Annotated in this window: 102 protein-coding genes and 1 pseudogene (1 of these 103 only partly in view); 53 read left to right on the top strand and 50 right to left on the bottom strand. The window is 68.4% G+C overall.

Going from position 1 to position 114,069, the window contains the following annotated elements:
- The 5 genes from SAOR_RS03585 to SAOR_RS03565 form a co-directional block, all read left to right on the top strand.
- On the top strand, positions 1-673 hold the 3' portion of the coding sequence (locus tag SAOR_RS03585; protein WP_123630252.1) for a pilus assembly protein TadG-related protein. It extends 1,094 nt beyond the left edge of the window; only the last 673 of its 1,767 coding nucleotides appear in the window; the start codon falls outside the window, past its left edge; the stop codon is at positions 671-673.
- A 325-nt stretch (positions 674-998) separates the two neighbouring features.
- The gene (locus SAOR_RS03580) at positions 999-1,943 is read left to right on the top strand and encodes a restriction endonuclease (RefSeq protein WP_185015533.1); all 945 of its coding nucleotides are present in this window, start codon (positions 999-1,001) and stop codon (positions 1,941-1,943) included.
- 22 nt (positions 1,944-1,965) lie between these two features.
- The gene (locus tag SAOR_RS03575; protein WP_123630250.1) at positions 1,966-2,619 is read left to right on the top strand and encodes a hypothetical protein; all 654 of its coding nucleotides are present in this window, start codon (positions 1,966-1,968) and stop codon (positions 2,617-2,619) included.
- A 159-nt stretch (positions 2,620-2,778) separates the two neighbouring features.
- Complete coding sequence (locus tag SAOR_RS03570; protein ID WP_123630249.1) at positions 2,779-4,614, top strand: ATP-dependent nuclease; 1,836 nt, start codon at positions 2,779-2,781, stop codon at positions 4,612-4,614.
- Positions 4,615-4,677: 63 nt separating this feature from the next.
- A complete protein-coding gene (locus SAOR_RS03565; RefSeq protein ID WP_123630248.1) occupies positions 4,678-5,817 on the top strand; it encodes a GIY-YIG nuclease family protein in 1,140 nt (379 codons plus the stop codon).
- Positions 5,818-6,023: 206 nt separating this feature from the next.
- Here SAOR_RS03565 and SAOR_RS03560 read toward each other — a convergent pair whose 3' ends face one another.
- From SAOR_RS03560 to SAOR_RS03550, 3 genes are read right to left on the bottom strand one after another with little or no spacing between them, the layout of a single operon-like run.
- Positions 6,024-6,440, bottom strand: coding sequence for a DMT family transporter (locus SAOR_RS03560; protein WP_123630247.1), 417 nt, complete (start codon positions 6,438-6,440; stop codon positions 6,024-6,026).
- Entirely contained in the window at positions 6,430-6,753 is a 324-nt protein-coding gene (locus tag SAOR_RS03555; RefSeq protein ID WP_185015532.1) for an EamA family transporter, read from the bottom strand. Before SAOR_RS03555 ends, SAOR_RS03560 begins: the two co-directional genes overlap by 11 nt.
- A gap of 29 nt (positions 6,754-6,782) precedes the next feature.
- Entirely contained in the window at positions 6,783-7,442 is a 660-nt protein-coding gene (locus tag SAOR_RS03550) for an HAD-IB family hydrolase (protein WP_185015531.1), read from the bottom strand.
- Positions 7,443-7,585: 143 nt separating this feature from the next.
- Between SAOR_RS03550 and murB the strand changes: the two genes are divergently transcribed.
- The 9 genes from murB (at position 7,586) to SAOR_RS03505 (ending at position 18,978) form a co-directional block, all read left to right on the top strand.
- The gene (gene murB / locus SAOR_RS03545; protein WP_123630244.1) at positions 7,586-8,593 is read left to right on the top strand and encodes a UDP-N-acetylmuramate dehydrogenase; all 1,008 of its coding nucleotides are present in this window, start codon (positions 7,586-7,588) and stop codon (positions 8,591-8,593) included.
- 55 nt (positions 8,594-8,648) lie between these two features.
- The gene (locus tag SAOR_RS03540; protein ID WP_123630243.1) at positions 8,649-9,752 is read left to right on the top strand and encodes a PstS family phosphate ABC transporter substrate-binding protein; all 1,104 of its coding nucleotides are present in this window, start codon (positions 8,649-8,651) and stop codon (positions 9,750-9,752) included.
- A gap of 227 nt (positions 9,753-9,979) precedes the next feature.
- Positions 9,980-11,644: an isovaleryl-CoA dehydrogenase gene (locus SAOR_RS03535; protein WP_123630242.1), complete on the top strand. Its 1,665-nt coding sequence runs from the start codon at positions 9,980-9,982 to the stop codon at positions 11,642-11,644.
- A gap of 132 nt (positions 11,645-11,776) precedes the next feature.
- A complete protein-coding gene (locus tag SAOR_RS03530) occupies positions 11,777-12,244 on the top strand; it encodes a MarR family winged helix-turn-helix transcriptional regulator (protein ID WP_123630241.1) in 468 nt (155 codons plus the stop codon).
- 2 nt (positions 12,245-12,246) lie between these two features.
- Positions 12,247-13,635 (top strand): TolC family protein, encoded by a 1,389-nt coding sequence (locus tag SAOR_RS03525; RefSeq protein WP_123630240.1) that lies wholly within the window; start codon positions 12,247-12,249, stop codon positions 13,633-13,635.
- Positions 13,632-14,816, top strand: coding sequence for an HlyD family secretion protein (locus tag SAOR_RS03520; RefSeq protein WP_123630239.1), 1,185 nt, complete (start codon positions 13,632-13,634; stop codon positions 14,814-14,816). The genes SAOR_RS03525 and SAOR_RS03520 overlap by 4 nt, the downstream gene beginning before the upstream one ends.
- A gap of 171 nt (positions 14,817-14,987) precedes the next feature.
- Complete coding sequence (locus tag SAOR_RS03515) at positions 14,988-16,592, top strand: DHA2 family efflux MFS transporter permease subunit (RefSeq protein ID WP_123630238.1); 1,605 nt, start codon at positions 14,988-14,990, stop codon at positions 16,590-16,592.
- A 464-nt stretch (positions 16,593-17,056) separates the two neighbouring features.
- The gene (locus SAOR_RS03510) at positions 17,057-17,851 is read left to right on the top strand and encodes a hypothetical protein (protein ID WP_221179858.1); all 795 of its coding nucleotides are present in this window, start codon (positions 17,057-17,059) and stop codon (positions 17,849-17,851) included.
- Between the two features lie 587 nt (positions 17,852-18,438).
- A complete protein-coding gene (locus SAOR_RS03505) occupies positions 18,439-18,978 on the top strand; it encodes a DUF924 family protein (RefSeq protein WP_123630268.1) in 540 nt (179 codons plus the stop codon).
- 363 nt (positions 18,979-19,341) lie between these two features.
- Here SAOR_RS03505 and SAOR_RS03500 read toward each other — a convergent pair whose 3' ends face one another.
- Positions 19,342-20,163 (bottom strand): MBL fold metallo-hydrolase, encoded by an 822-nt coding sequence (locus tag SAOR_RS03500; RefSeq protein WP_123630237.1) that lies wholly within the window; start codon positions 20,161-20,163, stop codon positions 19,342-19,344.
- On the bottom strand, positions 20,160-20,849 hold the full coding sequence (locus SAOR_RS03495) for an NUDIX hydrolase (protein WP_123630236.1): 690 nt from the start codon (positions 20,847-20,849) through the stop codon (positions 20,160-20,162). Before SAOR_RS03495 ends, SAOR_RS03500 begins: the two co-directional genes overlap by 4 nt.
- Positions 20,850-20,890: 41 nt before the next feature.
- On the opposite strand from SAOR_RS03495, the gene SAOR_RS03490 reads away from it, so the two are divergent.
- From SAOR_RS03490 to SAOR_RS03475, 4 genes are read left to right on the top strand one after another with little or no spacing between them, the layout of a single operon-like run.
- Positions 20,891-21,274 (top strand): gamma-glutamylcyclotransferase family protein, encoded by a 384-nt coding sequence (locus SAOR_RS03490; protein WP_123590552.1) that lies wholly within the window; start codon positions 20,891-20,893, stop codon positions 21,272-21,274.
- Positions 21,275-21,301: 27 nt separating this feature from the next.
- Positions 21,302-22,636 carry an MFS transporter gene (locus SAOR_RS03485; RefSeq protein WP_123630235.1) on the top strand — a complete coding sequence of 445 codons (1,335 nt, stop codon included), beginning with the start codon at positions 21,302-21,304 and terminating at the stop codon, positions 22,634-22,636.
- A 39-nt stretch (positions 22,637-22,675) separates the two neighbouring features.
- Positions 22,676-23,359: a peptide-methionine (S)-S-oxide reductase MsrA gene (gene msrA / locus SAOR_RS03480; protein ID WP_123630234.1), complete on the top strand. Its 684-nt coding sequence runs from the start codon at positions 22,676-22,678 to the stop codon at positions 23,357-23,359.
- A gap of 48 nt (positions 23,360-23,407) precedes the next feature.
- A complete protein-coding gene (locus SAOR_RS03475) occupies positions 23,408-24,559 on the top strand; it encodes an alpha/beta fold hydrolase (protein ID WP_123630233.1) in 1,152 nt (383 codons plus the stop codon).
- Between the two features lie 149 nt (positions 24,560-24,708).
- Here the strand turns inward: SAOR_RS03475 and SAOR_RS03470 are convergent, their stop codons facing one another.
- The 4 genes from SAOR_RS03470 to pyk form a co-directional block, all read right to left on the bottom strand.
- Positions 24,709-25,656, bottom strand: coding sequence for a bile acid:sodium symporter family protein (locus tag SAOR_RS03470; protein ID WP_221179856.1), 948 nt, complete (start codon positions 25,654-25,656; stop codon positions 24,709-24,711).
- Positions 25,653-26,234, bottom strand: coding sequence for a Maf family protein (locus SAOR_RS03465; protein ID WP_123590556.1), 582 nt, complete (start codon positions 26,232-26,234; stop codon positions 25,653-25,655). The genes SAOR_RS03470 and SAOR_RS03465 overlap by 4 nt, the downstream gene beginning before the upstream one ends.
- Positions 26,231-27,307: a patatin-like phospholipase family protein gene (locus SAOR_RS03460; RefSeq protein ID WP_123630232.1), complete on the bottom strand. Its 1,077-nt coding sequence runs from the start codon at positions 27,305-27,307 to the stop codon at positions 26,231-26,233. Before SAOR_RS03460 ends, SAOR_RS03465 begins: the two co-directional genes overlap by 4 nt.
- Positions 27,308-27,876: 569 nt before the next feature.
- Positions 27,877-29,298 (bottom strand): pyruvate kinase, encoded by a 1,422-nt coding sequence (gene pyk, locus SAOR_RS03455; protein ID WP_123630231.1) that lies wholly within the window; start codon positions 29,296-29,298, stop codon positions 27,877-27,879.
- Positions 29,299-29,403: 105 nt separating this feature from the next.
- Here pyk and SAOR_RS03450 point away from each other — a divergent pair, with 105 nt between their 5' ends.
- Entirely contained in the window at positions 29,404-30,573 is a 1,170-nt protein-coding gene (locus SAOR_RS03450) for an MFS transporter (RefSeq protein WP_123630230.1), read from the top strand.
- 24 nt (positions 30,574-30,597) lie between these two features.
- Here SAOR_RS03450 and SAOR_RS03445 read toward each other — a convergent pair whose 3' ends face one another.
- Positions 30,598-31,008, bottom strand: coding sequence for a hypothetical protein (locus SAOR_RS03445; RefSeq protein WP_123630229.1), 411 nt, complete (start codon positions 31,006-31,008; stop codon positions 30,598-30,600).
- Complete coding sequence (locus SAOR_RS03440; protein WP_123630228.1) at positions 31,005-31,379, bottom strand: hypothetical protein; 375 nt, start codon at positions 31,377-31,379, stop codon at positions 31,005-31,007. The genes SAOR_RS03445 and SAOR_RS03440 overlap by 4 nt, the downstream gene beginning before the upstream one ends.
- 119 nt (positions 31,380-31,498) lie before the next feature.
- Between SAOR_RS03440 and SAOR_RS03435 the strand changes: the two genes are divergently transcribed.
- The 3 genes from SAOR_RS03435 to SAOR_RS03425 all read left to right on the top strand — a co-directional run bounded on the left by SAOR_RS03435 (position 31,499) and on the right by SAOR_RS03425 (position 33,713).
- Positions 31,499-32,344 (top strand): uroporphyrinogen-III synthase, encoded by an 846-nt coding sequence (locus tag SAOR_RS03435; protein WP_123630227.1) that lies wholly within the window; start codon positions 31,499-31,501, stop codon positions 32,342-32,344.
- A gap of 63 nt (positions 32,345-32,407) precedes the next feature.
- Positions 32,408-32,854: a DUF3429 domain-containing protein gene (locus tag SAOR_RS03430; RefSeq protein WP_123590563.1), complete on the top strand. Its 447-nt coding sequence runs from the start codon at positions 32,408-32,410 to the stop codon at positions 32,852-32,854.
- Positions 32,847-33,713 (top strand): alpha/beta fold hydrolase, encoded by an 867-nt coding sequence (locus SAOR_RS03425; protein ID WP_245965382.1) that lies wholly within the window; start codon positions 32,847-32,849, stop codon positions 33,711-33,713. The genes SAOR_RS03430 and SAOR_RS03425 overlap by 8 nt, the downstream gene beginning before the upstream one ends.
- 76 nt (positions 33,714-33,789) lie before the next feature.
- Here the strand turns inward: SAOR_RS03425 and SAOR_RS03420 are convergent, their stop codons facing one another.
- Positions 33,790-35,154 carry a 3-oxoacyl-ACP reductase gene (locus tag SAOR_RS03420; protein WP_123630226.1) on the bottom strand — a complete coding sequence of 455 codons (1,365 nt, stop codon included), beginning with the start codon at positions 35,152-35,154 and terminating at the stop codon, positions 33,790-33,792.
- A gap of 269 nt (positions 35,155-35,423) precedes the next feature.
- Between SAOR_RS03420 and SAOR_RS03415 the strand changes: the two genes are divergently transcribed.
- Both SAOR_RS03415 and SAOR_RS03410 read left to right on the top strand, forming a co-directional pair.
- The gene (locus SAOR_RS03415; protein ID WP_123590565.1) at positions 35,424-35,633 is read left to right on the top strand and encodes a hypothetical protein; all 210 of its coding nucleotides are present in this window, start codon (positions 35,424-35,426) and stop codon (positions 35,631-35,633) included.
- A complete protein-coding gene (locus SAOR_RS03410; protein ID WP_123630225.1) occupies positions 35,630-36,760 on the top strand; it encodes a hypothetical protein in 1,131 nt (376 codons plus the stop codon). Before SAOR_RS03415 ends, SAOR_RS03410 begins: the two co-directional genes overlap by 4 nt.
- Positions 36,761-36,765: 5 nt before the next feature.
- Here the strand turns inward: SAOR_RS03410 and SAOR_RS03405 are convergent, their stop codons facing one another.
- Genes SAOR_RS03405 through SAOR_RS03390 form a run of 4 tightly spaced genes read right to left on the bottom strand, consistent with a single transcriptional unit; the run spans position 36,766 to position 42,111 of the window.
- Positions 36,766-37,044: an acyl-CoA-binding protein gene (locus SAOR_RS03405; RefSeq protein WP_123590567.1), complete on the bottom strand. Its 279-nt coding sequence runs from the start codon at positions 37,042-37,044 to the stop codon at positions 36,766-36,768.
- A 2-nt stretch (positions 37,045-37,046) separates the two neighbouring features.
- Complete coding sequence (locus SAOR_RS03400) at positions 37,047-38,354, bottom strand: alpha/beta fold hydrolase (protein WP_123630224.1); 1,308 nt, start codon at positions 38,352-38,354, stop codon at positions 37,047-37,049.
- Entirely contained in the window at positions 38,354-39,616 is a 1,263-nt protein-coding gene (locus SAOR_RS03395) for a serine hydrolase domain-containing protein (RefSeq protein WP_123630223.1), read from the bottom strand. The genes SAOR_RS03400 and SAOR_RS03395 overlap by 1 nt, the downstream gene beginning before the upstream one ends.
- A complete protein-coding gene (locus SAOR_RS03390) occupies positions 39,613-42,111 on the bottom strand; it encodes an acyl-CoA dehydrogenase (protein ID WP_123630222.1) in 2,499 nt (832 codons plus the stop codon). Before SAOR_RS03390 ends, SAOR_RS03395 begins: the two co-directional genes overlap by 4 nt.
- Positions 42,112-42,248: 137 nt before the next feature.
- On the opposite strand from SAOR_RS03390, the gene SAOR_RS03385 reads away from it, so the two are divergent.
- Entirely contained in the window at positions 42,249-42,965 is a 717-nt protein-coding gene (locus SAOR_RS03385) for a TetR/AcrR family transcriptional regulator (protein ID WP_245965381.1), read from the top strand.
- 27 nt (positions 42,966-42,992) lie between these two features.
- Here SAOR_RS03385 and SAOR_RS03380 read toward each other — a convergent pair whose 3' ends face one another.
- The 7 genes from SAOR_RS03380 to SAOR_RS03350 all read right to left on the bottom strand — a co-directional run bounded on the left by SAOR_RS03380 (position 42,993) and on the right by SAOR_RS03350 (position 53,287).
- Positions 42,993-44,816: a long-chain-acyl-CoA synthetase gene (locus SAOR_RS03380; RefSeq protein ID WP_123630220.1), complete on the bottom strand. Its 1,824-nt coding sequence runs from the start codon at positions 44,814-44,816 to the stop codon at positions 42,993-42,995.
- Between the two features lie 74 nt (positions 44,817-44,890).
- Entirely contained in the window at positions 44,891-45,634 is a 744-nt protein-coding gene (locus SAOR_RS03375) for an Abi-alpha family protein (RefSeq protein WP_123630219.1), read from the bottom strand.
- Between the two features lie 85 nt (positions 45,635-45,719).
- A complete protein-coding gene (locus SAOR_RS03370; protein WP_123630218.1) occupies positions 45,720-46,988 on the bottom strand; it encodes a DUF445 domain-containing protein in 1,269 nt (422 codons plus the stop codon).
- 141 nt (positions 46,989-47,129) lie between these two features.
- The gene (locus tag SAOR_RS03365; RefSeq protein WP_245965380.1) at positions 47,130-48,548 is read right to left on the bottom strand and encodes a TolC family outer membrane protein; all 1,419 of its coding nucleotides are present in this window, start codon (positions 48,546-48,548) and stop codon (positions 47,130-47,132) included.
- Positions 48,545-51,670: an efflux RND transporter permease subunit gene (locus SAOR_RS03360; protein ID WP_123630217.1), complete on the bottom strand. Its 3,126-nt coding sequence runs from the start codon at positions 51,668-51,670 to the stop codon at positions 48,545-48,547. Before SAOR_RS03360 ends, SAOR_RS03365 begins: the two co-directional genes overlap by 4 nt.
- Entirely contained in the window at positions 51,667-52,803 is a 1,137-nt protein-coding gene (locus SAOR_RS03355) for an efflux RND transporter periplasmic adaptor subunit (RefSeq protein WP_123630216.1), read from the bottom strand. The genes SAOR_RS03360 and SAOR_RS03355 overlap by 4 nt, the downstream gene beginning before the upstream one ends.
- Positions 52,796-53,287: a GbsR/MarR family transcriptional regulator gene (locus SAOR_RS03350; protein ID WP_123630215.1), complete on the bottom strand. Its 492-nt coding sequence runs from the start codon at positions 53,285-53,287 to the stop codon at positions 52,796-52,798. The genes SAOR_RS03355 and SAOR_RS03350 overlap by 8 nt, the downstream gene beginning before the upstream one ends.
- A gap of 146 nt (positions 53,288-53,433) precedes the next feature.
- Here SAOR_RS03350 and SAOR_RS03345 point away from each other — a divergent pair, with 146 nt between their 5' ends.
- From SAOR_RS03345 to arsH, 8 genes are all read left to right on the top strand, one after another.
- Entirely contained in the window at positions 53,434-54,534 is a 1,101-nt protein-coding gene (locus SAOR_RS03345; RefSeq protein ID WP_123630214.1) for a permease, read from the top strand.
- Positions 54,535-54,617: 83 nt separating this feature from the next.
- Entirely contained in the window at positions 54,618-54,938 is a 321-nt protein-coding gene (locus SAOR_RS03340) for a DUF202 domain-containing protein (protein WP_123630213.1), read from the top strand.
- Between the two features lie 4 nt (positions 54,939-54,942).
- On the top strand, positions 54,943-55,620 hold the full coding sequence (locus tag SAOR_RS03335; RefSeq protein WP_123630212.1) for an HAD-IA family hydrolase: 678 nt from the start codon (positions 54,943-54,945) through the stop codon (positions 55,618-55,620).
- Positions 55,621-55,845: 225 nt separating this feature from the next.
- A complete protein-coding gene (locus tag SAOR_RS03330; protein WP_123630211.1) occupies positions 55,846-56,376 on the top strand; it encodes an arsenate reductase ArsC in 531 nt (176 codons plus the stop codon).
- Complete coding sequence (locus tag SAOR_RS03325) at positions 56,373-56,759, top strand: metalloregulator ArsR/SmtB family transcription factor (RefSeq protein WP_123630210.1); 387 nt, start codon at positions 56,373-56,375, stop codon at positions 56,757-56,759. The genes SAOR_RS03330 and SAOR_RS03325 overlap by 4 nt, the downstream gene beginning before the upstream one ends.
- 26 nt (positions 56,760-56,785) lie before the next feature.
- Entirely contained in the window at positions 56,786-57,208 is a 423-nt protein-coding gene (locus tag SAOR_RS03320) for an arsenate reductase ArsC (protein WP_123630209.1), read from the top strand.
- Positions 57,209-57,259: 51 nt separating this feature from the next.
- Positions 57,260-58,555, top strand: coding sequence for an arsenic transporter (locus SAOR_RS03315; RefSeq protein WP_123630208.1), 1,296 nt, complete (start codon positions 57,260-57,262; stop codon positions 58,553-58,555).
- Positions 58,556-58,589: 34 nt separating this feature from the next.
- Complete coding sequence (gene arsH / locus SAOR_RS03310; RefSeq protein ID WP_123630207.1) at positions 58,590-59,291, top strand: arsenical resistance protein ArsH; 702 nt, start codon at positions 58,590-58,592, stop codon at positions 59,289-59,291.
- Positions 59,292-59,662: 371 nt separating this feature from the next.
- Here arsH and SAOR_RS03305 read toward each other — a convergent pair whose 3' ends face one another.
- The 3 genes from SAOR_RS03305 to SAOR_RS03295 all read right to left on the bottom strand — a co-directional run bounded on the left by SAOR_RS03305 (position 59,663) and on the right by SAOR_RS03295 (position 61,518).
- The gene (locus tag SAOR_RS03305; protein WP_123630206.1) at positions 59,663-59,983 is read right to left on the bottom strand and encodes a putative PII-like signaling protein; all 321 of its coding nucleotides are present in this window, start codon (positions 59,981-59,983) and stop codon (positions 59,663-59,665) included.
- A complete protein-coding gene (crcB, locus tag SAOR_RS03300) occupies positions 59,980-60,384 on the bottom strand; it encodes a fluoride efflux transporter CrcB (protein ID WP_425472092.1) in 405 nt (134 codons plus the stop codon). The genes SAOR_RS03305 and crcB overlap by 4 nt, the downstream gene beginning before the upstream one ends.
- Positions 60,385-60,459: 75 nt before the next feature.
- Positions 60,460-61,518: a YeiH family protein gene (locus tag SAOR_RS03295; protein WP_123630205.1), complete on the bottom strand. Its 1,059-nt coding sequence runs from the start codon at positions 61,516-61,518 to the stop codon at positions 60,460-60,462.
- 109 nt (positions 61,519-61,627) lie between these two features.
- Between SAOR_RS03295 and SAOR_RS03290 the strand changes: the two genes are divergently transcribed.
- The 3 genes from SAOR_RS03290 to SAOR_RS03280 all read left to right on the top strand — a co-directional run bounded on the left by SAOR_RS03290 (position 61,628) and on the right by SAOR_RS03280 (position 64,139).
- Positions 61,628-62,551 (top strand): LysR family transcriptional regulator, encoded by a 924-nt coding sequence (locus SAOR_RS03290; RefSeq protein WP_123630204.1) that lies wholly within the window; start codon positions 61,628-61,630, stop codon positions 62,549-62,551.
- 61 nt (positions 62,552-62,612) lie between these two features.
- On the top strand, positions 62,613-63,185 hold the full coding sequence (locus SAOR_RS03285) for a PRC-barrel domain-containing protein (RefSeq protein ID WP_123590497.1): 573 nt from the start codon (positions 62,613-62,615) through the stop codon (positions 63,183-63,185).
- Positions 63,186-63,419: 234 nt separating this feature from the next.
- The gene (locus SAOR_RS03280; protein WP_123590498.1) at positions 63,420-64,139 is read left to right on the top strand and encodes a DsbA family protein; all 720 of its coding nucleotides are present in this window, start codon (positions 63,420-63,422) and stop codon (positions 64,137-64,139) included.
- A gap of 448 nt (positions 64,140-64,587) precedes the next feature.
- On the opposite strand, the gene SAOR_RS03275 is transcribed toward SAOR_RS03280, so the two are convergent.
- From SAOR_RS03275 to SAOR_RS03260, 4 genes are all read right to left on the bottom strand, one after another.
- Positions 64,588-66,069, bottom strand: a complete 1,482-nt coding sequence (locus SAOR_RS03275) for a DUF3482 domain-containing protein (protein ID WP_123590499.1) — start codon at positions 66,067-66,069, stop codon at positions 64,588-64,590.
- Position 66,070: 1 nt separating this feature from the next.
- A complete protein-coding gene (locus tag SAOR_RS03270; RefSeq protein WP_123590500.1) occupies positions 66,071-67,486 on the bottom strand; it encodes a DUF2868 domain-containing protein in 1,416 nt (471 codons plus the stop codon).
- 177 nt (positions 67,487-67,663) lie between these two features.
- A complete protein-coding gene (gene cydB, locus SAOR_RS03265; protein ID WP_123630203.1) occupies positions 67,664-68,674 on the bottom strand; it encodes a cytochrome d ubiquinol oxidase subunit II in 1,011 nt (336 codons plus the stop codon).
- Positions 68,671-70,062: a cytochrome ubiquinol oxidase subunit I gene (locus SAOR_RS03260; protein ID WP_123630202.1), complete on the bottom strand. Its 1,392-nt coding sequence runs from the start codon at positions 70,060-70,062 to the stop codon at positions 68,671-68,673. The genes cydB and SAOR_RS03260 overlap by 4 nt, the downstream gene beginning before the upstream one ends.
- Before the next feature lie 204 nt (positions 70,063-70,266).
- Between SAOR_RS03260 and moaA the strand changes: the two genes are divergently transcribed.
- The 3 genes from moaA (at position 70,267) to SAOR_RS03245 (ending at position 73,540) form a co-directional block, all read left to right on the top strand.
- Positions 70,267-71,295: a GTP 3',8-cyclase MoaA gene (gene moaA, locus SAOR_RS03255; RefSeq protein ID WP_123630201.1), complete on the top strand. Its 1,029-nt coding sequence runs from the start codon at positions 70,267-70,269 to the stop codon at positions 71,293-71,295.
- 12 nt (positions 71,296-71,307) lie between these two features.
- Positions 71,308-71,775, top strand: coding sequence for a Cys-tRNA(Pro) deacylase (gene ybaK / locus SAOR_RS03250; protein WP_123630200.1), 468 nt, complete (start codon positions 71,308-71,310; stop codon positions 71,773-71,775).
- Positions 71,776-72,109: 334 nt separating this feature from the next.
- Positions 72,110-73,540: a sodium/glutamate symporter gene (locus SAOR_RS03245; RefSeq protein ID WP_123630199.1), complete on the top strand. Its 1,431-nt coding sequence runs from the start codon at positions 72,110-72,112 to the stop codon at positions 73,538-73,540.
- A gap of 81 nt (positions 73,541-73,621) precedes the next feature.
- On the opposite strand, the gene ligD (SAOR_RS03240) is transcribed toward SAOR_RS03245, so the two are convergent.
- The 3 genes from ligD (SAOR_RS03240) to SAOR_RS03230 are packed head-to-tail and all read right to left on the bottom strand — an operon-like array spanning position 73,622 to position 76,131.
- The gene (gene ligD / locus SAOR_RS03240) at positions 73,622-74,497 is read right to left on the bottom strand and encodes a non-homologous end-joining DNA ligase (protein ID WP_123630198.1); all 876 of its coding nucleotides are present in this window, start codon (positions 74,495-74,497) and stop codon (positions 73,622-73,624) included.
- A gap of 10 nt (positions 74,498-74,507) precedes the next feature.
- On the bottom strand, positions 74,508-75,518 hold the full coding sequence (gene ligD, locus SAOR_RS03235; protein ID WP_123630197.1) for a non-homologous end-joining DNA ligase: 1,011 nt from the start codon (positions 75,516-75,518) through the stop codon (positions 74,508-74,510).
- A complete protein-coding gene (locus SAOR_RS03230; RefSeq protein WP_123630196.1) occupies positions 75,511-76,131 on the bottom strand; it encodes a DNA polymerase ligase N-terminal domain-containing protein in 621 nt (206 codons plus the stop codon). The genes ligD (SAOR_RS03235) and SAOR_RS03230 overlap by 8 nt, the downstream gene beginning before the upstream one ends.
- A gap of 149 nt (positions 76,132-76,280) precedes the next feature.
- On the opposite strand from SAOR_RS03230, the gene SAOR_RS03225 reads away from it, so the two are divergent.
- Both SAOR_RS03225 and SAOR_RS03220 read left to right on the top strand, forming a co-directional pair.
- Positions 76,281-76,748, top strand: a complete 468-nt coding sequence (locus SAOR_RS03225) for a nucleoside deaminase (protein ID WP_123630195.1) — start codon at positions 76,281-76,283, stop codon at positions 76,746-76,748.
- A 211-nt stretch (positions 76,749-76,959) separates the two neighbouring features.
- The gene (locus tag SAOR_RS03220) at positions 76,960-77,931 is read left to right on the top strand and encodes a glycosyltransferase (protein WP_123630194.1); all 972 of its coding nucleotides are present in this window, start codon (positions 76,960-76,962) and stop codon (positions 77,929-77,931) included.
- 10 nt (positions 77,932-77,941) lie between these two features.
- On the opposite strand, the gene SAOR_RS03215 is transcribed toward SAOR_RS03220, so the two are convergent.
- Entirely contained in the window at positions 77,942-80,029 is a 2,088-nt protein-coding gene (locus tag SAOR_RS03215) for an ATP-dependent helicase (RefSeq protein ID WP_123630193.1), read from the bottom strand.
- Between the two features lie 140 nt (positions 80,030-80,169).
- Here SAOR_RS03215 and SAOR_RS03210 point away from each other — a divergent pair, with 140 nt between their 5' ends.
- Complete coding sequence (locus tag SAOR_RS03210; RefSeq protein WP_123630192.1) at positions 80,170-81,360, top strand: amino acid aminotransferase; 1,191 nt, start codon at positions 80,170-80,172, stop codon at positions 81,358-81,360.
- A 120-nt stretch (positions 81,361-81,480) separates the two neighbouring features.
- Positions 81,481-82,380: a DMT family transporter gene (locus tag SAOR_RS03205; protein WP_123630191.1), complete on the top strand. Its 900-nt coding sequence runs from the start codon at positions 81,481-81,483 to the stop codon at positions 82,378-82,380.
- Between the two features lie 9 nt (positions 82,381-82,389).
- Here SAOR_RS03205 and SAOR_RS03200 read toward each other — a convergent pair whose 3' ends face one another.
- The 3 genes from SAOR_RS03200 to SAOR_RS03190 all read right to left on the bottom strand — a co-directional run bounded on the left by SAOR_RS03200 (position 82,390) and on the right by SAOR_RS03190 (position 85,446).
- On the bottom strand, positions 82,390-83,646 hold the full coding sequence (locus SAOR_RS03200; protein ID WP_123630190.1) for a uracil-xanthine permease family protein: 1,257 nt from the start codon (positions 83,644-83,646) through the stop codon (positions 82,390-82,392).
- 60 nt (positions 83,647-83,706) lie between these two features.
- On the bottom strand, positions 83,707-84,339 hold the full coding sequence (gene upp, locus SAOR_RS03195) for a uracil phosphoribosyltransferase (RefSeq protein ID WP_123630189.1): 633 nt from the start codon (positions 84,337-84,339) through the stop codon (positions 83,707-83,709).
- A 171-nt stretch (positions 84,340-84,510) separates the two neighbouring features.
- The gene (locus tag SAOR_RS03190) at positions 84,511-85,446 is read right to left on the bottom strand and encodes a LysR substrate-binding domain-containing protein (RefSeq protein ID WP_123630188.1); all 936 of its coding nucleotides are present in this window, start codon (positions 85,444-85,446) and stop codon (positions 84,511-84,513) included.
- Positions 85,447-85,545: 99 nt separating this feature from the next.
- Between SAOR_RS03190 and SAOR_RS03185 the strand changes: the two genes are divergently transcribed.
- Positions 85,546-86,502 (top strand): DMT family transporter, encoded by a 957-nt coding sequence (locus SAOR_RS03185; protein ID WP_123630187.1) that lies wholly within the window; start codon positions 85,546-85,548, stop codon positions 86,500-86,502.
- A 138-nt stretch (positions 86,503-86,640) separates the two neighbouring features.
- Here SAOR_RS03185 and SAOR_RS03180 read toward each other — a convergent pair whose 3' ends face one another.
- From SAOR_RS03180 to fdhD, 4 genes are all read right to left on the bottom strand, one after another.
- The gene (locus tag SAOR_RS03180) at positions 86,641-88,845 is read right to left on the bottom strand and encodes a TRAP transporter permease (RefSeq protein WP_123630186.1); all 2,205 of its coding nucleotides are present in this window, start codon (positions 88,843-88,845) and stop codon (positions 86,641-86,643) included.
- Between the two features lie 14 nt (positions 88,846-88,859).
- On the bottom strand, positions 88,860-89,360 hold the full coding sequence (locus SAOR_RS03175; protein ID WP_123630185.1) for a DUF1850 domain-containing protein: 501 nt from the start codon (positions 89,358-89,360) through the stop codon (positions 88,860-88,862).
- Between the two features lie 21 nt (positions 89,361-89,381).
- Positions 89,382-90,428, bottom strand: coding sequence for a TAXI family TRAP transporter solute-binding subunit (locus tag SAOR_RS03170; RefSeq protein ID WP_245965379.1), 1,047 nt, complete (start codon positions 90,426-90,428; stop codon positions 89,382-89,384).
- A gap of 150 nt (positions 90,429-90,578) precedes the next feature.
- Positions 90,579-91,433 (bottom strand): formate dehydrogenase accessory sulfurtransferase FdhD, encoded by an 855-nt coding sequence (gene fdhD, locus SAOR_RS03165; protein ID WP_123590518.1) that lies wholly within the window; start codon positions 91,431-91,433, stop codon positions 90,579-90,581.
- Between the two features lie 147 nt (positions 91,434-91,580).
- On the opposite strand from fdhD, the gene SAOR_RS03160 reads away from it, so the two are divergent.
- Positions 91,581-92,528 (top strand): AEC family transporter, encoded by a 948-nt coding sequence (locus SAOR_RS03160; protein ID WP_123630183.1) that lies wholly within the window; start codon positions 91,581-91,583, stop codon positions 92,526-92,528.
- 824 nt (positions 92,529-93,352) lie between these two features.
- Here the strand turns inward: SAOR_RS03160 and SAOR_RS03155 are convergent.
- The 6 genes from SAOR_RS03155 to mobA all read right to left on the bottom strand — a co-directional run bounded on the left by SAOR_RS03155 (position 93,353) and on the right by mobA (position 100,720).
- The gene (locus SAOR_RS03155) at positions 93,353-93,871 is read right to left on the bottom strand and encodes a helical membrane plugin domain-containing protein (protein ID WP_123630182.1); all 519 of its coding nucleotides are present in this window, start codon (positions 93,869-93,871) and stop codon (positions 93,353-93,355) included.
- A gap of 175 nt (positions 93,872-94,046) precedes the next feature.
- Positions 94,047-97,079, bottom strand: a complete 3,033-nt coding sequence (fdhF, locus tag SAOR_RS03150) for a formate dehydrogenase subunit alpha (RefSeq protein WP_245965378.1) — start codon at positions 97,077-97,079, stop codon at positions 94,047-94,049.
- Between the two features lie 77 nt (positions 97,080-97,156).
- The gene (locus tag SAOR_RS17190; protein WP_281272981.1) at positions 97,157-97,279 is read right to left on the bottom strand and encodes a hypothetical protein; all 123 of its coding nucleotides are present in this window, start codon (positions 97,277-97,279) and stop codon (positions 97,157-97,159) included.
- Between the two features lie 75 nt (positions 97,280-97,354).
- Positions 97,355-98,716, bottom strand: a complete 1,362-nt coding sequence (locus SAOR_RS03145) for an L-lactate MFS transporter (protein ID WP_123630181.1) — start codon at positions 98,714-98,716, stop codon at positions 97,355-97,357.
- Between the two features lie 128 nt (positions 98,717-98,844).
- A complete protein-coding gene (moeA, locus tag SAOR_RS03140) occupies positions 98,845-100,095 on the bottom strand; it encodes a molybdopterin molybdotransferase MoeA (RefSeq protein WP_245965377.1) in 1,251 nt (416 codons plus the stop codon).
- Positions 100,096-100,132: 37 nt separating this feature from the next.
- The gene (gene mobA, locus SAOR_RS03135; protein WP_123630180.1) at positions 100,133-100,720 is read right to left on the bottom strand and encodes a molybdenum cofactor guanylyltransferase MobA; all 588 of its coding nucleotides are present in this window, start codon (positions 100,718-100,720) and stop codon (positions 100,133-100,135) included.
- A gap of 243 nt (positions 100,721-100,963) precedes the next feature.
- Here mobA and SAOR_RS03130 point away from each other — a divergent pair, with 243 nt between their 5' ends.
- Positions 100,964-101,719, top strand: a complete 756-nt coding sequence (locus SAOR_RS03130; protein WP_185015530.1) for a DUF4197 domain-containing protein — start codon at positions 100,964-100,966, stop codon at positions 101,717-101,719.
- A gap of 33 nt (positions 101,720-101,752) precedes the next feature.
- Here SAOR_RS03130 and SAOR_RS03125 read toward each other — a convergent pair whose 3' ends face one another.
- Positions 101,753-102,322, bottom strand: a complete 570-nt coding sequence (locus SAOR_RS03125; protein ID WP_221179855.1) for an HNH endonuclease — start codon at positions 102,320-102,322, stop codon at positions 101,753-101,755.
- Positions 102,323-102,506: 184 nt separating this feature from the next.
- On the opposite strand from SAOR_RS03125, the gene SAOR_RS03120 reads away from it, so the two are divergent.
- The 3 genes from SAOR_RS03120 to SAOR_RS03110 are packed head-to-tail and all read left to right on the top strand — an operon-like array spanning position 102,507 to position 108,345.
- A complete protein-coding gene (locus SAOR_RS03120; RefSeq protein WP_123630178.1) occupies positions 102,507-103,691 on the top strand; it encodes an efflux RND transporter periplasmic adaptor subunit in 1,185 nt (394 codons plus the stop codon).
- Entirely contained in the window at positions 103,688-106,789 is a 3,102-nt protein-coding gene (locus SAOR_RS03115) for an efflux RND transporter permease subunit (protein WP_123630177.1), read from the top strand. The genes SAOR_RS03120 and SAOR_RS03115 overlap by 4 nt, the downstream gene beginning before the upstream one ends.
- Positions 106,786-108,345 carry a TolC family protein gene (locus tag SAOR_RS03110; protein ID WP_123590526.1) on the top strand — a complete coding sequence of 520 codons (1,560 nt, stop codon included), beginning with the start codon at positions 106,786-106,788 and terminating at the stop codon, positions 108,343-108,345. The genes SAOR_RS03115 and SAOR_RS03110 overlap by 4 nt, the downstream gene beginning before the upstream one ends.
- 293 nt (positions 108,346-108,638) lie before the next feature.
- Here the strand turns inward: SAOR_RS03110 and SAOR_RS03105 are convergent, their stop codons facing one another.
- Both SAOR_RS03105 and acs read right to left on the bottom strand, forming a co-directional pair.
- A complete protein-coding gene (locus SAOR_RS03105; RefSeq protein ID WP_123630260.1) occupies positions 108,639-109,820 on the bottom strand; it encodes an acetyl-CoA C-acetyltransferase in 1,182 nt (393 codons plus the stop codon).
- 215 nt (positions 109,821-110,035) lie between these two features.
- Entirely contained in the window at positions 110,036-111,991 is a 1,956-nt protein-coding gene (acs, locus tag SAOR_RS03100; RefSeq protein ID WP_123590528.1) for an acetate--CoA ligase, read from the bottom strand.
- Between the two features lie 233 nt (positions 111,992-112,224).
- On the opposite strand from acs, the gene SAOR_RS03095 reads away from it, so the two are divergent.
- From SAOR_RS03095 to SAOR_RS03080, 4 genes and pseudogenes are all read left to right on the top strand, one after another.
- Positions 112,225-112,977: a MotA/TolQ/ExbB proton channel family protein gene (locus tag SAOR_RS03095; RefSeq protein WP_123630176.1), complete on the top strand. Its 753-nt coding sequence runs from the start codon at positions 112,225-112,227 to the stop codon at positions 112,975-112,977.
- Positions 112,967-113,371, top strand: coding sequence for an ExbD/TolR family protein (locus SAOR_RS03090; RefSeq protein ID WP_123630175.1), 405 nt, complete (start codon positions 112,967-112,969; stop codon positions 113,369-113,371). The genes SAOR_RS03095 and SAOR_RS03090 overlap by 11 nt, the downstream gene beginning before the upstream one ends.
- Complete coding sequence (locus SAOR_RS03085) at positions 113,368-113,769, top strand: ExbD/TolR family protein (RefSeq protein ID WP_123630174.1); 402 nt, start codon at positions 113,368-113,370, stop codon at positions 113,767-113,769. Before SAOR_RS03090 ends, SAOR_RS03085 begins: the two co-directional genes overlap by 4 nt.
- Positions 113,766-114,069 (top strand): annotated as a pseudogene (locus SAOR_RS03080) (hypothetical protein); the annotation flags it as partial. The gene SAOR_RS03085 and the pseudogene SAOR_RS03080, both read left to right, overlap by 4 nt.

Below are 114,069 nucleotides of genomic sequence, written 5' to 3'. Positions count from 1 at the left end.
CGTGGCGATTCAGGTCGCTCAGGGCCGGGCCGACCTCGAGCGCATCGACTGCCCGTCGCGAGACGACCGCCGTTATCGGGTCGCCACCCGCGCATCGACGGCACCGGCCGCCGCCGCCATCGGCACGGTCAACGAGGACGGCAGCATCAACACCGACGCGCGCGCGGCCGTGCGCGTACTGGGCACCTCGGTGGCCGAAGTATTCAACTACAACGATGCGCAATCCACCCTCCCCGAACCGGACGACTACACCCCGGTGTTCGACGACATCCAGGACCTCGACGATCTGCCCCGCACCATCGAGGCCGACCAGGAACTGCGCACCGCCGACATCGCCTCACTGCTGGGCAACATCAACCTCGACTTCGAGCTCCTGCAGAACAACAGCGGCGGATGGCTAGGAAGCATCCTCGATGGCTTGGGCGATCTACTCTCCGAATTGACGCGGCCATTGCTGCGCGGCGCCTTGAACGGCATCACCGACCTGCTTCAAACGCTAACCGAAACCGCCCTGGGCCCGATCCTGGACCCAATTCTCGACCAGCTCGGCATCAGCCTGGCCACGCCGACACTGACACTCACCGGCCTCGAACCGGCTCAGCCGGAGCTGTTCTGTACCTCCGCCGACGCATGCGGCTTCGAAAACACGTCCGAGAGCACATCGCAGAGGTAACCAGGAAAGGAATTGGACAATGGCAAACAGCTGCCCAACCCGTGATCCATATCGACCACCTTCATCGCATATCTTTCGAGATAGCACGCGCTTCGTTCATGAGCACAATTCCACTCGTCCGCACCCGGCGATCCGGCGTGTTCCTATAACAGAACAATCCGAACATAAAATGCTTTATTCGCGGCGCAGAGGCATCGTTATAGGAATTTCTAAGTGAGCGCTATACCTAGCAGCAGCCGTATACTTGGCGTTATGCGATTGATGAGGAATTGAAGTGCATATTTGGTCTCCCAGGCAGCATCTAGTTGACAATTTGATTGACCTTGTGGGCATCAAGGCCGGATTAACGCTTTCAGAAAGCAAAGCACTTGGTCTCCTCAACGACTTGTCAGAGGGCTGGTGGGAAGGGAACAAGGAAGAGCTCATCAGAATAGATATGTTAGATTTTGAGGAAGCTTTTATTCATTTGATGTACAAGGTTGGCTATTTGCAGAACGAGAGAGATCTTTCGGGTGTTGTCATTGATTTTGTGGAGAACAATCTGTCGCGTTTTGGTGTAGATGCTCATGATGTGATGAAGAAGGTCGAAGTTTGCTCATTGATTCAACACCATCTCGCGGAGAACGCCTTGTATAAGCGAGAAATGCCGGAAGAATACTCCTCCATACCTGAGTTCGGCGGCCTTATTAGAGACTACAAAGATAGGTATGTTTTCCATAATGAAATGCCTGAATCGGTCGATTGGAATGGATCTGTACCTCTAGACGCACTGTTTGAATCTGAAGAAATCCCTGATTCAGAAGATTCCGGCTGCTACTTTGATCAACGATATATTGACTATTTGTCACGCCAGATAGCGGAGGTTGGTGAAATTCATTGGCGACAATTTGAGTACCTTACAGGGGAATACTTCCGCAAAAACGGCTACGAAGTGGAAGTGACGCAAGGGCGTGGCGATGGTGGGATTGATGTAATAGTGAAGAAAAACGATCCGATTTCTGGGCCGCAAATGATTTTGGTTCAGTGCAAGCAATATTCTGAGCAGAATCCGGTGCAAGTTGATTCCGTTCGGGCGTTCTGGGCAACAGTGGATGATGCCGGGGCAACAAAAGGCATCGTAGCCACAACCAGTCGTCTAACAAATGGAGCGCAAGAATACTGTAAGGCAAAACTATATCGGATGGATTCGGCAGAAAAGTCCAAGATTGAGTCATGGGTTCACTCGATGAGCACTTCGCATAACAATGCATTCCAGCGGACAAGCCGCTGAATGCGACGTTAGGCGAAAGTAAATGAAACCAGAGTTTATAAACGGGATCTTTGCTGTTTCCGGAGCCATCGCGGGAGCAATTTTATCGGGCATCTTCGGTTGGCTGATCAGTCGAAGAAACGACCCTCGCTCTGAATTGAGCATTTTCTCAAGCCGCACCGCCCGGCTGATCGAAGTCGACTCGTCCATTTCCGAAATAGTCGAAATCCGAGTTCACGGTCGAGTGCTACCGACGGTTTATACGTCTGATATACGTATAGTTAATACTGGTACAGAGCCGCTCTATGAAGGGCAAATCGACGTTTCTATTGTAGGCGATGAAGCGCGAATCTTAGCCGTGGATGTGGTAGAAACGGCCCCAGGCGCTGATAGAGCGCTTAATACAATGATAGTCGATCAAAATCAGTCGCTTAAACTCACTTTCGAGTACATTAATCCGAGTGAAGAATTCGTTGTCCGTGCGCTGCTTAGCAGCCGGCCGAACCAATTGCTGCCCGAATTTAGACAGCCTGGGGTAGTGACCAAAATCAGAACAGACGCGGAACTTATACCTGGCGTACTCGGGCGGCTGATGTTCGAATCAATCAGGAGCAATTGGTTGCTGGATCTTTATTTTAGAGCTTTGATGAAGCCTTATAGGCGTTACCTAGAAGAAGTATCGGATAAAGGCAAATAGCCTAACGATAAGCTGCAGTTGACCGCCCAAAGCGCTGCCGCGCTTTGGGTTCCCTCCGCAACCTTCGGCTGCTCCGGCGGCAACTGAGCTCAGGCGTTAGCTCCGACGGTGAGATCTCTTACAAACGGGCACGTTCGCGTACACCCCAAGGAGGCACTGATGCATGGACTGTCCCATGTAGTAGTAGAAAACTTCAGATCATGCCGGAGCGTAGAGATCCAGCTCGGCGCCTGCACGCCTTTGGTGGGCTACAACAACGGTGGCAAATCGAACATTCTTGACGCTTTAAGCTGGTTCGTTACACCGCGCTCTCTTCCGGAATCAGCGTTCAACAATCCAAGCGATCCCGTCGCCGTGACTGCACGGCTGGAGGGCCTGGATTCCGGGGTGCTCGACCAGTTAGAGAAGAGGCACCGCAGTAAGATCGAGCCCCATATTGCGGGCGGCACATTATACCTGCGCAGAGTTCAAGCAGAGCCTTCGCTTTCAGTCAGCCGAATTAAATTGCAGGTACCAGAAGAGATCGATCCGGATGGAGCCATAACAAAGTGGAAGGATAATCCAAGCGGGATACCAGATGCGCTGAAGAGGTTGTTTCCAGAGCCAATTGTGATTGGAGCGATGGAAGATGCAGCCGAAGACGCGAGCAAAGCCAAATCGACATCGACAATTGGGAAACTACTAAAGGAATTCACTGGCCCAACCGAGCAGGCTCATGGTGTAGAGATTGCCAGAGCTTTGGAGCCAGTCAAGAATCGGCTAGCCGCCGAGGGGGGCGACAAGGCCGAAGAGCTTGCGCGATTCGACCGTGATGCGACTCGCGCGCTTGGTGCTTTCTTTCCTGGCATTGACCTACACGTCGACATACCCGTACCCACAGTATCGGAGCTGTTCGCGAAGGGGACGATCCGGGTACGGGAGAGAGGCTGGGAGGGGACGCGTGATTTCGGTGACCTAGGCCACGGTGCGCAGCGCAGCATCCAGATGGCGCTCGTTCGATATCTTTCAGAACTAAAGACACGCGAGGGCGGGTCGGGACAACGTCGCCTGCTTCTCCTTGAGGAACCAGAACTCTACCTCCATCCACAGGCAACTCTGCAACTTAATAGAGCGCTGAAGGATCTATCGGTAAATGGATATCAAGTTGTGTACGCCACGCATTCGCCGTTGATGATTGGTCGTCAAGACATTCCTGAGACGCACATCGTTCGCAAAGGCGCCGGTCTTACGACGCACGTTATGCCGACCGCGCGGGAGGCGTTGCAGAAGAGGGTCGATGAGGAGGATAAACGACTTCACGCACTCGCGAGGATGGAGGCTGCCAGTGAATGGTTGTTCAGTGATGCGGCGCTCATCGTTGAAGGGGCTACCGAACAATATCTACTGCCCTCAGTGTACGAAGCGATATGCCGGGTTCGTCCCGAAGAGGATAGTCTAGCCATAATCGGGCCTGGTGGCGCGAGCAATATCCCGGGTACGCTCGCAGTTATGCGAGAGCTAGGCATAGAGGCCTGTGCCTTGGTCGATATTGACTTTGCGATAAACGACGCAGTCAAGAGCAATCTGCTAGATGAGGACGACGAACACGTGCAGGAGTGCCTCTGGCAACTGGCCAAGATGGCGGAGCATGATCACGATATTTGCATCGGTGACAATGGCCGGCCTCGCAAGGATAAGGAGAATCCAGACGGTAAAAGGCCCGCCGCGGTACTTCGCGAGTGGAGCGCGCAAGCGGGGGCAAGCTCGGTGACATCCGCACTCCACGAAAAACTAAAAGTACACAAAATCTGGCTGTGGACTGGTGGCGATATCGAATACCACCTTGGCATCACCGGGCCGAAGGACGTGACTAGTTGGGCCCCATTCAGGGCGCAACTCAGCGAACGTTCGTACGATGAAGTTATTTTTGATAGCCGAACGGTGGAAGAGCTAATTAAATGGATTCGGGGGCACGTCGTGACCGGGAGTCGTGAGGCGAATGATTTGGCTAACTAGTGGTTGCAGCCGACCGCTGTACGCGACGGCTGAGCCAAAGCGTTAGCTGTCTAAAGGCAAATTATGGCGACCCAAGACGCAGTGACAATTAATCGATCTTGGTGGGAGCATTTGGCCCCGAAGCGCTTACTTCGTAGACGACGTGAAGTAGAAGGTTTGTTGAATGCTTTCGTTCGATCATCCGATTACGGCCGCGAGTGGTTAAAGGTTGCTCGGAATCCGCAGGGAATATTTAGGCTCAAGCCGGGCCAAGCTATCCCACAAATTTGCTTCATATTTCTCGGCGATTCGCCCGGCTTTATAGCGCCACAGCAAAGATTGAAAGCGGGCCATCGTACAGTTGGAACCGGCGATACATTTCAATCAGGAGTTAGCCTCGCTGAAAATGAGCGCGTCATCGAGCCAACGATCTCGGTAGATGTTGTTACTGACCCCGTTCTTCTTCAGGCCGCTAGAACTGGGAAAATAACGATAGACGAAAGTGGCATTAATGAGCCTAGCCAACTATTTTCTATACCGGCGCGGCTACTACTTGCTCCAAGCCGATTCCCTAAGAAAGCATATGTCCTTTATCAGCACATATTCGGTGGTCGAGCCAACTACCCGAATGATGGATATTTTTACGTAGGCGTTACTACACGCAGCTGGCAAAAGCGGTGGTCCGAACACAAGCGGGCTATCCAATCCGGCAGTCCTCTGTTGTTCCATCGAAAATATCGAGAAGAGCAGTTGGACGGTCGAATTTCTTACGTTCATCACAAGGTGATGGGCATCACCGACGAATTAGAAAAGCTTTACGCAACTGAGGAATATCTAGTAGAGGGTCACTGGCACGATCAAAGACGATTAAACATGATTCCCGGGGGTAAATCGGGTTTGAAGTATCTCCGTGAGAACGGTTTACTTTCAAAGGCTGTAACTCCTATGCCCGATGATCGAGATCGTATCGTAAGCGAGTGGTTAAAAGACCACCCAAGGAAAGGGCTGCCAGCGCCATGGGTGGCTGAGAAGTGGCAAGATGACAATTGGGCCATCGCCCAAATTTGCGGTCGAGATGGCAGATTGTCTGTTGAACAGGTTCGCGCTATTCGGCACCTGTCGAATGACTATTCTGCAGAAGAAATATTCCAACGAATAGGTGCAAAAAATGTGAAACAAGTCCAGCGAGTCCTTGATGAAAAAACTTACACGCGAGTCAAATAGTAATTCCATACAATGCGTCTAGCATGCACGCAGCTAACAAATTGTATATGGACGCCTCCCGCAAGCAGTAGATCCGACATTTGATGTTCGGCAGCCCGAAGAACGGTTACGGTTGTATATCCGGCTTCTGATTGGACATTGCGAATAAGGGGTCAGACACGAATAACGCTCCGTACCGTTGGAGCGCAGACCCCGAATGAGCGAACCTAGCAGGCTTTGCTTCCCGAGCCGGCCACCAGCGCCACGCCGCACATGATCAACCCGGTGCCCGCGAAGCGCTGCAGCGAGAGCGGCTCGTCCAGGGCGGGCCAGGCGGCGGCACCGAGATAGACCAGCACATAGCTCAGCCCCATCAGCGGGAAGGCGATGCTCAGGGCCATGCGCGAGAGCACCTGCAGCCAGACCATGACCGCGGCGGCGTAGACGATCATGCCGGCCCAGACGAACGGAATGCTGGCGGGCGAGGCGAGCCCGCCCCGGACCAGCCGGCCGAAGTCGGCGAACGAGTCGACGGGCCCGAAGTCGAGCATGCCCCGCCGCATGAACAGTTGGCCGGCCGCCATGAGCGATACGGCGAGCAGCAGCTGGCCGGCGCCGACGATATCGACGGGCCTACGCGCCACGCGCCAGAACCCCGACGCCGACCACGATCAGCAGCACACCCAGCCAGCGGCGGCGGCCGACGGTCTCGCCCAGCCACAGCGCGGAGTAGGCCACCACGAGGACATAGCTGAGCGCGAGCACCGGAAACGCCAGCCCGACGTCGACGTGCGAAAGCACGACGAGCCAGATGCAGGTCAGAAGAACCTGGGCACTCATGCCCGCGAGCACCAGCGGCTGGCGCAGCGGGCGCAGCCAGATATGGCCGGACGCCGCGTCGCCCGCGCGGTTCATGCCGTGCTTGAGCAGGATCTGGGCCAGACTGGCCAGGCCCACGGCGACGCCGAGCAGGATCGCGGACAGGTCTACCAGCGCGCCACCTCGAGCCCCAGACCGCCGACCTGATGGAACAGGCGCTTCGACGGGCACACGGCGACGCCGTTCTCGGCCCATGACAACAGCGGCAGGTCGGCGTGGGAGTCGGAATAGGCGGTGACGTTGGTGCCCTCGTCGGGCTGGCCGAGCAGCGCCCGGACTCGGCGCAGCTTTTCGTCGTCGCGGCAGTTCTCGCCGTCCATGCCGACGAGCCGGCCGCGGGCATTCCAGGCCACGCGGGTCGACAGCACTTCGTCGATGCCCAGCCGCTCGGCCAGCTTGCTCACGTAGATATCGAAACTCGCGGTGGCCAGGATCACCCGCGCGCCCTCGGCCTGGTGACGGCGCAGCTGGACCATGCCCTGTTCGCGCATGGCATCGGCCAGCAGTTCGTCGGCGAAGCGCTCGGACCAGGATTCGACGCGGTGACGCGGCTGGCCGCCGAGAAAGGCGCGCAGCACCTGTGTCTTGACCCAGGTGCGGTCGCCCCAGCGCCAGAAGCGCAGCAGGCTGACCGGCAGCCGCCACAGCGCGAGACTGCGGCGCCGACGCTGATGGCGCAGATAGCCGACGACGAAGGGCAGAAACGTGTCGTACCGGGTGAGCGTGACGTCCAGATCGAAGACGACGATGGGCGGCGACTGGGGCAAGACGGGCTCGTTCGACAACGGATGGCCCCGCCAGCTTAAGCCAAACCGGCGCGCTTGCGCCGGCCCGACCGGTCCGCGCCGGCTTGTGTTCGCGCACAGTCGCCCTGAATATTGCGGGCTGACCGCTTCCACGACGCCGTTCCATGCGCAAGCCCCGTACGCCCACGCCCGCCCAGCGGCGCGCTCTGGCCCGACGTCTGGGCCGGGAACTCAAGCGTGATGTCCCGCTCGCCTCGAAGACGAGCTTTCGCATCGGCGGACCCGCGGCGCTGTATTTCGAGGCGCGCACGCCGGAGGCGCTGGCGATCGCGGTACGCGCGGCCCGCGCCCTGGAGGTGGACCACTTCCTGCTCGGCAGCGGCGCCAACATCCTCATCGGCGACCGCGGCTATCCGGGGCTGGTGATCGCCAACCACGCCCGCGAGATCACCGTGCGCGGCACCTGCGTGACCGCGGCCAGCGGCGCGATGATCTATCCGGACCTGATCGACGCCGCGACCGGCCACGGCCTCTCGGGCCTCGAACATTATGTGGGCATCCCGTCGACCGTGGGCGGCGCGCTCTGGCAGAACCTGCACTTTCTGTCGCCCGCGCCAACGCGCGAGCGCACCATGTTCATCGGCGAGATCCTGGAGTCGGCGGAACTGCTGACCGCGGACAACCGACGCCGTCGGGTGGACGTCGACTACTTCGATTTCGGCTACGACCAGTCGATTCTGCACACCCGCGACGACGTGGTCCTGTCGGCGACCTTCGAACTGGAGCCGGCGCCCGCGGAGATGCTCGCGCGGATCATGGACGAGAACCTGCGCTGGCGCGCCGAGCGCCATCCGCCGCTGGACAGCGAACCCTCGGCGGGCTCGATCTTCCGCAAGATCGAGGGTATCGGCGCCGGCCGGCTGATCGACGAGTGCGGTCTCAAGGGTCTCGCCTGCGGTGACGCCCAGATCTCGCCCAGACACGCCAACATCATCGTCAACCACGGCCGGGCGAGCGCAGCCGACGTCTGCGCGCTGATCATGCACGTCCAGCGCACGGTCCACGCCGAGACCGGCTACTGGCTGACACCCGAGATCTCGTTCATCGGCGAATTCGGCCCGGTTCGGCGGATTGCGCCGGAGACCCGGGCGGCAGCCGAAACGAAAATGTAACCTCGGCCTGCGAGGCTTTGATCATCGCCGGCTGCCGCCGGCCCTTGGAGTATTCATGACCCCGACCCGACCCATTGCCCTACTGCGCTCGCTGTGCCTGCTGGCCGTCGCCGGCGCGGCCCTGAGCGCCTGCGGAGCGAGCAACGACGAGGATACGGCGAACGGCGGCAGCGCCGACGACGCCGCAGCGACCGACAGCGACTTCTCGCGCGATCAGATGCGCATCGTCGGCTCGTCGACGGTGTATCCGTTCGCCGCCTACGTGGCCGAAGAATTGGGCGCCACCACGGATTTTCGCACGCCGGTGGTCGAATCCACGGGTTCGGGCGGCGGCTTCAAGCTGTTCTGCGCCGGCCTGGCCGAAGACACCCCGGACATCACCAACGCATCGCGCCAGATGAAGCCCTCCGAGCTGCAGATGTGCCAGGACAACGGCGTCGAGGACATCACCCAGATCATCGTCGGCGCCGACGGCATCGTGGTGGGCCAGAAAAAAGAGAACGCGGACCTCGACCTGACCCGCGAGCAGCTCACCCTGGCGGTCGCCGCGCAGGTCCCCGAGGACGGCGAACTGGTCGACAACCCCTACGACCGCTGGAACGAGATCAACTCGTCGCTGCCCGATCGCGAGATCATGATCTACGGCCCGCCGACGTCCTCCGGCACGCGCGACGCGTTCGAGGAACTGGTCATGGCGCACGCCACCGAGAACATGGACGGCTACGACGAGGCCTACACCACGATCCGCCAGGACGGCCAGTACGTGCCCTCCGGCGAGAACGACAATCTGATCGTCCAGAAGCTGGCCCAGAACGACAGCGCCGTGGGCATCTTCGGCTACTCCTTCCTCGAGGAGAACCGCAACAAGATCAAGGCCGCGACCATCGGCGGCGTGGAACCCGAGCGCGCGCTCATCTCCTCGGGTGAATACCCGGTCTCGCGCTCGCTGTTCTTCTACGTCAAGAACGATCACATCGACAAGGTCCCCGGCATGGACGAATACGTGACCCTGTTCCTGTCCGACGCCATGGCCAGCGACCGCGGCATGCTGAAGTCCCTCGGCCTGGTGTCGCTGCCGCCCGAGGAACTGGAGGCGATGCGCAAGCACTGGGACGAACGCGAACGGGTGACCGAACAATCGCTGAGCAAGGACGGCTGACCGTTATCGGGTGGTTTCGGGGGTATGCCCCGTGCCACGGCCGGCCTCCGGGTCGGCCTTTTTTTGCGCGGACGCGCCGGACCGCGGCGATCCGCATCGCGCCGGCCGCGCCGACGCCTGCCGGCTCGGCTGCCGGCGGCGCCCGTCGGTAATCGGAATTTCACTGGGCAGCCGGCCCAATTTGGGCACAATGAAGCCCGATGGTACGCAGCCGATCCCGACCCGCCATGTCCGCAACGCCCTACCGCCCCCGCACCGCGCTGGCCACCCATGCCGTCGACAACCAGCCGCCGCCGCTGGTCGACTACAACGCCTATAGCTCCGACGTCGCGCTGATCGATGCGGTCCGACGCGAGGGCGGCGACTGGGGCCGGTCGCGGCTGGAGGCCTACGGCGCGATCGCCGGCGGGGAACTCGTCGAGATCGGTTTCGACGCCAACGAGAACCCGCCCGCGCTGCGCACCTTCGACCGTTACGGGCAGCGCATCGACGAAGTCGATTTCCACCCCGCCTACCACCGCAGCATGCAGCTGGCCAAGGCACACGGCCTGCACGGGCTGACCTGGACCGCGGGCCGGGACGGCGCCCAGGTGGTGCGCTCCGCGCTGTTCTACCTGCACAACCAGATGGAGGCGGGCACGATGTGCCCGATCACCATGACCCACGCCTGCGTGCCGGCGCTGCGCCATGCGCCGGCGCTGGCCGAGCGCTGGCTGCCGGGCATCCTCGCCGATGCCTATGACCCGGCGTGCCGGCCGATCGCCGACAAGACCGGCCTGACCATCGGCATGGGCATGACCGAGAAGCAGGGCGGCTCGGACGTGCGCGCCAACACCACCCGGGCCGTGCCGGCCGGCGACGGCATACATCTGCTGACCGGCCACAAGTGGTTCTTCTCCGCGCCGATGTGCGACGCCTTTCTCGTGCTCGCCCGGGAAGCCGACGATGGCCTGTCGTGCTTTCTGCTGCCGCGGTGGCGCGCCGACGACAGCCGCAACGCGATCGACATTCAGCGGCTCAAGGACAAGCTCGGCGACCGCTCGAACGCCTCCTCCGAAGTCGAGTTCCGGGAGGCCGAAGCCTGGCGCGTCGGCGAGCCCGGCCGCGGCGTGCCCACCATCATCGACATGGTCTCCCAGACCCGGCTGGACTGCATGCTCGGCTCCGCCGGCCTGATGCGTCAGGCGGTCGTGCAGGCCATCCACCACTGCCGTCACCGCGAGGCCTTCGGCGCGCGCCTGAGCGAGCAGCCGCTGATGCAGCACGTGCTCGCCGACATGGCGCTGGAGTCCGAGGCCGCGATGGCGCTGTCGATGCGTCTGGCCCGCGCCTTCGAATCCGACGACGACTCGTCGCGCCTGCTGGCACGCATCGCCACGCCGGTGGGCAAGTATTTCGTCTGCAAGACCGCGCCGCCGCTGGTCAACGAGGCCCAGGAATGCCTGGGCGGGGCCGGCTATGTGGAGGAATCGATCCTGCCGCGGCTGTTCCGCCAGTCCCCGCTCAACTCGATCTGGGAAGGCTCGGGCAATGTGCAGTGCCTGGACATGCTGCGGGCGATGAGCCGCAGCTCGGACACGCTCGACGCGCTCGAGGCCGAACTGGCCGGCGCCGCCGGCGCGCACCCGGCCTATGACGCCCACTGCGCGCACCTGCGCACGCTGCTGCGCGACCGCGCCGAGGAGCCGATGCAGGCCCGGCGCGTGGCCGAGGCCGTGGCCCGCGCGCTGCAGGCGCGCATCCTGCTGACCGGCGCCGCGCCCTGGGTCGGCGAAGCCTTCTGCGCGGCCCGACTGGGCGGCGACCACGGCATCGCCTACGGCACGATCGGCGCGCCGCTGGACGTCGCCGCCCTGATCGAGCGGGCAGCCGTCCACCACAGCCCCGCCTGATCGCTCCGGGCGCCGACACCGGCGCCCGGCCCTTCCCGTCCGGCCACACGCCGACCGCGTCCGGTACGTCGGCATCGTCGATGGCGTCGATCTTGTTTTAGGCAGATAGTCTTGATTCTAGACTGCTGCATAGTGCACTATTATCGCCTGGCCACCCCGGAACACGCCGTGCAGCCCCGCATTCCGACCTCGATCCGCCGTCATCTGCCCTATCTGCTGGCGCGGGCCTATCAGCGCCAGCAGCGGCTGTTCGAGGCCCATACCCGCGACTTCGACATCACCGGCCGCGACTACGGCCTGCTGCTGATGCTCGAATCCAACCCCGGGCTGTGGCAGAGCGAGATCGCGGACCTGATGGGGCTGGACCGCACGACGGTGACCTATCTGGTCGACGGCCTGCAGAAGCGCGGCTGGGTCGCCCGCGAACCGGACCCCGCCGACCGCCGGGCCCATGTCGTCACCATGACCGCGGACGGCCGGACGGCCCTCGAATCCATTCGCCCGGCGGCGGCCGCGGCCATCGACGAGGTGCTCGCGCCGCTGGACGAGACCGAACGCGACCAGTTGCGCGCCCTGCTCACGCGTCTGCTCGGACACTGACCATGCGCTCCTCGCTTGCCCTTCTGCTCGCGCTCGTACTCGCCACCACCGCGCTCGCCGCGCCGCCCGACGCCGAGGCGCTGCAGCTGCCCGAACAGCTGTCGCTGCGCCGGGCCGTCGACAGCGCCCTGGCGCGCAATGTCCAGACCCTGCTCGCCGACGCCCGCCGCGACGAGGCCGCCGGGCAGCGGCGCGAGGCCCGCTCGGCGTTCCTGCCGCATCTGTCCGCGGAGGCCGGGCAGTCGCGCCAGCAGATCAACCCGGCCGCCCAGGGGCTGGACATCGAATCCGCACTCGAACGCCTCGGCCCCGCGGCCGAGACCGCCGACATCGAGGTGCCGGACGTGATGACCTACAACAGCTTCGACGCCCGGGCCCGGCTGCGCCAGAATCTGTTCGACTACAGCGCCTGGCAGCGCTATCGCGGCAGCCGGGTGGGCGAGACGATCGCGGCGGACCAGCTCGCCGTCGCCCGCGAACAGGTGGCGGCCCAGGCGGCGCTGGACTACGTCGCGGCCGCGGCCAGCGACGAAACGGTGAATGCCGCCCGCGCGGACCTCGAACTGGCCGAACGCCTGGTCCGGCTGGCCGTCGACCAGGAGAACGCGGGCATCGCCACCGGCGTGGACGTCACCCGTGCCAAGGCGCGCCGGGCCCGGGCCCAGGCGCGCCTGGCCGCGGCCCGCACGCAGCGCAGCCGGGCACGCATCCGGCTGGCCCGCACCGCCGGCCTGCCGCTGGACGCCCCCCTGGCCCTGAGCGACGATCTCGACCACGCCCCGGTCGCCGTGCCGCCGGAGGCGGCGTCGATCGCCTCGGCCCTGGACGCCCGCGCCGAAGTGCGTCTGGCCGCCGACCGCATCACCCAGGGGCGCCGGCGCCTGGCCGCGGCCCGCGGGGAGCGTCTACCCACGGTGGCGATATCGGCCGCCTACGGCGAATCCGGCAACACCTACGACGAGAATCTCGAGGACACCTACAGCGTCGGCGCGCAGCTGCAGCTGCCGATCTTCGACGGCGGCGCGATCAGCGCCCACATCGACGGCGCGGCCAGCCGTCTGGATCAGCAGCGGATCCGCTATCGCGACACGCGCATCCAGGTCGAGCAGGACGTGCGCGTGGCGCGACGCACGCTGGCCACGCTCGGCGACCGGGTCGCCGCCGCCCGCGCCGGCCTCGACCTGGCCGGCCAGGAGCTCGAGCTCGCCCGCGATCGCTTCGCCGCCGGGGTCAGCGACAACGTCGAGGTGGTCGACGCCCAGGCCGCGCTCGCCGAGGCCCGCGACACGCGCGTGAGCGCCCTGGCCGAATACGCCCGCGCCCGGATCAATCTCGCCGCGGCGCTCGGCCGCGCCCGGCAATTCAGCCTGCACGAGTCCAGCACGCCATGAGCGACGCCGCCCCGGAGACCGCCGACACGCACGATTCGCCGCATACGGCGCCGTCACCATCCGGAAACGGCGGCGGCAAGGGTCGACGAGTCGCGATCATCGCCGCGCTGCTGGCCCTGCTCTGTGCGCTGGGCGCGCTGGTCTACTGGTTTCTCACCCATAATCAGGAGAGTACCGACGACGCTTTCGTGAAGGCCGACATCGTGCAGGTCGCGCCCCGCGTGACCGGCACGGTCGACCAGGTCTTCGTGCGCGACAACCAGCACGTCGCGTCCGGGGACCCCCTGTTCACGCTGGACCCGGCGGATTACCAGGCGGCCCTGCTTCGGGCCGAGGCCAACCTCGAGGCCGCGCGCGCATCCTATGACGCCAGCCAGAAGCAGCTGTCGGTGACCCGCCAGACCGGCGATGCGGACATCGAACGCGCCGAGGCCGCGCTGGAGACCGCCCGCGCCGAGGCCGATCGCGCCTCCGCCGATGCCCGGCGCTATCGGGCACTCTACGCCAAGCGCGAAGTCTCGCGCCAGCAGCTCGACCAGGCCGATACCACCGCCACCTCCGCCCGGGCCCGGGTGCGGGAAGCCAAGGCCCGGCTGGCACAGGCCCGGGCCGCACCCGACCAGATCGCGCTGCGCGAATCCCAGGCCTCGACCGCCAAGGCCCGCATCGCCCAGGCCAAGGCCGAGGTCGAGCAGGCGCGGCTGAACCTGTCCTACACCGAGATCCGGGCGCCCCAGGCCGGCACGATCGCCGAGAAGTCCGTGCTCGCCGGCAGCCATCTCGGCGCCGGCCAGGCGGCCCTGGCGGTTGTTGCCGACGACCCGTGGGTGGTGGCCAACTTCAAGGAGACCCAGCTCAGCCGCATGCGTGTCGGCCAGCCCGTGGACATCGAGGTCGACGCCCTGCCGGATCATCCCCTGCACGGCCGCGTGGAGTCGTTCCAGCCCGGCACCGGCGTGACCTTCAGCCTGCTGCCGCCGCAGAACGCCACCGGCAACTACGTCAAGATCGTGCAGCGCGTGCCGGTCAAGATCGTGTTCGATGATCCGGGCGCGGTCGACGACCTCGGTCTGGCGCCCGGCATGTCGGTCGTGCCGACGGTGGACGTCGGCGCTCGGCCCGAGCCGATCGAGCGTCCGAGGCCGGCCACCGCGACCGCCGACGCCTCGAGCCGGTCCTAGCCTAGTGTCCCGCGACGCCCGTTCATCGCGCCGTGTCGGCGCCTTTTCGCGCCCTGCGGCATTGCGGCCATGCGCCGCATGTCCCGATGCGGCTCCTGAGCGCGCCCGGCCCGACACGAGATCTCACTCGAAGGTCATGGCCCCAACGAGCGCGGGCGGACACTAGCGGCGATGGCGGCCTCCGGCGACAGCGCGGCGCTCGCCGCCCGGGCGGCCTATCCGGCCAACCGCTGGCTGATCGCCGCGGTGGTCGGCATGGCCGCGTTCATGGAGGTGCTCGACATCTCCATCGCCAACGTGTCGCTGTCGCACATCGCCGGCAGCCTGTCGGCGAGCCAGGAGGAGGCCACCTGGGTGCTGACCTCCTATCTAGTCTCCAACGCCATCGTGCTGCCGATCTCGGGCTGGTTCTCGCAGGTGCTCGGGCGCAAGCGCTTCTTTCTGATCTCCATCGTGCTGTTCTCGGTCGCCTCGCTGGCCTGCGGCCTCGCGCCTTCACTGGGCTGGCTGATCGTGGCGCGCATATTCCAGGGCGTGGGCGGCGGCGGCCTGCAGCCGGTCTCGCAGGCGATTCTGGCCGACTCGTTTCCGCCCAAGGAACGCGGCATGGCGTTCGCGATCTACGGCGTGGCGGTGGTCTTCGCGCCGGCGATCGGGCCCACGCTCGGCGGCTGGATCACCGACCACGCCAGCTGGCACTGGATATTCCTGCTCAACGTGCCGGTCGGCGTGATGCTGTTCGTGGTCGCCGGCATGCTGGTGCGCGACACCGCCGCCTACGAGGCCGCGCGCCGCGCCAAGATGGCCGGCTTCCGGATCGACTACGTCGGCTTCGCCCTGCTGGCCGCGGGGCTGGGCTGTCTCCAGATCATGCTCGACAAGGGCCAGCAGAACGACTGGTTCGACTCGTCGTTCATCCTCACCATGGCGGTGATCGCGGTGAGCTGTCTGTCCGCGCTGGTGCTCTGGGAGCTGTTTCATCCCCATCCGATCATGGACATCCGGCTGTTCCGGCACTTCAACTTCGCCGTCGCGAACCTGTTGATGTTCATGCTCGGCTTCGTGCTGCTGGGCTCGACCCTGCTGATCCCCCAGTTCGTGCAGTCGGTGCTGGGCTACACCTCGACGCTGGCCGGGCTGGTGATCTCGCCCGGCGGCATCGCCATCGTGCTCATGATGCCGCTGGTCGGGTTTCTGTCGAACCGCATCGAGGCGCGCTGGATGGTGGCCTTCGGGCTCGGCGTGGTGTCGCTGTCGATGTTCCATATCGCCGGATTCACGGGCGATGTGTCGTTCTCCCAGCTGGTGGTGGCGCGCATCTACCAGACGCTGGGCATCGCCTTTCTGTTCATCCCGCTGACCGGCATCGCCTATATCGGCGTGCCGGCCGACAAGACCGACCAGATCTCCGCGTTCATCAATCTGGCGCGCAACATCGGCGGCAGCGTGGGCATCTCGCTGGTGACGACCTGGCTGGCCCGGCGCGCCCAGTTTCACCAGAACGTGCTGGTCGGCGAGATCACGCCCTACGACCATCAGTACAACGCGCTCGTGCAATCGCTGACCGAGCATTTCGCCCAGATGGGCGCCGGTATCGAGGCCGCCCGCCAGCAGGCGGTCGCGACCATCGGCCGGCTGGTCTCCGAACAGGCCCAGATCATGGCGTATCTGGACGACTTCTGGCTGCTCGGCGTCATCTTCGCCGCGCTCATTCCGTTGACGCTGCTGGTGGGCAGTTCGCGCCAGAGCGACGCCTCAGTCCGACCAGAGCATTAGCTCATTGTCGAATCGAATACCAGGTCAAAGACAGTAGAAGGGAATCCAGTAGGTCTATCCCCGTGGCGTTTGGACCCGATTGAACGCCGTAACATTTGCCCCGTGCTGTCATGGTCTGATTATCCGGCAAGACTGGGGCCAGGCTGAGTTTCGCCCTTAACCGAGAAAATGAATCAGTGGGGCGGCCTAAAACGTCGATTTTTTTTACACAATCAAAGAAAGACACATCTCAAAGGTCGCAGTGCTCGCCATTCAAAACCGCTTTTGATCTACCGCTAACGCTAGCTCACAAACAATTATAAATAATTATTATTTATTATAAAAAAACCCAAGAACAATCTATAAAGCGGGATAAAACAAACTATCAAGCATGGAAAAATGCTACTTTTGGCACGTCATTTGCCTCTCTATTAAGAGGCAATCCAGTTTGCCTACTACTCATATATAACAAATGAGGCAACCTCGTGAATAAATTCAACCAACTGGCAGCCCCCCTTGTTTCAGCGATCGCAATTTGCATTCCTGTATGCGCAACTGCAGATGCGGTTCGAGTCGATCAGTCTGATTTTTTACCAGCGGCCGGCCTGATCACTTTCAGCGAATTTGGCCTAAATACCGTAAACCCCTCCTATACATCCTCCGACTATGGAGGCGACGCGAATTCGCCGATGGTTACCTTTGGCGGCTTTTTCAGTGGTCAGCAGATTTCCAACGCTCCGGCGACGGATTGCCCTGGAGGAGCGGCGACAGGTTGCGTGGTTGGCTCTCCCACCGGACCGCTTGCGCTCGATCCGACGTCACCCGACACCTTTGTCACCAACGACGGGTCTGCCCCGGATAGCCCAGTTCTATCCGGAAGCCCACAATTCAGCGGCCCCATCGGTATTCTGTTCAGTGATCCACTCGTCGGAGTTGGACTCGATGGCGGCTTCTTCGATGCCGTCGGCTCAACTAAAATCGAGGCATTTAGCCTTGATGGAAACTCGCTTGGTTCGGTGGCAAATCTAAATACAGGCTACAACTTTTTGGGGCTTGCAACCGAAGACGGCACACCACAGATTGGCGGCCTACTATTCAGTCTTGTCGCTGATGAACCCGCCGGATTCGGTATCGACAATCTCCGTTTCGCACGAGCTGGAGAAGTCGTCACACCATCTAATCCGGTAAACGACGTTCCGGAATCGAGCCCATTGGCCTTTTTTCTCATAGGGACTTTAGGGGCCATATCTACGGCTTTTCTACGCCGGAGATACGTTTAATTTAGTCTATTAAACTAACGATAGTGCACATTACTCCAGCTTCGACGTAGGCGCTTTCGCTCTATTAGCCGGTTTAATAAGACTATTAGTCTGAAATTGTTTAATGCAATATTTTGGCTTGCTGCATCAAATTGCTTAGTTAGGCCCTATGGATCGACCTGCAATCCATAGGGCCTACAGAAGGCGCTACTAGACTTCCCCCTGACTAACAGCAGGCCGCTCTATCAGCGCGATCAATCCCAATGCATACATCAGGCACCGACCTCGTGATCGCCTTTATAAAATCTCCATCAGACGAATGATATTTTTCGAATTACATCATCGTGTTAGCGCGAACCTTCAATAGAGTTTGCAGTATCCTTTGACCAAGGCAGCACGCAAAATCTGATGCTGCAGAATTTGCTCGAGGATTTGCACACGCATCGCCAGTGAGCCTCACCCACTCACTTCTCCTAACTAAACGCAAACGTCTCCAGCGGCATAATCAAGTAGGCGACAATGCGATACTCGCCAAATAGTTGCGTATCGAACTGCCCGGCAACGAGTCTGCCACCGCTCACCTTATGAAGAGGTGCTCCACCGTGACGATGGCCGCCCCGGAGGCCGTGCTCGATTTCTGGTTCGGACAGCTGCGTCCGGCGCAGTGGTTCCGCGCCGATCCGGCCCTCGATCGACGGATCGCCGAGGACTTCGGCGACACCCTGGCCGCCGCCGCGGTCTGCGAGCTCTGGCCCTGGCGCGCGCACGCCACCGGCCGGCTGGCCGAGATCATCGTGCTCGACCAGTTCTCGCGCAACGTGCATCGCGGCACGGCCGCGGCCTTCGGCAATGATCCGCTGGCCCTCGCGCTGGCTCAGGAGCTGGTCGCCGGCGGGCACGACGCCGCGCTCACACCGGACCAGAAGCACTTCGCCTACATGCCCTACATGCACAGCGAATCGCGCCGCGTGCACGCCGAGGCGCTGCGGCTGTACGACCAGCCGGGCCTGGAGACCGCCCTCGGCCACGAGCGCGCCCACCTCGAGGTGCTCGAGCGTTTCGGCCGCTATCCGCAGCGCAACGCCGCGCTCGGCCGGCCGTCTACCGCGGCCGAACAGGCGTTCGTGGACGCCGGGCCGTCGTTCTAGGGGCCGTTGAAACCGTCATGCGAACGCCGCCTCGGGCACCGCGCAACGTGTCTCGCCAGGCGCGACTCCCGATCGGGATGCGCCACGAGCGAGACGGACAACACCGCCGGCGCCCATGGTCGATGCTCGTCATTCGTTGGCGGCCGCAGCCAAAGGGCCAGGCGCCCCGCGAATACACAAGCTGCGGCAATCCAGCGTTGTCGCACGCTGGCGCATAGTGACTGCGCAGCGCGCACGACGCCGTGTCTTGCCGCTGACCGTCAGTCTTCAGGAAGCGCCTGCCGCGGGATCGCCTGAGATATGACCCGCCCTGGCGCGCCCGCCTCGAGCGGCCGGCGCAGGGTAACCGCGCGATGATGGGTATCAGTTCCCTGCGCGCCAGGACTCGCCGTCGCGCGCGGCCTCGCCGTTTTCGGCCAGGCGGATGAGGTGCGCCTCGACCTGGGTCGCGGCCATGCCGGTCAGCCGCGGGTCGAGATCGGGATACAGCCGCGCGGCGATGGCGCGCGCCGTGGTCGGCCCCGCGGCCAGGGCGTCGCGCACCTGGGCCTCGCGCTGCTCACGATGGGCGACGATGTGGGCCAGCGTCGCCGCCGGCTCGTCCAGCCGCCGGCCGTGGCCCGGCGCGATGGCGTCGATCGGCATGGCCTGCAGCCGCGCGATGCTCGCCAGATAGTCGCTCATCGAGCCGTCCGGCGGCAGGATCACCACCGTGACGTCGGCCATGACGGTGTCACCGGCCAGCAGCAGACGCGCCTCGCGGGCGAAGAAACACAGATGATCCGCCGCATGCCCCGGGGTGTGCACCGTCTCCAGCGTGACCGCGCCGAGATCGAGCACGTCGCCGTCGGCCAGCGGCGCGTCGACCCGGTGATCAGGGTCGTAGGGCTGCGCGAGCGCGAGATCGCAGCCGCGCACCGGCACGCCGAGCCGCGCGGCCAGCCGGCGCGCACCGCCGGTGTGGTCGGGATGGGCGTGGGTCACGAGCACGGCCTCGATGGCGCCAGGCGCAGCCGCGACCAGGGCCTCCAGATGGGTGTCGTCGTCGACGCCGGGATCGACGATCACGCAGGGCCCGGTGCCCACGACATAGCTGTTGGTTCCCGGGCCCGTCATGGGGCCGGGGTTGGGCGCGGTCAGCCGCAGGACGCCCGGCGCGATCGTCTCGGGCGCGGCCGGCGTCACGACGACACCGTGCCGTCGGCCATCAGCCCCGCCAGCGCGCTCTCGACGTCCTCGTAGTCGCAGAGGCGTTCGAGCGTGACCCGCGTGGGATGCATCATCTCGATCTCGCCGCGGTCGTGGCTGGCCAGCGCCGCGGCCGGGCCGGCCCACCAGTGGTCGACGGTCTCGTGGCCGTCGCAGGCGGCGTGCTGGCCCTCGGGCGCCCGCGCGGCGAAGAAGCGGGTCGCGTAGCGCCGCGGTCGCCCCGGCGGCGTCGTCCACTGCGCGAAGTAGACCAGATCGTCGAGCGCGAAGCGCAGCTCCAGGCGCGCGGCCACGTCCGCCCAAGAGCGATCGCCCGCGTTAAGCGCATCACGCTCGCCGGCCGGAATCTCGGCCGGCAGGTGGCTGCAGCCGACCAGCAGCCCGGCCTCCTCGAAGCATTCGCGGATCGCCGCCAGCCAGAACGCCAGCGGCCGTCCGGTTTCGCCGAGACAGGCCCGGGCGTAGTCGACGCCCGCGCTCACGCGCGCGGCCAGCACTGCGTCGGCGTCGCTGTCGTCCACCGCGCCGCCGGGAAAGACATAGGCGTTGGCACCGAACACGTGACCGCCATGACGGCGCAGCAGCAGTACCTCCAGACCCTCGGTACCGTCGCGCAGCACCGCGGCCGTGGCCGCGTCGCGCACCGTGACCCCGTCGCTCATGAGACTGTTGCGGGACAAAACATGTCGGCTAGCATACCTGCATGAAACAGACGACGGGCCAGCCGGCGCATCGCGTTTTCGTCTACGGCACGCTGCGGCCGGGCGAGCGCAACGCGCACTATCTCGCGCACGCGGCGCATCTCGGCGACGCGGTCACCGCGGCGGCGTTCACGCTGCTCGATACGGGCCCCTACCCGGCCGCGCTCGACGCCGGCACGACCGCCCTGGTGGGCGACGTCTACGCCGTCGATGCAACCACCTTCGGTGCGCTCGACGTACTCGAGGACTATCCGGTGCGCTACACGCGACGGCTGATCGAGACCGCGCACGGCACGGCCTGGATCTATCTCTGGATCGCGGGCCGCGATCCGGCCTGGCCGGTCATCGCCCACGGCGACTGGTGCCGCCGTCACGTGTCCGCCTGACGCCCGACCACGAACGAGGACACCCGCTTGAGCCCGACCGACAGCGCGGCCCGGCCGGCCGACGGCCCGGTACGCGATCTCTACGATCTGGTGACCGGCGACGAGAACGCGCGCGTGTGCCGCGACATCTCGGATGCGGCCTGCCGCGAGCAGCCGGCGAATTTCTTCATCCACCTGGTGGCCCTGGTCGCGAACAAGGCGGGTGATCTGATCGCCAGCCCCAAGCTCGTGCTGCCCTGGCTGCTGGGCGCGATCGGGGCGCCGGTGGCGATGATCGGCCTGCTGGTGCCGATCCGCGAGGCGCTGGCGCTGCTGCCGCAGCTGGCGGTCGCCGGCTGGATGCGTGCCCGACCGCGCCGCAAGGGCTTCTGGGTCGCCGGCGCGGCGATTCAGGGCACGGCCGTGCTCGCGATGATCGTGGCCGCGCTGCTGTGGTCCGGTGCGCTCGGCGGCGGCGTCATCCTGCTGCTGCTCGCGGTCTTCGCGCTCGGACGGGGCGTCTGCTCGGTGTCGTACAAGGACGTCCAGGGCAAGACCATCGCCAAGACCCGGCGCGGCACGCTCTCCGGCTATGCCGCAAGTGCGGCGGGCGCGATCGCGGTGGGGCTCGGCGTTGGCCTGTGGCTGCTGGCCGACGGCGGCCCCGGGCTCGTGCCCCTCCTGCTGCTGCTCGGCGTAGCCGGGATGGCGTGGCTGGTCGCGGCGGCGGTCTTCGCCGGCCTGCGCGAGCACGCCGGCGCGACCGAGGGCGGCGGCAACGCGCTGGCCACGGCCTGGCAGAGCCTGTCGCTGTTCCGGGACAAGCCGGGCTTCGCACGCTTTGTGGCCGTGCGCGGGCTACTGATCGCGACCGCGCTGGCCGCGCCCTACTATGCGGAACTGGCGCGGGCGAGCGGCGGCGATGCCATCGGCAACCTGGCCGTGCTGCTGGCCCTGTCCGGGCTCGCCTCGCTGGTGGCCTCGCCGTTCTGGGGCCGCTTCTCGGACCGATCGTCGAAGTCGGTGCTGATGGTCACCGGGGCCCTGGCGGCCGCCCTCAACCTCGGCGTCGCCCTGTGCGCGCTGTTCGGCGCCGGCGAGGCGCTGGGCGTCTGGCCTTTCGCGCTCGGCTATTTTCTGCTGGCCGGCCTGCACGCGGGGGTACGCCTCGGCCGCAAGACCTATCTCACCGATCTGGGCAGCGCCGACGATCGCGCCCGACTGACCGCGCTCGCCAACACCAGCATCGGCGTGATCCTGCTCGCCGGCGGCGGCTTGATCGCGGCTATCGGCACCGCGGGGGCGGCGATCGCGGTGGCCGCACTGGCCGTCCCGGCGCTGGCGGGCGCAGTGCTCGCCGCCGGCCTGCCGGCAACGACATAGCGCGCATCGCGGACGCGGTGCCGCGCGTATAGTCGGACCATGAAGCAGAACACGACCAACACCCCCCGCCGCCACACCGTAGCCGCCCGTTGCCTGCTCGCCGCCCTGCTGCTGTGCGTCGGCCTGACCGCGGCGGCCGCGGGCGACAGCCCGGCCGAACGGCCGTTCGAGCCCGACGTCGCGGACGACCGGGCGGTGGCGATCTTCGCCGGCGGCTGTTTCTGGTGCGTCGAAGAAGCCTTCGACAAGGTCGAGGGCGTGGTCGCGACCACCTCCGGTTACACCGGCGGCCACGTCGACGACCCCAGTTACGAGCAGGTCAGTCAGGAGAACACCGGGCACGCCGAAGCCCTGAAGGTGGTCTATCGCCCGGAGACCGTCGACTACGATTCCCTGCTGGACACCTTCTGGCACAACATCGACCCGACCGACGACGGCGGCCAGTTCTGCGACCGGGGCAACTCCTACCGCAGCGAGATATTCGTGGTCGACGACGCCCAGCGAAAGGCCGCCGAGGCGTCCAAACGCGCACTGCAGAACGATCCCGACGCGCCCTCGCCGATCGTGACCGGGATCACCGCGGCGACGACCTTCTATCCCGCCGAGGATTACCACCAGAACTATCACGAGAAGAATCCGCTGCGGTACAAGTTCTACAAGGCCTCCTGCCGGCGCGAGGCCGTGCTGGAGGAGCGCTGGGGCGAGACGGGCTCGCACGACTGAGCGGGCGCGGGGCGCGCTTCGCGGGCCGTGTCATGCGACACTGCCGGGATGCTCGCACCGCTACTCCGGCGTCTCGGTCAGGCACGCCAGACCGCAAGCGCCACCCTGGCCAACGCCGCCGACTGGTTCGGCGGCGACCCCGACCTGTTCCGCGCCGAGCGCACGCCCTACGAGGTCATCCATCGTTTCGGCCTCATGCGTGTGCGCTACTATCCGCCGCTGGCCGAGGACCGCATCCGCCTGGGCGACACCACCCTGCCGGTCGCCGAGCAGACACACGTCACGCCGGTCGTCCTGGTGCCGCCGCTGGCTGCGAGCACGCTCATCTTCGACCTGCTGCCGGAACGCAGTCTGGTCCGTTATCTGCGCGCCCGCGGCTTCGCGGTCTATCTGGTCGACTGGGGCGCACCCCGCCGCGCCGACGCCGGCCTCGGCGTACGCGACTACGCGCTGCGTCTGCTGCCCGACGCGCTGACGGCCGTGCGCGCCCACAGCGGCGAACCCGAGGTTTCGATACTGGCCTACTGCATGGGCGGGCTGTTCTCGCTCATCCACGCCGGCGCCGCGACCGACAGCGCCCTGCGCAATCTCGTGGTCGTCGCCAGCCCCGTGGACATGCACGACGCCACCCTCGCCGCGACGGCCCTCAAATGGCTGAATCGCCCGGCGCGGCTGCTCCGTCGGCACAGTGATTTCCGGCTGCACGACGTCGATCCGCGCCTGCTGCAGGTCCCCGGCTGGCTCAACAGTCTCGCCTTCCGCGCGACCAGCCCCATCGGCAGCCTGAGCACCTATCTGCGGCTCGCCCGACGCCTGAGCGATCGCGACTACGTCGCCGCCCACACCACGACCGGGCGCTGGCTATCGGACATGCTCGACTACCCGGGCGCGATCGTGCAGGACTTTCTGGTCACGCTGTGGATCGACAATGCGCTGGCCGGCGGCCGGGTGACCTTCGGCGACACCGAGTCCGATCTGGGCCGCATCGACTGCCCGCTGCTGGCCATCGCCGGCGACGACGACCGCCTGATCGGCGCCAACAGCGTCGCACGCGTGCTCGACCTGGTCACCAGCGCCGATCGACGCTTCGTGCGCGCGCCCGGCGGGCACGCCGGCGTGTTCGCCGGCCGCGAGGCTCCGTCCACAGCTGGCGCATCGCCGCCGACTGGCTGGCCGCGCGCTCGGACTAGGGCGTGTTGACACTTCATGCGAACGCCGCGTTGGCGACCTCGAATCGTGTTCTGCAAGGCGCGATGCGAGCCGCCGAGCGCGCGCCGACGGCAGGCCGGATCCGGGCCCGCTCGCGCTGCGCACGGTCGGCGCCAGGGTCCGGCCGTATTCCGGCGCCGCTAGTGCGCGACCACGCGCGCCTCGGACGACCGCGCGCGACGTGCGAACAGGGCGGCCAGCACCGCGCCGCTGACGTTGTGCCAGACCGAGAAGATCGCGCCGGGCAGCGCCGCCGTGGCGGTGAAGTACTGCTGGGCCAGCGCCACGGCCAGCCCGGAATTCTGCATGCCGACCTCGATCGCGACCGTGCGCGCGGCGACGGCGTCGCCGGTGACCGCCCGGGTGATCGCATAGCCCGCGCCCAGGCCGATGGCGTTGTGGACCACGACCGCGACCAGCACCAGCGCCCCGAGGGTCGCGATGGCCTCCGCGTTGAGCGCGACGATGATCGCGATCACCACGCCGATGGCCACCGCCGAGGCCAGCGCGCACCAGCCGTCGCGATCGGGCCAGCGCGGGCCGAGGGCGAGGTTCACCGCCATGCCCCCGGCCACCGGCAGGATCACGATCTCGCCGATGCTGACCAGCATGGAGGCGACCGGAACCGCGATCTCCGCGCCCGCGTAGGCCCAGGTCAGCACCGGCGTGGCCACCACCGACACCAGCGTCGACACGCTGGTGAGCGTGATCGACAGCGCCACGTCGCCGCCGGCCAGGAAACAGATCACGTTGGAGGCCGTGCCGCCGGCCACGCTGCCGACCAGGATCAGGCCCAGGGCGAGCGGCGGGTCGAGCGCCATGCTCTGGGCGATGGCCCAGGCCACCGCCGGCATCAGCCCGAACTGCAGGGCCACACCCAGCAGCACCAGCGGCCAGCGCCCGGCCGCGCGGGCGAAATCCGCCGGCCGCAGGGTCAGCCCCATGCCGAACATGATGACCACCAGCAGAGGCACGATCGCGCCCGAAAACGGCGTGAACAGCGGCGGCGCCAGATAGGCCAAAAGCGCAAGCAGGCCCGCCCAGACCGGGAAGAGCACGGCGATGCGGGCCGGCGACGGCGCGCTCACGGCGCCTCCAGCGCGTCGACGCCCGCGGCCGCCAGCAGCGCGCCGGTCTCGAACAGGGGCAGGCCCATCACCGCCGAATAACTGCCCTCGAGCCGCTCGACGAACAGCGCGCCGCGGCCCTGAATGGCATAGCCGCCGGCCTTGCCGAGCGGCTCGCCGGTGGCCACATAGGCCGCGATCTCGGCCGGCGACATCGCCCGCAGGGTCACCCGGCTCACACACACCCGGGCCGCGGTGCGGGCGTTGGCGAACACCGCCACCCCGGTGGCGACACGATGAGTCCGACCGGCCAGCGCCGTCAGCATGGTCCGGGCTTCGGCGTCGCCGGCCGGCTTGCCGTAGTTGTCGCCTTCCAGCGCCACCACGGTGTCCGAGCCCACGATCACCGCCTCGGGATAGGCGATCGACAGCGCCTCGGCCTTGGTCCGCGCCAGGCGCTCCGCCAGCGCCTCCGCGCTCTCCCCGGCCCGCGGGGTCTCGTCGATGTCGGCCGGGATCGCGGTATGCCGCAGGCCGAGCTGCTCGAGCAGGCGGGCCCGCTGGGGCGAGGCGGAGGCGAGGATCAGACGCGGTTTCATAGCGGTTTCACATGACGCAGGACATCGGCGCCCTCGACGAGATCGACGAAGGCATCGCGCATGATACGGCCGGCATCGATGGCGGTGCGCCAGGCGCGCAGACGCCCGGCATCGTTCCCGGCGTAGCGGTGGAAATCGCGCCGGTCGGGCACCCGGCCGTCGACCAGACGCGCCCGCAGGCCCGGGCCGGGCCCGATCAGCAGCGTATTGGTCGCCAGCCGCGGCCGGCGCCAGGCCAGCGACTTGTCGAACCAGCCCGGCACCAGGCGGGTATCGAAATGGGGCATGAGGACCAGCGGCGCGTCGCCGCCGGGGGCGAGCAGCGGCTGATCGATGTGATAGTCGACGATGCCGCCATCGCGATAGACCCCCGGCGGCGCGCCCGCCGGATCGACCACGCCGCGCATGAGCAGCGGAATGTTGCCGCTGGCATAGACGGCGTCGCGGGCGTTGGCCGACGAGAGCGCCACCGTGCGCGTGGGCAGGCCGTCGCCGGCCGCGGCCAGCGCGGCGCCGTCGCGGGCGAAGACCACGCGCTCGAAGAACGCGCCGAGCGTGCGCCGCGAGACCGCGTTGGCCAGCGCGCCGAGCCCGGAGGCGGCGGCGAGCGTGCCGCGACGCTCGCTGGCGGTGAACCCGCGCGAACGCACGGTGATCGCGTGCAGGGCATAGCGCGGATGCTGCAGTACACCGTCGCGCACCGCCGGGGTGAAGAAGGCCTCGAGTATGCCGCGCACCGTGGCGGTGATCTCGTCGCGGCCGGCGCCGTCGCTGTAGCGCTGCTCAACGTAGCCCCGCTCCAGATCGGCGATCGCCCCCGCCGGGTCGCTCGGGTGACAGGCCGCGGCGAAGCGCCAGGCCCCGATCGACGATCCCACCAGGGCCACGGGCTGATCGGCCCGCGCCAGCCAGTCGCCGAAGATATAGCGATCCAGCGCCGACAGGATCAGCCATTTCGGGCCGCCGGCGGCGCCTGCCATGGCGCCGATCCGATCGGGCGTCAGGCCGCCCTCGGCCAGGGCGCGGCGGGCGGCCGGCCCGGCGCGCAGGGTCAGGATGTCCGCAGTCGCCATACCCGGGTCCGCGTTCGGCAAACGCCGCAGTGTAGCTTCCGGCGCCGGGAAACGCTCGGCGGCGCACCGGCGCCGGGGCGTACGCCCGCCGAGCGAGGCGGGGGCGCAGCCAGGCCGGGGCGCGCGATGAGCCCGACCCCGATCGTGGGCTCCGCTCGGAGCCGTCACGACATCAAGCCCGCGACCCGGCGTGTCCGGCCGCGGCGTGTGTGCGCTGCCGGGATCGGCCATCCGGCCGCTCGCGGCTACGAGGCGCGCCGGTCCCCGCGCCGCGCTTGAGCGAATCCGGCACCTGGAAACGTCTTTTACGAACGCCGCATATCGTGGTCTGCACGGCGCGAGTCGCTGATCGTGGCGTGCCATGGTCCGGATCGTCGAGATCGGAGGGCGCCCGTGGCCGATCGTTGATCGGCGGCCCGATCGGAACGGGCCGGGCGCCCGTGCAATAAACCGGGTGCGACAGGCCGGCATCGTGGCACACGATCGCCAAGCAGGCTGCGCGGCGCTACGCCGCTTCCCGCCGCACGGCGGCGCCTAGCGCGGTGGCTGGCATGCCGTGTCGCCGGGCCCTAATCGACGATGACGATCTTCATCGCGTTGGTCCCGCCGGGACCGGTGAAGTCGCCCTTGGTCAGCAGCACACGCTCGCCCGAGGCCAGCTCGCCGCGTTCGCGCAGACAGGCGACCGCCTCGTCGACCGGCACGGTGCCGTTGAGCTCCGACGGCGTGAAGGCGACCGGCTGCACGTTCCGGCACAGCGCCAGGTAGCGCTCGGTGCGCGGGTACTGGGTCAGCGCGTAGATCGGGATATGGGTGTCCTGGCGCGACATCAGCAGCGCCGTGGCGCCCGATTCGGTCAACGCGATGATGGCGTCCGCATGCATGTGGCGGGCGGTGTACATGGTGGCCATCGCGATGGCCTCGTCGGTGCGCTTGAAGTGCGCGGCCAGCCCGCTCGCCGGGCGATCGGCGGTGGCCTCGCGCTCGGCGCCGACACAGATCCGGCCCATGGCCGCGACCGTGGCCACCGGATAGCGTCCGACCGCGGTCTCGGCCGAGAGCATGACCGCGTCGGTGCCGTCGAGGGTGGCGTTGGCCACGTCCAGCACCTCGGCGCGCGTCGGCACGGGGTTCTCGATCATCGACTCCATCATCTGGGTCGCGGTGATCACGAGCCGGTTCATCTCCCGCGCGCGGGCGATGATGCGCTTCTGCACGCCGGGCAACTCGGGGTCGCCGATCTCCACGCCCAGGTCGCCGCGGGCGACCATGACCGCATCCGAGGCGCCGATGATCTCGTCGAGCGCGGTGATGGCCTCGGCGCGTTCGATCTTGGCGCAGAGCTTGGCGCTGCCGCCGGCCGCCTCGACCATGCGTCGGGCCTGATGCAGATCGGAGGCGTCGCGCACGAAGGACACCGCAAGATAGTCGGCCTCCATCTCGGCGGCCAGGCGGATGTCGTCGGCATCCTTGTCGGTGAGCCCGCTCGCGGACAGGCCGCCGCCGCGCAGATTCACGCCCTTGCGTCCGGACAGGCGGCCGCCGACGTTCACCGTGCAGACGATGCGCCGCTCGTCCACGGCATCCACCGTGAGCGCGATGGCGCCGTCGTTGATCAACAGCTCGCTGCCGGGTTTCACGTCCGCCAGCAGCGGCTCGTAGTGGATCGCGACCTGCTCGCGGGTACCGGCATCCGCGGCCAGACCGGTGTCCAGCGTGAACGTCTGACCGTCGGCGAGCTCGACCGCCTCGTCGACAAACGACTCGATCCGGATCTTGGGCCCCTGCAGATCGGCGAGCACGGCCACCGGCAGCCCGAGCTCGGCGGCGGTCTCGCGCACCCGGGCCACCCGCGCGCGATGGTCGTCGGCGCTGCCGTGCGAGAAATTGATGCGGACGACGTTGACGCCCGCCCGGAGCAGCTCGGCCAGCACTTCCGGCGGATCCGAGGCCGGGCCGAGCGTTGCGACGATCTTGGTTTTTCGGTTCATGGCGGCAGACGCTAGCACAGCCATCCGGCCCACGGATGACGGCATCGCCCATCGGCGCCGGCATCCGCCGTAGAATCGGCCGCCCCGCCCGCGGCCACCGGATGCATGAACGCGAATTCCGCTCTCGGCAGACGCATCGCGACCCTCGCCCTGCTGTGGCTCGCGGGCGTGTACATGCGCGCACCCATCCTGATGATGTCGGCGCTTGGGGCTCGCGTGCGCGAGGCCCTGGGCTTCGGCGACACCGGACTGGGCGCGCTCACGACCACGCCCATTCTCATGCTCGGGCTCGGCGCCCTGCCCGCGGCCTGGCTGATCGGCCGCTTCGGCGCGCGCAACACGCTGGTGGCGGCGATCGCGCTGACCGCGGCGGCCTCGGCGGCGCGGGCGCTGGCGCCGGATCTGGTGCCCCTGCTGGTCGCGACCGCGGCCATGGGCCTGGGCATCGCGGCGATGCAGCCGGCGCTGCCGGCCCTGGTCGGGCGCTGGTGTCCGGGTTCGGTGGCGCTGGCCAGCGCGGTCTACATGAACGGCATGATGGTCGGCGAGTTCACCGGCGCGGGGCTGACGCTGCCGCTGTTGCTGCCCGCGGCCGGTGGCGACTGGCGGCTCGCGCTCGCGCTGTTCTCGCTGCCGGTGCTGATCATCGCCCCGGCGCTGCTGTGGCCGACCCTGCACGGCACCCGCACCGACATGGACCGGCTGCGGCGGCGCCTGCCGGACTGGCGCGACGCGCGCATGTGGCTCTACGGCACGGCGCTCGGCGCCACCGCGGCCACCTTCTTCGGCATCAACGCGTACATGAGCCCGCTGCTGGCCCGCAAGGGCCTGGCCGCGGAACTCGATCTGGTGCTGTTCGTGTTCAACATCGCGCAGCTGGGCGGCTCGCTGCTAATGGTGTTCGTCGCCCGCGCGGTGCTGCGCGTGCCGCGGCTGCTGTTCATCACGCTGGCGCTGCACGTCGCGGCGCTGACCGGCTTCATGACGCTGGACGGGCTCGTGCCGCTGCTGACGGTAGCGTTCGTGCTAAGTCTGGTGGCGGCCCTGCAGCTGATCGCGCTGACCATGCTGCCGCCGCTGCTGCGCGGCCCCGACGACGCCGGCGCCATGGCCGCCGGCATGTTCGCGATCGGCTATGTGCTGGCTTTCGTCATTCCGCTGATCGCGGGCGCGGCCAGCGACCTCTTCGGCCGCATCGATGCCGCGCTGTGGGTCTTTCTCGGCTGCAATCTGGTGTTTCTGCCGCTGGCCTGGCGCACGCCCATACGCAGCTGAGCCGCTGCGCGGACCGAACGGCGGTCAGTCCGCATCGCGATCGCGACGGTCGTCGGCCGCGCGCCAGTCCGCCAGGCTGTCGCTGTGTTTCTTCGGCCGCGGCGCGAACAGGCCCGAGACGGTGCGGCCCAGGCCGCGATTGAGCGCCCGCACGCCGCTGTAGAAGCCGCTGCCGGTACGCTCGCTGCGGCCGAGCAGGCCGGCCAGCGTGCGGTGGACCCCGGCCACGCCCGCGGTGCCGGTATCCACAGCCTGCTCCATGTGCTGCTGGCGGCGGCGAAACCGCTGGCGCGCCTCCGCGAGCAGGCCGGCATCGGCATAGCCGCCCATGAGCACGCGAAATCGCTCCTGGGCGTCGGCGACATCGCGCTCGAGCCGCAGGGCCGCCACCAGCAACGCGACCAGGCCGAGGCCGACGAGAACCGCGACGATCATGAGCCGGAGGGGTGGAAAATCTCGAGCCGCGCCTCGACCTGCTGCGCGGCGAGCTGGGCCTTCATCTCGCGCGCGACGGTGTCGTAGACCCGGCGCCGGACCATTCGCGGGGCCACCCCCACGAAGGCGGCGCCCCAGCGCGAACGACTGCGCGCCAGCGTCATGGGGTTGATGATGTCCACGATGATGCGGCTGCCGCCGACCTCGCCGAGCAGCGCGGCCAGCTCCTCGTCGGACGACTCCAGCTCGCGGGCGAGCCGGCCGATCTGCGCCTCCAGCGCGTGCAGACGTCGATAGGCACGCCACAGCAGCGCCGTCGCCACCGCGAGCGCAGCGCCGAACAAGAGACTGATCCCAGCGAGTAGCGTCATGACGATCTTCTAACCTCGTCAACGTGCAATGGCATGATGCCGCGCTGCAACATGATCGTGCAACCGGAGCCGCGGGCGGCGCGTTACACTCGAGTATGAACCCATGCAGGGCGCCTGCGATGACCGCCGACACCGCCCCCGCCGAGGACATGCCGCTGAGCGGCCGCCGCATCGGCGTGCCCGAATCGCGCCAGCTGGACCTGTTCGCCGACATGCTCGAGCGCCGCGGTGCGGCGGTGCGCCGCTGCCCGCTGGTCGACATCCGCGACACCCCGGACACGACGGCGGTCACGGCATGGCTGGACGACGTCATCGCGCACGGTCTCGACGAGATGATCTGGCTCACCGGCGAAGGCCTGCGGCGCCTGCGCAGCTTCGCCGAGCGCGCCGGCCCGCCCTACCCCGAACGCTTCGCCGAGCGGCTGGCGGCCACGCGCGCCGTCACCCGCGGGCCCAAGCCCACGCGCGAGCTGCGGGCCATGGGGCTGCGATCCGACATCGCAGCGACCGAGCCGACCACCGCCGGCGTGATCGATGCGCTCGAAGCGGTCGACCTCGCCGGCCATCGCGTCGGCGTGCAGCTCTACGGCAGCGACCCCAACCGGCCGCTGATGGATTTTCTGGCGCGCAAGCAGGCCGACGTGCGCGTGGTCGCGCCCTATGTCTACGCCGACGAGGCCGAGGAGCCACAGGTGCTGGCCTTCATCGACGCCCTCGTCGACGGCGAACTCGACGGCCTGGCCTTCACCAGCTCGCCGCAGGTGCGACGCCTGCTCAAGGTCGCCCGCGGGCAGGGGCGGGAGGCCGAACTGATCGCGGCGATGAACGCGCGCTGCGTGGCCGCCGTGGGCCCGCTGGTGGCCGAGCGGCTGCGGGACGCCGGGATCGCCGTCACGCTGATGCCCGAATCCAGCTATTTCATGAAACCCCTGGTACGCGCCCTGGTCGAGCACTTCGCCGACTGAGGCCCATCGACAATCACAGCGCCGGCTGTAACATCGACGGGCCGCCCTCAGCCGTCCTCGTCCATGCCGAACAAGCGCTCCCCCCTGTCGCTGGCCGTCGTGCTCGGTCTCGCCGCCCTGGTGCCCTTCGCTGTCGGCGTCTATGTCGCCTGGACCGGGACGTCGCTGGACGCCCGCAGCGCCCTGCGCTGGCTGCTGCCCTATCTGGCGACCGTAGTCGCCTTCATCGGCGGCGTGCAGTGGGGCCGCATGCTCGCCCAGCGCAGCGCCGCACCGCTGGACATGGCGCTGGCGGTCACGCCCGCCCTGATCGCCTGGGGCGCGCTGCTGACCGCCGCGCCCTGGCGCGGCCTGCTGCTGCTGTTCGCGCTGATCGCGGCCTGGCTGATCGACGAACACGGCGCCCGCCAGGGCTGGCAGAAACGCGGCTTCCTGCAGCTGCGGCGCGTGCTGACGCTGGCGGTCGCGCTCTGCGTGATCGCCATGGGCTGGCGCGTGGTTCGTGGCTGAACCGGCGCCGCTGACGGTGGCCACGGACACGGTCGCCGCGGCCGACGGCGGCGGCTGCGCGCTCACGCGGGTCCGCGCCGAGGCCGCTGCGACGCGCGCACCGGTCGTCATGCTGCCCGGCATGTTCAGCGGCCGGCGCTTCTGGCTGTCCGACGGCGGCGTCGGCCTGGCGGCATATCTGGCGCGCTGCGGCCACCCGGTGTTCATCGTCCAGCGGCGCGGGCTGTCGGACTCGCCGGCCTGCGCGGGCCGCCTGGGCATGAACGAACACATCGCCCACGACCTGCCCGCTGTTCAGACGGCCGTGTCCGCGGCCTCGGCCCGGCCGGCGTTCTGGGTGGGCCACTCCTTCGGCGGCGTGATGGCCGCCCGGACCGCGGCCGAACATCTCGATGCCGGACGCATCGCCGGCCTCGTGCTGTTCGCCAGCCAGTTCGAGGTCGGCAAGCGCATGCTCGACTGGCCCGGCTGTCTGCTGACCCGCGGCGTGGCCCGACTGCGCGGTCATTTCCCGGCGCGGGCCGCCGGCCTCGGCCCCGAGAACGAACCCGTCGCTGCGATCGAGGATGCGACCGACTGGGTGGTCCGCGGCCGCCGCAAGCCGGCGCTGCGCGCCGCCCTGGCCCGCATCACCGCCCCGGTGCTGGCGATCTCCGGGGCCGCCGACCGGGTGGACCCGAGCATCGGCTGCGAGCGCTTCATCGGGCACTTCGCGAGCCGGGACCGCACGTTCATACGCGCCGGGCGGGGCAACGGCTACGCCCGGGACTACGACCATCCCGGCATCGTGGTCAGCCGCGACGCGCGCCGCGAGATCTGGCCCCGCGTGGCCGACTGGATGGCCGCACGCGACGCATGAGAACGGCCGGCCGCATCGCCTGCGGCCGACCGTGTCGTGATCGGACCGCGGCCCGTCGCGATCGATCGAACGCCGCTCAGGCGCCGATCAGGCTCTGGCCGCAGACCCGCAGCACGTTGCCGGAGATGCCGCCGGCGCCCGGCGTGGACAGGAAGGTGATCGCCTCGGCCACGTCGCGCGGTTCGCCGCCCTGGGACAGCGAGGACAGCCGGCGGCCGGCCTCGCGCACGCCGAAGGGCATCTCCGCGGTCATGCGTGTCTCGATGAAGCCCGGCGCGACCGCGTTCACGCAGATGCCGCGGTCGCGCTCGGTCTGCCCGCGGCGTTCGACGAAGCCGATCAGACCGGCCTTGGTCGCGCCGTAATTGGTCTGGCCGCGATTGCCGGCGATACCGCCGATCGAGCACAGGCAGGTCACCCGGCCGTGGTCGTTGATCACGCCTTCGGCGCTCAGCAGCTCGTCGACCGCGAGGATCGCCTGCAGGTTGATCGCGACGACCATGTCCCAGTGGTGCTCGGGCATGTTCGCCAGCGTCTTGTCGCGGGTGACGCCGGCGTTGTGGACCACGATGTCCACGCCGCCGAACCGCTCCGTGAAGAAATCGGCGATCCGGCGCGGCGCGTCGTCGGCGGTGATGTCCAGCGCCAGGGCGGTGCCGCCGAACCGGGCCACCGTCTCCTCGAGCGTGTCGCTGTCTTGGGGGATGTCCAGGCAGACCACGGTCGCGCCCTCGGCGGCCAGGCGTTCGGCGGTCGCCGCGCCGATGCCGCGGGCGCCGCCGGTGACCAGCGCGACCTTGTCCGCCAGCGGCTGGGTGTCGGGCACGCGCTCGGGCATGATCCCGGCCCGGGTGACGGTCAGCGGCTGGCCGTCCACATAGGTGCTGTAGTCCGACAGGAAGAAGCGCAGCGGCTCGACGATGCGATCCTCCGCACCGGGCTCCACGTAGAGCATGTTCGCGGTCGAACCGAGCTTGCCGATCTCCTTGGCCAGCGACCGCACGAAGCCCTCGACCGCGCGCGCGGCACTCGCGCCGGCGACCGACGCCATCGCTTCGGGCAGGCTGGCGAGCACCACCACGCGAGCGTTGGGCGTGAGCTTGCGCGCGACCGGGTGGAAGAAGTCGTACAGCGCGCGCAGGTCCGCCGCGCCGCCCAGGCCGGTGGCATCGAAGACCAGCGCGTCGTAGCGATCATCGTCGGCCGGGCTCGGCGTGTCGGCGCGTTCGACCCGCGCACCGGTGGTCTCGAGCGCGGCCGAGACGCGATCGAAGGCCGCGCTGGCGGCGGTTGCACCCGCCAGCACGCGCTGGCCCTCCAGAAAACGCGCCTGATAGGGCGGCTCGGCGCGCGCCAGCGTCTGCGGCGTCGGCAGACCGACGGTGTCGATCACACGGCGCACGGTCGGATTGGCAGCGGCGCGGACTAGATAATCGCTCATGGTGACTCCTCGGGTGCCGGCCGCCGAAAACGACGGCCGCCTGTTTTAGTGCACTGCAACATGTTTGAGTTTAATCCGGCCCAGCGTCAAATAAAAGTCTGAGGCCGTATTTTTCATCAATCCATCTTTCATGGCCCTCGCCTGCGGGCCTCAGCGCGGCGCCACCACGCCCGGCCTGCACCCGCGCGCCCCGTGTTGTACCATCGCCGGATGACGACAACGCTGACGGCCGCAGTCAACGCGCACGGGCCGCCGCGTCGGAGGCAGGCATGAGCGAAGACGACAATCGGCTGGTCCTCAATTCGCGGGCCCGCGCCATTCTCGACGGGCTGCCGCCGGACGATCGCGAACGCCTCGAACGGCTGATGGAACAGGCCGCAGCCGGCCAGCGGCGCATGCTCGAGACCGCCCTGGAAGACGCCGTACGGATGGTGCCGTCGCCTCTGCGCCGGCGCGTGCAGAAGCTGTTCCTCGGATGAACGATCCGGCCGCGCGCGCCGAGCTGGAAAAGCTCGCCCGCATTCTCGACACCGATACCGCCAGCCTCGCCTTTCTCGACTATCTGGAAGCCGGCCAGCTGCGGACGCTGCGCGAGGGCATCACCGACGCGCTGTTTGAAAAGTTCCGGCCGAGTTTCAGCGGCTTTGCGCGGCTGTCGTCGCTGCTGCCGCTGACGATCAGCGCAAAGATATCCGAACGCGTGCTCGGCCCCATGCTTTCCGGCCGGATCGCCGGGGAGATGCCGCCCGACCGCGCGATCGAACTGTCGTCGCGGCTGTCGGACACCTTTCTCGCCGACACCTGCCTCGAACTCGATCCGGAGCGGGCCAAGCCGATCATCGCCGGCTTTCCGGTGGCGCGCTCGGTGGCGATCACCCGACTGCTGCTCGCACGCGGCGAATACATCACCATGGGCCGCTTCGTCGACGTGCTGCCCGACGAGACGCTGTTCGCGGCCACCGACGCCATCGACAGCGGCGCGGATCTGCTCAAGATCAGTTTCTTCGTCGAGGACAGCCAGCGCCTCGACGCGGTGATCGCGCATCTGGACACCGAACGCCGCCGGGCCGTAATCGACGCCGCCGCGGCCGAGGATCTCTGGCCGGAAGTCATCGCCACCCTGCGGCGCATCGGCCCGGAGGCGCGTCATGCGCTGGCCGAACTCGCGCTGGCACAGCGCGCCGAGATTCTGGACTCGCTCATCCGCGCCGCGGCCGAGCACGACCTGTGGCCGTCGCTGCTGACGATCGGCCGGGAACTGCCGGACGCCTCCGTGGAACGGCTCGCCGACCAGCCCGCCTTCGACGACGCCCGCGTGGTGCGCAGCGTGATCGACTCGGTGGTGGCCAACGATCTGTGGGACGCCCTCCAGACCCAGCTGCCGCTGATGGGCCCGACGCGCTGCGCCCGGCTTCTCGAGGTCGCGGCCACCGAACGCCGGGCCTTTCTCGCCGAGTTCGGCCAGCGGGTCACCGCCGAGGACGCCTGCGCCGACACCCTGCGCGCCGGCTCGGCGCATCTGGCGGCCCCGGTACGCGCCGAGGCCGCGGCCGCCAGCGGCCGTACCACGCTGGCCGGGCTCATCGCCGAGCCGGCCGCTGGCTGAATCGCTCAGCCGTACTGCGCCTCGACGGCCTCGACCTCGGCGATATACGCCGCCATCGCCTGTTCCCGCGACTGGCCCTCGACATCCTTCCAGGCCTGCCACTTGTAGCGCTCGACGGGATTGAGCATCCCCGGCTTGCGACCGGTGACGTCGCCGTCGGTCGCCTGCCGGTAGAGGGCGTACATCTTCAGCTTGAAATCGTTGGAGGGTTTGAACGCGCCGTCCGCCGGCGCATGACGCACCTTGTCGACGGCTTCCTGGAATCGGCGCTCCAGATCGGACATGGTCACTCTCCTGTGCGGCAAATTGAACGGTCGCCGGACGAGGCCTCGTCCAGGCGCGGGCCCAGCCAGTCGCTGATCGCACGATAGACATCGTCGTGGTGCAGCAGCGCGAAATGATTCATGCCGTAGAAGACGCGGCCGTCCTGGTCACGGGCGACGAAACGCCGACCGGGCGAACGGGAATGGCCGAAGGCGCTGCCGACCGGCACCAGCAGATCGCCGAACCAGCGGCCGAGCGGGTCGTCCTCGCGTCGGCCTAGCGTGGCCGCGACCAGGAAATGGCCGACGTGATCGAGCGGCCGCAGGGCGGGGCTGGCGGTGTAGTCGCCGCCGACGCGCTCGTCCTTCTGCCAGTCCTCGTCTCGCAGATAGCCGTAGCGCAGATCCTTGACCCCGGCGCTGCGGATATCGCCGAGGCGCGCGAACGGCTGCGTGTAGGGCACCCGCGTCAGCGAACGGGTCACGCGGCTGCCGAGCCGTTCCAGCGGCGCACCGAGGTGCGGCGAGCCCAGCAGCACCATGTCCGCCAGCCGCCGCGGCCAGCCGAGACCGGCCTCGTGCGCGTAATGGGCCGCACTTCGGGCGACGAGACCGCCCATACTGTGTCCGATGAGCGTGATCCGTTCGAGTACCACCGGGTAGGCATCCAACAGCGCCTGCAGCCGAAAGGCCAGATCACGCCCGTTCTCGGAAACATGCCGACCGCTGTTGTAGCGCAGCCGCAGCGCGGTATAGCCGTGATCGCGCGCCAGCCGCTCGCCGAAGTCGGCATGGCCGGCGCGACGCCACTGGCGGTCGTTCATGCCCAGGCCGTGAATGAGCACCACCAGCCGCGGCGACGGCGCGTCGTCGAGGCCGACCGAGAGCCCGTGCCGGGTGAACGCGATCGGCCGGCCGTCGGCCGCGACGAAATCCATCGGTAGCGCGAGTTCGTTGCCGCTGGCCTCGAGATGATCGCCGACGGCGCCGTTGAGCGCGCTGTGCAGCCCCAGCGACAGCCGCGCCGGTATCTCGCGCTTGCGCGCCGGCACCAGGGTCTCGGCCAGACCGGCGAGCTGGCCGGCACCGGCGAAACTCAGACTCCCGATATCACGCACGCGGCCGTAGACGAAGTCGCTGACCCGGCCGACCGGATGGGCGGCCGGATTGATGCGCCCGATGCTGCGCGTGATCGAGCGATGCACGCCCTGAACGAGGCCCACCGTACCGGTGAAGGCATCGGCGGCGAGCGCGATGCCGCCACGCAGCCAGACCGCGCCCGCGGGCGGGCCCGCGTCGCGGCGATCGACCGGAGGGCGATCCGCGCGCATCAGCCGCGGCACCGCCAGGAGATGGTGGTCAGCAGCCGGCCCAGCGCGATCAGGTGGCCGCCGAGGATGGCCTTGCCGCTGACCAGCAGGCCGGCCGAGACCTCGCGCGCCGGATCCGCCCAGCCGAGAATGTTCATGAACCCGAGATGGCCGTAGGCGCGCCCGGTCATCGGCCCGTACAGGCCGACCGGATTGGCGCCCAGCATCAGACCCTCGCTGTAGCGCATGGGAATCCTGAGCGTGTGGTCGTAGCGCAGCCGATTGGCGGGCCGAGTCGCGCGCCGGATCGTCGCCGGCTGCAGGATCCGCCGGCCGGCGTACACACCGTCGTCGGCCAGCATCTGATAGAAGCGCGACAACTCCTCGGCCGTGCAATAGAGATTGCCCGCGGGCACGACGGCGTCCATGAACAGATCGCGGTTGGAAATATCCACGACTTCTTCGAAACCGACGGTCAGCGCCCGACGCGCCACCACCGACAACGGAAAGCGCACCGGCTGGCCGGCGGCATAATTGCGCGCGACCCGCGAACGCGAGCGCCCGTCCAGCCCGAAGGTGAAATAGCGCATCCCCAGCGGCCGGCGCAGGCGCGTGTCGAGATACTCGGTCAGCGGCGCGCCGGTCACGCGGCGGATGAGTTCGCCGAGGATGAAGCCGCCGGTGATCGCGTGATAGGCCATCCGCCGGCGGCCCGTCTCGGCCGGGGCCGCGCAGATCAGACGCAGGCATTCGTCCCAGTCGGCCAGCGTCTCCGGGCCGGCGCGACGGCGATCGATGTCGAACATGGGAAAGCCGCCCCGATGCGAGAGCACCTGGGCGATGGTGGTGCGCTGCTTGCCGGCACCTGTGAACTCGGGCAGATAGCGCGAGACCCGCGCATCCAGGTCGATGCCGCCCTCCTCGGCCAGCTTGTGCACGAGGATGGCGGTGACGGCCTTGCTCGCGGAGAACAGGCACATGGGCGTATCCGGCTCGGCCAGCCGCGCGCGCGTTTCCGGTGGCTCGTCCGGCCCGCGGCCGTAGGCGTGGCCCAGCGAACGGTTGAGCACGATCCGCCCCCGCCGGCGCAGACAGAAGGTGATCGCCGGATAGGCGCCACTGCGGTAGAGCCCACGCACGCCCTCCCAGACCGACTCGACCGCGGCCGGCGACAGGCCGGCCTGCGCGGGATCGACTTCGGCCGCCCGATCGATACCCGTGATCGCGTCGAGCGAGCCGGCGGGCATATCCACCCGATGCGCACCGAGCAGCGTCCGGCTCATGAGGCCTGCCGCAGATCGACCGGTCGGCCTTCGGCTCGACGCGTGTCTTCGGAGAGCGGATTGGCCAGGTATTCCTTGCTGAAGTCGTCGGTCAGCAACACGTCGTAGCGCATGCGGTCGTACTCGCGGATCGCATCGACCTGCCCGGCGTCGAGCACGCCGCGCTCGAGCGCGCTGGCCAGCTGCTGCTCGACGCTCTCACCCTCGATCTCGCCGTGCTTGGCGGCGCGCAGGAACTCGCTGTAGACGTCGTCGATGGCCTGCAGCTTCTCGTAGGCGCCGATCAGCCGGCCGGTGGGGTCGTTCTCGCCCCGGCCGATATAGATGTCGTAGGTCATGCGGCGTCCGAATTCGGAATCGAGTTTCATGCCCAGCATCATGCGGCATAGCGCGCTGTTGGTGGCATCGCTGGGGCCGTGGAAGCGGCGTCCGCGCGGCAGGGCGACGCATCTGAGAAGCGGCCGGGCGGCCTTGACCGGGTAATTGCGCACGAACTCATGCAGGGCCTGCTCGATCTCGTGCAGGTGATATTCCATCGCCCAGCGCGCATGGACCTTGTCCTCTTCGGTGCCGCCGTTGACCTCGAAGCCCTTGAGCGTGGCCGAGGCCATATATAGATGCGACAGCACGTCGCCAAGACGCGCCGAGGTCGATTCCTTGAGCTTGAGCGCGCCGCCGAGCGTGCCCATCGCCAGATCCGAACAGAAGGCTAGCGCCGCCGAGAAACGCTCCAGATGGCGATAGTAGACCGTCATCTCGTTTTTAACCGGCGCCTTGGCGAGCTTCGCATTCGTCACGCCCAGCGTGAACGCGCGCACCATGCGGTTCACCGAATAGCCGATATGCGAGAACAGCAGGCGGTCGAACTCGACCAGCCCGGCCTTGAAGTCCGGATTGTGGGCGGCCTCCATTTCGCTGTAGACATAGGGATGGCAGCGGATCGCGCCCTGGCCGAAGACCATGAGGCTGCGCGTCATCACGTTCGCGCCCTCGACCGTGATCGCCACCGGCAGCGCCTGATAGGCCGCGGCCAGATAATTGCGCGGGCCCATGATGATGCCGCGCCCGGAATGGATATCCATCGAGTGGTTGATGACCGTGCGCATCATCTCGGTGGAGTGGTACTTGATCATCGCGGTGACCACCGCCGGGGTGCAGTGATCCACGCCCGAGGCGGTGAGATTGCGCACGTTCTCGAGGATATAGGCATAGCCGCCGATCACGCCCAGGCCTTCCTGCACGCCCTCGAAGTTGCCGATCTCGGTGCCGAACTGGCGCCGGATGCGCGAATACGCCGAGGTGATGCCGTACATGCCCTTGCCGGTGGCGGTCGACAGTGCCGGCAGCGACACGCCGCGCCCCGCCGACAGGCATTCGAAGAGCATGCGCCAGCCGTTGCCGGCCTGCTTGGGCCCGCCGATGATGGCATCGATCGGCACGAACACGTCCCTGCCCTCGATCGGCCCGTTCATGAAGGCGTTGCCCGGATAGCTGCGGCGGCCGATATTCACGCCGGGCGTGTCGGTGGCCAGCAGCGCACAGGTGATGCCGTAGTCCACGGTCTCGGGATCACCGAGCAGACCGTCCGGATCCTTGAGCCTGAAGGCCAGGCCCATGAGCGTGGCCACCGGCGCCAGGGTGATATAGCGCTTGTTGAAGGTCAGCGACAAGCCGAGGACCTCCTCGCCGTCGACGCTGCGCTTACAGACCACGCCGGTGTCCGGCATCTTGGCCGCGTCCGAGCCGACTTCCACGCCGGTGAGCGCAAAGCACGGCAGCTCGCGACCGGAGGCCAGCCCCGGCAGCCACTTGTCCTGCTGTTCTTTGGTGCCGTAGTGCACCAGCAGCTCGCCCGGGCCGAGCGAGTTGGGCACCATCACGGTCACCGCGGCGGCGATCGAGCGCGTCGCGATCTTGGCGACCACACAGGACTGGCCGTAGGCCGAGAAACCCAGACCGCCGTGCTCCTTCGGGATCAGCATCGACAGAAAGCCGGCGTTGCGGATGTATTCCCAGGCCTCTTCCGGCAGATCCTTGAGCTCGAAGTTGACCTGCCAGTCGTCGAGCATGGTGCACAGCTGCTCGGTCTCGTTATCGAGAAAGGCCTGTTCGCGCTCGCTCAGGCGGGTGAGCTGGAAATCGAGCAGCTGCTGCCAGTCTGGGCGGCCGCGAAACAGCTCGGCCTCCCACCAGACGTCGCCGGCCTCCAGCGCCTGCTGCTCGGTCTGCCCCATCTCCGGCAGGATCTTGCGAAAGATGCCGTAGAGACGATGGGTCAACACACGCCGGCGCAGCGGCACGATGTTGAACAGTGCGAGCCCCAGCCCCAGTACCAGGGCGGTGATCACGAACCCGACCGGGCCGATCAGACCGGTCGCGGCCAGGGCCACGACCACCGCCGCAGTCACGCCCGTGAACACCGCGAGCGACACGCCGCGGTAGAGCAATGTCCAATAGAGTCCGATCAGTAGAAGCGCGATGATAAAGCCTGTCATGGCGGCCTCGAGTCCAGCGGGTTGCCGATGGCGGAACCGTCCCCATGTCAAGGGATACGACCGACAACATCTATTTTCAAAAATACGAGTTTTCAGATAATACCAAGCCCCTACGAGGCGTCAACAGGGATGAATCCGTGACAGACACTCGACAGAACTCTCCGGGCAAGCGCCAGCGGCGGCGCGGCTATCGCGGCCTCTCGGCCGAGGAACTGCGTGCCCAGCGCCATGATCGGCTGATCGCCGCCGGCATCGAACTCTTCGGCGAGCGCGGCTACGCCGCCACGCCGATCGAGGCGGTCTGCTCCCACGCCAAGGTCTCCACCCGGCATTTCTACGAGCAGTTCGAGGGCCGGGAATCCATCCTCCACGCCGTACACGGCTTCCTGGTCGCGCGCATGGAGGAGATCATCCGCACGGCGCTGACCGAGCCGCGTACCCCGCTGACCCAGCGGGTGGCGGACACGATCGAATCCGCGATCTTCTTTCTACTGGAGGACCCGCGGCGCGGCCGCATCCTCTGCATCGAGGCCGTCGGCGTTTCCGAGGTCATGGAGAAGAAACGCCGGCAGATGACCCATGATCTGGCCGACATCATCCAGCGCTACGCCGATCTGATGGCCGAGAACGGCATGCTCCCGGCCCGCGACTATCACCTGCCGGCGATCGCCCTGGTGGGCATGTTCAACGAACTGGTGGCCGAGTGGCTCAACGAGGGCACCGGCCTGTCAGACCGGGAAATGGCGCGCGAAGCCAAGATCCTGTTCCGCGCCATGATCTTCGGCGCCCAGCACTACGAACCCACCGAAGGCGCCCACGATCCGCTGGACCGGCAGGCGCCCGCCGGGGACTGACCCCGACCGGTCTGCGCCACGCCCGACTCAGAGGGCCAGCTCACCGGCCTCGAGCGCGCGGCGCGTCTCGTCGTCGAGGCGGGCGTAGCGCTCGTCGCCCGCGACGAGCACGTAGACCGGCTCGTCATCCTCGGGGGCGTAGGCCTGCTTCTTGAGTTCGACCTTGCGGTATTTCATCGTCCCGGTGACCTCCTGCTCGGGCCGCGGCCGGATGAACACCGGGATCGCATAGCCCGGCAGCTCCTCGCGCAGGTGCGCCACGAGGCCGGCCCAGTCGATATCCGCGATGTCGTTCGCCGGCGTGATCGCGGCCATGCCCGCGCGCCCGTCGTTATGCGGCACCTCGACGCCGTAGACCACCGATTCTTCGATCGCCGGATGGGCGTTGAGCGCGTTCTCGACCTGGGTGGTGGCCACGTTCTCGCCCTTCCAGCGAAAGGTGTCGCCGAGGCGGTCGACGAAGGCGATGTGGCGCATGCCCTGGCGGCGCACCAGATCGCCGGTGTTGAAGTAGCAGTCGTCCTTTTTAAACACGCCGCGAAAGAGCTTTGCCTCGCTCGCTCGGCGGTCGGTGTAGCCCTCGAACGGCGCGAAGTCCGTGACCTTGTTGAGCAACAGACCGACCTCGCCCTTGCCGACCTCACGCATGCGCCCACGCTCGTCGCTGACCGGCGCCTCGGTCTCGGGATCATAGTCGACCACCGCGAACGGCAGCGGACAGAAGCCCGCGGTGCGATCCATGTTGAAGCCGTTGACGAAGATCAGATTGCCTTCGCTGGCACCGTAGAACTCGCAGATGCGCTCGATGCCGAAACGCGACTTGAACGCGTCCCAGATATCAGGCCGCAGACCGTTGCCGATGACCGCCCGCACCGCGTGATCGCGGTCGTCGGCGCTCGGCTCGGCGGCGAGCAGATAACGGCACAGCTCGCCGATGTAGCAGAACACCGTGGCCTGATGGCGGCGCACGTCGGGCCAGAAGTTCGACACGCTGAACTTCGGCGCCAGCGCGAAGGTGGCCCCGGCGCACAGCACCGACGACCACGACACCGTCAGCGCGTTGTTGTGATACAGCGGCAGCGGACAATAGAAGCGATCCGCCGGCGTCAGCCGCAGGCCGGCCAGGCCCATCGCCGCGCCGCCGCGCAGCCAGCGCGCATGGCTCATCCGCGAGGCCTTGGGCATGCCGGTCGTGCCGGAGGTGAAGATATAGAAGCAGGTGGCGTCGCGGCTGACGGCGGCGGCGTCGTCGAGGTTGCCGGCGGCGCGATTGCGGGCTTCCGCGAGAAAGTCGCGACAGCCGGCCGGCGGGGTGCGCAGGTCGCCGCCGGGGACGAACCAGACCGGGTCCAGCCCGGCCACGCGCGGATCGTCGCGGATCGCGTCGAAGGCGGCGTACAGCTCGCCGCCGACGAGCAGGGCCCGCGGTTCGACCGTGCCCAGGCTGTGGGCGAGCACCTCGCCCCGCTGCTTGGTGTTGCACATCGCTGCGGCGGCGCCGAGCTTGGCCAGGCCCGCGACCGCGATCAACGCCTCGGGCCGATTGTCGAGCAGCACGCCGACGACGTCCCCGGCGCCGATGCCCCCGGCCTTGAAGGTGCGCGCATAGCGGTTGGCCAGCGCATTGAACTGGGCGTAGGTCCAGCGCTGGCCCTCGAAGGTGAGCGCCGGATGCTCGGGCCGCCGACCCGCATGCGCCTCGAGCAGCGTTGCGATCGTCATCCGATCCCGGAACTTCGACTGCAGCAGCAGCCCGGCCCCCTTGAGCAGGCGGTCCGCGCCGCGCAGCTTGTCCGGCGTGGGCTTGAGCACATCCCAGACGTTCAGCGTGTCGCGCTCGGCTTCGGCCATGGGCCTCTCCTCCATCGGTTCTGTCAGCGTCCTGTCAGCAATCGCCGTCTCATCCGGCACTGACAAGGAGCATATCAGCGCACGGCCGGCGTGCCCTCCTCGCGTGCCGGCGGGGTCGGCCTGCAGTCCTGCCACAGCGCCAGGCCATAGGCACTCAGGCGCACCGACTGCCGCTGCAGGCGCGGATAGAGTTTGAGTTCGCGGCGCACGTGATCCATGGTCCGACGGATCTGGGTGTCGGCGAGCAGCAGTTCGTACTGATCGCTCAGCCGCTCGTCCTCGGGCCCGATCTGGAACACGCCAAGCGCCAGCAGCTCGGTCATGTACTGCGGCACGTACTCGCGCAGCAGCACGCCGGCGTCGCGGCCCAGCGAACTGGCGTTGGTGAGCACGTTCACGCTCACCGGTCCGGCCGGCAGCCGGCCGGCGGCGACATGACACAGCGGTGCGATCTCGCGCTCGGCCAGCAGTGCCAGCATCGCGACCTGATCGGGGACCAGCCGCGACAGCGTCTGCCGATAGAGTTGGATGCGCGCCGCGTCCGGGTCCACGCTGCGGGAGGCCGCGAGCAGGTCGGCCATCATCTCGGCCGGTTCGCTCAGCTCCGGATGATCGCGGGCGACGCGCGCCCGATCGGTCGCCCCCGCCTCCATCGCGTCGAGGCGCTGCTTGAGCTCGGTGAGCGCCCAGCTCTCGGCGTCGTGAAACCGGCGCACGGCCGAGCCGGTCACCGGCCATTCCTCGGCCGCGCGGGCGGCCTGCCGCAGCATCTGCAGCGGCCGGGGCGTGCGCGGGCGCAGATTCTTCCTGGTTGCCATGGCGATACTCGCTCTCGGTTGCGGCGCGCGCCGCGACAAGCCCGGCATCGTGCCGGACGGGACCGGTCCGGCGCCAGCAGGCCGATCAGCCGAAGCCGGGCAGGCTGCCGAAACGCTCGGTGAACACACTGGAGAACAGCACGACGAGCTGGAACCAGCCGACCATCAGCCCGAGCGCGGCGCCGACCGCGATCAGGATCCACTCGTCCTCCTCGAAGGCCGGACGCAGCATGCCTTCGAACTGGCGCGGCGTGAGCTGCTGCAGCCGCGAGACCAGCGTGTCCTGGATCGCCATCGCGTTCTCGGCATAGCCGGTCATGTGCGACAGCGTCCCCGGCATGCGCGCGACCACCTCGCGCACGGCCTCGGCCTTGATGCGTTCGTAGTCGGCGCTGCCCAGCGTCCAGGTCACGAACGGGCGCGCCACGCTCGCGCTGTCGTCGATGGCGTGTTCGACCTCGCGCCGGACGAGCTCGAACAGCTTCTCGGCGTAGGGGCCGGTGAGGATCTCCTCGAGGATGTTGGCCGGCGTGAGAATCTGGGTGGCCACGAGGCTGCCGTAGTCGGCCGCGACCTCGCCCTGGCGCTTGAAGAACAGCCCCTGGATCCGGAACGGGCCGATGCGGATCGGATTCTTCGGGTTGAAGATCATCTTCAGTGCCAGCCAGTTGGTGGCCCAGCCCACGAGCAGACCGAAGGCCGGCAGCAGCCACCAGGGCTGGAAGAACATCCAGATCAGCATCTGCACGAGGCCGAAGGCGAAGCCGAAATAGGCGCCCGAACGGCCGATGAACACGAATTCGGCGCGCCCGGTCTCGAGGAAGATGCGGTTGAGCAGGTGTTTCTCGCGCACCAGCACGCGGGTGATCATGCCCTTGAGATCGAACATGTAGCGCACGTTGGTGCGCACCTCGGTCATCAGTTCGCGGATGATCGCCGGGGCCTGGGCCCGCACCCGGTGCTTGATCCGGCTGCGCACCACCTGCGGCAGCGCCTCCCAGAGCCCCGGGTGATGGCGGCGCATGACGCTGTCGGTGATCTCGTCGGTGAGCTCGATCATCGGCCGTTCGAGCTCGGCGGCCACGCGCTCCGGGTCCAGCCGGCCGAAGATCTCGGCCTCCGTGATCAGGGACTCGGTGATGGTGTCCACGGCGATGCCGGTCATCTTCGAGGCCTTGCGGGGCACGATGCCCTGCCAGCCCAGATACGGTTTCCAGAAGCCGACGAAGTGGAGCGGATGGAACATCATCCGGATCGCGACCACGTTGGTCACATAGCCGACGATCGCGCTGATCACCGGCATGGACAGATACTTCCAGGTATCGATGCTCAGATAGAGAAAATGTCCGTCCATGGCCGGGGCCGCCGGGCGGGCGCGGCCGTCTCCTCGCAGTCGTCGTTCATCGAATTATGACGCGCCCTCGAAACCGGCGTCGGCGCGCGGCGGCGGCCGGTCTGACAGCACGGATTGTCACTATAGCAGCCCGCCACCGGTTCAGCCCCGGGCGCCGTCTCCGGCCATCGCCGGCGCCCCGTGCAGACGTGCGTTGATACGCGCCAGGGCGTCGAAACCGAGCACCCCCGCGGCCGCCCGCAGCTCCAGCCGGGCGAGCGCGTGGTCGTACCACGCCTGCTTGCGATCGGCGCGACGCTGGACGAGCGTGATCTCGGCGTCGATCACGTCCAGTATCGTGCGGTTGCCCAGTCGATAGCCGGCCCGGGCGGCCTCCAGCGCGGTCCGTCCCGAGTCGATGGCGCGCTCGAGCGCGGCCAGCCGGCGCCGGGTCGCGTCCACGTCGCGCCAGGCGTCGTTGATGTCGATGATCAGCTGCCGGCGTGCCGCGATCAGATCCAGCCGCGCCTGTTCGGCCTCGTACTCGGCCTCGGCCACCGCGGCGCGGGTCGCACCGCCGGAGAACAGCGGCATCTGCAACTGCACGCCGATCGAGCGGGTCTCGTCGATGAGATTGGCCTGGCCGCCGCCGATGGGGAACAACTGCTCCTGGCGGCCGATACTGCCGACCAGGTCGACGGTGGGCAGGTGGCCGCCGCGCTCGGCCGCGATGCGCTGGCGCGCCGCGCGCCAGCTCGCCCGCGCCGAGGCGATCCGGGGCGAACGATCCAGCGCGGTGACCAGCCAGGCCTCGCGGTCGCGCTGCGCCGGGCTTTCCGCCTCGGGCACCGCGGTGTCGACGTCGATGCCCGACAGGGCCGACGGCGAACGGCCGGTGAGCGCGATCAGCGCATCCCGGGCCGAGGCCAGCTCGTTCTCGGCGGTGATCGCGTCGACCTCGGCGCTGTCGAGGCTCGATCGGGCCTCCTGCTGATCGGTGATCGGCTCCAGGCCGGCCGAGTAGGCGGCTTCGGCCCGATCGAGCTGTCGCCGGATCGAGCGCCGCTGTTCGCGCGCGGCCCGCAGCGCGTCACGCGCGGCGAGGACGTCGAAATAGGACCGGGCCACGCGCACGATCAGGTCCTGCTCGGCGACCGACAGCGAAGCGCGCGCCGCCGCACGTTCGGCGTCGGCGGCATCCTTTTCCTGCCAGGCGCGCCAGTTGAACAGCGGCTGGGTGAGATCGAGCGAGTAGGACTGCTGGTCGGAGGTGGTCGCACCGTCGTCGGTGGCGAAGAAATCGGCGCCGGTCGCGCCGTCGTTCTCGGGGCGCTCGAAGGTCTGATCCTGGGTGACGGTCGAATAGCTCGCACTCGCCGAGAGCTGGGGCAGCAGCTGTCCGCGGGCCCGGCGATAGCGCGCCCCCGCGGCCCCGGCTTCGGCCTCGGCGCCGAGCAGATCCGGGTCGTTGCGCAACGCCTGCTCGTAGGTGTCGAGCAGATTCTGCGCCGCCTGTGCCGGCCCGGCCAGCACCAGCATCGCGCCCAGCGCCAGCGCAATCGCCCGCGCGCCGCGTCTCATGCGGTGCGCCCCCGCCGCCGCTGCCAGGCGTCCCCGGCGCGGGCGCCGAGCACGAGCAGGCAGGGGGTCAGGATCAGCGTCAGCACGGTCGAGAACAGCAGCCCGCCCACGATGGCGGTGGCGAGCTGGGTCCACCACTGGGTCGAGGGCGCGCCGAAGGTGATCGAACGGCCGATGATGTCCACGTTCATCTGCAGCACCATGGGCAGCAGGCCCAATATCGTCGTCACGGTGGTGAGTATGACCGGACGCAGGCGCTCGGCGCCGGTCTGGCGCACCGCGTTCCAGGCATCGAGCCCGGCCGCGCGGTTCACGTTGTAGGTGTCGATGAGCACGATGTTGTTGTTGACCACGATACCCGCGAGCGCGATCACGCCGATACCGCTCATCACCACGCCGAAGGGCTGGCCGGCGACGAGCAGCCCGAGCAGCACCCCGATGGTCGAGAACAGCACCGCCGAGAGGATCAGAAACGACTGGTAGAAGCTGTTGAACTGGGTCAGCAGGATCACGCCGATGAGCGCCACGGCCACGCCGAAGGCCTTGGACAGGAAGGCTTCGGCGTCGCGCAGGTCCTCGTCCTCGCCCTTGAAGGCGATATCCACGCGCGGGTCCAGCCCGGCCGATTCCACGTGCTCGCCCATCCAGTCCCGCAGCGCGCCCAGGCGCTCGGCGACCAGCGCGTCCTCGGCGACGCCGGACTCGACCGTGATCGTGCGCTGGCCGTCGGTGCGCTCGATGCTCTCGACCTTGGGCGCGGGCACGCGCTCGACGAAGTTGCCGATCGGCACCCGGCCGTCGCTGGTCTGCACCCGCAGGGCGTCCAGGTCGGCCAGGGTGCGCGACGACTCCGGGAAACGCACCCGGATGTCGATCTCGTCGTCGGCGTCGTCGGGCCGGTATTCGCCGACCTTGATGCCCTGGGTGACCAGCTGGATCGCCTGGCCGATGGTGGCCACATCGGCGCCGAAACGGCTGGCTTCGGCGCGATCGACGTCCATGCGCCACTCCAGGCCCTGGGCGCTGCGCGAATCCTGCACGTCGGTGAACCCGCCGACCTCGGCCATGCCGCGCCGGACGAAGTCGGTGGCCGTTTCCAGCGCATCCATCCCCGGCCCCGCGATCTGGATCTCGACCGGCTTGGCCTGGGTCGGGCCCTGGGCCTGTTCCTGGACCTCGGTCTGCACGCCGGGGATGCCGGCGATGGCCGTGCGCACCTCGGCGAGCACCGCGTCGGCCGGCCGACGCACGCCCCAGGGCTTGAATTCCATCTGAATCTGGCCGATCACATCCTCCGCGGCGCCCTCGCGAAACGACGACTGGCCCGACCCCGTGCGGGTGTAGACCGACTCGAACGTATCCATGGCCAGCACGCGCTCCTCGACCCGCCGCACCAGCCGATCCGACTCCGCGACCGACTGCTGGCCACGGGCATGGACCTGGATCACGGCGTTGTCGGGGGCGATGTCGGGAAAGAATTCCACGCCCTTGCCGAACGTGGCGTAGCCGACGATCGCGGCCACGAACAGCAGCACCGCGGCGAGCAGGGTCTTGCCGGCGTGTCGGGCGAAGCGCTCGAGCGTGCGCACGTAGGCGCCGGTGAAGCCGCGCAGTGGCTGGCCGGGCTGCCAGACCGCGGCGGCGCCGTCCGGGGCCGAGCCGCCGATGACCGCGCCGAGCGTGGGCACGAAGACCAGCGCCATGGCCAGCGAGGCCGACAGCACCGCGATCAGCGTGATCGGCATGTAGCGCATGAACTCGCCGACCACGCCCGGCCAGAACAGCAGCGGCGCGAAGGCCGCCAGCGTGGTCGCGGTCGAGGAGATGATCGGCCAGGCCATGCGCTGGGCGGCGTGCATGTAGGCCGAGGCCCGGGCCTCGCCCTCGGCCAGAAACCGATCGGCCAGTTCCACCACCACGATCGCACCGTCGACCAGCAGCCCGAGCGCCAGAATGAGCGCGAACAGCACCACGATGTTCACCGACAGCCCGAGCCCGGCCAGCACCAGGATGCCGAGCAGGAAGGAGCCGGGAATCGACACGCCCATTAGCGTGCCCGCGCGCAGGCCCAGAATGCCCACGATCACGATCATCACCAGCAGGATGCCGCTGACGACGTTGTTCTGGAGATCACCCAGCAGCCGGGTGACGTCCTCGGACTCGTCCTGCGAGAAGTTGACCCGGATGGCCTCCGGCCAGCCCTGCTGCATGTCGGCCACCGCCGCGCGCACCGCGCGATTGGTGTCGATGATGTTGGCGCCGATGCGCTTGGTCACTTCGAGGGCGACCGTGGGCTGGCCGTTGAGCCGGGCGAAGCTCTCGCGATCGGCGAAGGCCCGGCGCACGCTGGCCACATCGGCCACCGTGACGACCTGATCGCCCGCGCGCTTGACCGCGGTGGCCCGCAGCGCGTCGAGGTTGTCGATCACGCCGGGCACCTTGATCGAGAAGCGCCCCGAACCCGACTCCAGCGCCCCGGCCGGCACCAGCTGGTTGTTCTGCTGGACGGAGTTGAACACCTCCTCCAGCGACAGACCGTAGGATTCCAGGCGCAGCGGATCGATGTTGATCTCGATCTGCTCCTCTCGGTCGCCGGCGATGTCGGCCTCGAGCACGCCGGGAATGGATTCGATCTCGTCCTGGGCGTTCTCGGCCAGGGTCACCAGCACCCGCTCGGTAACGTTGCCGTAGAGATTGATCACCAGCACCGGAAACAGCGCGACGTTGATCTCGTTGACGGTGGGCTCATCGGTCTCGTCGGGCAGTTCCGACTTGGCGATGTCGACCTGGTTGCGGACATCGTCGAGGGCCGCGTCCGGGTCGAAGCCGGCCTCGAACTCGAGGATCACGCTGGCGTGGCCCTCGGAGGCCGTCGCGCTCATCTCCTGCAGGCCCTCGATGGCGCGCAGCTCCTGCTCCATCGGCTTGACCAGCAGACGCTCGGCGTCCTCCGGCGATATCCCCTGATGCGTCATCGACACGTAGATCGTGGGGATGGTGATATCGGGCGAGGACTCCTTGGGGATGCCGTTGTAGACGATCACGCCCGCGACCAGAATCACGATCAGACCGAGCACGACCGTGCGCGGCCGCGAGAAGGCGCTCGCGATCAGCGCGTTCATTGCGTGCCGGCGCCCTCCGCCCCCGCCGCCGCGGGGCGCTGGTCGCCGGCGGCAGCCTCGGCCTCCTCGACCACCCGCACGGCGTCGCCGGCGCGCACGAACCCCTGACCGCTGGTGATCAGGCGCAGATGCTCGGGCAGCCCCGACAGCCACAGCGTGTCCGCCGTGCTCCGCGCCACGCGCGCGGCGTGAAAGGCCACGCGGCCGTTGGCGTCCACGGTCTTGATGCCCATGCGGCCGGCCTCGTCCAGCGTGAGCAGATCCGCCGGCACCGCGTGTGCCTCGACCCGCTCGAGCGGCAGGTACAGCTTGGCCGAGGCGCCGGAGACCAGGCGGCCGCCCGGATTGTCGACCTCGAGTTCCACCGCATAGGTCCGGGTGGCCTCGTCGGCCTCGGTGGCGACATAGCGCACGGTGCCCTCGACCGTCTCGCCGTCGATCAGGCGCGCGCGGCCGGACTGGCCGGTCTCGACGAACGCGACGTCGCGCTCGGCCAGATCGGCCTCGACCACGAACGGGTCCTGCTGGATCACGCGCGCGATCTCGTCGCCCACCGCGGCATAGTCGCCGACCTCCACCGGCCGCGTCTCCAGCACGCCGTCGAAGGGCGCGCGGATGACGGTGTCGTCGATATCCTGCTCGACCTCGGCCAGCCGCGCCTGGGCGGCCTCCAGATCGGATTTCGCCTGCGCCAGGTCGGTACGGGTCTGGTAGCCCTTCTCCGACATCCGGCGCACGGCCTCGTACTGCAGCCGCCGCTGCTCGACCACGGCGCGCGCCTCCTGGCGGGCCGACACGCGGTCGGCCAGGGCGATGCGCACCAGCACCTCGCCCGCCTCGACGCGGGCGCCGCGCCGGGCTTCCACGGCCTCGACCCGGCCCGCGGTCTGGGCCCGGAGCGTGACCGCGCGGTCCGGCGCGGTCTCGCCGTTGAGTTCGACTTCGCGCCAGACCGGCTCGGCGGTCGAGTCCCGCACCGCGACGCTCACCGGGCGCGCCTCGGTTTCGGCCGGCGCCGGGGCATCGGCCGCCGGCTCGTCGCCGCCGATCATGCCCGAAGCCAGCCAGGCCGCGAGCGCGACCACGATGGCGGCGACGATCCAGATCGGGCGCACCGTCGGCGCCCTAGCCATGCCCGTCACCCTCCGGCGACCCTTGCTCGTCGCGACGCAGCCGCTCGATCAGATCGCGGGTGTGATCGCGCGCGGTGTCAACGAACCGGTGCATGTCGACCAGCCGGCTCTGCGCGTCGCGCCAGTCGTCGGGCAGATCGCGCTCGGCGGTGGCCAGCGCATCGCGCAGTGTGGCCATGCGCTCGACGTAGCCTTCCAGCATCGGCAGATAGTGGCGATCGGCCAGGCGGTAGTAGTCCTGCCTGTCGCCGGGGCGGGCCGTGGCCTCGAGCACGCCGAGGTCGCGCAGCACCCGGGCGTTGGTGCTGACGCTGGCACGGGAGACTTCCAGCGCTTCGGCGAGGTCCGCGAGACTCGCCGGCCCGCCGTGGAGAATGAACCAGCCGAGCATGCGCCCGGCGATGCGCGGCAGGCCGTCGGCCTGCGCGGACAGGCCCATGCGTTCGATGAACACGGAGACGGCGGCGGGCGGATCGGTCGGCATGCGCGCAGCCTATGCGGTCGCCGGCGTTCAATCAATACTGAACGCTCCGAACGACCCTCGTAAGAATCCGGATTGATCCCACCCCCGGGGCGACGGCTACGGTCGAGTTATCGATTTCATGCATTGCATCCGACGACGAGGCACCTATGGATCTCGTTTCCATGGCAGGCGACACGCTCTACACCATCGCGGGGATGGGCTGGAAGATGCTCTGGGCGCTGGTCCTCGGCTTCGCGATCTCCGGCGCGGTGCAGGCGTTCGTGCCCAAGCGCCGCATGGCGCAGGTCATGGGCGACGACGGCCCCGCCTCACTGGCGCGCGCGGGCTTTTTCGGCGCGATCAGCTCTTCGTGCTCCTACGCCGCGGCGGCGATGAGCCGCAGCGTCTTTCTACGCGGCGCGCACGTCACCGCGGCCCTCGCCTTCATGATCGCGGCCACCAATCTGGTCGTTGAGCTGGGCTTCGTGCTCTGGTCGCTGATGGGCTGGCAGTTCGTGGTCGCGGAGTTCGTCGGCGGCGTGGTGCTGATCGCGATCATGGCGCTGCTGATGAAGGCGTTCGGCCCGATCGCGGCCTTCGAGCGCGTGCGCGCATCGGAATCCGATGACCAGGCGGATGATGCCGGCGATGTCCCGAGTCCGTTGAGCCTCGACGGCTGGCGCACGGCCGCGGCGCGCTTCGCCATGGACTGGTCGATGATCTGGAAGGACATCGTGATCGGCATCGTGGTTGCCGGCACCATCGCCGTCTGGGTGCCGCAGAGCTTCTGGCAGGCGGTGTTCCTGTCCTCCGGCGACGGCGTGAGCTGGCTGCAGATGATCGAGAACGCGCTGGTCGGACCGCTGGTCGCGGTGGTCAGCTTCGTCTGCTCGGTCGGCAACGTGCCCATGGCCGCAGCCCTGTTCAACGGCGGCATCTCCTTCGGCGGCGCGCTGGCCTTCATCTACGGCGATCTGATCGTGATCCCGATGCTGCTGGTCTATCGCCGCTATTACGGCACGAAGCTGGCCGCGCAGCTCGGCGTCCTGCTGTATGTCGCGATGGTGCTCACCGGCTTTCTGATCGACGTGGTCTTCACGCTCGCCGGCTGGGCGCCGGATGCGGCCGCGACCGGCGTCGGCTCGATGGAGTTCTTCAAGCTCGACTACACCTTCTGGCTGAACCTCGTGTTCGGCGTCGTGGGCCTGGGACTGTGGTATCTGTCGCGTCAGGCACCGGCAGCGCACTGCGCGCACCACGGGCACTGAAGCGGGGGACGGCCGAGGCCGTTCAAGGAACCGAAAACGTACGGATCGTACAATGGCGTCTCCGCCTCGCCATCGTCACGCCGTTGAAACGCCGCCGCAGCCCCTACGACGCCATCGACCCCGCCCAGCTGATCGCGCGCGACTGGCTGGCGCTGTCGCGCTCGCGCCTGGCCAACGAGCGCACGCTGCTGGCCTATATCCGTACCGCCGTGGCCCTGGCCGGGCTGGGCGCGATCGTGGCGAAGTGGTTCGAGCACGACGCCGCGCTCGCGGCCGCGATCGTGATGGTCGTCGCCGGCGTGCTCACGGCGCTGTTCGGCGTTCTGCGCTTTGCCACCGAGGAGCGCCGCCTGCGCCCGCTCGAACGCCGCGCCGAAAACGACGACCACCCCGGTCCCGGCTGAGCCCATGTCCGACCGCGACGACGCCCGCCCGTTCGACGGCGTGATCTTCGACTGCGACGGCACCCTCGTGGACAGCGAGCTGCTCAACGCCCAGGGCGTGGCCGACCTGTTCGCGCACGATCACGGCATCGAGCTCGATGCCGCGGCGATCGAGGCCGAGTTCCGCGGTGGCCGCTTCGAGACCATGATCGACACCCTGGCCGCGCGCCACGGGGTACGCGTGGCCGACGACTTCACGCCCCGCTATCGCGCCTACATGATCGAGCTGTTCGGCCAGGCGCTGCAGCCGATGCCGGGCGTGCACGCCGCGATCGAGGCGATCGCCGAGCGCGGTCTGGCGCTGTGCGTGGCCTCCAGCGGCCCCGAGAAGAAGCTGGCCGCCGCCCTCGCCGCCACCGATCTGGCCGGCTATTTCGGCGACGCCGTATTCAGCGCCTACCCCCTCGGCGTCTGGAAGCCCGAGCCGGACCTGTTCCTGCACGCCGCCGATGCGATCGGCGTCGCCCCCGAACGCTGTGCCGTGATCGAGGACAGCGACGCCGGCGTCGAGGCCGCGCGGCGTGCCGGCATGCGCGTGTTCGGCTACGACCCGCACGGCGCGATCGGCGCCCATCCCCAGGCCGTGCTGACGCGTTTTTCCGACTATCGCCGCCTGCCCGATCTGCTGACCGCCGGGGCGTAGCCCCACTCACGCTTCGCACGCCCGCGCGTTGAATCGGCGCCCGGCCACTGCATCGGCCCGTACGGTGGCACGGCTATCGCGGCGCCCTGCCCGCGTGCGTGCCGTCGCCGATTCGTGCCGCCAGCCCTTGAGAAAACCCGCGCTACGCGCGCTTCGACCTCTCGCTGCTTGCAATATTCGATATTTCATATATTCTAAATTTCGAATATACGGAGAGCCGCATCCATGAGCGATACCGATCGAACCTATAACGTGCTGTTCCTGTGTCGCCACAACAGCGCCCGGAGCATCTTCGGCGAGGCGCTGCTCAACAGCCTCTCGCAGACGTCCCTGCGCGGTTTCAGCGCCGGCAGCGAGCCGGGCGAACACATCCACCCGCTCGCCGCCGAGCTGCTGGCGTCCATGCAGATCGCCGCCGACGCGCTCTACCCGAAACACTGGGACGTGTTCACGCGCGACGACGCCCCGGCGATGGATTTCGTGTTCAGCGTCTGCGACGTGACGCTGGGCCAGACCTGCCCGACCTGGCCCGGGCACCCGGTCACGGCGCACTGGGGCATCGACGATCCGTCCCAGGTTGAAGGCGACGAGGCAAAGCGCCGGCAGGCGTTTCGCAAGGCCTTCTATGCCATGCGTGCGCGTATCCAGCTGTTCGCCAATCTACCGATCGCCTCGCTCGATCGTATCCGGCTGCAGTCGGAAGTCGATGCGATCGGCCGTATGGAATCGACCGATGACGCGGAGGCCGACGCATGAGCGCGTCCGCCGCGACAGAACATTCGGCCGTCGCGCCGGCGCCGGAAGCCGTCTTCCAGGCCCTGGGCGACAGCACGCGCCTGCGCTGTCTGGCGCTGATCGTCACCCACGGCGAGCTGTGCGTCTGCGAACTGGTGCACGCGCTGGAACTCTCGCAGCCCAAGATCTCGCGCCATCTCAAGCTGCTGCGCGAGGCGGGCCTGGTGGCCGATCGACGCGAACGCATCTGGGTGCATTACCGCCTGGCCGACACCCTGGCCCCATGGACACGCACAACACTGGACGCCGTGGTCGCCGAACACGCCGACAGCCCGCCGTTCGCCGATGACGCCCGCCGCCTGGCTCATATGCCCGACCGCCCGGACGGGCGCTGCAGCAACTGATTCGCCCCGTTGTTCAAGGACTTTCGATGAATATTCTCTACCTGTGCACCGGCAACAGCTGCCGCTCGCAAATGGCCGAAGGCTGGACCCGGCATCTGGGCGGCGACGCGATCGCCGTACGCTCGGCCGGCCTGGAGGCCCACGGGCTTAACCCGAACGCGGTCGCGACCATGGATGCGGCCGGCGTGGATATCTCGGGCCAGCAGTCGGCGATCCTGGCCGACGCCGATCTCGACTGGGCCGATCGGGTGATCACGGTCTGTGGCCATGCCGACGAACACTGCCCGCTCTTGCCGCCCGGCACGAACAAGCAGCATTGGCCGATCGACGATCCGGCCGGGGCGACTGGCAGCGACGCCGAGGTCGCCGCCATATTCGCAGATACGCGCGATCGCATTCGCGAGCACGTGCGTGCCCTGCTCGCCGAGCAAAGCGCCACGTCCCGCTAGCCCGGCCCCGGGCCGCGCCGCGGCCCGATCTATCGCTGCCCAGGATCGCTCATGACCGTCATCGCCATTCTGATCTTCGTCGCCACGCTCACGCTGGTGATCGCCCAGCCGCGCGGGCTGGGCATCGGCTGGAGCGCGGCGGCCGGCGCGATCGTCGCACTCGCCACGGGCGTGGTCGGGTTGTCCGACGTGGCCACGGTCTGGGGGATCGTCTGGAACGCGACCTTCACGTTCGTGGCGATCATCCTGATCAGCCTGACGCTGGACGAGGCCGGGTTCTTCGAATGGGCGGCTCTTCATGTGGCCCGCTACGGCGGCGGGCGCGGCCCGCGCCTGCTGGTGCTGGTCATGCTGCTGGGCGCGCTGGTCTCGGCGGTATTCGCCAACGACGGGGCGGCGCTCATCCTCACGCCGATCGTGTTCGAGATCCTACTCGCGCTCGGGTTTTCGGCCGGCGCGACGCTGGCCTTCGTGATGGCCGCCGGCTTCATCGCCGATACCGCCAGCCTGCCGCTGGTGATCTCGAACCTGGTCAATATCGTCTCGGCGGATTTCTTCGATCTCGGCTTCGGCCGCTATGCGGCGGTGATGACGCCGGTCTATATCGTCTCGGTGATCACCTCGATCGGCGTGGTCTATGCCTATTTCCGGCGCGAAATCCCGGCGCGATTCGACCCGAGCGACCTGCGCGAGCCGCAGTCCGCCATCCGCGACCCGGCCGTGTTCGCCGCCGGCTGGTGGGTGCTGGGCCTGCTGCTGGTCGGCCTGTTTGTCGCCGAGCCGCTGGGCGTGCCGGTGAGCGCGGTCGCGGCCATCGGCGCCGCCGTGCTGCTGGCGGTCGCCGCCCGCGGGCACGTGGTCGACAACATGAAGGTCATCCGCGGCGCACCGTGGGATATCGTGGTCTTTTCGCTGGGCATGTATCTGGTGGTCTACGGCCTGCAGAACGTGGGCCTGACCGCCCAGCTCGCGGGCGTGCTCGATCTGCTGTCGAACCAGTCGCTGTGGGTGGCGACCGTCGGCACCGGCTTCCTGGCCGCCTTCCTGTCGTCGATCATGAACAACATGCCCACGGTGCTGGTGGTGGCGCTTTCGATCGATGCCAGCCAGGTGAGCGATCTCACCCAGCAGGCGATGATCTATGCCAACGTGGTCGGCTCGGATCTCGGGCCCAAGATCACGCCGATCGGCAGTCTCGCCACCCTGCTCTGGCTGCACGTACTCGCCCGCAAGGGCCTGACCATCGGCTGGGGCCAGTATTTCCGGATCGGCATCGTGCTGACGGTGCCGGTGCTGCTTGTCACCCTGACCGCGCTGGCCGGCTGGCTGGCGGTGCTGGGTCAGTGACCTTCCCCGATCGCGAACCGATACCGACACGCCCATGAACGACCTGCCGAATCTCGAGCCACAACACCTGACCGTGCGTGAAGACGCCACGCCCGCCAGCAGCGATCATGCACCGCGCATCCTGCTGCTCTACGGCTCGCTGCGCGAGCGCTCCTACAGCCGGCTGCTCACCGAGGAAGCCGCCCGCCTGCTCGAGGCGTTCGGAGCCGAGACGCGCATCTTCGACCCGCACGGCCTGCCGCTGCCCGATGACGGGGACGCCGAGCATCCGAAGGTCGCCGAGTTGCGCGAGCTGTCGTTCTGGTCGGAGGGCCAGGTCTGGTGCAGCCCCGAGCGCCACGGCAATGTCTCCGGCGTGTTCAAGTCCCAGATCGACTGGCTGCCGCTGTCGATCGGCGGCATGCGCCCAACCCAGGGCCGCACGCTGGCGGTGATGCAGGTCTGTGGCGGCTCGCAGTCGTTCAACGTGGTCAACACGCTGCGCGTACTGGGGCGCTGGATGCGCATGGTCACCATCCCCAACCAGTCGTCGGTGCCCAAGGCCTTCAACGAGTTCGACGAGGCCGGGCGCATGCACCCCTCGCCCTACTACGACCGCGTGGTAGACGTGATGGAGGAACTGGTGAAGTTCACGCGCCTGCTGCGCGACCACACGGATTATCTGACCGAGCGCTACTCGGAGCGCCGCGAAAGCCCCGAAGTGCTGTCGAAGCGGGTCAACCAGAAAGCGATCTGAAGCCTGTCGGCACGTCGTCCGAACGCCGCGTCGCAGACCGCCGATCGCACCCGCGGGGCTGATTCGGCACGCGTGGCGAGCGACGTTCGAGACTCGCCACGCCCCGGGGCGCGATGGGCGGCGCGCCCCTTCGGATCAGGCGCTCATGACACCCACGAGATGCCAATCCGGCGCGTCCCGGTACGCTCGCGCAGCGCGACCGTGCGGCACTGACTTCACCTCATTCCGCCGCGGAACAGCGTTCGAATCGGGCCCGGATGGCCTGTTCGAGCCCGCCACGCTTGCCACGCGGGCGGCAAGCGGCGCCCGTCGCAGCCCGGCTTGCCGGCCGTGTGCCGCGGGCGCTCGACGCACCTCGGGTGCCGCGGCAGCTATTCGGCCGAACCGAACTGCCAGTAGTCGATGGCGCGGCGCAGACAGAACACCGCAATCTCCTCCTCCTCGACCGCGCGGATGAGCGCGTCGGCCTCGCCGCCGTCGAGCACGAACATCAGCTCCTCGGGCTCGTCGGCCAGCTCGAAGAAGTGCGCCGCGTGGGCATGGCCGCTGACCCCGGTGCCTTCGGCATCGACCCGTCGGGTCGAGCGCGTCACGCCCTGGCGGCGGGCGATGTCGGCGACCGCATCAAGCACCGGCCGACCGTCGTGTGCGCGCGAGCGCGGGGCCATGAATATCACTTCGAAACCCTTCATCGTGCGACTCCGAGCAGTTGACGCAGAATGGCCACTGTACCCAGTCCCAGCGCGGTCATGGCCAGCGAGCCGGCCACGTGCACCGCGATGCCCGCGGCGGCCCAGCCGAGGCGGCCGGCCTGGATCTGGGTGAATATCTCGGCGGAGAAGGTGGAGAAGGTGGTCAGCGCGCCGAGAAAGCCGGTGATCACCGCCAGCTTCCAGAACGCCGATAGTTCCGGCAGCGCCGCGAACACCGCGATGGCGATCCCGATCAGCCAGGCCCCGAGCAGATTCGCGGCCAGCGTGCCCGGGGGCAGGTTCGGAAAGAGTGCGTTCAGACCCAGGCCCAGCGCCCAGCGCAGATTGGCGCCACAGGCCGCGCCCAACGCGATCGCGAGCATCGAGACCGGAATCGACATCGCTTCACCGTCGAGAATCGAATCGACCGGCGATTAAATCAGAGCGTCGGCCCGTGCGCGAGCGCCGGCAGCGGCTCAGCTGACGATCAGCGCCCCGCCCAGCGCCAACAGACTGATCCAGACCGCCACCAGCGCGCCCAGCGCCAACGGCCGCCAGCCGAGCCGCGCGACCGCGACCAGACGCGTCTGCAGGCCCATGGCGACCATCGCCGCGGCCAGCAGCGCCGAATCCACCGCCACGAGACCGTCGCGCAGATCCGTCGACAAGGGCAGCACCGAATTCAGTCCCACCATGACCACGAACATCACCACGAACCATGGAAACGGCGCGCGGCCCGTCGCCTTCTCCTGCCCCGATCCGCCGGCCCGGCGATGCCACCAGAACGCCAGTATCGCGCAGACCGGGGCCAGCAGGGCGACGCGCGAGAGCTTGTACAGACTGGCGTCCACGCCGGCCTGGGCATCGAAGGCGAAGCCCGCCGCCACCGCCTGGGCGACCTCGTGGATGGAGCTGCCGGCCCAGGCGGCATAGGCAGCCTCGCTCAACCCGAGATGGGCCGCAATCACCGGGTAGGCGAACATGGCGACGGTGCCGAACACGGTCACGATGGCGATCGCACAGGCCACATCCTGTTCGCGGCCCCGGATCACGCCGTCGACCGCGACCACGGCGGAGGCGCCGCAGATGCCCGTACCCGACCCCACCAGCACGCTGAGCGTATCCGGCAGGCCGAGCGCACGGCCGGCCACGACCGCCAGCGCCAGCGTGCTCGCCACCGCGAGCACGACCAGGGCCAGACCGCCGGCGCCGACGGTGAGCATGTCCTGGAACACGAGCCGGAAACCGAGCAGGACGATGCCCGCGCGCAGCAGATAATGCAGCGTCCAGCGCACCCCCGGCTCGACCGCCGCCGGCAACGACACGCACAGACGCACGCCCACACCGAAGAGAATACCGACGGTGAGCGCGCTCAGCGGCACGACCGCATTGAGCGCCGGCCAGGCGGCGACCGCGTAGGACAGCCCCGCCAGCCCGACACAGAGCACCAGCCCCGGCAGGATCGCGGGCAGCTGGGCAAACGTCCCGTCTCCGCCGCGCGGCGCTGAAAGCGCCTCCGCTCGTTTCGTCGCCATGCCGGGCTCCTGAAGAATGGAATGGCATGACCATAAAACCGGCGGTTATTATTAAAAATCGAATACTTTCTATTCCATGATTCGGCATCGCCGAATCGGGGCATCGGACATGACGACGCTTCACTTCACCCTGCGCCAGCTCGAGATATTCGCGGCGGTAGTGCGCACCGGTCAGGTCAAGCGGGCCGCCGCGACGCTCCACCTGAGCCAGGCGGCCGTCAGCCAGGCGCTGCGCGAACTGGCCGACGCTCTGGACCTCACCCTGTTCGAGCGCGACGGCCGGCGGATCGTGCCCACCGCGGCGGCGCGCCAGCTGCTGCGGCTGGCCGCGGCGCCCATGGCCGAGTTCGACGCCCTCCCCGGCCGGCTGCGGCCGTCGGCGGACAATGCCGTGCTGGCCGGCGACATCCGGATCGCCGCCTCCAGCACCATCGCCCGCTACATTCTGCCGTCGGCACTCGCCGCCGTACGCCGCGAACACCCGGCGCTCGACCTGGCCGTGATCTCCGGCAACAGCAGCCAGGCCGAGGCGCATGTGGCCGCACTCGAAGCCGATATCGGCTTCATCGAGGGCCCGCCGACACGCGACGACCTGCACGCCGCCGCCTGGCGCACCGACACGCTGCAGATCATCGCGCCGCCGGATTATCCGGTGGCCGCGGTATCGCCGACCGACCTCGCCGCCCACCCCTGGGTGGCCCGCGAGCCCGGCTCGGGCACCCGGGCGGTGTTCGAACAGAGCCTCGCTCTGGCAGGGCTGGCGGCTCCGCAGGCGCATCTGGTCATCGACGACAGCGGCGCGATCGTGCGCGCCGTGGCGGCCGGCGCCGGCCTGGCCTGCGTGAGCCGGCTGGCCGCCATACAGGCCAGCGCCAACGCCCGCGTGCAGTGTCTCGACCTGCCCGGCCTGTCGCTGCAGCGGCCCCTGTGGTGCCTGTCGCGCGCCGGCCATGCGCACTCGCCGCTGATCGAGCGCTTCCGCGCCACGCTCGACGGAGCGATCGGCGTGGACTTCGACGAATCAGACGCTTAAGCGCATGTTAATCGGCTTCGCCTAGCCTTGCGGACGTGATTTCGAGGAACCGGAGATTCCCATGAACATTCGTCGCACCACGCTCGCCGGCGTCACCGGCCTTATCTTGGCCAGCGCCGGCACGACGGCCTTCGCGGAGCAGCCGGACGGCGTCTATTCGGCCGATCAGCTGCTCGATGCCGATGTCTACATGAGCAACTCGGACGAGGAGATCGGCGAGATCGACGACATCGTGTTCGACAACAACATGACCATCAAGTCGTTCGTGGTCGAGACCGAGAACAGCTTCGGCCTGGCCGGCAAATCGTATGTCGTCGCGCCCGATCAGTTGAGCGTCGAAACCATGGAAGGCGACGAGGCCACCGAGCCCGAATACCGTGTGACGATCGAAGGCGACGCCGACACGATCTCGCAGTATCCGGTCTACAACGACAGCTGGTGGAACAACACCCAGGCCCAGGCCGTCGACGCCTGGCAGCAGACCAAAGAGAGCGCCAGCAATGCCTGGACAGAGCTCAAGGAAGGCACGAACAACCTGATCGATCGCGCCCAGGGTCAGAGCGAAGATGCGGCTGACGCCGTCGACGACTCGGCCGACGCCATGGAGAATTCCGCCGAGGACGCGACCAACTGATCGCCACACGGCGTTCCGCATGACCGGGTTGCAGGACGAGGGGCCACGGCCCCTCGTCCTTTGTGCGCGGGAACCGGCCCGCAAAACTTCCCGGAGCGCGCCGACGGGCCGTATGCCGACCGACGATCCGTGACGGCCGTTCAGGCTGCCCCGGGCGTTCTCCATCATTGATCGAACGCCGGGCCGCGGTATGATCCGGGCTGATCTTCACCCGTCGGCACAAGGAGCCGCCGCATGAGTCAGAACAACGGCCGGTCCAGTCTGTTTGGCGTGCTGTTCATGCCCGCCCTCATCCTGGGCGGACTGATCGTGCTCGCCCTCATCGTCATCAGCGTCCAGAGCGGCTCGGATACGCCCACCCGCACCGGCAACGACAACACCCGTGAGGTCGACTCCGACACGCTCGCCCGTTTCAATGAAGAGTTCGATGACCTGGGAGTGAGCGTGGGCGATGCCGATGCCCCGATCACCATCCGCGAATTCGCGGACTATCAGTGCCCGGCCTGCGCCTCGTTCGCGCCCGTCGCCAAGCAGATCCGCGAAGACCTCGTGGACGCCGGCGAGGCTCGCTTCGTGTTCTTCGATTTCCCTCTGCCGATGCACGATCACGCCCGGCAGGCGGCCTCGGCCGCGCGCTGCGCCGCGCGTCAGGACCGGTTCTGGGCCTATCACGACCGCCTGTTCGAGACCCAGAGCGAGTGGGCCCAGGCCGGCGATCCCACCAGCCTGTTCCTGGACATGGCCGTGGAGACCGGCGTCAACGCCGACCGCCTGGAGCAGTGCCTGGCCCAGGGCGCGACCGACGACGTGATCGCGCAGAATCTGGAGGCCGGCAAGGCCATCGGCCTGCGCGCCACACCGACCATCCTCGTGGGCAACCGCCTCTTCTCGGGCGGTGTCAGCTTCGAGCGCATCCAGCGGGCTGTGGATGCCCAGACCGACGGCGCGGACTGATAGCCCGACGCGGCGAGGGCCGGACCCGGTCAACGATGGCACCGCCTGCCGCGGCTTTCGCAGTCGGGATCACACCACCGCTTAGCGTCGGACGCAGTCGCCAGCGGCCAGCCGCATGACACCGCGGATCAATACGCCATCGAGAGCCGCGCAGCGAGCCGCCGACCACCGGGCCCGAGGCTGAACCGATTGCACCGCACCGGCAGGAGCGCCTGTCGGTGCAACGATGACGGCCATCTCGAAAACCATCATCGATAAGCGGACACGGGCTGGGGACGATTCCGGCATCCCGGCCCCTGAAATCGGACCTTTGTTCCATGGCGGCAACCACGAGCCACGGAACAACGTCCAAGGTCCGGATGCGCGCGGCGTCAGAGCCAGGCCTGTCGCATGAGGCGGACCGACGTTCCCCGAAAAGAGACCGTTCGCATGCCCCGGCTCCCTGCCGTTAGCAGTCGCGCTCGACGTCGGCGAGGGTATCGATCAGCGCGGTCAGCGCCTCGCCGCTGTAGACGGATTCGTCGCGATCGCGGGCCACGGCCCGAAACCAGCGCGCCAGCGTCTTCTGGCGCGCGGAGGGCATGTTCTGGGCGATGCCCTCGGCGTGCTCCAGCGTGGCCGCGAGGCGGGTTTCGCCGCGGCGGGCGTGGGCGCGCAACAGCACCTGGCGATAGCGGATCAGACTGGCATCCAGCAGCACCCAGGCGAAGTTCGGATTGCGGGGCGGACCGAGCGTGATGCGCCGGCCGCCGAAGACACCGCGCGGTGCGAAATCGAGCTTGAGCGTGGGCAGTGCTTCGCCCTTGAAGAAGGCGAGCGCGCCGCCGCCGAGCCCGCCGAGCAACGCGCCGACGCCCAGACTGTGGCCAAGCGTCATCGCGTCCACCCCGAGACCCGCGCCGGCACCGACCGCAGCCCCGACCACCGTAAGCTGACGCCGCGTCAGGCCGAGCCGGCGCCAAGTCTCGTCGCTGGCCAGATCGAGGTCGTCGCCGAAGCCGGCCCGCGCCTCGGCGCGTACCGCGTGATGGCGATAGAGATCGAGCAGCGCGTCCGCGGTCTCGCGCTCGAGTGCCGCGATCGCCTCGAAGTAATGCCGGGTCGCCCGTTCGACCGCGGCGTGCCGGTCGGCGACAGGCGTCGGCCCGTCCTCGGCGAAGCTCGCGCTCTCGCGCCGGGTGAGCGCGGCACGCAGAAACGACTGGATATGCTCGGCGGCACGCTCGCGCCGTTGGACCCATTCCGCGTCGAGCAGGGCCGTGGTGGCCTCCAGATGGTCGCGATCACGCTCGTCGATCTGATTGAGCGCGGCGAGCAGGTCGCGGCGCGCGGCGAAACGCGCCTGATGGGCATCGAAGACGCGCACGAGATTGAAGGCCTTGCCGAGATGCTCGCGCCATTCGTCCCGCTGCGGCGTGTCGCGTGCCGCGTCGTCGCCGTGCACGTTGAGTACGGCCAGCCGGGCGCGGCCGGAGAAACGCAGGATCTCGATCTCGGCGAGAAAGCTGTCATAGACCGGTACGTCCGGATCGATGACGTAGACGATCCCCGCGCCCTCGATCAGCGGTTCGAGCAGCCGGCATTCGTCCTCGAATTCGTGCGTGCCGCGATAGGCCTCGACGAAACGGCGCAGCGTCGCCAATCCCGGCGCGGTGCGCGCGTCCTCGTTGAGCGCACGGATCGCGCGCAGCGCCTCGATCGGCTGCTGGAAGCCGGGCGTGTCGATGAAGCGCAGCCGCTCGACGCCGTCGAGCACCAGCGACAGGCGCTGGCAGCGGGTGGTCTCGCCGGGCTCGGGCGAGATGCGGATGATGCGGTCATCGTCCTCCTCAAGCAGCGTCGCGAGCACGGCGGACTTGCCCATGTTGACCTTGCCCACCACCGCGAAGCACGGCACGGACGGCGTCACCCACTCGTGCGGCTCGGCCATGTCAGCGCTCCGGGGCATAAGCCGCGACCTCGGTGGCCGGATCGCGCAGGCCGTCGATGAAGGCCGTCCAGCGCTCCAGATGCGCCGGCGCCGGCGGCGCCGGCCGCCCCTCGCTACGCGCGAACACGACCCAAGTCAACGGCGTGCGCGGGCCCAGGCGCGCACGCAGACGGGCCTGCAGGCTCGCGGCCTGGCGCGGCGACAGGCCCCAGTCCTCTACGAGGAGCACGACATGGTCCGGGTCGGTGCCGAGGGCGGCTTCGGCCGCGGCTTCGGCCTCGTCGTCGAGGACATTGACCCGATGATCGGCTTCGGGATTCACGCGCAGGCCACGCAGCAGGAACCCGCGCACGTCGGCCCCGCGCACGCCATGACCGCCGACATCCAGCACCAGCGCGCCGTCGGCGGCGGCCGGGGCGACCGCCCCCCGCTCGACCGCGGTCAGGCCGCGCCAGAGTGCCCGATGCCGCGGCGCCTGGAAGTCGAGCGCGGCCAGCGCCCGCCGCTGGCGCCATTCCGTCGCCGCCAGCAGCAGAAGACGCGGCAACACGCCCCAGACCAGCAGCGCCATCAGCAGAAAGCGCCACCACGGGCCCACCACCGCCGCACCGCCCGGCACTTGCCGGACCCCTTCGGCAAAGCGTGCACGGCTGGCCTCGATGGTGGCCGGATCCGGCCGGGCGGCCGGCCAGGCCCAGGCCCAGGGCGCCGCCGCGCCCTCGACCACGCGTTCGACCAGGGCGCCGGTCTGTGGCGTGGCCTCCCAGTAGAAACGCACGTCGTAGACCAGCAGCGCCCCCGCGAAGGCGAGCACCAGACCGGTGGCGAAGCCCAGCCCGCCCCACTGCAGCGTGCCGGACAGCGCCGACGTGAACACCCGCGCGCCCCCGCTGTCGAGCAGGCGGGCATCGCGCAGGGCCGCGGTCCGCGAGGCATCACCGCCGAGCCGCCCGGCGAGCGCCGTCACCGCGCCGACCCCCGCCTCCAGCCCGGCACCCGTGCGCCGACCGGCCAGACGCGCGACCAGCACGGCGACGAATACGAGCCACGGCAGCACCAGCGTGGCACCCGCGAACACGATCACGTGCACGGCCTGCGCGTTGCCGGCCACCAGCCCGCCAATGAGCGCGAACGCGCTCACCGCCATCAGCCCGAACAGCAGCAGCCGCGCCAGCCGCAGCCCGCGCAGCCATAGCGCGCCGGGTGCGAGTGCGGCGTCGGCACGCCGTCTTTCGAGCCAGGCGCGCAGCCCGGCGCGGCGCCGCGCCCGCTCGTCGCCGCCCGGCAGTCGCGGGCGAACGTCCCGGGCGAACACCATGCGCTCATGCGGGTCGGGCGCGACGCCGCGGGCGAGCTCGACCTCGAAATCGATGAGATCCGCCAGCGTCCACCGCCCGGCGTGCGCCTCTGTCTTCATGAGGGCGAACCGTCTCCGCGGAAACCGGCAGGGGATTCAGTGCGCGAGCACGAAGAAGATGAACTCGCGGAAGACGAATGCCGCCGTGCCGCAGACGGCCAGACTGGCCACGGCGAGGCCGACGAACCAGAGCAGCCGGCGTGTGGTTTCGCCCATACGAACACTCCGAAGCGCGGGCTAGTGATAACCCATGTCCCGGCTGACCTTGCCGCGGAAAATCCAGTACGACCAGCCGGTGTAGAACAGGATGAACGGCAGCAGAAAGACCATGCCCACGAGCAGGAATCGCTGGCTCTCGGGCGGCGCCGCGGCGTTCCAGATGGTCAGATCGGGCGGGATGATATGCGGCCAGAAACTGGCCGCCAGCCCCCCGTAGCCAACGGCGAACATGGCCAGCGAGAGCAAAAACGGCCAGTATTCGGACCGCCGCAGCACGCTGGCGTAGAGCGCGTAGGAGACCGCGACCGCGGCCAGCGGGAACGGCACCAGCAGCAACGCATGCGGCAGGCCGAACCAGCGCTGGGCGTAGTCGCCGTCGAGAAACGGCACGTACAGGCTGACCAACGCCATGCAGACGATCACGCCGGTGAGGAGCATGCGGCTCCAGCCGTAGGCCTTCTGCTGCAGGTTGCCGGCGGTCTTCATCACCATCCAGGTCGCACCCAGCAGAGCATAGCCCACCACCAGCGACACCCCGGTCAGCAGCGAGAACGGCGACAGCCAGTCGAACACGCCGCCCACGTACTGCGCGCCGTCCGTCGCCACGCCCTGCACGATCGCACCCAGGGTCACACCCTGGCAGAAGGTGGCCACGATGGAGCCGAGGTTGAAGGCGGTGTTCCAGCCGAACTTGCGCTCGGCCTTGAAGCGGAACTCGAAGGCGACGCCGCGGAAGATCAGCGCGATCAGCATGAGCGACAGCGGCAGATACAGCGCCGGCAGCAGCACAGTGTAGGCGGCCGGGAACGCCGCGAGCAGGCCGGTGCCGCCGAGCACCAGCCAGGTCTCGTTGCCGTCCCAGATCGGCGCCACCGAGTTCATCATGATGTCGCGCTCGTACTCGCCGTGGGCGAACCCGGACAGGATGCCGATGCCCAGTACGAACCCGTCGAGCAGCACGTACATGAACACGCCGAAGCCGATGATGCCGAACCAGACCAGCGGCAGGAGATCGATCGTAGTGGTCATGTCTCGCTCGTCGACTCGTCGGGATAGGCCAGCGGCCGCGCCGGGGTGGCGGGCGTCTCGGACTGGGTCGCGTCGGGGCGGCGCTCCGGACCGGTGCGGATGATCCGCAGAATATAGTAGAGCCCGGCGCCGAAGACGATGCCGTAGACCACCACGAAGGTGACCAGCGTGGCCGCCACACTCGGCGCGGCCACCGGCGACAGCGAGTCGGAGGTGCGCATCAGCCCGTAGACGGTGTAGGGCTGGCGCCCGATCTCGGTGGTGATCCAGCCCGCCAGCACGGCCACGAAACCCGAAGGCGCCATCGCCACCAGAAAACGGTGATAGCGCGGGGAATCGTACAGCCGGCGCCGGAACGCCAGCCACAGGCCGGTCACCCCCGCGACCAGCATGAGCAGCCCGAGCCCTACCATGATCCGGAACGAAAAGAAGATGGGCGCCACCGGCGGCCGCTCGTCGCGGGGGAACTCCTTCAGCCCGGTGAGTTCGCCGTTCCACTCGTGGGTCAGGATCAGGCTCGCCACGTTCGGCAGGGCGATTTCGTAGTGATTGGTCTCGGCCTCGGCGTCCGGCCAGGCGAACAGCGCCAGCGCCGCGCCGCGCTCGGTCTCCCAGTGGGCTTCCATCGCCGCGATCTTGGCCGGCTGATACTCCAGTGTCTTCAGCCCGTGCAGATCACCGGCCAGGATCTGCAGCGGCGTGACGATGGACACGAACCCGACGCCCATCGTCAGCATGACCCGGGCGGACTCGTGCGCAGTGCCCTTGAGCCGGTACCAGGCCCCCACCGCGAGGATCACGAAGGCGGTGGTCAGATAGGCGGCCAGCACCATGTGCACCAGCCGATAGGGGAACGACGGGTTGAATACGATCTTCCACCAGTCCACCGGGTAGAACACGCCGTCGCGGATCTCGAAGCCCGCCGGCGTGTGCATCCACGAATTGGCGGACAGGATCCAGAACGCCGACAGCGTCGTGCCCAGCCCCACCGTCACCGTGGCGATGAAGTGCAGCTTCGGCCCCACCTTGTTCCAGCCGAACAGCATGATGCCGAGGAAGGTCGCCTCCAGGAAGAAGGCGGTGAGCACCTCGTAGGTGAACAACGGCCCCAGCACCGGCGCGGTGGCCTCCGCGAATCGGGACCAGTTGGTCCCGAACTGGAAGCTCATGACGATGCCCGAGACCACGCCCATGCCGAACGAGACCGCGAAGATCTTGACCCAGAAGTGATACAGGCGCCGATACACGTCGCGCCGGGTCCACAGGTACAGCCCCTCGCACATCGCCAGCCAGCTCGCCAGGCCGATGGTGAAGGCCGGGAACAGAATGTGGAACGACACCACGAAGGCGAACTGAACACGGGACAGGATTTCCGGATCGAGAGACATCGGACGCGGCTCCAGCGGGCCCCGGGATGGGTCCCCATCATACGTGGACTCAACGTTTCCGGATTATACCCGGCGGGGTATTACCGGTCGATCTCGGCGGCCGGCCCCGGGCGGAATCGAACGCGCCGACCGGGGCCAGGGTTGTGAGTCGACGCCACAGGCCCGATCATGTCATCAGGATCAATCCATCAAACGGCGTCACCCATGACCGCTGTTCACGACACCTACGACCGCCCGCTGCAGGACCTGCGGATCTCGCTGACCGACCGCTGCAACTTCCGCTGCACCTACTGCATGCCGCGGGAACTGTTCGGCAGCGAGCACCTGTTCCTGCCCCGGCGCGAACTGCTCGATTTCGACGAGATCGAGCGCCTGGCGCGCATCGCGGCCGGCCTGGGCGTGCGCAAACTGCGCCTGACCGGCGGCGAACCGCTGCTGCGCCGCGATATCGACATGCTCATCGCGCGGCTGGCCGCGATCGACGGCATCGACGACATCTGCCTGACCACCAACGGCTCGCTGCTCACCGAACAACGCGCGCGCGAACTCGCCGCCGCCGGCGTCAACCGCGTCACCCTCAGCCTCGACGCCATCGACGACGACGTCTTCAAGGCCATCAACGATGTCGGCTATCCGGCCTCGAAAGTGCTCACCGCCATCGACAACGCCAGGGCCGCGGGCCTGACGCCGGTCAAGGTCAACTGCGTGATCCAGCGCGGCGTCAACGAAGACCAGATCTTGCCGATGGTCGAGCATTTCCGGCATAGCGACGTGGTGCTGCGCTTCATCGAGTTCATGGACGTCGGCACCTCCAACGGCTGGCGCATGGAAGAAGTCGTCACCGCGCGCGAGATCGTGGACACGATCCGTACGCGCCATGCCGTCACGCGCCTGCCCGCCAAGGTGGCCGGCGAGACCGCCAACCGCTGGGTCTTCGACGACGGCGCCGGCGAGATCGGGATCATCGCCTCGGTGAGCCAGCCCTTCTGCGGCGGCTGCTCGCGCGCGCGCCTGTCCGCGATCGGCGAACTCTATACCTGCCTGTTCGGCGTGCACGGCCGCGACCTGCGCACGCCGCTGCGTGAGGGCGCCAGCGACGCCGAACTCGCCGACATGCTCGCCGGCATCTGGCAGGCCCGCGACGACCGCTACTCCGAACGCCGCGGCGAGGAGACCGCCCGCCGCGACGGCGGCGCCGACGGCAAGGTCGAGATGTCCTATATCGGCGGCTGACCGCCGGCCCGGATGACACCCGCCATCCAGCGGCTCGACCAACTCGGCATCGAGCATGCGGTGCACGGCTACGAGCCTGCGCGCGCCGCCAGCGACTACGGCATCGACGCCTCGGCGCAGCTCGGCGTGCCCGCCGAACGCGTGTTCAAGACGCTGATCGCCGAACTCGACACGCACGAACTGGTCGCCGCCGTGGTCCCGGTGTCGCATCGCCTACACATGAAGAGCCTGGCCCGCGCCATCGGTGCAAAGAAGGCCTTCATGGCCGATCGCGCCCGGGTCGAGAAGACCACCGGCTACGTGCTCGGCGGGGTCAGCCCGCTGGGCCAGAAGACAGCGCTGCGCAGCGTCATCGACACCTCGGCGCAGGCGTTCGACACGATTTTCGTCAGCGGCGGCCGGCGCGGCCTGGAGATCGAGATCAGCCCGGACACGCTGTGCGCACTGATCGAGGGCCTGTTCACCGACTTGGTGCGCTGAAGCCGCCATCGACCGGGCGGGCGTCGCGTCGGCGCGGTTGCGGCAGACGATCGGCGGCCGGCGATCGTGCGCGGGCCGCGGGCCGCATATGCCGGGCGCGCCGGCATCCCGCCGATCGGCATGGCCGGCATCTTGCTTTATCGAACGCGTATTCCCGGAGCGAGGCAATCGGACTACTCTGGGGCCAGGGGGATTTTTCGGCCCGCCATCCGCGGATGAGCGCTGTCGTTGAATCAGCTGTGTGGCATTCGGGGGCGGATGCAGCGACCCGACCGGTGTCTGTCGTCCACGGCAGACGATCTTTCGGTACACGACATCGTGAGAGGGTCCGACTATGACTGCCGACTGGATTGGTTTTTCCCTGCTGATGCTGGCGATCCTGCTGTACGCCGGCAAATGGATGCGCATGCACTGGCGCCCCGCCCAGCAGCTGTTTCTGCCCGCCTCGATTCTGGCCGGTGCGATCGGGCTGCTGCTCGGCCCCGGCGTGCTTGGCGCGATCATGCGTACGGTCGGCGGCGAGGAGGCGCCGCTCGCCCAGGGCGCGATTCCGGAATCGATGCTCGACGTCTGGAGCGACCTGCCGGGCCTGCTCATCAACGTGGTCTTCGCCACCCTGCTGCTCGGCGTGCCGCTGCCCAAATGGAAACGGGTCTGGGGCCTGGCCGGCCCGCAGCTTGCCTTCGGCGTGACCCTGGGCGCCGGCCAGTACGTGATCGGCATCCTCATCGCCGCCTTCATCCTCGCGCCCTTCTTCGGCCTGCCGCTGATGGCCGGCGCGCTCATCGAGATCGGCTTCGAGGGGGGCCACGGCACCGCCGCCGGCCTGCAGGAAACCTTCGCGGAGCTGGGCTTCGCCGACGGCGCCGATTTGGCCGTGGGCATGGCCACGGTCGGCGTGATCTCGGGCATCGTGTTCGGCATCATCCTGATCAACTGGGGCGTGCGCACCGGCAAGAGCGCGGTGCTGGACAAGGCCGTCGACAGCATTCCACACCATCAACGCCGCGGACTGGTCAGCGAGGACGAGCGTCCGCTTTCCGCCGGCGGCATGACGGTGCGCTCGGAATCGATCGAGCCGCTGACCCTGCACTTCGCATTCATCGCCATGGCGATCCTCATCGGCCTCGGCTTTCTGGAGGCGATGGCCTGGGTCGAGAGCGTGACCTGGGGCGCCGGCGAGAACGGGGTGGAGCTGCTCGGCGCGGTGCCGCTGTTTCCGCTGGCCATGATCGGCGGACTGGTGGTCCAGCAGCTGCTCTCGCGCTTCGACCGGCACAACCTGCTCGATCGCGACCTGATGGTGCGCATCCAGGGCTTTGCGCTGGATCTGCTCATCGCGGCCGCGATCGCCAGCCTGTCGCTGAAGGTGATCGCCGACAACCTGGTGCCATTCGTCCTGCTCGGGCTCGCCGGCATCGCCTGGAACGTGGGCATGTTCCTGTGGCTGGCGCCGCGCATCATCCCCAAGTACTGGTTCGAGCGCGGTATCGGCGATATCGGCCAGTCCATGGGCGTGACCGCGACCGGGCTGATCCTCATGAAGATCGCCGATCCGGACAACAAGACGCCGGCCTACGAGGCGTTCGGCTACAAGCAGATGGTGTTCGAGCCGTTCTTCGGCGGCGGACTGGTCACCGGCCTCGCCCTGCCGGTGATCTACAACTTCGGCGCCTGGCCGCTGTTCGGGGTGATGCTCGCGCTGGTGGCGATCGGCATCGGCTCCGGGCTGTTCTACTTCGCCAAACTCGAACAGGAGCCGTAATCGCTTCCTTCGACGACGCCTGACCAGTCAGACCGGGCCCGGCGCGCCGCACGCGTGCCGGGCCCGTTACGTCCTGGCGGTTCAGGCGCGCTCGAGCCGGTCGGCGGCCCGGGCCAGACTCTGGCGATGGCGGTCGATATCGGCCCAGGGGCAGTCGCGCTGGGCCAGCCGGCGAAAGATATTGCCGATATGGAAACGGCGCGGGCCGAGCTTGGCGTCGCCGAGCTCGTCCCAGGCCAGCGGCGTGGCGATCGGCGCGCCCGGCTTGGCGCGCACCGAATACGGCGCGATGCCGGTCTGGGCGTAGGCGTTGCGGCGGATATCCAGATACAGCCGCCCGCCGCGCTTGGCCTTGCGATGGGCGGTGGTGAAATCGTCGGGGCGCGCGTCGGCGAGCCGCTCGGCCACCCGCTCGGCGAAATCGCGCACGGCGTCGAAATCCGCGCTGCGATCCAGCGGCACGACGACATGCAGGCCGGACGAGCCGGTGGTCATCACGAACGCGCTCAGATCGAGCGCGGCAAGGCGCTCGCGCACCGCCCTGGCGGCGTCGACCACGAGCGCGAAATCGTCGTCCGCCGGATCCAGATCGAAGATCAGCCGGTCCGGATGATGCGGGCGATCATGGCGCGACAGCCACACGTGAAAGGCGATCGCGGCCTGGTCCACCAGCCAGACAAGCGCATCGGCGTCGTTGGCCAGCGCGTGGGTGATGCGGCCGTCCTCCTTGTCGACGGTCACGCGCTCGATCCAGTCCGGGTAGTGATCGGCGACGCTCTTCTGGATGAAGTTCACGCCGTCGATGCCGTCGGGAAAACGATGCAGGGTGAGCGGCCGATCCTCGAGATGCGGCAGCATCGTCGGCGCGATGCGGCGGTAGTAGTCGGCCAGATCGCCCTTGCTGTAGCCGGCCTCGGGAAAGAACGTCTTGTCGGCGTTGTCGATCTGGATACGCATGGCGGACTCCTCAGGTGCGCGCCGGGGCGACTTCGCGCACGACCTCGCGCGGGTCCTTGTCGTCGCGCTCACCGACATAGCTGGGGTGGCGCAGGCGCCCGTCCTCGGTCCATTCGGTGAACGCGACCTCGGCCACGCGTTCGGGCTCGACCCAGTGCACGCCGCGCTCGCTCGGCGCATCCGCGAATGGCGGCGTGGCCCGTTCGAGGGACGCCAGCACGTCATGCAGGCGCGTGAGTTCCGCCTCGTCGAAACCGGTGCCGACACGCCCCGCGTAGCGCAGCGCATCGTCCTCGTAGTAGCCCACGAGCAACGCGCCGAAGCCGCTGCGGCTGCCCTGCGGCTCGGTGTAGCCGCCGATCACCAGCTCCTGGCCCTGGCTACACTTGAGCTTGAGCCAGCGCTGGGAGCGCCCGCGCCGATACGGGCTGTCGGCCTGCTTGGCGAGCACGCCCTCCCAGCCCTTGCGACAGGCCTCGGCGTGATAGGCCTCGCCGACGCCGTTGCGGTGGGCGGCATAGCGCAGCCGGCCGCCGAAGCTGAAATGCCGGCGCAGCAGGCTCTTGCGATCGCGCAGGGCGACCCGGCGCAGATCGATCCCGTCCAGCCAGGGGCAGTCGAAGACATAGAAATGGATCGCGATACCGCTGTCGCGTGCGGCCTGCGGATCGCTGATGCCGGCGCGCTGCTGCAGCCGCGCGAAACTCGTCACGCGCCCGGCGAAGGCCACGACCTCGCCGTCGAGCACGAAGCGCCGGTGCGGCTGGCCCGCGAACGCATTCACGAGCTCCGGGAAATGATCGTTGCGCGACTGGCCGTTGCGGGTGAGCAGCTCGACGTGATCGCCGTCACGAAACACCAGCAGCCGGATGCCGTCGAACTTGCGCTCGAACAGCCAGTCGTCGTCGGAGAACGGCATATCGGCCAGCGTGGCCAGCATCGGCTCGAAATGCCGGGGCATGCGCGAGCGCCGCGCCGCCTCGAGGACGTGGTCGGGCAACTCGTCGCACCAGTCAGTCATTGCCGTGGCCCTCGTCGCGGGCGATGTCGCGCAGTTCGCGGTCGCTGATCACCGACGCCGGCTCGGTGCTGACCGGGTTGCGGCGCGCGTCGGCGCGGTCGTCGTCCATCTTGACCAGCAGCCACTGGCGCTTGCCCTTCTCGGTACGGAAATGGGTGAGCGAGTAGCCGCCGGCGATCTTGTGCCCGTACAGCGTGACCGTGAGATGGCCGTCGTCGAAGCAGTCCGCCAAGGTCTTTTCGATCTCGCCGTCGCCGTTGCGCTTGGCGTTGTCGAACGTGCCCGTGTCCCAGACCACCACGGTGCCGCCGCCGTACTGATCGTCGGGAATGGTGCCCTCGAAATCGGCGTAGTCGAGCGGGTGGTCCTCGGTCTCGACGGCGAGGCGCTTGTCGCGCGGGTCGGTCGACGGGCCCTTGGGCACGGCCCAGGACTTGAGCACGCCGTCGATCTCGAGCCGGAAGTCGTAGTGCAGCGTGGAGGCGTCGTGCTTCTGGATCACGAAGATCGGCGCCCCGTCCTTCGCGCTACGCCCCGACTCGCCGCGCGGCTCGGGGCTGCGCTCGGGGTCGCGTCGATCACGATACTGCCGGAGCTTGTCATCGCGGGCCATGGGCCCCTCCATCGCGCGGGCGTTTCGACCTCCTTTTGTAGCCCGATCGCGCGCGCCTGCCTACCCGGGCAACTACGCAGGCGTGCCCTGCGGCGCTCGCCGCGCGTCGTCGACAACTCTAGAATCGGACTTTTGGACGCAGCGACACGATGAACGATTCCACATTCATGGCCGAGGCTCTGGCCGAGGCGCGGCGTGGCCACGACGAGGGCGGCGTGCCGATCGGCTGCGTGCTGGTGCGCGACGGCGAGATCGTCGGTGCCGGCCACAACCGGCGCGTTCAGCGCGACAGCGCCATCCTCCACGCCGAGATGGACGCACTGGAGGCCACGGGTCGACAGCCTGGCGCCTTCTACCGCGACGTCACCCTCTACACCACGCTCTCGCCCTGTGCCATGTGCACGGGCGCGATTCTGCTCTACGGCATTCCCCGGGTCGTGATCGGCGAACACGAGAGCTTCATGGGCGAGGAGGATCTGCTGGCCGAACGCGGCGTGCAGGTCAGTGTTCTGAACGACCACGACTGCCGCACTCTCATGCAGCGCTTCATGGCGGACAAGCCGTCGCTTTGGCATGAGGACATCGCGGAACAAGACGATGCGCCAGCGTCGCGTTAATTCCAGACTAACGAATAATTAATATTACTCAGGAAAGGGTAAAGACATGATTATTTAATTCTCAAAATACCACCTGAAACGCCTCGTCAAGGCAATTAAACGAATCGTTCACATATCTACGTATTGTTTCATCTCAATGAAATAAATTATTTTTTATCGAATCAATTAACTCTAAGGAACCCATAGAACGGATCAAGGTCTTTCATGATTCATGGCAGAATCAGAAAGGATCGAAGTGACCCGTCATCGGCGCCCGCAGGATAACCCGTGCACGCTGGCCCACCGGGGCCGCCCCGAGTCCATCAGCCTGATCGTGTCGTCCTACAATCAGCCCCGATCGCTGGCGCTGGTGCTCGATGCGCTCACGCGACAGAGCTGGCGTGCCGACGAGATCATCATCGCCGACGACGGCTCGCAGCCGCCGACGTTCGCGGCGATCGAGCGGTTCGCGGCGCATCCGGCGCTACCGCCGATCCGTGTGCTGACCCAGCCCGACGAGGGCTTTCGCAAGACCGTGGCGCTCAACGGCGCGATCCTCGCCAGTCGCGGCCAGCAGCTGCTGTTCCTCGACGGCGACGTCATACCGTCACCCGACTGGATCGAGCGCCACCGCGCCAGCTATCGGCCGATGGGATACGCGGTCGGCGACTACGTCCGCCTCGATCGCCGCGACAGTCTCGATCTGTACGCACTGCGCGCCGACGGCGACCGGCTGGACGACCGCCGGGCCGCCCTGGTGGGCGCGCAGCGGCGCTACCTGTTCAAGCGCGCCGCCCGGGCCCGTTTCCACATGCTCTGCCGCAAGACGATGCGCCCGAGACTGCTCGGCGGCAACTTCTCGGTCGACCGCGGCCTGCTGTTCGGCGTCAACGGGTTCGACGAGCGCTTCGTCGGCTGCGGCGGCGAGGATTCCAACCTGCGCAACCGTCTGAACCGCTACGGCGGCCGCCCCAGCAGCCTGATCCGCACCGCCGTCGGTCTGCATCTGAGCCCCGGGCTCGACGACCCGCAGCCGGCGCGCAACCGCATCAGCTATCTCGACAGCCCGCTGCGACACGAGGCCCCGACCCGGCGTGCGCGCATGGGGCTCGCCGAGCGTCTGAGCGGCGGCCGCGGCATGCCGGAACAGCCCGCACCGGAGGCGGCGCCCGGAGTGCGCGGCCGGCTGCCCGATCCGGCCTGAGCCGAGCGTCTCAGTCCCAGAGACGGCGCGCGGCCGCGCCGACGTCGAGAGCCGCGCGCAGCGAGGCGGGTGCGGCGGCCGACACCGGGGCGTCGACCGGCGTGCCGGCATCGCGGGCACTGAAACAGGCACGTACCGCGGGGGTCATGAAGCGGCTGATCGCGCCGTAGACGTGGCGATCGCCCAGCCGGCGCTGCTCGGTCACGTGGTAGCGCAGCGGCGAGACCACCTCCAGCACGTTCCGCGCCCGCGTGAAGGCCACGTACAGCAGCCGGCGCTCCTCCTCGAGGTCGGCCGGCGAGCGCGCGGCGTACTCGCTCGGGAAGGTGCCGTCGGCCACGTGCAGCAGATAGACGCTGTCGAACTCCCGCCCCTTGGCGCTGTGCACGGTCGACAGCACCAGATAATCGTCGTCGAGGTGGGCGTCGTCGTTGTGGTCGCCGGTGGCCGCCGGCGGATCGAGCGTGAGCTCGGTGAGAAACCGGTCCCGGTCGCGGTAGCGAGCGGCGATGCGCACCAGATCGTCGATGTCGCCGGCGCGCGCCGTGGTCGGCGCCTCGTAGCGGTCGGGCAACTGCGCCTTGAGCCATTCCGCCGCCGGTTCCAGCGTCGCCGGCCAGCCCCCCGCGCCGTCCGCCAGAGCCGCCACGGTATCCACCAGCGCGCACCAGGCCTCGGCGTCGGCCTGCCGGGGCGCCGGCTGCCGACCGAGCTTCGCCAGCGACCAGTCGTCGGCCTCCAGCCGTTCGAACGCGCGTTGGGCCGAGGCCGGGCCGACGCCGGGCACGATCTGCAGCGCGCGGAAGACCGCGATCTGGTTTGCCGGGTTGGCCGCCCAGCGCACCAGCGCCAGCAGGTCCTTGACGTGGGCGGCGTCGAGAAACTTCAGGCCGCCGTACTTGCGGTAGGGGATGTCGCGCCGGACCAGTTCGATCTCCACCTCGTTGGCGTGGTGGGCATTGCGAAACAGCACCGCCTGCTGCTTGAGGGCCACGCCGGTCTCGCGCCGGGCCAGCACCTGCTCGATCACGTGGCGGGCTTCGTCGGCACCGTCGTGGGCGATGATATGACGCGGTCGCAGCCCGGCGCCGCGCGTGCTCGCGAGCTGCTTGTCGTAGCGCCGCGCGGCGTCGGCCATGATCGTGTTGGCGGCATCCAGGATCGCCTGGGTCGAACGATAGTTGCGCTCCAGCCGCACCACGCGCGCACCGGCGTACTGGTCCGCGAAGCCGAGAATATTGTCGACATCGGCGGCCCGGAAGCCGTAGATGGCCTGGGCGTCGTCGCCGACCACGCACAACCCGGCGCCGGTCGGCGCCAGGCCGCGCAGGATCTCGGCCTGCAGCAGATTGGTGTCCTGGTACTCGTCGACGAGCACGTGATCGAAGCGCGCGGCCAGACCGGCCGCCAACCCCGGCTCGCGCATCATGAGCGCCCAGTGGAGCAGCAGATCATCGTAGTCGAGCAGCGCCAGATGCTGCTTGCGCTCGGTGTAGTGCGCGAACAGCCGCTTGAGCGCATCGTGATGGGCCACGCACCAGGGAAAACGCGTCTCGAGCACGGCCGCGAGCTTGGCCCGCCGATTGACGACCTGGGAGTAGATGGCGAGACACGTGTCCTTGCGCGGAAAACGGCGCGTGCGCAGCGCGAGACCGAGGTGCTGACGGCAGACATCGATCAGATCGGCCGCGTCCGCGCGGTCCAGGATCGAGAAGTTCGGACTCAGGCCGAGCGCCGGGGCGTATTCGCGCAACAGGCGGGCGCCGATCGCGTGAAACGTGCCCGCCCAGGGCAGCGACACGGCCTGACCGCGACGCCCGCGCGCCGCCAGCGCGGCGTCGCAGATGCCGCGGGCACGCCGGGTCATCTCCTCGGCCGCGCGCCGGGAGAAGGTCAGCAGCAGAATCCGGCGCGCGTCCACGCCGGACAGCACCAGATGGGCCGCGCGGTGCGACAGCGTCTGCGTCTTGCCGGTCCCCGCACCGGCGATCACCAGCAGCGGATCGCTGGTCAGCCCCGCGGCGGTATCGGGCCGGCCGAAGGTCACCGCACTGCGCTGGCGTTCGTTGAGATCCTCGAGATGGGCGGTGTCGGTCATGTGCCCAGTCTCGCGCCGGCGGTGGGTCAGATCACGACCCGGCGCGCTCGGCAACCGCCTCGGCGAGCGGTTAGACTACGAACCGAACACAGGCGGCGCCCGGCCCGCGCGGGCACGCATTCAACGAGGAACGAAAGCGCATGTTCGAAGCGATCGAGCGGGTGCCCGGAGACGCGATTCTCGGGCTCATCCAGGCGTTCAAGGACGACCCCAATCCCGACAAGGTGGATCTGGGCGTCGGCGTCTACCGCGACGAGGACGGCAGCACGCCGATCATGCGCGCGGTCAAGGCGGCCGAGCAGCGGCTGGTCGACACCGAGGCGACCAAGGCCTACATCGGCTCCCACGGCGATCCCGACTACGGCCGGCATGTGCTCGAGACCCTGCTCGGCACCGACAGCGCGGTGCTGGCCGACAACCGCGCGAGCGCGACCCAGTCCCCGGGCGGCACCGGCGCATTGCGCCTGGCCGCGGACTTCATCGCCGCACAGCTGCCGGGCAAGTCGATCTGGCTGTCGGACCCGACCTGGCCGAACCACAAGGGCGTGTTCGGGGCGGCCGGTCTCGACATGCAGTCCTACCCCTACGTCGACGCCGACAACCGGCTCGATTTCGACGGCATGCTGGCCGCGCTCAAACAGATCCCGCAGGGCGACGTCGTGCTGCTGCACGCCTGCTGCCACAATCCGACCGGCTTCGATCTGTCCGCCGAACAGTGGCAGCAGGTGCTGTCGGTCGTTCAGGAGCGTGAACTGCTGCCGCTCGTGGACTTCGCCTACCAGGGCTTCGGCGACGGGCTGGAGGCGGACGCCTACGGCGTGCGGCTGCTGGCCGAGCATCTCGACGAGATGCTGATCACCCAGTCTTGCTCGAAGAACTTCGGCATCTATCGCGAGCGCACCGGCTGCTTCATCGCGATCGCCAAGGACGCCGAGGACATGGCCGACGTGCGCTCGCAGCTGGCGATCACCGCGCGGGAGAACTACTCCAATCCGCCGGCCCACGGCAGCGCGATCGTGGCCACCATCTTCGAGTCCGAGGAGCTGACCGCGATGTGGCGCGAGGAACTCGACGAGATGCGCAGCCGCATCAACAACCTGCGCAGCGATTTCGTCAAGGCGCTGGCGCCGCACGGCCTCGACCAGCGCTTCGCCCACGTCGCCGATCAGCGCGGCATGTTCTCGTTCACCGGCCTGCAGCCGGAACACGTGGAGGCGCTGCGCGACCGGCACAGCATCTACATGGTCAAGTCCGGCCGCGCCAACGTGGCGGGGCTCAACCGGGCCAATCTCGACTACGTCTGCAACGCCATCGCCGATGTCGTGAAGTAGACCGCCACCCACGCCCGGTGCCGGGCGACAACGCCGCCGACACGAGGCCCGCCCGCCGCCGGCGCGGGCCCCGGTCCTGACCGCGGCCGGCGCCGGCCGATGCCGCAAGCGGCCCGCGCCATGTCCGAACACAACACCTGGAAAGTCCCCTTCGCCCTGTTCGTGGCGGTCCTCGGGGTCTCGGCCTCGGCGCCGCTGGTCAAGCTCGCCGAGGCGCCGGCCGCGGCGGTCGCGGCCTATCGCATGCTCTTCTCCACCCTGCTGCTGCTGCCGGTCGTGGCGCTGGCCCACCGCGGCGAGCTCGCCGGCATGCGCCGCAGCGACCTGCTGCACTGCCTGGCCGCGGGCACACTGCTCGGCTTTCATTTCCTGGCCTGGTTCGTGTCGCTGGACTACACCACGGTCGCCAGCTCGGTAACGCTGGCGACCCTGCAGCCGCTGTTCGCCTTCGTGCTCGCCTATTTCATGTTCGGCGAGCGGCTGCGCCCCCGAGCGTTCGCCGGCGCTTTGCTCTCGATCGCCGGCGCCATGGTGATCGGCTGGGGCGATATCGCGGTCTCGGGCATGGCGCTGCTCGGCGACGCGCTGGCCCTGCTCGGCGCCGCACTCGCCACCGGCTACTTCTTCGCCGGCTATCGCGCCCGTCAGCATCTGTCGCTCAATGCCTACACGTTCGTGGTCTACGCCACCGCGGCGGTGGTGCTGCTGGGCTACTGCGCGGTCGCGGGCGTACCGCTGACGGGCTTCGCCGGTGCCGACTGGGGCGTGTTCGTGGCCCTGGCCGTATTCCCCACCTTGCTCGGCCACTCGGTGTTCAACTGGAGCATGCGCTACGTCAGCGCCACGGTGATCTCCGTGGTGATCCTCTGCGAGCCGATCGGCGCCTCGGCCCTGGCGTGGCTCATGTTCGGCACGCTGCCGCAGGCCAGCCACTACATCGGCGGCGCGGCGGTGCTGGCCGGCGTGCTGGTGTTCATGCGCTATCGCAATCCGCCCGCACCGGCGAGTGCGAGCGGCTGAGTCGTCGCCTCAGTCGCCGCGGCGCGTCTGCGGCAGGACGAGATTCAGCACCACGCCGAGCACGCCGGCGAGCGCGATGCCCTCCAGCGTGAAATCGCCCGCCGAGAAGCTCAGCCCGCCGATGCCGGTGATCAGGACGAGGCCCACCACGGCGAGATTACGCGGCTCGGTGAGATCCTCGCCGGAGCGCATCAGGCTGTTCATGCCCACGACCACGATCGCGCCGAACAGCAGCACGATGATGCCGCCCATCACCGGCGTCGGAATGCTGGCCAGCAGCGCCCCCAGCTTGCCGACGAAGGCAAAGGCGATGGCGAAGCCCGCGGCCCAGGTCATCAGCGCCGGATTGAAGGCGCGCGTCAGCGTCACCGCGCCGGTGACCTCCGAATAGGTGGTGTTGGGCGGCCCGCCCATGAACCCGGCCAGCGAGGTCGCCAGGCCGTCGCCGAGCATGGTGCGATCCACACCCGGGTCCTTGAGATAGTCGCGCCCGGTGACCGAACGGATGGCGATGATGTCGCCGAAATGCTCGATCGCCGGGGCGATCGCCACCGGTATCATGTACAGCACGGCCTGCCCGTTCCAGCTCGGGGCGACGAATTCCGGCGCCGCGAACCACGGCGCCTCGGCGATGGCCGCCAGATCCACCAGCCCCAGGGGCAGGCTGACCAGGTAGCCGGCGAGCACGCCGCAGAGAATCGGCACCAGCGAGAGGAACCCGCGCCCCAGCAGCGACACGGCCACGGTCACCGCGAGCGACACGCCGGCTGCCACCAGCGCCAGCGGCTCGGCGACTCGCACGACGCTGCCGTCGCCGTTGTGACCGGTGGCCAGATTCACCGCCACCGGCGCCAGAACCAGCCCGATGACCATGATCACCGGGCCGGTGACGATCGGCGGCAGCAGGCGCGTGACCACGCCCACGCCGCGCCAGCGGATGACCAGACTCAGCGCGATGTAGACCAGCCCGGCCGCGATCAGGCCGCACAGCGTGCCCGGTATGCCCCAGGTCTCGACCCCGTAGAGGATCGGCGCGATGAAGGCGAACGACGACCCGAGAAACACCGGCACGCGACCGCGGGTGACGACCTGGAAGACCAGCGTGCCCAGGCCGGCCGTGAACAGCGCCACGTTCGGATCGAGCCCGGTGAGCAGCGGCACCAGCACCAGCGAGCCGAAAGCCACGAACAACATCTGGGCCCCCAGCAGCCCGTCGCGCAGCCTGAAGCGATAATCGTTGGCGCCGGCCTCGGGCGTATTCGCCATGTCTTCCCCCGGAGTGGATCCATCCGGCCGGTCGAAGCCGGCCGTGCTGCTGTGATCGGTCTACTTGGTGCCGTACATGCGGTCGCCGGCGTCACCCAGCCCCGGCCGGATATAGCCGTGTTCGTCGAGCCGCTCGTCGAGGGCGGCGGTGAACACGGGCACGTCCGGATGGGCTTCGCGCAGGGCCGCCACACCCTCGGGCGCGGCCAGCAGGCACAGGAACTTGATCTGGCGCGCGCCCTGTTTCTTCAGATGGGTGAGCGCGGCGATGGCCGAATTGCCGGTCGCCAGCATCGGGTCGACCACGATCACCCGGCGCTCGCCGATGTCCGCCGGCACCTTGCAGTAGTACTCGACCGCCTCGAGCGACTCGGGATCGCGGAACATGCCGATGTGGCCCACCCGCGCCGAGGGCAGCAGCTCCACCATGCCCTCCAGCAGACCGTTGCCCGCGCGCAGAATCGACACGAAGCACAGTTTCTTGCCGGCCAGCCGCGGCGCGTCCATCTCCTCCAGCGGCGTCTCGATGCGCTCGGTGGTCAGCTCCAGATCGCGGGTGATCTCGTAGGTCAGCAGATGGGCGATCTCGCGCAGCAGGCTGCGGAATTTCTGCGTGGATGCCGTCTTGCGGCGCATGAGCGTGAGTTTGTGCGCGATCAGCGGATGATTGATGACGGTGACGTTGTCGTCCATGGCCGGGCTCTCCCTGGTGGCTGTGCGGGCATCGGGCGGCAGACGGCGCGTCGCCGCGAACCGCCGCCGGGCCGCCTGCGCCGACGCCCTTCGACGACACGCCGGCGGCCGCCCGCGCTCATGCTACAACGCTATGCCGCAATCGCCATGCCACCATCGCCGTGTGGCCGCTCACGGCGCCCCGGTCGTGAAGGCTGCGGCCTGCTCCACCAGCCAGTCGATGAACGCAGCGGCGGCCGGCGGCGGTTCGCCGCGCGCCGGCAGCAGCAGCTCGTAGGTGAACGGCGAGACCAGCCGGTATCGCGTCCCGAACGGCGGCACCAGAACGCCGCTGGCGATCCGGTCCGCGGCCAGCACGCTGGTCGCCAGGGCCACGCCGCGCCCGGCGATGGCCTGATCCAGGGCCATACCGAACAGCGAATAGCGTCGGCGCACGGCCACCGGCACCTGCGGGGCGCCGGCCGCGTCCAGCCACTGCCGCCAGCCCGGGAACAGCTCCGCCTGATGCGACAGCCAGGTGACGTGCAGGAGCCGATGCCGGGCCAGGTCGGCCGGGCGCTCGAGCGGCGGCCCGTGCTCGAGCAGCGTCGGCGCGCAGACCGGGAACACGGTTTCGCTCATCAGCGAACGGCTGCGCACGCCCGGCCACGGGCCCTGGCCGTAGCGGATCGCCAGCTGGGCACGATCCGGGCTCCAGTCCGGCTCGATCAGCGCGGGGCTCGCCTCGAGGGCGAGATCGATATCGGGGTGACGGGCCTCGAAGTCGGCCAGCCGCGGCAGCAGCCAGTGCTGGATGAGTGACGGCGAGGCGCTCACGGTCAGCGCCATCGCCGGGGCGTCCGCGACCCGGGCGCGGTCGACGCCGGCCGCCAGCCGCGCCAGTGCGGACTCGACCTCGTCGGCCAGCCGGCGGCCGCGTGCGGTCAGGGCGACCCCGTGGGCGAAGCGCTCGAACACCGGCACGTTCAGATAGGTCTCCAGCTGCCGAACCTGGCGGCTGATCGCCCCCGGGCTGAGGTGCATCTCGTCGGCCGCGGCCCTGAAGCTCTCGTGACGCGCGGCGGCGGCGAAGGCGCGGAGGGCGTTGAGCGGCAGTCGCGCGGGCATGGCGTTGCGTTTTCCTGAGCCTGAACCCGCAGTTTAATCGTTTGCCGCCCCGGGCGCCGGGTGATCCACTGGGCGCGTCTTTTCGCCACGGCCCGCCGCATGACCCGCGCAACCACCGCCTCGCCGACCGATGCCGCCCCCGCTACGCGCCGCGCGCTCGATGCGCGGGGCAGCCTGCTGATGCTCGTGTTCTGCGCCGCACTGGGTCTGCAGCAGGTGGCGATCAAGGCCGTGGCCGCGGACATCGCGCCGCTGGCGCAGATCGGCATCCGATCGCTGCTTGCCGCGGTGCTCGTCGTCGGCGTCGCCTGGGCCCGCGGCGTGCGTCCGACCCACGCCCGCGCGGTGTTCTGGCCGGGTGTGGCCGCCGGCATCGGCTTCGCCTGCGAATTCAGCCTCGTGGCCCTGGGGCTGGGCTACACCACGGCCTCGCACATGTCGGTGTTTCTCTACACCGCGCCCATCTTCGCCGCGCTCGGGCTGCATTTCCTGGTACCCGGGGAACAGCTCGGCCCGCGCCACTGGGCCGGCATCGCCCTGGCCTTCGCGGGCATCGTCTGCGCGATGGCACCCTGGCAGAATTCGAACGGTACTGACGTGGCCGGATTGATCATCGGCGATCTGCTGGGCACGCTGGCTGGCCTGGGCTGGGCGGCGACCACCATCGTCATCCGGACGACGCGTCTGTCGGAGGAGCGCCCGGTGCTGACGCTGTCCTACCAACTCACCATCGCCGGAGTCGCATTGGTACTCGTCGCCGGGCTGTTCGGCGACCTGTCGACGATCCGCGTGACGCCGCTCATGCTCGCGAGCATGAGCTTCCAGACGCTGGGCATCGCCTTCGGCATGCTCCTGCTCTGGTTCGCGCTGCTGCGGCGGTATCTGGCCTCCCGGCTGGGCGTGTTCTCCTTCCTGTCGCCGGTGTTCGGCGTCCTGTTCGGGGCCCTCCTGCTCGGCGAACCATTGACCGCCAACTTCGTGCTCGGCGGTATCGCCATCCTCGCGGGGGTGGTTCTCGTCAGCGCCCCGACCCGGCGCACGCGCGACCCGGCCTGAGGCGCCCGAGTCGCCGGGGCGCGAGGCGCCCCGCAGCCGTGCGAGCACAGACCGCGACGGCGAATTGTCCACGACCGCCGGGTGCCGGCGCCGCCGCTTTGGAGTCGCCCTGGCCGGCGTGCCGCGGCCGGGCCGCGGCTAGGCCGACGAGGCGGCCGCCGGGCGCGCACCGCCGGCACCGCCGCGCACCATGAGCAGCGCCACCGCCACGACGGCGCCGACGGCATCGCTGATCAGCCCCGGATAGATCAGCGCGAGCGCGCCGACCAGCGCCAGCAGCCGCCAGAACACGCCGAGCGGCGCCCGCAGATAGCCCTCGACCGCCACCGCCAGCAGGCCGACGCCGAGCGCGCCGGTCAGCGCCACGGCAGTCACGTTGAGCCAGGTGGCGTCGATCATGAGCATGCTGTGGGCGAACACGAACATATAGGGCACGACAAAGCCGGCGATCGCCAGCTTCATGGCCTGCACGCCGGTCGCATTGGGCGAGCCACCGGAGATCCCCGAGCCGGCGTAGGCCGCCAGTGCGACCGGCGGCGTGAGGTTCGCGAATATGCCGAAGTAGAACACGAACATGTGCGCGACGAAGATCGCGGTGTCGTTCGAACCAGCCAGCTCCCGGAACAGCGGCAGCTCCAACAGGATGGGCGCGGCCATGGTCGAGGTGATGATGTAGCAGGGAATGCTCGGCAGCCCCATACCCAGCACGATCGACGCCGCCATCGTCAGTGCCAGCGTGACCAGCAGGCGCAGCATGTCGAACGGGATCGCCTCGCCCATGGTCACCACGGCATCGGCCGCATCCAGGGCGATGCCGGTCAGCGTGGCCACGCCGACGATCACGCCCACCGCCGCGCAGGCGATGGCCACGGGGATGGCGTTGCGCACGCCTTCCGTCATGGCGTCGCGACAGGCGGCCAGATCCATGACCTCGGAGGTCACCGGCAGGCGCGAGCGCACGGCGTTGATCGCCGCGGGCAGCGCGATGATGGCAAGCAGCCAGAGCCGGCTCGCCGGCAGGCCCGGCATCGCCCGCCCATCGATCAGGGCCAGAATCTGCGGCTCGAGAACGAGTGCGGCCAACACCGCCGACAGGCCCGCTACCAGACGCCAGGTGCCGCAGATCAGAACCGTCGCGGCGATGGACCAGAAAGCGGCGAAGAACGGCGCATAGCCCTCGAAGATAAGCCACAGCAGGATCACCATCGGCAGCAGCAGATGGCCGCGCTTGAGCATGACGTCGCTGAGCGGCGTCAGTTCCGAGCGCGGGATGCCGGACAGGCCGTTGCGCAGTGCCCGCAGATGGACCTGGAACAGGATGCCGAGATAGAACAGCAACGCCGGAATGATGCCCGCAAGCATCACCTGGGTGTAGGCCACGCCCAGCACCTCGGCCATGATGAAGGCCGCCGCGCCCATGATCGGCGGCAAAATCTGGCCGCCCACACTCGAGGCCGCCTCCACTGCGCCGGCGAAGTTCGCCTTGTAGCCGGTGCGTTTCATCAACGGGATCGTGAACGCGCCGGTCGTGACCACGTTGGCGATGGCCGAGCCGTTGATCGAGCCGAGAAAACCACTGGCGACCACGGCCACCTTGGCCGGGCCGCCGCGCGAGGGCCCGGCCACCGCCAGGGCGAGATCGTTGAACAACTGGCCAAGCCCCGACTTGACCAGAAAGGCGCCGAATAGAATGAACAGGATGATGTAGCTGGCCGAGACCGCGATCGCCGTACCCAGCAGCCCCTCGGTGATATAGACCAGATGCGACATGATCTGGCGCGACGTGGCCAGCACGATGTCGGCGTTGAGCACCGAATACAGCGAGAGCTTGGCGTAGAAGGCGTAGATCAGAAAGATCAGGGCCAGGCCCGGCAGCCCCCAGCCCGTCACCCGGCGCGCGGCGTCGATGACCAGCAGCACCGCGGCGAAACCGACCGCCATGTCGAGATTGGTGATCCGTCCCGCCGAAGCAATCACCCGGTCGGCCGCGAACAGCATGTAGACGCCGATGGCGAAGGCCGCCAGCGCCAGCAGCGCGTCCAGCCAGGGCACCCGGTCGCGCGGGCTGCTACGGGTCAGCGGGAACAGGACGAAGGTCAGCGCCAGCAGCGTGTAGAGATGGATGCTGCGCTGGACCACGTCGACCAACGGGCCGGCGAACGAGGTGTAGAGGTGGAACAGGCCGAGCAGCACGCAGGCCGCCACCACGCCCTGCATGACGATACCCGGCAGGCGATGGCGCACGAGGCTCTCGCGGTCGTATTTCTCGAGCGTCTCGCGCGCGGCGCTGTCCGGCTCCGGCGCATCGTCTGCCGCGGCATCACGGCGATCGGACGTATTCATGGGACGGGCCTACCTCATCCGGACCAGCGCCAAATCAGCGCCGGCAGCACACGATACAACGGCAACCGCCGGTTTTCGATCATCAGGATCGGCTTCTTCCCCGGCTCGGACAGGGCGTGCCAGTGGCCGTCGTGGCGGAGACTGTAATCCTCGGCGGCAGCGGCCTGGACGGCCAGGGGATCGACGACGCGGTGGATGTCGTGCATCACCACCCAGCCGTCCTCCAGCGTAGTGCGGCGACCGGCGGCGGCCGGCACGCCCGCGCCAAAGGTCTTGAACCGGGTGGCCATGAGCTCGATCGCACCATCGCGCACCGCGAACGTCTCGATCCAGGCCTCCTTCTCCACGGAATGCGTCCAGCGCAGCGCGAAGCGCGCACCCTCGCCGCCGACGAAGGCCGCGCGAATCACGCCGTCGTGGCGAACCACGAGCCAGGGCCGCGGCCAGAGCAGTGCGACGGCCGCCAGGATGAGCAGGGCCGCGACACCGACGAGGCCGACCGGCCGCAGGCGCATGCCGGCCGGCCCCGCCCGCGATCAGGCGCTGTCGTCGCCGTCGTCGGACGCCGACGCGTCACTCTGGTCGCCGGCCCCCTCACTGCCGCCGTTCGACTCATAGAACGTCTTGGCGCCGTCGGCCAGCGGTACCACGAGATCCTGATCCATGGTGCTGCGATCGAAGCCCTTGAGCGCGCCCACCGAGACCTTGTCGGTTCCCAGATAGTCGTAGAGACGACTGGCGAGCTCCTCGGACACCGCGGCATCCATCGAGCCGGGCACGATCAGGATGTTGCGAATCGCGACGGTGTTCACCGCGTTGGCCAGATCATAACGCTCCGGGGCGTTCGCCGGAATCTCGTACTTCTCGTAGTAGGGATATTTCTCGAGCAGGCTTGAGGCGGTCTCGCCGTCCACCTCGACGAAGTTGACGTCCGTGTTCTGCATCAGCCCGGTGATGCTGGAGTTGGGCACACCGGAGGTGAAGAAGGCCGCATCCAGATTGCCGTTGCCCATCTGGGTGACGCTGTCGGCGTAGCCGGTGTGGCTGACCTGACCGAGATCGTCGTAGGTCATGCCCGCAGCCTCGAGCACCTTCTTGGCGCTGGCCTCGACGCCGGAGCCGACCTTGCCGACGCCGATGCGCTTGCCTTCCATGTCGGCGACGCTCTCGATACCGCTTTCCGCGGTGGCCACGATCTGGACCACGTTGGGATACAGCCCGGCGATGGTCTTGATGTCGGCCTCGCGATCCTCGAACTGATTCTGACCATTGATCGCGTCATAGGCGACATCGCTCATCACCAGTGCGATCTGGTTGGTGCCGTCCTCGATGTTGTTGATGTTCTGCACCGACGCACCGGTCGACACGACCTGAACATTGTCCACGGCGTCGCTGGCCTCGAACACGCCCTTGAGCGCGCCGCCGATGGGATAGTAGCTGCCCGACGTGCCGCCGGTGCCGAAGATGAGGTTGACCGGCTCGCTGGCCCCGTCCGAGCCGTTGGACGCATCCGCCGAGGCGGTCTCGTCGTCGCCCCCGCCGCTGCCGCAGCCGACAAGCAGTACGGCGGCGATGGCCGTCATCACAGCCGGTTTCCAGACGCGATTCCCCATGTTTCACCTCGTTATGATGCGTTGATGATCGGCACGGCCCGCGTACCGATCGGATTCGACGCCGTCTATGTACCAGCCGGGCGCCGGCGTCCGCAATGCGGCCATGGTGGCATACGATGCTCAGCCGGCCGTCAGCCGCCAGTCGCCGGCGTAGACGTTGAAGCGGTTCGCGCGCAGGAAACCGACCAGCGTGATGTCGAAATCACGCGCCAGCGACACCGCGTAGCTGCTCGGCGCGGAGATCGCGCAGACCACCGGCAGGCCCGCCATCACGCTCTTCTGCAGCAGTTCGTAGCTGGCGCGGCCGGACAGCAGCAGGATGTGATCGGACAGCGGCAGCCGGTCATTGAGCAGCGCCCAGCCCACCAGCTTGTCGAGCGCGTTGTGCCGGCCGACATCCTCGCGCAGGGCGATCAGCTCGCCGCGGGCATCGAACAGCCCCGCGGCGTGCAGCCCGCCGGTGGATTCGAATACGCCCTGATCCGCGCGCAGCCGGTCCGGCAGTGACAGCAGCAACTGAGGGTCGAGTACCGGCGCCGGCGTCTCGCTCGCCCGGCCGCGACCGGGGCGCGGCGGCGAGAAGCTCGGCTTGCCGCAGACCCCGCAGGCACTGGTGGCCAGCGTGTTGCGCTCGATTCGGTCCAGCCGGCCGCGCGCCTCGGGTTTGAGCATCAGGCGCATCACATCGGCCTCGCCGGGCGCGGGCTTGAGATAGACGATGTCCGCAGGCGAACGCACCACGCCCTCGCCGTGCATCAGCCCCGCCACCAGTTCCCGATCGGCGCCGGGGGTACGCATGGTGATCAGCGGATCGGCCCCGGCGACATGGATCTCCAGCGCCCGTTCGACCGCCAGATGGTCGTCGCAGGCGGCGAGCTCGCCGTCGGCATAGGCCTGGATGGTGGCCTTCTGCCGCGAGGCGTCGTCGCGTGTCTCGGCGTCGGAGCGGTAAGGGAGATCGTCGATCGCGTTCATCACCTTACGGTAACCGATGCGCCGGGCGCCCGGCACGCGGGTTCATGTATCGCACAGCAACGCGCACGGCTACAATGCGCGGTCCTCGCGTGCCCGCGCCGATGACTGCCGGCCGCGCCACGCCCCGTCAGCCGACCCCGCGCGCCCATGGCCCTGTCCGACGTCTTCTTCCAGTCGATCAACATCACGCTACCGGTCTTTCTAATGGTGTTCGCCGGGATCGTGCTCCGCCGCGCCGGCTGGATCGACGACCGCTTCATCGGCACCGCCTCGGCGCTGGTGTTCAAGATCTGCATGCCGGCGCTGATCTTCGTGAGCATCGTCAAGGCGGATCTCGCCACCGCCTTTCTGCCGGACCTGATGGCCTACTTCGCGCTGGCGACCGTGGCCAGCTTCGCGCTGGCCTGGGGCTGGGCGCTGTGGCGCGTGCCCGAGGCCGAGCGGGGTGTCTACGTCCAGGGGGCCTTTCGTGGCAACTGCGGCATCATGGGCTTCGCGCTGGCCGCGAGCATGTACGGCGACTGGGGCCTGTCCGCCGGCGGCATCCTGGTGGGGCTGGTGATCCTGCTCTATAACGTGCTTTCGGTGATCGTGCTGAGCTGGTATCAGCCGGGCCAGCCGGCGGACTGGCGCAGCATCGGCCGCGGCATCGCCACCAACCCGCTGATCCTGGCCACGGTGGTCGCGATACCGGTGGCCGCCAGCGGCCTGTCGCTGCCGGACTGGCTGATGACCTCGGGCGAGTATTTCGCCGGGCTCACGCTGCCGCTGGCGCTGATCTGCATCGGCGGCACGCTGTCGCTCGGCGCGCTCTACGAGGCCCGCGGCATCGCCTTCGGCGCGGCCATGATCAAGATGGTGATCTTTCCGGCGCTGGCGACCTTCGTGGCCTGGCTGTGCGGCTTCGCAGGCCGGGAACTTGGGCTGCTGTTCCTGTATTTCTCGGCGCCCACGGCGGCGGCCAGCTTCATCATGGTGCAGGCCATGGGCGGCAACGCGAAGCTCGCCGCCAACATCGTCGCGGTGACGACTCTGGCCGCCAGCATCACCATGACCGGCGGCGTCTTCGGCCTGCGCCTCGCGGGACTGATCTAGTGTCGTGTCTCGCAAGTCACCCTGCACTGCGCGCGGCCCTCACCGCGGCGGGCGGCGTTGCGAAACCGCGCCCTATGGCCCGACACGGCTGGGTTTCGCGCCTTGCCCGCCACGCCGACGACACACGCTCGTTGGGGTAAGAAACTTACGAGGCAGGACACTAGAGCCTGCCGACACGGCATGCGAGTCCCGCGTTGGAAACCACATATCGCGTGCGGCAAAGCGCGAGTCGCCGACCATGGCGCGCCACTGTAGAGACTGGCAACGCGGCAACGCGCCCATGGTTGATTTCGATGGGCGATCCAATCCAGCGGGCCAAGCGCTGTTGCGCGGCCCTCCACCGTGGTCACCCGCTGGCACGGCGTGACTGCGTGGGGCGCGGACGATACCTCGTCTTGCCGCACCACAACGCCTGGCGCGGCTCGCATGACGTGTTGACAGGTTTGACCGCCGATCTGAGCCACAGCGGCCCATCCCGTTCACGCGGGCTACACCGGCTTGCGCGATGGCCTTGCGGCTGACGCGACCCGTCCATTTGCATTTGCCACCTGCGCCCGCACCGGCGGCTGTTTGGGCGTGCAGGGAAAGGCGCCGCCTGAATGCAGCCGCGCGGCACCAGGAATCAGCAATATTGGTTGACGAAATGGCATCCCGCCCTTCGCGCGGCGCCCGCGTTCGTTCGCCGGCGCGGCGCGGGCCGGCCGGGAACGATCAGGGCCGGTGCGCACGGCCAGCGTAATCGCGGCGCCCTTCGGCAACGCGACCGCCGCCTACGGCATCGACAAGCGACGGCCCGGCGCAAGAGACGCGCCGCGCCGAGCGGCTCAGGTGTCGTTCGACTCGGACCCGGTCTCCGTCTGCTCGGATTCCTCGGCCTGTTCGCGGCGCGCCGCCGAAAAGGCCTTGGCGCCGGCGATCAACGGGGCCAGCGCCGACCACAATTCCTTGTCGTGCATCAGCTTGAACACGCCAGTCACGCCGGGCGGATTGTAGGGCGTGCTCTCGCCGGCCGGTTCGCCGGCCTTGTCGAGCCCGGCCTGGGCCGCGGCCAGCGTGCGCTCAAGCCGATCCGGATCGATGCGCCCGAGCTGCTGGGCGAGCACGAGCAGATTGCGGAAACCGGCCCGGCCCTGCGGCGTATTCATGCCGTCGAGCGCAATGGTCGAGATCTCGGGCATCGCACCCGTGAAATCCTTGAGCCAGCGGATCACGCCGGACTCGTAGAGTTCGTCGAGCAGACCGTTGATCTCGGCGACGCGGCTTTCGAACTGCGCCATCTCGGATTCGGTCTCGGGCCGGAAGCGCTTCGCATCGGCCGGCCGGTACTGGATCTGTTCTGCCATCGCTACGTGCCTCGATTCGCTGAGTGCGGCCTGCGCCAGTGTCCTCTATCGCGAGTGTCTTACCCCAACGCGCGTGTCCCATCGGCCTGACGGGCAAGGCGCGAAACCAGGCCGTATCGGGCCAGAACGGCGGTGCGAGCCGCGCGCCGTGTCAGGTGACTTGCAGGACAGGACACTAGAGCCCGCTTCCGGTTGGCCGCGGTTTGGGCGGCCGACGATAATCATCGCGATCCCACTTGCGGCCGACTTCGACACCGCTGGTCGGATGCCGCGCCTGATTGCGCTGGTTGTTGGCCTTGAGCGGCGGCGTGCCGTCGGCCGAGATCATCTCCATGCGCACCGCGAGCTCCTTGTAGGCCGGGGTATCGGTGTCCTTGTCGGCCTCGAAGCTCGTGAGCACGTTGATGGCCTCGCTGTTGGCGCGCCCGTGCATGGGCATATACAGCTGATGCCCGGACACGCGGTCGGTGACCTCGACCGCGACCTTGATCGCCCCGCGCCGCGACACCAGCCGCACGATCGACCCCGGCTGCAACCCGCGTTCGGCGGCGAGATCCGGCGATACCTCCACGAACGCCTGCGAGATCTTGAACACGATGCCCGGCGTCTCGTCGGTGAGATTACCTTCGTGGAAATGCTCCAGCAGGCGACCGTTGTTCAAATGCAGATCGTACTCGGCGTCGACCTGATCGGTCGGCTCGGTCCAGTCCACCGGGTGGAAGCGGGCGTTGCCGTCCTTGAAATGGAAGGTGCCGTCGTTGTACAGCCGCTCGGCGCCGCTGGCGCCCTTCTCGCGCACGGGCCACTGCTGGGAGCCGAAGCCGGCCAGCCGCTCGTAGGTCACGCCCGACATGAGGTCACACAGCGACGTCGACTCGGCCATGATCTCGCTCGGGTGATCGTAGCGCCAGTCCGCGCCGAGCGCGTTGGCCAGCTCGGTGATGATGCGCCAGTCCGGGCGGGAGTCGCCGAGCGGCGGAAACACCTCGTAGAGGCGCTGGATGCGCCGCTCGGTGTTGGTGAAGGTGCCCTCCTTTTCCACCGAGGGGCTGGCCGGCAGCACCACGTCCGCGAACTCGCAGGTACGGGTGAAGAAGATATCCTGCACGACGAAGAAGTCGAGCTTCTCGAAGGCCGACTGCACGTGCAGGGCGTCGGAGTCCACGATCCCCATGTCCTCGCCGATCACGTACAGCGACCTGAGATCGCCGTCGTGGATCGTATTGACCATCTCGTGGTTGTTCAGCCCCTTGCGCGTGGTCAGATCGACGCCCCAGGCCTGTTCGTACTGGCGGCGAATGCCGTCGTCGGTGATGAAGTCGTAGCCCGGCAGCCGGTCCGGCATGCAGCCGAAGTCGCTGGTGCCCTGGACGTTGTTGTGACCGCGCATGGGGTAGCCGCCGGTGCCGAAACGTTCGACGTTGCCGGTGAGAACCAGCAGGTTGCACAGGGCGGTGGCGGTGTCAGCGCCCATGGTGTGCTGGGTCACGCCCATCGCCCACACGCCGCAGACGGTCTTCGCCGCGATTATGTTATCGGCGATCGCCTGCAGCTCGTCCTGTGACAGCCCGGTACGCTCGGCCGCGAACTCGAAGGTGAACTTCGCCAGGCTGTCCCGATAATCCTCGAAACAGTCGACATGGTCGTTGATGAAGTCCATGTCGGCGTGGCCGCTGTCGAGAATGTACTTGGCCACGGCGTTGAGCCAGATGAGATCCGTGCCCGGCTCGGGGCGAATGTGCATGTCCGCGCGTTCGGCCATCTCGTTGACGCGCAGGTCGGCCACGATGTGCTTCTGGCCGTGCAGCTTGGCGGCCCGCTTCATGCGGGTGGCGATCACCGGATGGCTCTCGGCGGTGTTCGAGCCCACGATGAGCAGTAGTTCGGCGGCCTCGAGATCGGCGATCGAGCCGGTGTCCGCGCCGAAGCCCACCGTGCGCCAGAGGCTCTCGGTGGCCGGTGCCTGGCAGTAGCGCGAGCAGTTGTCGATGTTGTTGGTGCCGATCACCGCCCGCGCGAGCTTCTGCATCAGGTAGGCCTCCTCGTTCGTGCACTTGGAGGAGGCTATGAAGGCCAGCGCGTCCGGACCGGACTCGCCCCTGATCTCGCCGAAGCGACGCGCGATCAGCGCGTAGGCCTCGTCCCACTCGGCTTCGCGGAAGGCGCCGTTGTCGCGGATCAGCGGCTTGGTCAGCCGGTGCTCGCTGTTGATGTGGCCCCAGCCGAACTTGCCCTTGATGCAGGTGGAGATGCCGTTGGCCGGCGCCTCCGGCTGCGGCTGGACCTTGAGCAGCTCGCGCCCGCGGGTCCACATCTCGAAGGAACAGCCCACGCCGCAGTAGGTGCATACGGTCTTGGTGCGCTTGAGCTCGGTCTCGCGCATGGCCGCGTCGACCTCGGAGACGGCGAAGATCGGGCCGAAGCCGGTGGTGTGCTCAGCGGTCTTGACCAGATCGATGGCCGCTCGACCGAGTTCCCGATAGCCACTCAGCGACTGCGGCGAAAGCGCGGTCATCGGCCCCATTCGGCCGATCGCGGTCTTTTCCATCAACGCATTGCAGGGGCAGACGGTCACGCAGTGGCCGCAGGACACGCAGGAGGAGTCCTCGATGGCGACATCGTCGTCCCAGATGACCCGCGGGCGATCGCGGTCCCAGTCGATCGACAGCGTTTCGTTGACCTGGAGATTCTGGCAGGCCTCTACACAGCGCCCACAGAGGATGCACTGGTCCGGATCGTAGATGTAGAAGGGGTTGGAGTAGTCCTTCTCGTAGGGCTTGCCGCGGAATTCGTAGCGCTGGCCCGGCACCTGCATGTCGCGCACGGTGTTGTGCACGTCGCAGTTGCCGTTGTTGTTGTCGCAGACCGAGCAGTACAGGTCGTGGTTGGACACCACCCGGTCGATGCCCTCACGGCGGGCGCGCTCGGCGGTATCCGTGTCCAGTCCAACCTCGAGTCCCGGCTTGACCGTGACCCCGCAGCCGCGCACCAGATTGCCGTCGACCTCGACGAAGCAGGTATCGCAGGTCTGCAGCGGCCCGAGGCTCGGGTGATAGCACAGATGCGGCAGATACAGCCCGGCGGCCTCCAGGGCATCGGGCAGCAGCTGCCCGGTCTCAACCTCGACGGCGCGGCCGTCGACAGTGATCTCGATCCGCTCGGCGACGTCGTCCATCTGCGTCTCCTGATTGCCACTGGTCTGGGCCATGCATCACGCGTGCCCGGCGCGACCGGGCCGCGATCGTTCGGCCGCCGCCCGACCGGGCGGGGCCGGGTTCGGCGCCGCTAGCCGGTGAACAGGCGCAGCGCGCCGCTCAACGTCTCGATGAATCCCCAGAGCGCGGGCAGGGTCACCATGGCCCAGAGGCCCGCGACCTGCCATGTCGGCGTGGTGCTATGTTCGCTCATCAGTCTCTCCTGCAGGATGCAGACGATTCAATCCGTAGAAACAACGACCCGGGCGGCTGCAACCGCACCGGCCCGTCAGGCCGCGTCATCCGGATCACCCTGGTAGTGATGCTTTTCGGCAACCGGACGCACCAGCAGGTTGCAGACCAGCCCCGCGGCCAGCAGTGCGACCATGACATAGAGCGTCGTGGTGTAGGCGTCGGCGGGCGCGACGCCCGCTTCGATGCGCCCCTCACGCAGCTGATTGAGCAACACCGGGCCGACGACGCCGGCCGCGGACCAGGCCGTGAGCAGGCGGCCGTGAATGGCCCCCACGTGCATCGTGCCGAAGATGTCCCGCAGGTAGGCGGGCACGGTCGCGAAGCCGCCGCCGTACATGGACACAATGATGCAGGCGGCGAGCACGAACAGCACGATGTTGCCCGCCGCCGCCACGTTGGGCACCAGCGCATAGAGCGCCATCCCGATCACGAAGAAGCAGACGTAGGTCATCTTGCGGCCGATGTAATCGGACAGCGACGCCCAGAAGAAGCGCCCGGCCATGTTGAAGATCGACAGCACGCCGACGAATCCGGCCGCCGCGGCCGCGCTCACACCGACCATCTCCTGGGCCATGGGCGAGGCCTGCTCCAGCAGGGCAATGCCGGCGGTGACGTTGAGAAACAGCACCAGCCAGATCAGATAGAACTGCGGGGTGCGCATGGACTGGCTCACGTGCACGTGGTGGCGCGTGATCATGCGGCTCTGCTGGCCCTGGGCCTCCGGATCGAAGCCCGCAGGCTTCCAGCCCTCGGCGGGTATGCGCACGATCAGCGCGCCGATCATCATGAACAGGAAGTAAATCACGCCCATGGCCACGAACGTCGAGCCGACGCCGACCGAATCGGGCCCGTCGAAGAAGGCCATGAGCGAGGTGGCCAACGGCGAGCCAATCATCGCGCCGCCGCCGAAGCCCATGATCGCCATGCCGGTCGCCAGCCCCGGGCGATCGGGGAACCACTTGATGAGCGTGGACACCGGCGAGATGTAGCCGATGCCCAGACCGATGCCGCCGAGTACGCCGTAGCCCAGATAGATCAGCCAGATCTGATGCGTCCAGACGCCGAAGGCCGAAATGATGAAGCCGCCACCGAAGCAGCTCGCAGCCAGCGCCATTGCCTTGCGCGGCCCGACGCGCTCGAGCCACTGCCCGCCGAAGGCCGCAGCGAGCCCCAGCACGGCGATCGCCAGCGAAAAGATCCAGGCCAGCGTCGGCTGCGACCAGTCCGCCGCCGCCGATTCGCTCACGCCGACGACACGCGTCAGCGGCAGCTTGAACACGGAGAACGCGTACACCTGGCCGATGCACAGGTGAATGCACAGTGCCGCGGGCGGCACCATCCAGCGATTGAAGCCGGGCTTGGCGACGATGCTGGACTTGTCGAAGAATCCGGCCATGATTTCCCCCGGTGGTCAGTGGGCGCGGCGAACGATTGCGCGCGACCGAAGCCTACCACTCAGACTGCATGGTGCGCGCATGTATCGCACGAAAGTCTAACCCCGCCGTGCAACCCGAGACCGGCCGCTCAGGCGATCGGCGGCGCCGGCTGGCCCCAGACCGGCTGCGCCATCGGCTCCACCGTGACCGGCGTGCCGGCCGCGACGTCGCCGCAGTCCGCCGGCAGCACGATGAAGCAGTCCGCGCGGCTCATCGAACGCATCACGCCCGAGCCCTGATGATCGACGGCCACCACCTCGGAGACCGCGCCGTCGAAGGCCATGCAGCCGCGCAGGTAGTGCTCGCGGCCGGGTTTCTTGCGCAGATCCGTGCGCGTGGGCAGCGTGAAGCGCACGGGCGCCGCGGGCGTGCCGCCGGCCAGACGCACCAGCGCCGGCCGCACCAGCTGGACGAAGGTCACCGCGGTCGACACCGGGTTGCCGGGCAGGCCGAAAAAACGCGCGTCGCCGAGCGTGCCGAAGGCGAGCGGCTTGCCCGGCTTGATCGCCACGCGCCAGAAGTCGACGCTGCCGCGGTCGGCGAGTACATCCAGGACGAAATCGGCCGCGCCCACCGAGACTCCGCCGCTGGTGACCACCGCATCCACCGTCATCGCCCGGTCGAACGCCGCAGCCAGCGCCGCGCGCGAATCGCCGACCACGCCCAGATCGACGCCCTCCATGCCGAGCTCGGCCAGCACCGCGGCGAGACCGTGACGATTGCTGTCGTAGATCTCGCCCGGCGCCAGCGGACCGTCGATCGGGCGCAGCTCGTCGCCGGTGGAGAAAAACGCCACCCGCGGCCGGCGATACACCGCCACCCGATGCGCGCCGACCGAGGCCAGCACCGCGATATCGGCCGGCCGCAGATAGTGGCCGGGCCCGAGCACCGCGTCACCGCGGGTCAGGTCCTCGCCGGCCGGGCGGATATTGTCGCCACGCGCGGGCACATGCTCGATCACGACATCGTCGCCCTCCGTGCGCGTGTTCTCCTGCATCACCACCGTATCCACGCCCGCGGGCACGACCGCCCCGGTCATGATGCGTACGCACTCGCCCGCGCCCACGCGCGCAGGGAAGGGATGACCCGCCAGGGCCTCGCCGACCACCCGCAGACGCGCGCCGTCGGCCGGCGCTTGCGCGGCGGCGAAGCCGAAGCCATCCATCGAGGCATTATCGGCCCCCGGCACGTCCACGCCTGCGGTCACGGTCTCGGCGAGCACGCGGTGCAGCGCCTCGGGCAGCGCCAGCGTCTGCGTCTCGGTGATCGGCGAGATGGCGGCCACGATGCGTGCCCGTGCCTCGGCCAGCGGCATTGGACCGTTTCGGGACTCGGCCATGATCGACTCCTGGAGGGTGGTGGGGCGGACGGCCAGACTACAGCCGCGCGGCGATCACGCGGGCATCGGCCTCGGCGTTGACGTTGGCGAAGGCGTCGCAGTCGGGCCAGGCGACCGACACGCACGTCAGCCGCCGATGCCAGGCATGAACCGCCCGTACGCCGTCGGCGCGCGCGGCTTCGAGATCCGCCAGCAGCTCGCGACGCAGCAGGGCGTGCAGCGGCTGCGTCCGCCCCGCGCAGCTCGCCACGGCCAGGTCGGCCGAGGCATGCAGCGCCGCCCCCAGCCGTGCCGCCAGGTCCAGCGGCAGCGCCGGCGTGTCGACCGGCACGATCAGCACGTACGGCGTGGCGGCCGCCTGCAGCAGCGCCGCGATGCCGGCCAGCGGGCCGTCGAAATCACCGCCGTCGTCGGGAACCACGCGATGTCCGAGCGCCCGATAGCGGGCCAGGCTGCGGTTGGCGCTGATCACCGCCGCGGCGCACTGGGGCGCCACCCGCGCCAGCGTGCGCGTGATCAGCGGTTGCCCGTCGAGCCGATACCAGCCTTTATCGACCCCGCCCAGCCGCCGGCCCCGGCCGCCGGCGAGCACGCCGGCCGTGATGCGATCGCGGGCGATGTTCATAGCCCACATCCTGACGCCGACAAGCCCTCTCGACAACGCGGCCGACCGACCGGCACGGAGGGCGCCGGCACGGCACGGACACGGGCCCGCCGCCGCATCGCCGCCTACGCAGACGCGGTCGCGGTCGCGTTCGCGAAGAGGCGCGCGCATACGGCCACCATCCCACAACGCCATCCGCAGCGCGTAAGCCGGCGGTCAGGCGCCCGCGCTACCATGCCGCTACAGCCTTCGATCAGAGCCGCCATGCGACGCCGACTCGTCACTCTTCTCGCCACCGGCGCATTGTTCGCCACGGCCGCGGCCGGCGCCCAGGATCTGGGCGATCGCTTCAAGGCCTTCGTCGACCAGGTCAACGGCGACGACAGCACGAGCGCGGCTCGCCAGCTGCCGGAGAGCGAGGTCGTCTCCGGCCTCAAGGCCGCCCTCGCCGACGGCGCCTCGGCGGCGGTCACGCAGCTGGGCCGCAGCGACGGATTCTGGGGCGACGAGGCCCGCCGCATCGCGCTGCCCGGCTGGATGGACAGCGCCGCGGGCATGCTGCGCCAGGCCGGCTACGGCGAGCGGCTCGACGGCCTGCAACTCCACATGAACCGCGCGGCCGAACAGGCCACCGCGGAGGCCGGACCGATTCTGCGCGAGACGATCAACGCCATGAGCGTGACCGACGCCTTGGCCGTGCTCCGCGGCTCGGACACCGCAGCGACCGAATACCTGCGCGACCACGCCGGCGAGGCGCTGGCCGACAAGTTCGAGCCGATCGTGGCCCGGACCACGGCCCAGTCCCAGGCCGCCTCCGCCTACCGCGCGCTGACCTCGCGCGCCAAGCCGATGCTGTCGTTCGTACCCGGGATGGACCTGAATCTCGACGACTATGTCACCCGGCAGGCGCTGGACGGTCTGTTCGCCGTGATCGGGGAGCAGGAGCGCGCGATTCGCGAGAACCCCGCCGAGCGCGGCACGGCCCTGCTGAAGAAGGTCTTCTCGGCCACCTCCAGCTGACCGCGAGACCGGCGGTTTCGCGAGCGCCGACGCTCAGACGGTGAGGCGCTGGCGCCTCGGGGCGAGGCGTTCCAGAAAGGCCTGCTGGTCGGCCAGGATCCGTCGATTGGCGAGGATGAGCCATTCCGCGAGATTGGGCTCGTAGGGCAGCGCCAGCAGCGACATGCCGGCCTGCTCGGGCGTGCGGTCATCCTTGTAGCGATTGCAGGCCTCGCAGGTGGACACGACGTTGGTCCACTCGTGCACCCCGCCCTTCGAGCGCGGCACGACGTGCTCGATCTGCATCTGGCTGAAGCCGAGGCGGGTGCCGCAGTACAGACAGAGCCCGCCGTCGCGGTGATAGAGCTCGCGCCGGGTCAGGGCCGGGACCAGATTGCGGGCGAAGCGATGCGAGCGGTCGCGCACCGCGATGATGGAATCGATCGCCAGCTCGCTGCGGATGCCGGTCTCCCGCGACCGGCCGCCGCGCAGGCAGATCTTCTCGCTGCCGGCCTCCCAGGCGATCTTGTCGGTGAAGTAGAGACTCACCGCTTCCCGCCAATCCACCCATTCCACGGGCAGACCACCGGCATCGAGCTTGAGTATGCGTGGAATCACGTCCACGGGATCATCCTCTTCGGTTGCCGCGTCGTCATTCTCGCGCGGACATGTGACCGCGCCTTGACGCATGATCTGTTGTACCGGATATCCATCGCCTCGCGCAATCGCCCGGTGCGTAACGATTATTCGATACTACTTTGATCTACACTAGACGGATGCGCTCCGCTCCGCCGAACCCTCCGTCCGGATGACGACGCGTCGCCTGCTTGTCGTCCTCGGCGTTGCCGCGCTTGTCGCCGCGGCGCTGTACTGGTGGTCGGCGCCCGAGCCGACCGAGGCCGCCGCGGCGACCCGGGAAGTGGCGGTCGAGATCACGCCCGTCGAGCGCGCCGCGATCGACGATCTTCGCGAGTTCTCCGGCAGCCTCGAGGCCAGCGCCCGGCTCACGGTGGCCCCCAAGATCGCCGGCCAGATCGAGCGCGTGACGGTGGATATCGGCGACACGGTCGCGCGCGGCGACCTGCTGGTCACCCTCGACGACAACGAATACCGCCAGGCGCTGGCCGAGGCCGACGCCCAGCTGGAAGTCGCCCGGGCCGAGCTCGATCGGGCCGAAAGCGACGCCGCCAACGCCCGGCGCACGCTGTCGCGGGTACGCTCGCTCAACGACAAGGGCATCGCCCCGGACGCCGAGCTCGACGAGGCCGAGTCGCAGGGGGCCAACGCCCGCTCGGCGCTGTCGGTCGCGCGTGCCGGCATCGCCGAGGCCCGCGCCCGGGTCGAGACCGCGCGGGTGCGGCTCGGCTACACCGAGATCCACGCCGACTGGCCCGGCGCGGACGGCGAACGCGTGGTGGGCGAGCGCAGCGTCGAGCCCGGGGACACGGTCGCGGCCAACACGTCGTTGCTCAGCGTGGTCTCGGTCACGCCGCTGACCGCCGTGATCCAGGTCCCGGAGGCGATCTACACCCAACTGGCCGTGGGCCGGAGCGCGCGCCTGCGCGTGGCCGGTGCGGCCGAGGCCACCCACGGCGCGGTGATCGAGCGCATCGCGCCGGTGTTCGATCCGGACACCCGACGCGCCCGCGTGGAGCTGTCGGTGGACAACGACGGCGGCCGGCTCGCGCCGGGCATGTTCGTGCGCATCGGTCTGGTCGCCGAGCACCTCGAGGCCGCGCCCGTGGTGCCACGGGCCGCTCTGGTCGAACGCGGCGGCGAGACCGGCGTGTTCCTCGTCGACGAGGCAGCCGGCGTAGCCCGCTTCCACGCGGTCGAGGTCGCCTTCCGTAACCGCGAGCGGGCCGCCATCCGCAGCCCGGCCAGCCTCGACGGCCAGGTCGTGACCCTGGGCCAGGCGCAGCTCGAGGACGGCATCGCGGTCGACTTCGACGCCGGCGACTCAGGCGACGCGGAGCCGCCGGCCACGCCATGAGATCGCTGCCGGCGTTCGCGGTCGCCCGGCCGATCACCACCTGCATGGTCATGGCGATCGCGCTGCTGCTCGGCGGCGTGGCCCTGATGCGGCTGCCGGTGGACCTGCTGCCCGACATCGAGACCCCCACGCTGACCGTCTCGGTGGACTACGAGAACGCCGCCCCCGAGACCATGGAGGAACTGGTCACGCGGCCGGTCGAACAGGCGGTGGCCGCCACCCCGGGGCTCGAAGAGATGGAGTCGACCTCGGTCGAGGGCACGACCGACGTCACCCTGCGCTTCGGCTGGGGCGTGGACATTGACGCCGCCGCCAACGACGTCCGCGACCGGCTGTTCTCCGAACTCGACGACCTGCCCGACGACGCCAGCCGGCCGCGGCTGCGCAAGTTCGACACCGCCGATCTGCCGGTGATGGGCCTCGGCCTGGCCAGCACCATCGATCCCATCGAGCTGCGCCGGCTGATCGACAACCAGCTGTCCTATCGATTACAGCAGATCCAGGGCGTGGCCGCGGTCGAGATCTGGGGCGAACCGGAGCGCGAGATTCAGGTGAATCTGGATTTCGACCGGGTGCGCGCGCTGGATCTGTCGCTGACCGACATCCGCGACACGCTCGCCGCAGCCAACCGCAACCTGCCCGCGGGCTCGATCGAGATCGGCAACCAGGAACTGGTGCTGCGCACGCCGGGGCGCTTCAGCGATCTCGACGATCTGCGCAGCGCGGTGGTGCTCATGCGCGAGGACACGCCGATCACGCTCGGCGACATCGCCACCGTGGTCGATACCCAGCAGCGCGAGGAACGCCTAATCCGCATCAACGGCGAGCGCGGGGTGCGCATGGGCGTACGCAAGCAGTCGGGGGCCAACACGGTCGAGGTCGCGCGCCGGCTCACCGACGAAATCGCCGAACTCAACCGCGAGTTCCCCCAGGTCCGCATCAGCGCTTATTTCAACACCGCGGACTACATCAATCGCTCCATCGCCAACGTCTCGCGGGCGCTGATCTACGGCAGCGTGCTGGCGTTCGTGGTGCTGCTGGTCTTCCTCGGCCATCTGCGCGCCGCGCTGGCGGTTTCGCTGGCCATCCCCGTGTCGCTGATCGCCACCTTCGGGCTCATGTACGGCGCCGGCTACACCCTGAATCTGATGACCCTCGGCGGACTGGCGCTGGGCGTAGGCATGATGGTCGACTCGGCGATCGTGGTGCTCGAAAACATCCAGCGACGACGCAGCGAGTTCGGCGAGGATCGGCTCGCCTCGGCCGTGGCGGGCACCGACGAAGTCGCCGGGGCGATCATCGCCAGCACGCTGACCACGCTCGCGATCTTCATCCCCATGCTGTTCGCGCGCGAGCTCTCGGGCCAGCTGTTCCAGACGCTCGCGGTGGTGGTGGCCTTCGCGCTGGCCTGCTCGCTGGCGGTCGCGCTGACACTCATGCCGATGCTCACCGCACGCGTGGTTGGGCTGGCTCAACCGCCGCGCTCGCGCGCCGTCCAGTCGCTGTTCGCCCGCGCCGGCCGTCTCTACGATCGCCTGCACCACGGCTACCGGCGCGCGCTCGACGCCGCGCTGGCGGCACCGCGGCGGGTGCTTTTGGCGGCCGGTCTCGCCAGCCTCGCCGCGCTCGCCGGCTTCGGCCAGCTCGGTACCGAATTCATGCCCGCCTCGGACGAGGGCGAGGTCCGCGTCGATCTGGAGATGCCGCCGGGCACCCGCCTGGACGTCATGGACGCCCAGACCCGCAAGGCCGAGGCGATCGTGCGCGCGCAGGTGCCGGAGGCGCTGTCGGTGGTCACGAGCGTGGGCAGCGGCAGCTATCGCGCCGACGCCGGCGCCGAGGCCGATATCCGCATCGAACTGCCGCCGACGGCCGCGCGCGAGCGTTCCAGCGCCGACGTCGCCGCCGACCTGCGGGCCGCGATCGGCGCCCTGCCCGACACCGAGGTGCGCGTGCGGGTGCGTCAGCCGTTCTTCTTCCGCATGCTGGATTTCGGCGGCGAGGACGAGAGCGTGCAGGTGGAGGTGCGCGGCTACGACTTCGACGTGCTCGAACGGCTGTCGGGCCGGCTGCAGACCGCGATCGCCGGCATCGGCGGCATCACCGACGTGCGCGCCTCGCGCACCGGCGGCGCGCCCCAGCGCGACATCATCATCGACCGCGATGCCGCTGCCGACCGCGGCGTGACGGTCGAAGCGATCGGCGAGACGGTCGAGACCGCGATCGCCGGCACCAACGCCGGCTATTATCTCGACGACGGCGACGAGGTGCGCGTGCGGGTGCAGTTAAACGACCCGATGCAGGTCGCCCCGGAGCAGATCCTCGATCTGCCGGTGCCGGTCAGCGGCTCGGGCCGCGACGGCGCGCGCGTGCGACTGGGCGACGTCGCGACGATCGTCGAGGCCGTCGGCCCGATCGTGATCGAGCGCCAGAACCAGCAGCGCCTGGTCTCGGTCTATGCCAACGTGGCCGATCGTGATCTCGGCTCGGTGGTCGCCGACGTGCAGGCCGCCCTCGACGACATCGCGCTGCCGGCCAACTACGACATGCAGCTGGTGGGCGAATACGAGGAACAGGTGGAGGCGTTCCGCGAGCTGGGCATCAACGTCGCGCTCGCCCTGCTGCTGGTGTACATGGTGATGGCCTGTCTCTACGAATCCCTGATCGATCCGCTGATCGTGATGACCACGGTGCCGCTGGCGCTGATCGGTGTGGTCGCCACGCTCGCCGCCACCGGGACCACGCTCAACTCGCAGTCGCTGCTGGGCTGTCTCATGCTCATCGGCATCGTCGTCAACAACGCGATTCTCGTCGTCGATCAGGCCAACGCCCTGCAGCGCGACGGACTCGCCGCGCTGGCCGCGGTGCGCGAAGCCGGGCGGCGGCGCCTGCGCCCGATCCTGATGACCGCGGCCACGACGGTGTTCGCGCTGGTACCGCTGGCCATCGGCGCGGGCGAGGGCTCGGAATCGCAGGCGCCGCTGGCGCGGGCGGTGATCGGCGGCATGACCACGGCCACGCTGATCACGCTGATCGTCATCCCCGTGGTCTACGCCGGCGTGCATCGCGCCTGGCCGCCGCGCGGAGGCGCGGCATGAGCCGGCGCATCGCGGCGCTGGCCGGTCTGCTGCTGGCGACGAGCGCGGCCAGCCTGACCGCCGCCGCGGTGGAGGCGGACAATCTCGTGCTGCCGCCGGAACTGACCGAGGTCGGCGCCCGCGGCACCCTGGACCTGTCGGTCGAGGAAGCGGTCGCCCTCGCGATCCAGCACAACGCCTCGCTGCGTGCCGAACGCCAGCAGCCGATCATCGCCGGCACCTTCGCGGCCGTCGAGCGCGCCGTGTTCGACCCCAGCGTGTTCGCCACCGTGGAACGCTCGCGGGAGGTCACCGAGCGCGTCTCCGAGGACATCCAGCAGAATTTCGATGTCCGCAGCGAGCAGGAGACGGCCCGCGCCGGCCTGCGCCAGACCCTGCCCACGGGCACCGAGCTGGAGATCAGCCTGGAACAGGACCTGTCCGAGTCCAACCGCTCGCCGCGACAGGCGGGCACCCGCGCCGGCCTCTCCATCACCCAGGCCCTGCTGCGCGGTTTCGGTATCGATACCAATCTGGTCGCGCTGCGCCAGGCCCGCGCCGATGTCCAGGCCTCGGCCTACGAGCTGCGCGGCTTCGTGACGTCACTGGTCGCGGACGTGGAATCCACCTACTGGGACTATCTCGGCGCGCGCCGGCGGATCGACATCCTCGAAAACGCGCTCGAAGTCGCCCGACGGCAGTCGCGCGAGGCCCGCGCCCGTATCGAGGCCGGCACCGTTGCCGAGGTCGAGGAGGCCGCCTTCGCCGCCGAGGCCGCCCGCCGGCGCCAGGACCTGATCGACGGCCGCGCCGAGGCGCGCCGGCTGCGCACGCGGCTGCTGCAACTCATCAGCGTGCCCGGCCGCACCCGCTTCGAGCGTGCGATCGAGCCGACCACGCCCGTGGCCACCGAGGCCGCGCCGCTCGACACCGCCGGCGAATACGTCGACCTGGCCCGCCGGCGCCGCCCCGAGATCAACCAGGCGCGGCTGGAGCTGGCCCGCAACGAACTCGAGGTCGTGGCCACCCGCAACGGGCTGCTGCCGCGGCTGGACCTGTTCGTGACCCTCGGCCAGACCGGCTTCGGCGAGAACTACGGCCGCGCCTACGACACCCTCGACAATCGCAACACCTACGATCTGTCCGGGGCGCTGGAATTCGAGTATCCGCTGGGCAACCGCGCGGCCCGGGCCCGCGATCGGCGCGCCCGGGCCGGCCGGCGGCAGGCCGAGGCCAGCCTGGAGAATCTCGCCGGGGTGATCGAGTCGGATGTCCGCTACGCGCTGATCGAGGCCGATCGCGCGGCCGCCCAGATCGAGGCGTCGGCGGTGACCGTGCGCGAGCGGGAACGCACGCTCGAGGCCGAGCGGGCGCGCTTCGAAGTGGGACGTTCGACCGCCCTGCTGGTGGCCCAGGCCCAGCGCGACCTGCTCACCGCACGGCTGGATCGCATCGATGCCTTCATCGGCTATCGCCAGGCGCTGATCGAGCTGTACGTGGCGGACGGAACGCTGCTCACCCGTCGTCTGATCGAGGCCCCGGGGGATCGTTCGCCAACGACGCCGTGGCGCGACTGATCAAAGCCGCCGGACCATAGAAAACCGGCCGGTGCGATGCACCGGCCGGAAGCCGCGATTGACACAACGACCGGAGGAGATGTCGCGCGGGCGCATTGGAGGAGAGCAATACGGCGCAGGTCGCTGTGCACTGTTGCTAAAGCAAGACTGGTGCCAGTTTTCGGCCGGACGCGATGCCGCTCACCCGGCTTTTCGGGCGCCGACCGGCGGCCGACAGCCGCAAACCGGCCCTTCGACGCGGCCCCGGAACCGGCGCCGCGGTCGTCCGCGCCCCGTCCTGGTGCGCGTGTGGCCTAGCGCTGCAGCGCCAGCGCCACGCCCTGACCGCCGCCGATACACAGCGTCGCCAGCCCCTTCCGGGCGTCGCGCCGCCGCATCTCGTGGATCAGCGTGACCAGAATGCGGCAGCCGGACGCACCGATCGGGTGCCCGAGGGCGATGGCCCCGCCGTTGACGTTGACCCGCTCGATGTCCCAATCCAGCTGGCGGCCGACGGCGATCGACTGGGCGGCGAAGGCCTCGTTGGCCTCGATCAGGTCGAGATCGGGCACCGCCCAGCCGGCGCGGGCCAGGCAGCGCTGGCTGGCCGGCACCGGCCCGATGCCCATGAGCGCCGGGTCGACGCCGGCGCTGGCATAGCCGGCGAGCGTGGCCAGCGGCGTCAGCCCCAGCGCTTCGCACCGGGCCTGCGTGGTCACCACCACGGCCGCGGCGCCGTCGTTGAGCCCCGAGGCGTTGCCCGCGGTGACGCTGCCGTCACGCGTGAACGCGGGCTTGAGGCCGGACAGCCCCTCGGCGGTCACCCCCGGACGCGGGCCCTCGTCGCGGGCGAAGGCGATGGCATCGCCCTTCTTCTGCGGCACCTCGATCGGCAGCACCTCGTCCTCGAAACGCCCGTGCTTGAGCGCTTCCTCGGCGCGCTGCTGCGAACGCGCGGCGAAGGCGTCCTGTTCCTCGCGGGAGATGCGGTACTTCTGGGCCACGTTCTCGGCGGTCTGGCCCATGTGATAGCCGTTGAAGGCGTCCCAGAGGCCGTCGCGGATCATGGTGTCCACGAGCGCCCAGTCACCCATGCGCTTGCCGGTGCGCGAGCCGGGCAGCACGTGCGCCGCGCTGCTCATGTTCTCCTGACCGCCGGCGACCACCAGTTCGGCATCGCCGAGCGCGACCGCCTGGGCGGCCAGCATGACCGCCTTGAGACCGCTGCCGCAGACCTTGTTGATGGTCATGGCCGGCACGGTGTCGGGCAGACCGGCCCGGATCGCCGACTGACGAGCCGGATTCTGGCCCTCGCCGGCGGTGAGCACCTGCCCCATGATCACCTCGTCGACGGCGTCGGCCGCGATGCCGTGATTCGCCAGCAGGCCACGGATGACGTGGGCGCCGAGATCGACCGCGGACACGTCGGCCAGCGTGCCGCCGAAGCGGCCGATGGCGGTGCGCCCGGCGGCGGCGATGACGATATTGTCGTTCACTGGGTCGTTCACTGGAATGCCTCCCGATAAACCGAAAAACCCGGCGCAAGCCGGGCTCTGATGGCCGTCAGTCTAACCAAAAAGGCGGCCCGATGACGCCGCGCCCGGCCGCCGCTCGCGACCGCGGCCGGGCGATATCCATAAAAAAGGCCGGACCGGCCGGCGCGATGCACCGTAACCGGCCCGGCCACCCCCTGACGGGGCGCAGGCGCGGGTCAGCTGCCCTTGGCCTGCAACTGATCGAGAATCTGCGGATTCTCCAGCGTCGACACGTCCTGGGTCACCTCGTCGCCCCGGGCCACGGTCCGCAGCAGCCGGCGCATGATCTTGCCGGAGCGCGTCTTCGGCAGACCGTCGGCGAACCGGATCTCCTCGGGTTTGGCGATGGCCCCCAGCTGCTGGGCGACCCAGTCGCGCAGATCGCTGGCCAGCTTGTCGTTGCCGTCGTCGTTCTTGAGGATGACGAAGGCCACGATGCATTCGCCCTTGACGTCGTGCGGGCGGCTGACCACCGCCGCTTCGGAGACCGCGCTGTGGGCCACGAGGGCGGACTCGACCTCCATCGTGCCCATGCGATGACCGGAGATGTTCACCACGTCGTCGATGCGGCCGAGGATGCGGAAGTTGCCCTGCTCATCACGCTGGGCCGAATCGCCCGCCACATAGGTGTGGGCGTCGTACATGCCGAAGTAGGTCTCCTTGTAGCGGTCCGGGTCGCCCCAGATCGTACGCAGCATGTACGGCCACGGCTTGGTGATGACCAGCACGCCGCCGGCGTTGGCATCGGTTATCGGGGCACCCGATTCGTCGAGGATGTCGGCGACGATGCCGGGCAGCGGATAGGTCACCGAGCCCGGCTTGGTGCTCGTCGTCTGCGGCAGCGGCGAGATCATGTGCGCGCCGGTCTCGGTCTGCCACCAGGTGTCCACGATCGGGCAGCGCTCCTTGCCGATCACCTGCCGGTACCACATCCAGGCCTCGGGGTTGATCGGCTCGCCGACCGTACCGAGGATGCGCAGGCTGTCCAGCGCGTGGCGCTGCGGGTATTCGTCGCCCTGCTTCATCAGCGCGCGGATGGCGGTCGGCGCGGTGTAGAAGATGCTGACCTGATGCGTGTCCACCATCTTCCAGAAGCGATCCGGCTCCGGATAGGTGGGCACGCCCTCGAACATGACCTGGGTGGCGCCGCAGGCGGTCGGGCCGTAGGTGATGTAGGTATGACCGGTGATCCAGCCGACGTCGGCCGTGCACCAGAAGACGTCATCGTCACCCAGATCGAAGACCCAGCGGCAGCTGCAGATCGCCCCGAGCAGGTAGCCCGCGGAGGCGTGCTGGATGCCCTTCGGCTTGCCGGTGGAACCGGAGGTGTAGAGGATGAACAGCGGATGCTCCGCGTTCACCCATTCCGGCTCACACTCGTCGGCCTGGCCGTCGACGATATCGTGCCACCACACGTCGCGACCGTCGGCCATGGTCACGTCGGTGCCCGAGCGCTTGTAGACGACCACCGTCTCGATCGAGGCGCAGCCCTCGGACAGCGCCTGGTCGGCGACCTCCTTGAGCGCGATCAGCTTGCCGCCGCGATAGTTGCCGTCGGCGGTGATCAGCATCTTGGCCTCGGCGTCGTCGATGCGGTCCCGCAGCGCCGGCGCCGAGAAGCCGCCGAAGACCACCGAGTGGATCGCACCAATGCGCGCACAGGCCAGCATGGCAACGGCCGCCTGCGGAATGTTGGGCAGATAGATGACCGCCCGATCGCCCTTGCCCAGACCCTTGGCTTTCAGGGCGTTGGCAAAGCGACAGACGCGCGCATGCAGCTCCCTGTAGGAGATGTGCTCGACCTCGCCATCGTCGCCCTCGAAGATGATCGCGGTCTTGTCGCCGCGGGTCGCCAGATGCCGATCGAGGCAGTTGTAGGCGACATTCATCTCGCCATCGGCGAACCATTTGAAGAACGGGGCGTCCGAATCATCGAGGACCTGCGAGAAGGGCTTGTGCCAATCCAGATGATCCTTGGCCTGCTGGGCCCAGAAACCCTCGTGATCGGCCTCGGCGGCCTCGCGCAGGGCGTTGATCTCGGACGGCTTGAGATGTGCGCCGTCGAGAAACGCCTGGGGCGGATCGAACTGACGATCCTCCTTCAGGACGGATTCGATCTTGTTGTCGGCCATGAATACTCCGTAAAGCGATCGCAAACACTGTCAGCATACGCATTTGGCGGCTTTGTCTGCATAAGACGAAAGGCGTAGGCCCATGTCTTTGCAACGCGTCCTCGCCGCCGTCAGCAAGGACAAGAAGCCAGGCCGGTTAATAATAATCGTTCGCATCTAGCGCGCTTTTGCGCCATACTGCTTCGCCTTGTTTGCGCCGCATCGCGCTGCACTCACGCCAAGGAAACGACGCCATGACGCCAGACAGTTCGCCCGTCCTCGATCTCGCCGGTCTGTTCGAGCTGCTGCGTCTGGGCGGTCCGGTGGTCGCGGTTCTGGGCGTGATGTCGATCTTCGGCTTCGCCATCGCGCTGCTCAAGCTCTGGCAGTACGCCAGCGTTCGCGTGGGCCGGCGGCGTTTCATCACGCCGGCGCTGTCGCAGTGGCGCGCGGGCGAACGCGACCAGGCTATCGCCGCGCTGGCCGCCGAGCGCAACCCGATCGCCGACACGCTGGCGGTGGCCATGCGCGGGGTCGCCTCCGGTGCGGACACGGCCATCGTGCGGGAGGAGGCCGCTCGTGTGGGCGCGCGCCACCTCAGCCGGATGCGCCACTACTTCCGCCCGCTGGAGGTGATCGGCGCCCTGGCGCCGCTGATCGGTCTGCTGGGCACGGTCATGGGCATGATCTCGGCCTTCCAGCAGCTGGCCAGCGCCGGCAGCCAGGTCGATCCGTCGGTGCTGTCCGACGGCATCTGGGAGGCGCTCTTGACCACCGCCGTGGGCCTGATCGTGGCGATCCCGGCGGTCGCCGTGCTCAACTGGTTCGAGCGGATCGTCGAGCGCCTGCACGAGGACATGCAGGACACGCTCACCCGCTTTTTCACCCGCCACGAGGCCACCGGCTTCGATCACGCCGCGACGCCGTTCGCGGAACCGGAGTCCGGTTCGAACGAATCCCCCGGCGAGGCCGACGCCGGCAGCCGCCGCGCCTCGCATGCATATTGAAACGCTCAAGCGGCGCAAGCACACGATCAGCCTGACGCCGCTCATCGACGTCGTATTCATCCTGCTCGTGTTCTTCATGCTCGCCACGAGCTTCACCGACTGGCGGCCGATCGGGCTGGCGACCGGCACCACCGAGGCCACCCCCGGCCAGACGCCGCCCGCCGTGATCCGGGTGCTCGCCGACGGCAGCCTGCGCTATCGCAACCAGACCCATGCGCCCGGCGAGCTGGCCGCGCGGCTGATCGCCGCCCGTGAGGCGGACGAGATCTCGGCGGTGATCGTCCAGCCCGACGCGGAGACCGATCTCGAGGCGACCGTCGCCGCGCTCGATGCCCTGTCCGGCGCGGGCGTGGCACCGATGTCGCTGTCGACCACCGGCGGTGCCGCCCCATGATCGTGCCCCCGCCGAAGCGGCCGCGGTCCACGGAAGACAACATCCTGCCGCTGATCAACGTCGTCTTCCTGCTGTTGATCTTCTTCATGCTGGCGGGGGTGCTGACCCAGAGTCCGCCCTTCAGCCTGACACCACCGAGCACCGCCGAGACCGAGGAGTCGGCCCAGCTGGAATCGCGGGTGCTGTCGATATCCGCCGACGGCGAACTCGCCATGAGCGGCGAGCGCATCGACGACGCGGCGCTGCGCGAGGCCCTCGTCGACTGGCCGGACGACAAGCCCCTCCAGATCCGTGCCGACGGCGGACTCAAGGCAAGTGAACTCACCGCCGTGTTCGACCTGCTGCGCGAACTCGGCATCGCCGAGGTCAATCTGCTGACGCGCCACGACGACTCATGACGCGAATCCGTTTTCGACACTGGCTGGTCGTCCTCGCGATCGCCCTCGTCGCGCACGCCGCGCTGCTGGTGCGCTTCCAGGTCGAGACGACGCTGACCGGCGGCTCGGCCGGCAACCAGGGCGTGCGTATCGCACTCGCCCCCGAACAGGGCGCGCCGCAGCCCGAACAGCGGGCCGCGGACAACACCACCCGCGAGCCGCCGAGCGAACCCGAGAAGCCGGCCGAAAAAGCCACACCCGAGCCCGAGCCACAGCCCGCACCGGAACCGATTCCCGAGCCGCAGCCGGAACCGACACCCG

Origin of the sequence: Salinisphaera orenii subsp. orenii MK-B5, assembly GCF_003788635.1 — a bacterium.
Classification (GTDB): Bacteria; Pseudomonadota; Gammaproteobacteria; order Nevskiales; family Salinisphaeraceae; genus Salinisphaera; species Salinisphaera orenii.
The sequence above is the reverse complement of the archived record's forward strand: the minus strand, read 5'-3'. Positions and strand labels throughout refer to the sequence as shown.

What these genes read in the sequence shown, in the direction of transcription:
- SAOR_RS03185 (WP_123630187.1), top strand. Translation starts at nt 85,546, where the DNA reads ATGACCCGCGCAACCACCGCCTCGCCGACCGATGCCGCCCCCGCTACG.
- SAOR_RS03190 (WP_123630188.1), bottom strand. Translation starts at nt 85,446, where the DNA reads ATGCCCGCGCGACTGCCGCTCAACGCCCTCCGCGCCTTCGCCGCCGCC.
- moeA (WP_245965377.1), bottom strand. Translation starts at nt 100,095, where the DNA reads ATGGCCGAGTCCCGAAACGGTCCAATGCCGCTGGCCGAGGCACGGGCA.
- SAOR_RS03505 (WP_123630268.1), top strand. Translation starts at nt 18,439, where the DNA reads ATGGCCGCCCCGGAGGCCGTGCTCGATTTCTGGTTCGGACAGCTGCGT.
- moaA (WP_123630201.1), top strand. Translation starts at nt 70,267, where the DNA reads ATGACCGCTGTTCACGACACCTACGACCGCCCGCTGCAGGACCTGCGG.
- SAOR_RS03155 (WP_123630182.1), bottom strand. Translation starts at nt 93,871, where the DNA reads ATGGCAGAACAGATCCAGTACCGGCCGGCCGATGCGAAGCGCTTCCGG.
- SAOR_RS03220 (WP_123630194.1), top strand. Translation starts at nt 76,960, where the DNA reads ATGGCAGAATCAGAAAGGATCGAAGTGACCCGTCATCGGCGCCCGCAG.
- SAOR_RS03350 (WP_123630215.1), bottom strand. Translation starts at nt 53,287, where the DNA reads ATGCCGACCGATCCGCCCGCCGCCGTCTCCGTGTTCATCGAACGCATG.
- SAOR_RS03305 (WP_123630206.1), bottom strand. Translation starts at nt 59,983, where the DNA reads ATGAAGGGTTTCGAAGTGATATTCATGGCCCCGCGCTCGCGCGCACAC.
- SAOR_RS03130 (WP_185015530.1), top strand. Translation starts at nt 100,964, where the DNA reads ATGCGACGCCGACTCGTCACTCTTCTCGCCACCGGCGCATTGTTCGCC.
- SAOR_RS03320 (WP_123630209.1), top strand. Translation starts at nt 56,786, where the DNA reads ATGAATATTCTCTACCTGTGCACCGGCAACAGCTGCCGCTCGCAAATG.
- SAOR_RS03330 (WP_123630211.1), top strand. Translation starts at nt 55,846, where the DNA reads ATGAGCGATACCGATCGAACCTATAACGTGCTGTTCCTGTGTCGCCAC.
- SAOR_RS03445 (WP_123630229.1), bottom strand. Translation starts at nt 31,008, where the DNA reads ATGATCGTCGCGGTTCTCGTCGGCCTCGGCCTGGTCGCGTTGCTGGTG.
- SAOR_RS03280 (WP_123590498.1), top strand. Translation starts at nt 63,420, where the DNA reads ATGAGTCAGAACAACGGCCGGTCCAGTCTGTTTGGCGTGCTGTTCATG.
- SAOR_RS03395 (WP_123630223.1), bottom strand. Translation starts at nt 39,616, where the DNA reads ATGAGCCGGACGCTGCTCGGTGCGCATCGGGTGGATATGCCCGCCGGC.
- SAOR_RS03290 (WP_123630204.1), top strand. Translation starts at nt 61,628, where the DNA reads ATGACGACGCTTCACTTCACCCTGCGCCAGCTCGAGATATTCGCGGCG.
- SAOR_RS03525 (WP_123630240.1), top strand. Translation starts at nt 12,247, where the DNA reads ATGCGCTCCTCGCTTGCCCTTCTGCTCGCGCTCGTACTCGCCACCACC.
- SAOR_RS03380 (WP_123630220.1), bottom strand. Translation starts at nt 44,816, where the DNA reads ATGGCCGAAGCCGAGCGCGACACGCTGAACGTCTGGGATGTGCTCAAG.
- mobA (WP_123630180.1), bottom strand. Translation starts at nt 100,720, where the DNA reads ATGAACATCGCCCGCGATCGCATCACGGCCGGCGTGCTCGCCGGCGGC.
- SAOR_RS03440 (WP_123630228.1), bottom strand. Translation starts at nt 31,379, where the DNA reads ATGACGCTACTCGCTGGGATCAGTCTCTTGTTCGGCGCTGCGCTCGCG.
- SAOR_RS03285 (WP_123590497.1), top strand. Translation starts at nt 62,613, where the DNA reads ATGAACATTCGTCGCACCACGCTCGCCGGCGTCACCGGCCTTATCTTG.
- SAOR_RS03465 (WP_123590556.1), bottom strand. Translation starts at nt 26,234, where the DNA reads ATGAAACCGCGTCTGATCCTCGCCTCCGCCTCGCCCCAGCGGGCCCGC.
- SAOR_RS03365 (WP_245965380.1), bottom strand. Translation starts at nt 48,548, where the DNA reads ATGAGACGCGGCGCGCGGGCGATTGCGCTGGCGCTGGGCGCGATGCTG.
- msrA (WP_123630234.1), top strand. Translation starts at nt 22,676, where the DNA reads ATGAAGCAGAACACGACCAACACCCCCCGCCGCCACACCGTAGCCGCC.
- SAOR_RS03415 (WP_123590565.1), top strand. Translation starts at nt 35,424, where the DNA reads ATGAGCGAAGACGACAATCGGCTGGTCCTCAATTCGCGGGCCCGCGCC.
- SAOR_RS03540 (WP_123630243.1), top strand. Translation starts at nt 8,649, where the DNA reads ATGACCCCGACCCGACCCATTGCCCTACTGCGCTCGCTGTGCCTGCTG.
- cydB (WP_123630203.1), bottom strand. Translation starts at nt 68,674, where the DNA reads ATGACCACTACGATCGATCTCCTGCCGCTGGTCTGGTTCGGCATCATC.
- SAOR_RS03170 (WP_245965379.1), bottom strand. Translation starts at nt 90,428, where the DNA reads ATGACGGCCATCGCCGCCGTACTGCTTGTCGGCTGCGGCAGCGGCGGG.
- SAOR_RS03515 (WP_123630238.1), top strand. Translation starts at nt 14,988, where the DNA reads ATGGCGGCCTCCGGCGACAGCGCGGCGCTCGCCGCCCGGGCGGCCTAT.
- SAOR_RS03205 (WP_123630191.1), top strand. Translation starts at nt 81,481, where the DNA reads ATGTCCGAACACAACACCTGGAAAGTCCCCTTCGCCCTGTTCGTGGCG.
- upp (WP_123630189.1), bottom strand. Translation starts at nt 84,339, where the DNA reads ATGGACGACAACGTCACCGTCATCAATCATCCGCTGATCGCGCACAAA.
- acs (WP_123590528.1), bottom strand. Translation starts at nt 111,991, where the DNA reads ATGGCCGACAACAAGATCGAATCCGTCCTGAAGGAGGATCGTCAGTTC.
- SAOR_RS03490 (WP_123590552.1), top strand. Translation starts at nt 20,891, where the DNA reads ATGAAACAGACGACGGGCCAGCCGGCGCATCGCGTTTTCGTCTACGGC.
- SAOR_RS03085 (WP_123630174.1), top strand. Translation starts at nt 113,368, where the DNA reads ATGATCGTGCCCCCGCCGAAGCGGCCGCGGTCCACGGAAGACAACATC.
- SAOR_RS17190 (WP_281272981.1), bottom strand. Translation starts at nt 97,279, where the DNA reads ATGAGCGAACATAGCACCACGCCGACATGGCAGGTCGCGGGCCTCTGG.
- SAOR_RS03175 (WP_123630185.1), bottom strand. Translation starts at nt 89,360, where the DNA reads ATGCGCCTGCGGCCGGTCGGCCTCGTCGGTGTCGCGGCCCTGCTCATC.
- fdhF (WP_245965378.1), bottom strand. Translation starts at nt 97,079, where the DNA reads ATGGCCCAGACCAGTGGCAATCAGGAGACGCAGATGGACGACGTCGCC.
- SAOR_RS03260 (WP_123630202.1), bottom strand. Translation starts at nt 70,062, where the DNA reads ATGTCTCTCGATCCGGAAATCCTGTCCCGTGTTCAGTTCGCCTTCGTG.
- SAOR_RS03160 (WP_123630183.1), top strand. Translation starts at nt 91,581, where the DNA reads ATGGCCCTGTCCGACGTCTTCTTCCAGTCGATCAACATCACGCTACCG.
- SAOR_RS03390 (WP_123630222.1), bottom strand. Translation starts at nt 42,111, where the DNA reads ATGACAGGCTTTATCATCGCGCTTCTACTGATCGGACTCTATTGGACA.
- SAOR_RS03325 (WP_123630210.1), top strand. Translation starts at nt 56,373, where the DNA reads ATGAGCGCGTCCGCCGCGACAGAACATTCGGCCGTCGCGCCGGCGCCG.
- SAOR_RS03215 (WP_123630193.1), bottom strand. Translation starts at nt 80,029, where the DNA reads ATGACCGACACCGCCCATCTCGAGGATCTCAACGAACGCCAGCGCAGT.
- SAOR_RS03245 (WP_123630199.1), top strand. Translation starts at nt 72,110, where the DNA reads ATGACTGCCGACTGGATTGGTTTTTCCCTGCTGATGCTGGCGATCCTG.
- SAOR_RS03270 (WP_123590500.1), bottom strand. Translation starts at nt 67,486, where the DNA reads ATGAAGACAGAGGCGCACGCCGGGCGGTGGACGCTGGCGGATCTCATC.
- murB (WP_123630244.1), top strand. Translation starts at nt 7,586, where the DNA reads ATGCGCAAGCCCCGTACGCCCACGCCCGCCCAGCGGCGCGCTCTGGCC.
- SAOR_RS03225 (WP_123630195.1), top strand. Translation starts at nt 76,281, where the DNA reads ATGAACGATTCCACATTCATGGCCGAGGCTCTGGCCGAGGCGCGGCGT.
- SAOR_RS03120 (WP_123630178.1), top strand. Translation starts at nt 102,507, where the DNA reads ATGACGACGCGTCGCCTGCTTGTCGTCCTCGGCGTTGCCGCGCTTGTC.
- SAOR_RS03180 (WP_123630186.1), bottom strand. Translation starts at nt 88,845, where the DNA reads ATGAATACGTCCGATCGCCGTGATGCCGCGGCAGACGATGCGCCGGAG.
- SAOR_RS03405 (WP_123590567.1), bottom strand. Translation starts at nt 37,044, where the DNA reads ATGTCCGATCTGGAGCGCCGATTCCAGGAAGCCGTCGACAAGGTGCGT.
- SAOR_RS03275 (WP_123590499.1), bottom strand. Translation starts at nt 66,069, where the DNA reads ATGGCCGAGCCGCACGAGTGGGTGACGCCGTCCGTGCCGTGCTTCGCG.
- ligD (WP_123630197.1), bottom strand. Translation starts at nt 75,518, where the DNA reads ATGACTGACTGGTGCGACGAGTTGCCCGACCACGTCCTCGAGGCGGCG.
- SAOR_RS03495 (WP_123630236.1), bottom strand. Translation starts at nt 20,849, where the DNA reads ATGAGCGACGGGGTCACGGTGCGCGACGCGGCCACGGCCGCGGTGCTG.
- SAOR_RS03400 (WP_123630224.1), bottom strand. Translation starts at nt 38,354, where the DNA reads ATGCGCGCGGATCGCCCTCCGGTCGATCGCCGCGACGCGGGCCCGCCC.
- SAOR_RS03200 (WP_123630190.1), bottom strand. Translation starts at nt 83,646, where the DNA reads ATGGCGAATACGCCCGAGGCCGGCGCCAACGATTATCGCTTCAGGCTG.
- SAOR_RS03450 (WP_123630230.1), top strand. Translation starts at nt 29,404, where the DNA reads ATGAACGCGAATTCCGCTCTCGGCAGACGCATCGCGACCCTCGCCCTG.
- SAOR_RS03315 (WP_123630208.1), top strand. Translation starts at nt 57,260, where the DNA reads ATGACCGTCATCGCCATTCTGATCTTCGTCGCCACGCTCACGCTGGTG.
- SAOR_RS03435 (WP_123630227.1), top strand. Translation starts at nt 31,499, where the DNA reads ATGACCGCCGACACCGCCCCCGCCGAGGACATGCCGCTGAGCGGCCGC.
- SAOR_RS03145 (WP_123630181.1), bottom strand. Translation starts at nt 98,716, where the DNA reads ATGGCCGGATTCTTCGACAAGTCCAGCATCGTCGCCAAGCCCGGCTTC.
- SAOR_RS03345 (WP_123630214.1), top strand. Translation starts at nt 53,434, where the DNA reads ATGGATCTCGTTTCCATGGCAGGCGACACGCTCTACACCATCGCGGGG.
- SAOR_RS03375 (WP_123630219.1), bottom strand. Translation starts at nt 45,634, where the DNA reads ATGGCAACCAGGAAGAATCTGCGCCCGCGCACGCCCCGGCCGCTGCAG.
- arsH (WP_123630207.1), top strand. Translation starts at nt 58,590, where the DNA reads ATGAACGACCTGCCGAATCTCGAGCCACAACACCTGACCGTGCGTGAA.
- SAOR_RS03520 (WP_123630239.1), top strand. Translation starts at nt 13,632, where the DNA reads ATGAGCGACGCCGCCCCGGAGACCGCCGACACGCACGATTCGCCGCAT.
- pyk (WP_123630231.1), bottom strand. Translation starts at nt 29,298, where the DNA reads ATGAACCGAAAAACCAAGATCGTCGCAACGCTCGGCCCGGCCTCGGAT.
- SAOR_RS03115 (WP_123630177.1), top strand. Translation starts at nt 103,688, where the DNA reads ATGAGATCGCTGCCGGCGTTCGCGGTCGCCCGGCCGATCACCACCTGC.
- fdhD (WP_123590518.1), bottom strand. Translation starts at nt 91,433, where the DNA reads ATGAACGCGATCGACGATCTCCCTTACCGCTCCGACGCCGAGACACGC.
- SAOR_RS03095 (WP_123630176.1), top strand. Translation starts at nt 112,225, where the DNA reads ATGACGCCAGACAGTTCGCCCGTCCTCGATCTCGCCGGTCTGTTCGAG.
- ybaK (WP_123630200.1), top strand. Translation starts at nt 71,308, where the DNA reads ATGACACCCGCCATCCAGCGGCTCGACCAACTCGGCATCGAGCATGCG.
- crcB (WP_425472092.1), bottom strand. Translation starts at nt 60,384, where the DNA reads ATGTCGATTCCGGTCTCGATGCTCGCGATCGCGTTGGGCGCGGCCTGT.
- SAOR_RS03230 (WP_123630196.1), bottom strand. Translation starts at nt 76,131, where the DNA reads ATGGCCCGCGATGACAAGCTCCGGCAGTATCGTGATCGACGCGACCCC.
- SAOR_RS03410 (WP_123630225.1), top strand. Translation starts at nt 35,630, where the DNA reads ATGAACGATCCGGCCGCGCGCGCCGAGCTGGAAAAGCTCGCCCGCATT.
- SAOR_RS03460 (WP_123630232.1), bottom strand. Translation starts at nt 27,307, where the DNA reads ATGGCGACTGCGGACATCCTGACCCTGCGCGCCGGGCCGGCCGCCCGC.
- SAOR_RS03565 (WP_123630248.1), top strand. Translation starts at nt 4,678, where the DNA reads ATGGCGACCCAAGACGCAGTGACAATTAATCGATCTTGGTGGGAGCAT.
- SAOR_RS03570 (WP_123630249.1), top strand. Translation starts at nt 2,779, where the DNA reads ATGCATGGACTGTCCCATGTAGTAGTAGAAAACTTCAGATCATGCCGG.
- SAOR_RS03295 (WP_123630205.1), bottom strand. Translation starts at nt 61,518, where the DNA reads ATGGCGACGAAACGAGCGGAGGCGCTTTCAGCGCCGCGCGGCGGAGAC.
- SAOR_RS03475 (WP_123630233.1), top strand. Translation starts at nt 23,408, where the DNA reads ATGCTCGCACCGCTACTCCGGCGTCTCGGTCAGGCACGCCAGACCGCA.
- SAOR_RS03210 (WP_123630192.1), top strand. Translation starts at nt 80,170, where the DNA reads ATGTTCGAAGCGATCGAGCGGGTGCCCGGAGACGCGATTCTCGGGCTC.
- ligD (WP_123630198.1), bottom strand. Translation starts at nt 74,497, where the DNA reads ATGCGTATCCAGATCGACAACGCCGACAAGACGTTCTTTCCCGAGGCC.
- SAOR_RS03355 (WP_123630216.1), bottom strand. Translation starts at nt 52,803, where the DNA reads ATGGCTAGGGCGCCGACGGTGCGCCCGATCTGGATCGTCGCCGCCATC.
- SAOR_RS03110 (WP_123590526.1), top strand. Translation starts at nt 106,786, where the DNA reads ATGAGCCGGCGCATCGCGGCGCTGGCCGGTCTGCTGCTGGCGACGAGC.
- SAOR_RS03430 (WP_123590563.1), top strand. Translation starts at nt 32,408, where the DNA reads ATGCCGAACAAGCGCTCCCCCCTGTCGCTGGCCGTCGTGCTCGGTCTC.
- SAOR_RS03360 (WP_123630217.1), bottom strand. Translation starts at nt 51,670, where the DNA reads ATGAACGCGCTGATCGCGAGCGCCTTCTCGCGGCCGCGCACGGTCGTG.
- SAOR_RS03535 (WP_123630242.1), top strand. Translation starts at nt 9,980, where the DNA reads ATGTCCGCAACGCCCTACCGCCCCCGCACCGCGCTGGCCACCCATGCC.
- SAOR_RS03335 (WP_123630212.1), top strand. Translation starts at nt 54,943, where the DNA reads ATGTCCGACCGCGACGACGCCCGCCCGTTCGACGGCGTGATCTTCGAC.
- SAOR_RS03575 (WP_123630250.1), top strand. Translation starts at nt 1,966, where the DNA reads ATGAAACCAGAGTTTATAAACGGGATCTTTGCTGTTTCCGGAGCCATC.
- SAOR_RS03420 (WP_123630226.1), bottom strand. Translation starts at nt 35,154, where the DNA reads ATGAGCGATTATCTAGTCCGCGCCGCTGCCAATCCGACCGTGCGCCGT.
- SAOR_RS03370 (WP_123630218.1), bottom strand. Translation starts at nt 46,988, where the DNA reads ATGGACGGACATTTTCTCTATCTGAGCATCGATACCTGGAAGTATCTG.
- SAOR_RS03090 (WP_123630175.1), top strand. Translation starts at nt 112,967, where the DNA reads ATGCATATTGAAACGCTCAAGCGGCGCAAGCACACGATCAGCCTGACG.